A 114667-nucleotide genomic window follows, 5' to 3' on the forward strand; every position below is an offset into this window, starting at 1 on the left:
GTTCTTCGTGCTCGTTGATGATGCAGCACCGGCCGTGGTGCGCGCAGTGACCTGCGAGCAACGCGACTACTGGGTCAGCAGGACGAACGAGGCCGACCTCTGCGCAATGCTGAGGGGAGCATCCTGTCCGGAGTTCGCCAAACGTGTGCTCCATCACCTGCATAGCCTCGCCGGAATCCACATCAGCGGCGAGCCGTGACACGTTCCCGGTCGCGTGCCTGTATCTGCTACGGCCAGGCCCTTCTCGGAATCTGAACTCGCCAATCTTCCGGCGCCAGGGCATCCGGGTCGTCATAGCCAGCGCGCAACCCGGCGACCTTGGACTCGCGCAGTGGGAGATCGTCGGCACGTCACCCGGGTGAAGCGTCGCACGCCGCTGCTGGATGTGCGCTCTGCCACTGGCGTCCGGCGGTGTGCGCGACGAAGACGTGGCCACGGATCAGCTGGTGAATCTGGTCGGCGACATCGACGTAGCGAGGAGCCCCAGGTAGCCGGGCAGCGGTGACGCCGTGGGTATGCACCGGCCCTGGGTCTCGCTCCGGATCGATCAGGGTTGACCACTGCTGCTCGATGGCACCGTCAGCGGTCAGTTGGGCGACCGCGATCTGCAGCACGCGGTCGTTGTCGGGACTGAGCCCAGTCGTCTCAAGGTTGACGACGGCGTCGCTATACGAGAACGGGAATGACAGCGGAGTTCTGGCAGATTTTGATCTCCCCTGGGAGTCCAGGATCGATCAAATTTTGAGAAAGTCACCGGTCGCGCGAGCGGCGACCCGTGGTCGTAGTGGGGTACGGTGCGGGCCGCAAGTTCCCACACTGGACGACGGCCGCACGGTGACCGGTAAAAGGGGTAGCGGATGAGTGAAATACCCTCAGGAGCAATGAGACTCGCCGAGGCGCCGTGGCCAAGAGTCGGCATTGCGCAAGCAGCTGGCGGAAGGGACAAGTCATGGTGAAGGCGACAGGCGCCGCAACAGCTGGCGGACAGAGGATCCACCGGCTGAAGATCACGCTGCACGGTACGCAGCCGCCGATCTGGCGTCGCGTTGAGGTGGACTCGGAGTGCACGCTTGGGCAGTTGCACTACGTCATCCAAGCAGCGTTCGGCTGGGAGGACGAGCACCTGTGGGTGTTTGAGACTCGGGCCGGCGAGTTCGGAGTGCCGCATCCTGAGGTGAGGCATCGAGATGCGGGTTCGCAGCAGCTGAGTGGCGTGGCGCGGCGGACGGGCAGCCGGTTCAGTTACACATATGACCTTGGCGACTGCTGGCAGCACGACATCGTTGTCGAGGCAGTCACTGAGCGCGAGCCTGATGTCACCTATCCGCGGTGTATGGCGGGCCGACGCGCCTGCCCGCCCGAGGACTGCGGCGGCGTCTGGGGTTACGGGTGGTTGATGGAGGTGCTCGCCGATCCCGGCCACGAAGAGCACGCAGACCGGCTGGACTGGATGGGCCTGGACACCGCGGACCAGTTTGATCCGGCTGCGTTTGACGTGGCTGAGGTCAACGGGGTACTCGCGAAGATGTCGGGGCGCGGTCCCCGTGGATGAATGGACGCGCAAGGGTGCGACGCTGAGCGACAAGTCGGCGCGCAACGAGTTCGGGCTGACCCAGGAAGAGATCGAGGACGCGATCCAGGCTGGTTCGCTGCAGTTCCGATGTGCTGCGATGCACGGGAATCCGTGGCTGCGGCTGCTCCGCAGGGACGTGGAGGCGTACGTCAGAACGACGCGGGGCGAGGACTACCTCGCACAGCGGCAGGCACGGGCAGAGCTGGCCGAAGTCGACCGCGAGTTGAAGCGCCTGCGCGCGCAGCTGGCCGAGTTGGAAAGCCGACGGTCAGAGCTCAGCGCCCGAGTTGAGGCGACCGGCGAGCGTTTGCCGGACAAGCCAGCCGGCTGACGTGCCTGGAGATCGCGTACGAAATCAGCATCACCGCAGCACACTTTGAGAACACCGGCGGCGACCGGGCGGCGTGTTCGACATACCCGGCCAGCGCCTGGTGTGCGCGAACGTCCCATATCGCCCGCGATAACATTTGAACTACCCTTGGCCACATGGACATTCGAGCCGAACGTGTCGCCGCAGGCCTCAGCCAGGCTGAGTTGGCGGCTCTGGCCGGAGTGCCCCAGCCGAATCTCTCCGCCTACGAAAACGGCCGACGCGGGCCGAGCCCGGCCGTCACGGAGCGATTGACTCGAGCGCTTGCTGGCCGACCGCACGACCGGATTGCCAAGCACCGCAGGGGGATTCGCGACACTGTTGCTGCGTGTCACACCAGCGATCCCAGAGTCTTCGGCTCGGTCGCGCGCGGCGAGGACACCGCAGGGTCGGACGTCGACATACTTGTGCAGTTCACCGATGAGGCATCGCTGCTGGACGAGGTGGCGCTACGTCTTGCATTGACCGACCTGCTCCGGGTGGAGGTTGACTTGGTGGCGGAAGACACGTTGCGCGGCGCGTCGCTTGACCGGCTGCAGGCCATTCCTCTATGACGCTACGAGAGGCATTGGACGCGCTTTCAGCGTCGTCGGTGTGTGCGATGCGCTGAAGGCGATGACAACCGACGAATACCAAGCGTTTGCAGGTGATTTGCGCACGCAGTGGGCGGTGGAGCTGGGTCTCATCCGCATCGCCGAGGAGGTCAATCGCCTTCCCGCCGACGTCCTCAAGTGATTCCCGGACCAGCCGTGGCGAGAGATCATCGGGATGCGCGACCTCGCCGCACACCAATATAACGAACTCGATCCGGGCAGGGTATGGCGGACGGCGACCCGCGACGTGCCGGCACTCCGCTCGTCCCTTGTCGGCACGGTGATCCCCGCCCTACGGAACTGAGGACCCGCGCAACACGGCGGTCCGCGGCCGCAGGTCGAGGTCAGTCATCGAGCAAGGCTTCCGCGACCATCTCGTCGGTGATGGCACGGCCGGATCTGGAGGGCAGGAGCGCGAGCCCGTGATCGACCGCGCCCGTGGACGACTGACGTGCCAGGCCAGCCAGCGCGAGCGCCGAGATTGCTTCTCCGACGCTCCTGTTGAGCCCTTCGTCGACCCCGGCCCGCGCAGCCGTGAGCACGCGCGGATCAATGTCCACGGTGGTCCGCATGGAACCCACGTTACCTACCGCACGTACCTGTACCGGCGCGCGCTGCGGCTGCCCTGCCGCCATACAACCGGAAGGGCAGCCGCACGCGAGGGAAGGCTCAGTAGTCCGTGACCTTGTCCCAGAACGAGCAGTTGTGTTGTGCCGCAAAGAAACTGCTCGGCACGGTGGCGCTGGTATCGGCCGGCTGCAGCGACATCACCGGGTGACCGGAAGCGCTGAAGAGCTGCCACAGCGGGGTGTTCGGTGCCACCGGGTTGCCGGTGCGGGCCAGGTGCGTCCACTCCAGGAGCAACTGCAACTGCAGTGCGGCCTGGTTCGGGTCGAGCTTGGCGGTGTCGTAGTGCACCAGGCCGTTGGTGCCGCTGTGCTAGGCCCCGAGCACGTCCGTTGTGTCCTCACCGGCCGGGTTGTCGGCGTCGGTGTTGATGTCGGCATACACCCGCATGTGCTTGGCCGCCTTGGTGTCCAGCTGCAGCATCGGGCAGACCGAGGCCGAGTCGGCCATCGTGGTCCGGTACGCGGTGTATGGCGAGCTGAATCTGCTGAGGGGGTAGAGCTTTTCGACGGTCGGCGCGAGTTTGCCGAACTCTTCCTTCATCAGCAACCGATAGTGCGCGGGTGTGTCCGCGACGACGATGTCCGGTGTGTCTGCGTTGCTGTAGACCCCGCCGTTGAACTCGTCGCGCCCGACGTCGGTGATCAGCGTGACGTGGTTGGCGTGACCGGTCGTGATCGCCTGCACCGGTGACATGGTCAGCGTCGTGCCGTTGATGATCGGGCCGATGGTGCCGCCGCCGGTCGGGTCCCCGACCTGGTCGCCCTCCTTGATCAGCGTCGCAGCCGGGATCTTGCGCAGGCACGCCGCGACGTGCGCGGCCTTTCCGCATCCGACCTTCTGCGCGAATCGCGCTCCGGCCTGTTGCGCCTGCTTCTCGGTGAAGTAGGTCGACTTACAGTTGGCCTTCGACCAGACGATATTGTTCTGGTAATTGTAGAACCCGCTGATGCTGATCGCGTTCTTGAACAGTCCCTTCGCGGTCGGCGACGCTACCTGGGCGCAGGTGCTCGCGCCACCGGCCGACTCCCCGAAAACCGTGACGTTGTCGGGGTTTCCACCGAATCGGGCGATGTCCTGCTTGACCCACCGCAGGCCCGCCTGCTGGTCTTGCAGGCCGTAGTCGCCGGAGTGCGCGCCGAGCGACTTGTCGGCCAGGAAGCCGAGCACGCCAAGCCGGTAGTTCACGTAGACGTAGACGACCTTCCCGGTCCGCACCAGGTTCGACCCGTCGTCGGTGCGCGCCTCGCCGAGGAAGCCGCCGCCGTGGAACTCGAACATCGCCGGCAATTTCTCGCCCGGGCGGGCGCCGGCCGGCACTTGCACCTTGACGTTCAGGCAGTCTTCGCTGGTGCCGGTCGAGGTGAAGACGTTGGAGCATTCCTTGGCCTGGGTGGTGCTGCGCAGCACACCTGTCCACGGTTTCGCCGGTTGTGGCGGTCTCCAGCGCAACTTTCCGACCGGTGGCGCGGCATACGGGATGCTCGTGTATGACGTGACGCCGTCCGCGGTCACGCCACGCACCTTGCCATTTGTGGTGGTCACGGTGGTGCCGACGGAGCAGGGTATGGCGGACGCCCCGTGTGTGGTCGCGGCATACGCGCTGCCACCGAGCGTCAGCGCTAGCGCGAGGCCGCCCGCGGCGGCCGAAGCAATGACGGGAGAAGTGGGACGGAATCCAGAGCGCATCGAAAACTCACCTTCCGCGAGGGTCTGCGGTTGGGCGCGATCAATCTCCGTCGGTCGCGAAATGCGTTGCGGCTGGCGTAGATCCGGTCGGGTCACAGACCCGCGCACAGTTATCGGAGTTGGTCGGCGATCGCTGCTGCGTCGTCGGCACCGGGCCATTCCATGGAACTCCTGTGCATGGGTCTACCGGCAGGTAGCAGCGGTCCCACACGGGATGTTTCGGTGAGCGGCCGGTGTTGGTCGGTGAGCGGCTGGCGTCACGTGATCAGTCCTAGCCGACTGCGTCCCACAGCACGTCGCTGCTGATGTCCACGATCGACGTCAGGCCGCACAGCGCCATCGTCATCCGTAGCTCGGTCCAGAGCCGCTCTACGACATGCTGAACACCGGCGGCACCATCGACCGCGAGGCCCCACAGGTACGGGCGACCGATTAGCACTGCATCGGCACCGAGCGCGATTGCCTTCACGATGTGCTCGCCGTGCCGTATCCCGCCGTCAACCAGCACCGGTACGCGACCGGCAACGCGGCTGGCGACGCCTGGGAGTGCTGCAGCCGTCGCCGGCACAGGGTCGAGGTTTCGTCCTCCGTGGTTGGACACGATGATGCCGGACACACCTGCTGCGACTGCTCGTTCGGCGTCGTCGGCGCGGAGGACTCCCTTGACGAGAACTGGCACCGGTTGCTCATCACACAGGGCTGCGACATCGTCCCAGCTCCAGCTCGCGTCCAGTGCCGGACGATAAATATCTAAGGGGTCAGAAGGGTTGTCCAGTGCGCCGGGAAGCCTGCCCAGTACGCCGAACTCAAGACCATCGGGCAACGTCACGCCATCCCAGCCCTGCGCCGACCGGATCCCAGCCACGGGGTTGTCCATTGTGATGACTATGGCTTCGGCGCCGAGACCGACTGCCTCGGCTAACACGTCGCGCATGTACCGGGTGTATGGCGCTGGATTCAGCTGATGCCACCAGCGTCCGGTGCAGGCTGCTGCAATGTCCGCGAGCGGTGTCGTTGTATAGGAGCTGACAACGTAAGTTGCTTCCGATGTGCTCGCGCCACGAGCAGTGGCCAACTCACCCTCCGGGTGTGCCAGCCTGTGGCAACCAGTCGGCCCCAGTAAGATCGGGTGGGGGAGTCGCGAGTTGAGAAGCTCAACCGACGTATCGAGATCGGAGACATCGACACCGACCCGGGGAGAGAGGGTGAGCGCCGCGAATGCAGCGTCGTTTCCTGCTGCGGCGCTCCCGGAACTCGCCGCCGACATGATGTAGCGGTAGGCGAGGTCCGGCAGCTCTTCTCGTGCGAGGTCGCGCAGTTCGGGGATGCCGGTCAGTGCGCTCACGCGGGGATCTGCCCAGCAGTCACTAGGCCGCTGCGGATCCGGCCCAGAGAGTGGGAGTCGGTGATCGGCAGCTTTGGCTTGCGGGGGTAACCACCGGCCTGGCCGAGGATGTTCATTGCCGCCTTGAGCGATGCCTGCATTCCGCCGTACCTCCAGTTGTAGTCGTCCGCATCCCCGCGCAGCGCAAATTGCATCGCCTCGAAGCGGTCGGCGATCTCCAAAGCCTCAGAGGTGCGCCCTTCGAGCACCAGGTCGAAGAAGGCCGGTTGTTGTGCACCGAGAAGCATCCCTGAGCCGATGCAGCCGTCGCCACCGAAGCCGCTGCTGATGAGCGCGACGCCCAGCCGGGTGATCAGGTGACCGAAGACCCGCAGCCGATCGCCGGTCAGCTGGATCGTCTGCAATAGCTCGTCCGTGCTAGGGGCGCTCTGCTTGATCGCGACGACGGTGTCAATGTCGCCCAGCGCACTCAGCTGCGTGGGGCTAAGTCGCGCAGCGGAATCCTGTGGGAAGTTGTAGAGCCAACCAGGGAGTGGGCATGACTCAAAGATCGACCGGAAGTATCCATTCGCCTCCTGGAAAGTAGGACGTGTGCCGGGTGGTACCGCGGCCATTACGGAGGTTCCACCTGCCTCGGCTACGTGGGCTGCAAGTTGCTGTGCAACTGTCGGCGTCCACGCGGTGACATTGATCGCGGTCGGTACGCGTCCGGCGACGGTCGCAATCACCACCTCGGCAACGCGGCGACGCTCGTCAACACTCTGCGCCGTCCACTCGCCCGTACTGCCATTGACAAGGATGCCGTGTACTCCGTCATCAATCACGCGCCTCGTTATTGAGGCTAGCGCGTTCTCATCCAGTGCGCCGTCCTCATCGAAAGGGGTGGGCAGCGCTGCCCAATAGCCGTACCAGTCCACGTCGTCGCGATTCATTCTATCCCTACTTCTCGTTCAATCTTTGGGTAGCCTCTTGGCGTTGTTATTGCAGGACTTTGGACAAGAAGACCTGAGTCCGTTCCGACTTCGGGTGGTCGAGCACCTCGTTCGGCGCGCCACGCTCGATGATTACGCCCTGGTCGAGGAAGCAGATCTGGTCAGCGACACCCCGAGCGAATCCCATTTCGTGGGTGACGATGATCATCGTCATACCTTCTGCCGCAAGCAACTTCATCACCCCGAGCACTTCACCAACCATCTCCGGGTCGAGCGCCGACGTCGGCTCGTCGAAAAGGATGCACTCCGGATGCATCGCCAGTGAGCGGGCAATTGCGACCCGCTGCTGTTGCCCACCGGACAGCTGCCGAGGGTAGCTCTCCTCCTTCCCGGCTAGTCCGACCTTTGCCAAGAGTTCGTAAGCCTCCTTGCGTGCTTCGGCCTTGGTGGTCTTCTTCAGTCGAATCGGACCAAGCGCGATGTTTTGTGCGGCGGTCATGTGCGGGAATAGGTTGAAGTGTTGGAAGACCATGCCTACTCGTTGACGAATCCGGTCAACCTCCTTGTGGCTTCGTCGGCCGGTGATTTCCTTCCCGTCCAACAGGATCCGGCCTCCGTCGGCCGTCTCAAGCAGGTTGATGCAGCGCAACATGGTGCTCTTGCCAGACCCGGATGCGCCACACAGGCAGACGACTTCACCACGCTCGACGTGCAGGTCGACACCTTTGAGGACGGGCGCGGCTCCACCGTACGTCTTCTCCAGCTTTTCGACGGTGATCATGCGATTGACACCCTTCGTTCGACGATTCGCGACGCCAGTGTCAGCACGTAGTTCACGACGAAATACAGCGCGCCCATCGCGGCGAGGATCGGAAATGCCTGAAAGTTAGCGGAGTAGATCGACTCGCCCCGCATCGTTAGTTCCGCAACGCCGATTACCGACAGGAGAGAGGAGTCCTTCACGCAGATCGTGCATTGATTGATGTATGAGGGGATCACCTGGCGAAATGCCTGCGGCAGCACCACCAGACGCATCGTCAATCCCCTGGACAATCCGATCGCACGACCTGCCTCAGTCTGGCCACGGCCGATCGCTTGGACGCCGCCGCGTACGACTTCACCGACGTACGCCCCGATGTTGAGCGAGAGAGTGGCCACACCGGCGACCTCGGGAGACCAGCTGAAGTTCAGCAGTTCCGGAAGGCCGAAGTAGAGGAACAAGATCTGTACGAGCAACGGCGTGCATCGAAAGACATTGACGTAGACGGTCGAGATGCCGCGAACGACAATGTTGCCCGAGATGCGCATGAGTCCGACGATCACGCCGATAACAGTCGCGAAGGCGATCGAGAGCGCGCTGAGTGCTGCTGTCCACCAGAGGCCCTTGAGCAGTAGCGGCATGGCGTCAGAGATGACGCTAACGGCGTTGGAGTGCATCACGACCTCACTGGACTTCGCCGAACCATTTAATCTGCAGCTTCTTTACAGTGCCGTTCTCATTGAGCTCCTTTAGTGCGGCGTTGAGTCGCTGTATAAGTTGGGGCTTGCCTTTTGCGACGGCGATCGCTGCCGGAGTGGTTGTGAGGTTGCCACCGACTATGCGCAGCTTCATCTTTCCCTGTTTGATCATGTAAATCATTGAGATGCGATTCATGACCAGCGCTTGCGAGTGTCCACTCTGGACGTCTTGGTAGTCTGCAGTGGTCGATTGGAAACCAGTTGCGGTGCCACCGTATTTCTTCGCCAGTGCCTGCGCCTGGGTGTAAGTGACAGAGCCGACCGTGCCGGCGATACGCTTGCCCTTCAGGTCGGCGAGCGAGGTGATGCGACTGTTGACCGGAACTCCGAGTACCAGATGGTCGTTGAATGTTGGGGCAGTGAAGTTGACTGCCTTCTGTCGTTCTGGCGTGATGTCCATGCCGGCCATTGCGGCGTCGAGATGCTTGGACTGTATGCCTGTGAGGAGCGCACCGAATGACATGGTCTGGTATGTGACGGTGAAGTTGCCCACCTTGGCGGCGGCCGCGAGCAGTTCCTGCTCGTAGCCGGTTAGCTTGCCGTTCAGAGCAAAATCGGCAGGCGGGTAGTCGTCGATGGTGCCGACCTTGATCGTGAACTTATTGTTGCCCGAGTAGTTGCTCGACTTCGAGCTGCAAGAGGCGAGCGGAGCCGCGACGAGTGCTGCGGCAAGCACTGTGACAGCCGCTCGGGGAAGCGTCTTCATGGGGGACTCCAAGGAGTTCGGGAGGGTGGTGCCCTCGTGTGGGACACCACGAAGCTAACAGTGAGACAAGTCACAGATGAATCAAGAATGAGGGAGTTCAATACCTATTCAGGCATGAGGATAGGGCCGTGCGCCCGTTGCCCCGCCCACCCAACGAGGACGTCGTCGGGGTCGCACAGTTGGCGGAGTTGCTCGCGAAGCAATCGCAGCTCTTCTGGGACATAGCGCCGGTACGCGTGATGATTCTTTGGGCCGACGCCGTGCTCGGCGCTGAAGCTCCCTCCGTGGCCTTGCACCACGATGTCGAACACCAACCGGTCGAGCCCGACCTGTTCGTGGCCAACTGTCGGCGTGCCGGATGGCAGGGCGAGGATGAGGTGCAAGCCGCCGTCGGCGACGTGCCCGAGTTCGATCGGTATGACGGACGGGAAAGATGCGGCGAGGCAGTCACGCAGGGTCGTCCGCAGCCGGCTGATGTCGCCACGCGGCACGGACACGTCGTAGCTGAGCGCCGGCTCCATCCGTTCGGTGATAGCGGGCACGATCCGACGAATCTCCCACAGCGACTCGACATCGCCCGTCGTCGCATCCTCAAGAAGTCCCTTGTCTGCGGCTGACTCGAGGCTGCGTTGCAGGAGGGCCTCGGCGGAACTGTCGTGTGTTCCGACTTCGATTAAGAGGCAGTCTCGATCGACGCAGGGGAGCCGCTGCAATAGGCGGGAGTGCTGGCCTTTCAGAAGCGCAATGCCGGCAGGCGATAGTAGCTCGAACGAGGTGAGGGTCTCCCCGCAAGATCGCTCGAAGTGGGCGACTGCACTTGACAGGTCCGCATTGATCGCCAACGAGATCCACGCGGCCGCACGGGCACGCGGCAATGGATCGACCTCGACGGTTGCTGCTGTCACCACGCCGTACCGGCCCTGGGTGCCGACGAAGAGCTGTGTTGCGTCGAAACCTTCGTTGCGTTTGCGTAGGGGCGACAGTGTGTCGATGACCGTGCCGGCCCGGTCGGGCAGCACGGCCTGTACGCCGAGCAACCGCTTGCGTACGTCGCCATAGCGGATGACATTTGCGCCCGCGGTGTTCGTCGACACCATCCCGCCGACGTTTGGGTTGGATCCGACCTCGATCGGAAACCGTAGGCCGTCCTCGGCCAGGCGGTCCTGAATCTCGGCGAGAGTCCACCCCGCGGATGCGGTGAGGGTACGGGATGCGGCATCAAGGAGAAAGCTCGAGCGGAGACGTTCGGTGCTCAGGACGACCTGCCCGCCGGAGACGTCCGGCACACTGGCACCAACAAGACCGGAGTTGGCGCCCTGCGGCAGCACCTGAAGGTTCGAAGAACGTGCGATGCGAAGCGACGAGCGAACCTCTTCGGTGCATCGAGGCCGGAGCACGAGCCCAGCGCGGCCTGACCACAGATTCGGGCTGGCCTCGTAGCGGCCCAGGTCGTCCTCGGGCGTCAGCACGCCGCCGGGGCCGAGCTCCCGGGCAAATTCGTCGATGACCTTAGGAGCGATGGTCGCGGGAACGGTGTCGATCATGGAGTCATGATCACATCTATCGAGTACTTGACTGATAGCTGATTGTGGGAGAACGATAGCAATATGGATATGGATCCGACGATCCAGCAGCTTCGAGCCTTTCAGATGACGGCTCAGGAGCTACACTTCGGCCGCGCGGCGGCGCGGATGCATATGACGCAACCACCGCTGACCCGGCACATCAGAGCGCTGGAGGACGCAGTCGGCACCCCGCTGTTCGATCGGAGTTCTCGGCGGGTCGAGCTGACACCAGCCGGGAAGTCATATCTGGGAGAAGTGGAAGTGATTATCGCGCGGCTCGACCGGGCGCGGGAGGAGGCGAGGCGGGCCAGTCTCGGCGAGATTGGGCAGCTGAAGATCGGCTACCTCGAGCCACTCGGACGTGGCCACCTGACTCGTGCACTGCGCAAGTTCCTATTGCTCCATCCGCGGCTCGACGTGGTGACCTACCAACTGGATTCGTGGGAGCAGGTGCAGCGGTTGCACGACGGCACGATCGATTGCGGTTTCCTACGCAGTCCGGCGAACGTCGTTCCAGACCTGGAGTATTTGGAGGCCTACTCCGATCCGTTCGTCGCTGTCGTCCCCGACAATCACCGGTTGGCACACAATCGGGCCAAACCCATTGAACTGGCCGAACTAGCGGACGAGCCGTTCATCAGTTATCTGGGTGCGATCGGTCAAGGAATGATCAACGTGATGCTGAATGCTTGTGCGTCGGTCGGATTCGTGCCTAACGTCATCCGACAGGTGCAAAACACCATGACTCTCCTCGCTCATGTCGCCAATGGCGACGGGGTCGGATTGGTCTCTGGTGCCCTGGAGGACTATGCCGACGTCGGCGTCCGATTTCTGCCCCTGCGTGGTGAACCGGCATGCTCGACCGTGGTGATGGCTGTCCGCCGCGGTGGCTGGACGCCGACGCACCGAGACCTTCTGCACCTTGTCTCGCAGGCGGGCGCTACAGGACAGCACAAAGCTCCCAGGCAGAACCCAGTTTGCCGGCCGCGAACCCCCCGCGGCGCCTGAGCCCGCCATACCCTGGCACGATGAGCATCGTCGCGCTGGTGGTCACGCTGCTCCCGATTCTCGTGTTCGTGGTGGTCGCTGTCGTCGTAGTGCGTGCCAGCAAGGGCGCACCGCCGCGCGGCGGTGCGGGGTATGACGTCGCCACCGGCTCCGGGACCTGGTTCGCGCGCGTGCGTCAGCCGGGTCTGCACCTCGGCGGCTGGGGCCAGTTGCGGGTGTATGGCGGGCAGGTCTCCTACACCCCGCACGGTTCCCGCGCACCCGCCTGGACCTCGCTCGCCAGCCAGCTGCGCGTCGTGCGGCCCAGCGCCCTGGAGACGTCGTTCACCGCAGAGGTCCCGCAGGTCGGCCGGGTGCTGATCGAGCCGAGCACGAGCAAGCTGGCGCGCTGGCGGTCGGCCGGCTGGCAGGGCTCGGACTATCGCACGACTCAGGACGTCGTGACGATCCTGCAGGGGTGGGGCGCGCACTGCTGATCACGGCGGCAGGGCCGATGGTTTCCGGTGCGGCACGACCCGCTCGGTCGTAATGTGGCGGTATGCCAGGTTCAATCCTCGGAACGCGCGTCCGCAGAGTGGAAGATGCCGACCTGGTGGTCGGTGCCTCCACCTTCGTCGGGAATCTCCAACTCGACGGGTTGCTGCACGCGGCGTTCGTCCGGTCCCCGTTCGCCCACGCCCTCCTGCAGGGCGTCGACACGAGTGAGGCGGCCGCGGCACCCGGCGTGATCGCGGTCTTCACCGCCGACGACCTCCACCTGCCGCCGCACTTCGGGTTGATGGTCGTCAATCCCGATCTCCCACGCCCGCCGCTGGCGACCGACCGGGTCCGCTTCGTCGGCGAGCCGGTGGCGATCGTCGTCGCGGAGACACGCGCAGCGGCGGCCGACGCCGTCGAGCTGGTCGACGTCGACTACGACCCGCTGCCGGCGGTCACCGACGCGGAAGCTGCGCTCGCACCCGGTGCCGAGCTGCAGTTCCCGGACTTCGGCACCAACCTGGTGATCGGCAATCGGGCTGCGACGCAAGAGGATCCGCTTGCCGGGGCCGAAGTGGTCGTGCCTGCCCGGATGGTCAATCAACGGGTCGCTGTCGTCCCGATGGAGGGCAACGCGATCGTTGCCGACCCGTGCGGGGACGCAGCGCACGAGCTCGTCATCCACGCCTCGACCCAGATGCCGCACGGCTTCCAGGCGATGGTGTGCGCCGAGTTCGGCCTGGCTGCCGAACGGGTGCGGATCATCGCGCCGCACGTCGGCGGCGCCTTCGGCGGCAAGGCGGGTATGGCAGCCGAGCACGCGGCGGTGATCGGTGCCGCCCGCGCGCTGGGTCAGCCGGTGGCCTGGGTGGAAACCCGCTCGGAGAACGTCCAGGGCATGCACGGGCGCGGCCAGGTCGGCTACTACGAACTCGGCCTCACCCGCGACGGCCGCATCACCGGCCTGCGGGCGCGCGTCATCGGCGACTGCGGTGCCTGGGCCGGCTTCGGGGGCGCGCTGCCCATTCACATGACCGCACTCATGGTGCCCGGCGTGTATGACGTCCCGGTCGTCTCCTACAGCGCCTGCTCCGCGACGACCAACACAGCTCCGATGGGTGCTTTCCGGGGAGCGGGCCGGCCTGAGGCGGCGGCGCACATCGAGCGGCTGATGGACATCGCCGCGGACCAGATGGGCATCGATCCGGTCGACCTGCGCAGGCGAAACTTCATCGACCCCAGCGCTTTTCCGGTGACGACGCAGGTCGGGGCGACATACGACTCGGGCGACTACGACCTGCCGTTGCGCGAAGCACTGCGGCTGGCCGACTACGACGGGTTGCGCGCGGAACAGGCCCGGCGTCGCGATGCCGGAGACGTGGTGCAGCTCGGCATCGGCGTCAGCGTCTACGTCGAGGTCACCGCGCCGGGCGGGGGCTCGGAATTCGGTTCGGTGACCGTGCATGACGACGGCACCGCGACCGTCTCGTCGGGCACGTCGGCACACGGGCAGGGCCACGCGACGGCGTTCTCGATGCTCGTCTCGGACACGCTCGGGATCCCCATGGACAGGATCACCTACGTGCAATCCGACACCGCCGTGGTCCCCCGCGGTGGCGGCACCGGCGGGTCGCGATCGCTCCAACTCGGCGGCAGCGCAGTCGTTTCCGCTGCGCGCGAAGTGCGCGAGCAGGCGCGCCGGCACGCCGCGACCCTGCTCGAAGCGGCCCTCGACGACATCGTGCTGACCGAGGAGGGCACCTTCGGTGTCGCCGGAGTGCCCACCGGAGCCACCGTGAGCTGGACCGAGGTGGCCGCCGCCGCTGGGCAAGCGGGCCAGGATCTCTCCGCCGGGCTCGACGTCAACCAGGAGGGGTCGACCTTTCCATTCGGAGCGCACGTCTCCGTCGTCGAGGTCGACACCGAGACCGGCCAGGTCCGCCCTGTGCGGCACGTCGCGGTCGACGACTGCGGTCGTGTGCTCAACCCGTTGCTGGTCGAGGGCCAGCAACATGGTGGCCTCGCCCAGGGCATCGCGCAGGCGCTCTATGAAGAGGTCGTCTTCGACGCCGACGGTCAGCCGATGACCGGCACGCTCGCCGACTACGCGATGCCGAGCTCGGCGGACCTGATCTCCTTCGAGACGGCGTCGACGGTGACCCCGTCGCCGCTGAATGCGTTGGGGGCCAAGGGGATCGGCGAGTCGGCGACCATCGGCTCGACGCCGGCCGTGCAGAATGCCGTGGTCGACGCCGTCAGTCACCTCGGGGTCCGGCACATCGACCTGCCGTGCACTCCGCAGCGGGTCTGGCGGGCGATCCAGGATGCCCGCGCCGGCACGCTGCCCGATGTATGGCGCGAGCCGCCCGACGTCTTCGCGGACCTGCCGGTCAGCGGCGGCGTGGACAACGCCGCTGGTATCTGACGCTGTCGTCGCGACGGCCCGACGGCGGTCGCGTTGCCGCCCGTGCCGTCAGGAACTCACGCGCAACTGGTCGTCCATGTCCTCCAGCTCCATGCCCTTGGTCTCTCGGACCCAGCGCGACACGAAGACGAAAGAGAGCAGGGCGAATAAGGCGTAAAGGCCGTAGGCGACGCCGAGCGAGAGATCCTTCAACGGAGAAAAGGTCTCGGTGATCGCGAAGTTCGCGATCCACTGGGCGCCGGCCGCAACAGCCAGGCCGGACGCGCGGATCCGGTTGGGGAACAGTTCGCCGAGCAGCACCCACACCACTGGCCCCCACGAGAGGGCGAAGGCCACGACGAAGAGGTTGGCGGCCACGAGAGCGATCGGACCGGCGGCGCCGCTCAGGTGCGGCTGACCGTTGGTCACGTTGGCGGTGCCGAAGATGACCGCCATGGTGCCGAGGGTGACCGTCATGCCGGCGGAGCCGATGAGCAGTAGCGGCTTGCGGCCGACCTTGTCGACGAACGCGATCGCGATGAACGTTGCCGCGATGTTGATCAGCGAACTGATCACCGAGATGACGAACGAGTCGTTCGAGGAGAAGCCGACAGCGCTCCACAGCACCGTCGAGAAGTAGAAGATCACGTTGATGCCGACGAACTGCTGGAAAACCGACAGCAACAGGCCGATCCAGACGATCGGCAGCAAGCCGAGGGCAGGGCCTCGCAGGTCGCTCCAAGCCGGCGGCTTCTCGCGCTTCAAGGAGTCCTTGATCGAGTTCACCTTCACCACGAGCGCCTCGCCGCGCAGCCCGAGCACCCGCTCGAGCACCTCCCGGGCTCGCGTGTCCTTACCCGCGGCGAGAAGGTAGCGCGGTGACTCGGGGATCGTGAGGGACAGGCCGCCATAAATGACCGCCGGGACGAGCATGGCGAGGAACATCCAGCGCCAGGCCGGGATGCTGGCGATTTCGCCGGAGGAGGCGATCGCGCAATGCACGGAACCGTGCTTGGGGATGTCCGGCGCCGCACAGTGCCCACCGCCGAGGTAGAACGCGTAGTCCACGAGCAGTGCGGCGAAGATGCCGAAGACGATCGCCAGTTGCTGCAGCGAGGCGAGCCGGCCACGGATCCGCGCCGGCGAGACCTCGGCGATGTACGTCGGCGCGATGACGGACGCGACCCCGATGCCGAGGCCACCGATCACCCGGAACACCATCAAGGTGATGAGGTCGGGAGCAACCGCGGTGCCGATGGCGGCGATGAGGAACAACAGCGCCGCAACCCGCATCACCAGCAGTCGGCCCCAGCGGTCGGCCCACTGACCCGCGAACACCGCACCCACCGCCGCACCGAGCAGGGCGATGGCGACCGCGAAGCCCAAGAGGAAGCTGGAGTGCACGTGGAAGTGGAATTGAATCGCGTCGACAGCGCCGTTGATCACCGAACTGTCGTAGCCGAACAAGAAGCCGCCCATGGCTGCCACGGCCGCGATCAGGCCGACGCCGTGGCCACCTTCCCCTTCGTCGGCTGACGGACTGCCGGTGGGTGCTGGATCCTTGCTCATGGACGCCTCCTAGGATGCGCGGCCGCGGATCGTACGGTGTGAGTTATATCCCATATAACTCGGGTCAAACAGTGCATGTGCACGATCGGTTCAGGAAACTTTTCAGCAGCCGGGCCGGACCAGCAGGAAAGCGGCCTGCCGATCCGGGAATCCGCGTCCTGAGCGTCGATCGGGCAGACTGCGGATATGAGTGAACTGATCGACATACCCACACCGGATGGCCGGATGCCGGCGCACCGGTTCCTGCCGGAGTCGGGCACCGGACCCACCCTCGTGCTCTTCCAGGAGATCTTCGGCGTCACCGACTACATCACCCAGCGGGCGACCGACCTCGCCGCGCTCGGCTACGTCGTGATCGCACCCGAAATGTATTGGCGCCTGGACAATTCCGAGATCGACTACAGCCGGGACGACGCGCTCCAGCAGGCGATGAACCTGATGACCAGCCTCGACTGGACGACCGCCGTCGCCGACGGCGTGGCGGCGGTGACTGCGGCTCACGCCGACGAGCACGTCACCGAGGGAGTGGGCGTCTTCGGCTTCTGCTTCGGGGGCGGACTCGCGTTCAACGTCGCCGCCGCGACCACCGTCGACGTGTTGGTCAGCTACTACGGCTCGGCGTTGCCGGGGTTGCTCGACCTCGCCGGTGACGTCACCGCACCGAGCCTGCACCACTTCGGGACCGCCGACGACTACATCCCGCTGGAGGTCGTCGAGCAGATCCGCACTGCGGTGTCGCGCGACGGCGTGCGCTTCGAGACGTATGACGGTGCCGGGCACGCCTTCGACAACCCGGCGCCGATGTTCCACCATACGGAGGCGTCGGCCGCCGCGTGGCGCAACACGGTCGACTTCCTCCGCGCGGCCTTGCCGCCGACCGGGAGCCGGAGCGGCAGGTGATCACAGACAGGTGACGGGAAGGTATCGATTTCCTGGGAGTGCGCGTGTGGCGCTCAGGGACCGTCCGGGATGGACGTACCGTCAGACTGAGACAATCTGTTCCTGCGCGGACATTGAGGGGGTATGACGTGTCCCATCCGCTGACTCGCCGGCTGGCGCTGGGTGGTGCTTTCGCGGCAGCCATCACAGTTTGCGCGGCGGCATGCGGCAGCCTAGAGAAGGATCACGCGTCCGGCCAGGAAGCGAGTGAGAAGCCGACGAGGACACCGGCTGCGACCACAGCCGCACCCGATCCACCCACCGTGACGGTCGCCGGCCAGTCCGGCGACACGATCGCGTTCGGCGCGCCCGTGGTGCTGAACTCCTCGGCGGCACTGCGGACGATCGCGGTGACGGATGCGTCGGGCCACGCTGTCGACGGCGCCTTCTCGGCGAAGCACACGTCGTGGTCCAGCACCGGTCCGATCGGCCCCGGCGTGTCGTGGACCTGGACGGCGACCACCCCGGGTGGCGCGGTCAGCCACGGCACGATCGCATCCACCGCTGCCACCCGGACGGCGTCCGCGGTCGGGAACATCGGTCCCGGTGTGACTGTCGGGGTCGCGGCACCGATAGTGGTCAACTTCAACACCCTGGTCACGGACAAGGCCGCGGTCGAACGGCAACTCCAGGTGCTGGTGCGTCCGAACGGGTCCCAGACGTGGTCCCCGGCCGCCGGATCGTGGGCGTGGCTGCCCGACAACGCTCCGAACTCGACTGTGCACTTCCGGACGCGCGAGTACTGGCCGGCGTATTCGGAAGTCCGCGTGATCATGCCGCTCGCGCACCTCGACTGGGGTGGAGGCGTCACGGGCGAGCAGGACTTCGACTGGAAATTCAGCATCGGCCGTTCGCAGGTGGTCATCGCCGACGCGCGGACCCACGCGATCGCGATCTTCCGGGACGGTGCACACGTCGCGACATACCCGGCGTCATACGGCCTCGACTCGGACCCGCGCCGCGTCACCCGGACCGGCATCAACATCGTCACCGAGAAGCTGCAGACCATCGACATGAAGTCGAAGGTCTTCCACTACAGCGACATCGAGCACTGGGCGGTGCGGTTCAACGACGACGGGCAGTTCATCCACGCGAACCCGGCCACCCTTGCCGAACAAGGACATTCGAACGTTTCGCACGGATGCATCAACCTGTCGACCGAGAACGCGAAGGCGTATTACCCGACCGCGATCTACGGCGACCCCGTCGACGTGCGCGGCACCAGTGTGCTGCTCGACGACACCCGCACCCAGCTCTACGACTGGGCGCTGTCCTGGAAGCAGTGGACGGCGCTGTCGGCGCTCTAACCGGCTTTGTCGAGAGCGGCCACCTCCCACGCCGAGTCGGGATCAGCGCGCCACGCCTCGTGATCGAGTGGTAGGTCGCGGATGTCGCGAAGGCTGGGCGCCGCGCGCATCAGATGCGCGACGTGCACGCGCCTGGTGTCGCCGGTCGTATGGCGTGCCGCGCCGCAGTGGAAAGTCCAGTCCTCTGCGCCCGCCGGCGTCGATTGACGCGCTGCCCATAGGATCGCGCGGCCTTCGGTCACGACGTGGACGCAGGAGACGGCTTGGCTCTCCGGCGGAACGGGGAATTCCCACGGCGGATCGATCGCCAGACCCCCGGTGTGTGTGAGCGATCCGAGCTTGCATCCGTCATGGCACAAGCTCGAGTTATCAGTGAGGCTGATGTGAATCTAGAGGCGTTCTGGTAGGAGTGTCAGCGCGTCGACGTGCTGAGGCCGCACGGCGGTGAAGTGCCGACGATCCAGCGTTGCCACCTCTGTGATGTTCAGTCGTTCGGCGAGGGCGATCACTGAGGCGTCGGTGGTGCCGAGTGGCAGGTCTTCATATTGCTCGTTGAGTTCGGCCATCCGCTCGTAGTCGGCGGCGGTGAGATCGACAGGCTCGAAGTCTCCCTGGGCGACTCCGTAGAGGAACTGGGTTTCCATGGCGGGGCCGACACGGTCCATTAACAGGTATCCGACTTCAGCGGCGACGGTGCTCGGGAGCAGGAGGCGGCGCTTGGCCAAGCGCAGACTCGTGAACAGCTCCGCACACTGGTGATAGTGCTGATCGTTCCGTGTTGCTGCAGCGAAGATCGGACCAGTGTCGAACAGGATCACAGCGAGTCGCTGCCGAAGCCCGCGAGGTACTTGTCGGTGTTCGCGGAAACGTCGCTGCTGCCGTGCTTGGTCTCGCCAGCACCGATCCAGGCGAACGGCTCCGTGGTCCGAGCAGTGCGTTGCTCTGCGCGTCGGCGCAAGATCTCAGCTGCCGCCGGCACCTGGTCGTCCGGCAGCGCATCGACGAGTTCGTGCAGTTCGTTGCGGTCCACGCTCATGTGTTCAGTGTAGGAGACGCGACCGACAAGAAACTCGGACCACAACGCATCAGCGGCAGCGTCGCTCGCGGCGACAAGACTCCAGATCCCACCTGGCCCGCGATGTGCGGCACCGAGTCTGTGGGAACCCCTTGGACTCGAGGTGTTTCGGCGTTCAGGTGGGCGCCTGCGGGCTGTGGCACTGGTGTCGGCGGCTGATCTACCGTCGGAACCATGCTCACCCTCACGATCATCGCCACGGTGGTCGGCAAGGCCTCGACTCGGTGGTCGTGCACCGGCCGGTCCTGGGTGAGGTCGAGGGGCGGGTTGTGTACCCGGTCGCTTGCACGGGCAACACCGGATACGAGGACCGGGCTCCGCTCGGAAGCATCGCCATGACGCAGTCCGAGCGGTTCACGCTAAGCCTCGGGGTCCGCGAGACCTACCCGAGTTCAGAGTCAAGATCATCTGCCGTGCTGGGGAAGACGAGTGGGTGCTGACGCGGGTGCTCGACAACCCCCGCGGCTCTCGCCCGCCCTGCGTCTCCGCAGTCGCCTTCGGTCGGTAGCCCTCAGTGATCGGTCTGGGGCAGGACGCGCACTCGCCCAGGCCTGCCCGAGTCCCGCGGCGAGGGCGTGAGCGGGGACGTGACCGGCGTCCGCGTTCAGCTTCGCCTCACCGCGAGGCGTGAGTGCCCACAAGTCCTTCTCGGGGCGCATGACCAAGCCCTGGTCCCGCAGGCGACCGAGGGTCGCGCTGGCGCAGAAGGTTGCCATGGCCGGCGAGTTCGTCGACCTGCTTCGTTCCCGACGCACCTGAAGCCGCAACGACAACGTACGACAACGAGAAACGGCGCCTGCCGTTGGACGACGTCGAAAGACGTTTCCGCAGGTCAGGCGCCGTTCTCGGCGGCTACTGACAGGGCTGAACAGGCGCCCTTCGATACGCCCTCGGCTAGCGCCTCGGGCTACTCAGGACACGGCCCGGCATACCTACGCCTCACTGCTCAGATGTCGTAATACAACTCGAACTCGTGCGGGTGCGGGCGGAAGCGCAACGGGTCGACCTCGTGGGCGCGCTTGTAGTCGATCCACGTCTGGATGAGGTCCCCGGTGAAGACGTCGCCCTCGGTGAGGAAGTCGTGGTCGGACTCCAGTGCGTCCAGCACGGCCGGCAGCGAGTCGGGGACCTGCGCGATGTTGGCGTGCTCCTCGGGGGGCAGCTCGTAGAGGTCCTTGTCCACCGGCTCCGGCGGCTCGATGCGGTTCTTGATGCCGTCCAGGCCGGCCATCAGCTGCGCCGCGAAGCTCAGGTAGGGGTTCGCCGACGGGTCGGGGATGCGGAACTCGATGCGCTTGGCTTTCGGCGACGTACCCGCGATCGGGATCCGGATGCACGCCGAGCGGTTGCGCGCCGAGTAGACCAGGTTGACCGGGGCCTCGTAGCCCGGGACCAGCCGGTGATAGGAGTTCACCGTCGGGTTGGTGAACGCCAGCAGCGACGGTGCGTGCGTGAGCAGACCCCCGACATACCAGCGAGCCAGGTCGGACAGGCCGCCATACCCCTTCTCGTCGTAGAAGAGCGGCTCCCCGTCCTTCCAGAGCGACTGGTGCGTGTGCATGCCCGAGCCGTTGTCGCCGAAGAGCGGCTTCGGCATGAACGTGGCCGTCTTGCCGGCCTCGTAGGCGACGTTCTTGACGATGTACTTGAACTTCATCAGGTCGTCGCCCGACTGCAGCAGGGTCGCGAACTTGTAATTGATCTCCTGCTGTCCTGCGGTGCCTACCTCGTGGTGCGCGCGCTCGACGTCCAGGCCCGAGGCGACCAGGGCGGCGACGATGTCGTCGCGCAGGTCGGCGAAGTGATCCACCGGGGGAACTGGGAAGTAGCCGCCCTTGTAGCGCACCTTGTAGCCCTGGTTGCCGCCTTCTTCCACGCGGCCGGTGTTCCAGGCGCCTTCGACGGAGTCGATGTGGTAGTAACCCTCGTGCTGGTTGGTCTCGAAGCGGACGCTGTCGAAGAGATAGAACTCCGCTTCCGGGCCGAAGTAGGCGGTGTCCGCGATGCCGGTCGACTTCAGGTAGGCCTCCGCCTTCGCCGCGATGTTGCGCGGGTCGCGCGAATAGGCCTCGCCGGTGAAGGGATCCACGATCGAGAAGTTGACGATGAGCGTCTTGCGCTTGCGGAACGGGTCGAGGTATGCCGAGGACGGGTCCGCGATCAGCTTCATGTCCGACTCGTGGATCGCCTGGAAACCGCGGATCGACGACCCGTCGAACATCGCGCCCTCGCTCAGCGTGTCCGCGGCAACGGTCGCCGCGGGGACGTTGATGTGCTGCATCACTCCGGGGAGGTCGCAGAAGCGAACGTCGAGAAACTCGACACCCTCGTCCTTGATGAACTTCAGGACCTCGTCGGGTGTGGTGAACATGCATCCTCCATCGATTGCTGATGTTGCGACGGCACCGAGCGCCGCACGTCACAGACGACCCTACGGTGCGGCAGTTTCCCACCCGTGACCCGCGTGTTTCGGCCGTGTTACACGCCGAACTATCCTGCTGCCCGTGGTGGCCGACAGCAACGACGCAGAAGCCGGGTATCCCGGGGCGGGACTCGGGCTTCCGGCGAGCGGGCCGGGATCGCTCGCACGGCTTGGCCCCCGGGTGGTCGCTGTCATCATCGACTGGCTGATCTGCTCGGTGATCGCTGCCGGGTTCCTCGGCTACCGCTTCGGTGGAACCGGCCACAACTGGGCGCCATTGCTCGTCTTCTTCATCGAGAACGTACTGCTGGTCGGCACGCTCGGCTCAACCCTCGGGCACCGGCTCGTCGGCCTGCACGTGTCGAAGATGTCGGGCCGGCCCGCGGGACCGGTCGCCGCTCTCGTCCGGTCCGTCCTGCTGTGCCTGTTCATTCCGGTCGTCGTCTGGGACAAGGACGGCCGGGGATTGCACGACCGCTTGGCCGGGACGGTGCTGCGCCGGACGCGCTGACCGGCGCCATACGCGCTGATCGGCGTTCGCATGCAACCGGGGGTGGGTGTGCCGACGTCCAGTTCATGTTCGTATGACGAGGGGAGCACGATGAGCAGCGGTGCGTATCCGATGAACCATCCCACCGGCGGCGCAGCGCCGATCAGGAAGAGGCGACGGATCTACTTCTTCCTGGTCGCCTGGATCGCCGTCTGGGTCGTGCTGGTGCCGTTGGGGTCACTCGGGCTGTGGCAGTGGAACCGGATGCCGGCCGGTGCGCACGTCTACACCGCGACGGTGGTCAACTCGACGCCCCACCTGGCGACCACCTGGACCGGGTCCGGGCACAGTCGGACCCGCCATACCCGAACGAGCTACTGGCTGACGGTCCGCAATCCCGAAGGTGGCGGCACCACGACGTTCGACTCGGGTACGCCGCGGGACAGCGTGCGTGTCTACCGCAACCACGGCCAGTGGATGGAGACGAACAGCTTCCCGGCGTGGGCCGCCGCGCTGGTGGCCGCACTCAGTTTGGTCATCGGGTTGATCGGCACCGTGATCGCGGTCCACCAACTGCGTCGGCGAGCCCTGAGGTGACTCAGCGGCCGCGCATTGCCTTGCGGTCCATCCGCGGCGCGTTGCGCGGGTCCATACCCTTGGGGACCGGCGGCTTTGCGGTGCCGAGCGCACGCAGCCGCTTGGTCACGGCGCTCACCTCGGCGTCGGTGAGCTTCTTGTCCAGGCCCTTCATCGTCTTGGCCAGATCGGCCAGCTTCACGGTGTCCTCACCGGCGCCGACGCGCAGGACGTGGACCGGCACTTCGGGACCGGCGACACGGGTGACGCGCTTGCGCTCGGACTCCAGCAGCTTGCGGGACGCACCGACCGGACCTTCGCCGATCAGCACCACACCCGGCTTCCCGACGGCGCGGAAAACCATTGCGGCGTTTGACATTTCGGATATGCGACGTGCACGGCCCGCGTCAGCGGCGACCGGCTCCTGGTCGTAGGTCCAGCCGCGCTTGAGCGCCTGCAGTGCCGCGCCGGTGCCGCCGGCCTGCCCCTCCAGGGAGCCGTATGCCGCCCGCTCGGCCAGCCGCCCGAAGACGATCACGGTGGAGAGCAGACCGAAGAGCACGCCGACGATGCCGGTGAAGATGTAGCTGTGGAAGATCGGGTGCAGGACGAAGGTGAAGACCAGGAAGGTGACCACGAACGCCGCCGCCATCCACACCGGGATGCGGGGGTTCTGCTTGACCGAGACCTGGAAGAGGGTCTTGAACTGTGAGACCCGCCCCGGGTTGTCCGGATCCTTGGGTTTCCGCGACTTGCGGGGCTTCTTCTCGGGCTGCGTCGACATACCCATCAGGATAGGTCAGGCGGGGGTCGCAGGCGGACGGCGACGGACCTCAGCCGCGAGCGACCAGCGCAGCCGCCTCCTGTCGCGCCGGGGACGCGGATGCCTCGGCCAGGTGCTGCAGGTGGCCAGGCAGCTCGCGGCCGAGTTTCGCCATGGCTCCGGCATACAACTTGCCCGCTCGGTATGACGACCGCACCAGCGGTCCGGCCATCACCCCAAGAAAGCCGAGATCCGTTGCGACGTCTGACCATTGGACGAACTCCTGCGGCTTCACCCAGCGGTCGATCGGGTGGTGGGTCGGAGACGGGCGCAGGTATTGGGTGATGGTCAGGATGTCGCAGCCCGCATTGTGCAGGTCGCGGATCGCCTGCTCGACCTCGTGATCCTCCTCGCCCATGCCGAGGATCAGGTTGGACTTGGTGATCAACCCGGCCTCCTTGGCCATCGTGAGCACCCGCAGCGACTTGTCGTAGGTGAACGCCGGGCGGATCCGCTTGAAGATGCGCGGCACCGTCTCCAGGTTGTGCGCGAACACCTCGGGGCCGGCCTCGAAGACCTGCCCGACCAGCTCGGGCTTGGCGCCGAAGTCCGGTGGCAGGATCTCGACGCCGGTGTTGGGGTTGAGGGCGTGGATCTGGCGGATCGTCTCGGCATACAGGCGGGCGGCGCCGTCCGGCTGGTCGTCGCGCGCGACGCCGGTGACGGTGCAGTAGCGCAGGTTCATCTCGCGGATCGACTCGGCCACACGGCGCGGCTCGTCCATGTCGAGCACGGTCGGTCGCCCGGTCGCGATGTCGCAGAAGTCGCAGCGTCGCGTGCACACGTCGCCGCCGATGAGGAAGGTCGCCTCGCGGTCCTCCCAGCACTCGAAGATGTTGGGACAGCCCGCTTCCTGGCACACCGTGTGGAGCCCCTGGCTCTTCACCAGCGAGTGCAGCCCGGTGTATGCCGGGCCCATCTTCGCCGTGGTGCGGATCCACTCCGGTTTGCGCTCGATCGGTGTCTCGGCATTGCGCGCTTCGACGCGCAGCAGCTTGCGGCCCTCCGGTGCGACAGTCACCCGATCAGGCTACGACGTGGGCGGCCGGCCCCGACGGTCGGCCGGGCCGTTCGAGCGTCAATCGCGGGGTACGCCGTCAGCCGTGAGCGCGCGGGCGGCATACCCTAGGGCCGTGATCGAACTCAAGTCCCCGTCCGAGATCGAGGCGATGCGCCCGGCAGGCAGGTTCGTCGCGTCCGTGCTGACCGCCCTGCGCGACGCCGCGGACGTCGGAGTGAATCTGCTCGAGCTGGATGCGTTGGCGCACAGGATGATTCGCGATGCCGGCGCAGAGTCGTGCTATATCGACTACCACCCGAGCTTCGGCGCGATGCCCTTCGGCAAGGTGCTGTGCACCAGCGTCAACGACGCGGTGCTGCACGGTCTGCCGCACGATTACCGGCTGCGTGACGGCGACCTGTTGTCGGTCGACTTCGCCGCCAGTGTCGACGGGTGGGTGTCCGACTCGGCGTTGTCAGTGGTCGTCGGCACTCCTGACCCGGAGGACCTGCGGATCATCAAGGCGACCGAGGATGCGCTGGCCGCGGCGATCGCCGTCGCCCTGCCCGGCAACAAGCTCGGCGACATCTCGGCCACGATCGGCGACCTCGCACGAGCGAACGGCTACACCGTCAACACCCAGTTCGGCGGGCACGGAGTCGGGCGGACGATGCACGGTGACCCCCACGTCGCCAACGACGGCCGTGCCGGGCGGGGGCTGAAGCTGCGTCCCGGCCTGGTCATCGCGATCGAGCCGTGGCTGATGCGCACGACCGACGACATCTACACCGACCCGGACGGCTGGACGCTGCGGTCGGCGGACGGTTCGCGTGGCGCGCACTCCGAGCACACCATTGCGATCACCGACGGCGCACCGATCGTCTTCACCGACCGCGGGGTCGCATGACGCTGCCGCTCGGATCGCTGCCCGGCGGATCGGGTTTGCGGGTCGTGGAAGCCGGGCCGGAGCACGTGCCGCAGATCGTCGCGCTGCTCGCGGACGACGTGCTCGGCCGTGAGCGCGAGACCGGTAGCCCGGAGGGGTATGCCGAGGCCCATGCCGCCATTGCCGCCGACCCGAGTGAGCACCTGCTGGTCCTGCTGGACGAGCAGGACCAGGTCGTTGCGACGCTGCAACTCGGCTTCGTGCGCAGCCTGTCCCGTGGTGGTGCGCTGCGCGCCCAGATCGAGGCGGTGCGCGTGTCCGGGACGCTGCGCGGCAGGGGCGTCGGGCACGCTTTCCTGGAGTTCGCCATCGAGGTCGCCCGGGGCGAGGGTGCGGTGCTCGTGCAGCTCACCAGCGACCTGCAGCGCGCCGGCGCCATACAGTTCTATGAGTCGCTGGGCTTCGTGCACAGCCACGCCGGCCTGAAACTCGCGCTCGCCTGATTCGCCCAGTGACGGCTTCCTCGCCGAGCGGCGGTGAAATTGCACCGTCGCTCGGTGAGGAAGCCGTCATTCGCGGTGGGGGAGCCGGAGTGTGATCCGGCCGGGGCCGTCGTTGCGCGAACCCGAGGCGGTCGCAAAGTAGAGTGGCCGGGATCGCCATACGCCATACGCCATAGGAGCCGGCCCGCTCGTGTTCGTCAAGAGCCTGACCCTGAAGGGCTTCAAGTCCTTCGCCTCGGCGACCGCGATGAAGCTGGAGCCCGGCATCACCTGCATCGTCGGCCCCAACGGGTCGGGCAAGTCGAACGTCGTCGACGCGCTGGCCTGGGTGATGGGCGAGCAGGGTGCCAAGAGCCTGCGCGGCGGCAAGATGGAGGACGTGATCTTCGCCGGGACGCCCGGCCGGCCGCCGCTGGGTCGTGCCGAGGTCACCCTGACGATCGACAACACCGACGGCGCGCTGCCGATCGACTACACCGAGGTGACGATCAGCCGCACCATGTTCAAGGGTGGCGGCTCCGAGTACGCCATCAACGGCACGTCCTGCCGCCTGCTCGATGTGCAGGAGCTGCTGTCCGACTCCGGGATCGGCCGCGAGATGCACGTCATCGTCGGCCAGGGTCAGCTGGACGCGGTGCTGCGCGCCACGCCGGAGGAGCGGCGCGGTTTCATCGAGGAAGCCGCCGGTGTGCTCAAACACCGCAAGCGCAAGGAACGTGCGTTGCGCAAGCTGGACGCGATGGAGGCCAACCTCGCGCGCGTCACCGACCTGACCACCGAGATCCGCCGGCAGCTCGGCCCGCTCGGTCGGCAGGCAGAGACCGCGCGCAAGGCCGCGACCATCCAGGCGGACGTGCGCGATGCCCGGCTGCGGCTGCTCGCCGACGATCTGGCGCAGCTGACCAGCAACCTCGAGCAGGAAGTCGCGGACGAGACGGCCCTGCTCGAACGCCAGCGCACCGTCGAGCGGTCGCTCGCCGCGGCGAAGCAGCGACTGGACCAGCTGGAAGCCGAATCCGCCCAGGCGGCACCGGCATTGACCAAGACACAGGAGCAGTGGTTCGCCCTGTCGTCGCTGGGCGAGCGCATCGAGGCGACCGCGTCGCTGGCGGGGGAGCGGGTGCGACTGCTCACCGAGGACGACCAGCACGAGGAGTCGCGCTCTGGCCGCAGCCCCGAGCAGTTGCAGCAGCAGGCGGCGACGGTGCGTGACGAGCACGACGCGTTGCAGCAGCAGATCGCGCAGGCCAAGGTCGCGCTGGAGCAGGCGACCGAGCGCCGCGCCGGGCTGGAGCAGGCGCACCAGGCCGAGCAGCAGCGGCTGACCAGACTGGCTCGCGCCGCTGCCGACCGTCGCGAAGGATTGGCCAAGCTGGAGGGGCAGGTGGCCGCGCGGCGCAGCCGCACCGAGGCCGGCGAATCCGAACTCGGCCGGCTGACGGCGAGCATGGCGGAGGTCGCCGAGCGTTCGACGCGCGCCGAGAAGGACTTCGCGGCTCTCGAAGCCACCATCGCGCAGGACGAGGCGGGCGAGGAAGACCTCGACACGGAATACGAGGCGGCACAGACCCGGCTGGACGAGGTGCAGCGGAAGTTCGAGGAGGCGCGCGAAGCGGAGCGCACCGCCGACCGGGACCGCACCGGCCACCAGGCGCGGCTCGAAGCGCTCGAGCTCGGTCTGCGCCGCAAGGACGGCGCGGCGCACCTGCTCGCGGCGCCCGGATCCAGCGGACTGCGGGGGTCGGTGTCCGAGCTGGTGTCCGTCGAGGCTGGTTGCGAAGCCGCGGTCGCCGCCGCACTGGGCTGGGCGGCCGACGCCGTCGTGGCTGAGTCGTTCGACCAGGCGGCGGGAGCGGTGCAGACGCTGCGCGCCGACGACGGCGGGCGAGCGGGGATGCTCTTCGGCGGTGCCCGGCCCGAGGAGTCGGCCACCTGGCCGGCGTTGCCCGCCGGCGCGCGCTGGGCACGCGAGGCGATCGGCGCACCGAACGACGTGCTGCCGACGGTCCAGGCACTGCTCGACCGTGTCGCGCTCGTGGAGTCGACAGAACAAGCGAAAACTATTGTGGCACTTGATGATCGGGTCGTGGCGGTCACCCCCGAGGGTGACCTGTATGCCGCGGGCTTCGTGCGCGGCGGCTCGGCCGGAGCGCCGAGCCTGATCGAGATCCAGTCGGCCGTGGACGAGGCTCGCGACAAGGTCGGGGAGGCCACCCGCCGCAAGGAGAAGGCGCAGTTCGAGGCCGAGCAAGCGCGGACCGCCGCCGTCGAACTCAGCGGCCTCGTCGATGCCGCACTGGAGAAGCTCAACGAGTCCGATGCCCGGATGTCGGCGGTCGCCGAGCAGCTCAGTCAGCTCGGGCAGGTCATCCGCGGTGCGAAGGCGGAGCGGGAGCGGCTGCAGGCGCAGCACGCGGAGGCGGAGCGGCAGCTCGCAGCGGGCCGGGCCGAGCTGGCCGACCTCGAGCAGCGGCTGACAGCGGCGCTGGAGGAGCCCGGCGAGGAAGAGCCGACTACCGACGAACGCGACCGGCTCGCCGCGGAGGCAGCCGCCGCACGCAGCGCCGAGACCGAAGAGCGGCTCGGGCTGCGGACGCGCGAGGAGCGCGCGAAATCGCTCGCCGACCGCGCGAAATCCCTCGAAGCGGCGGCGCGTTCAGAGATCGAGGCGCGAGAACGGGCCCGTGCACGACGCGAACGCCGCGCACGGGACGCCCGGGTGGCCAGGGCGGTGCAGGCCGGCGCCGGCCACGCCGTGACCGTGGTGACACACCTGCTGGAGGTGGCCACGGAGCGCCGAGCCGAGGCAGACCGCATCAAGGCCGAGCTGGACCGGGCGCTGAAGGAGGAGCGCGCGCGGGTCACCAGCGTCGGCGATGAGTTGCGCGAGCTGACCGACACCGTGCACCGCGACGAGGTGGCCCGCGCTCAGCAGCGACTGCGTATTGAGACGCTGCAGACCAAGGCTGTCGAGGAGCACGGCATCGACCCGGAAGTGCTGGTCGAGGAGTTCGGGCCGCACCAGCTGATCCCGCACGTGCCGGGGCCGGACGACGACCCCGACAACCTGCCGGAACCGGTCGCGTTCGTCCGGGAGGTCCAGGAGAAGCGGCTGCGCTCCGCCGAACGGAAGCTGAGCCAGCTCGGCCGGGTGAATCCCCTTGCGCTGGAAGAATTTGCGGCGCTCGAGGAACGACACAAGTTCCTCACCGAGCAACTGGAAGACCTTAAGAAGTCCAAAGACGACCTGCTGTCCATCGTGGCCGAGGTCGACAAGCGCGTCGAGGAGGCCTTCCGCGACGCGTTCGAGGACACCGCGCGCGAGTTCGAGGGCGTCTTCGAACGGCTCTTCCCCGGTGGTGAGGGCCGCATCCTGCTGACCGATCCGTCGGACATGCTGACCACTGGCATCGAGGTCGAGGCGCGGCCGCCGGGCAAGAAGATCAAGCGGCTGTCGCTGCTGTCCGGTGGCGAGCGGTCGCTGGTCGCCGTCGCGCTGCTGGTCGCGATCTTCAAGGCCCGCCCGAGCCCGTTCTACATCATGGACGAGGTCGAAGCCGCCCTCGACGACGCCAACCTGGGTCGGCTGATCACCCTTTTCGAGGAGCTGCGCGACTCCAGCCAGCTGATCGTGATCACCCACCAGAAGCGCACCATGGAGATCGCCGACGCCCTATATGGCGTGAGCATGCGCGGCGACGGTGTCACCACGGTCGTGTCGCAGCGCATCAAGGACGTGCTGCCCGGTGGCGGCGTCGAGGTCGAGACCACACACAGCGTCACCGAAGGCGAGGTCGGGCCGGACCCCGGCGTGCCGGCGCTGTCGTCGATGAGCTGAGCGCCCCTTCGCCATACGCACCCTCACCGAGCGGGGTAGAAGCGCACCGAGCGGGGTACATCCAGCACGCGAATCCGCGCGGATAAGTACCCCGCTCGGCGGAGAAGTACCCCGGTCGGCGCGGATGAGCAGCGCGGCGGGAATAGCTGCAGGTGGTGGCTCGTTGTGCGCAGCAGATAGTTAAAATTTGAGGGACTTCGCGATATGCGACGCGATGAGGTCTCGGGCGCAAGGAAGAGAGAGGCACATGCAGTTCGGCGTGTTCACCATCGGTGACGTGACACAGGACCCGACGACGGGGCGCACCGTGAGCGAGGCACAGCGCGTGCAGTCGATGATCGCGATCGCGGTCAAGGCCGAGGAGGTCGGCCTCGATGTCTTCGCCACGGGGGAGCACCACAACCCGCCGTTCGTCGCGCCGGCGAACCCGCCGATCCTGCTGGGCAACATCGCGGCACGCACCACGCGCCTGCACCTGTCGACGGCGACCACGCTGATCACCACCAACGACCCGGTGCGCCTGGCCGAGGACTACGCCTACCTGCAGCATCTGTCCGGCGGACGCGCGGACCTCATGCTCGGTCGCGGCAACACCGGCCCGGTCTACCCTTGGTTCGGCAAGGACATCCGCAAGGGCATCCCGCTCGCGGTCGAGAACTACCACCTGCTGCGCCGCCTGTGGCGGGAGCAGTCCGTCGACTGGGAGGGCGAATTCCGCACAGCCCTGCACGGATTCACGGTTTCGCCGGGTCCTCTGGACGGTGTGCCGCCCTTCGTGTGGCACGGCTCGATCCGCAGCCCGGAGGTCGCCGAGCAGGCCGCGTTCTACGGCGACGGCTTCTTCCACAACAACATCTTCTGGAACAAGGAACACACCGAGGCGATGGTGCGGCTCTACCGCCGGCGCTTCGAACACTACGGCCACGGCGCCGCCGAACAGGCGATCGTCGGTCTGGGCGGCCAGGTCTTCATGGCAGACACCGAAGCCGAGGCCAAGCGGATCTTCCGGCCCTACTTCGACAACGCGCCCGTCTACGGGCACGGCCCATCGCTGGAGAGCTTCACCCGCGACACCCCGCTGACCGTCGGGACGCCCGAGCAGGTCATCGAGCGCACTCTCGGTTTCGCCGACTACGCCGGCGACTACCAACGCCAGCTCTTCCTGGTCGACCACGCCGGTATGCCGCTGCCCGCCGTCCTGGAGCAGATCGAGATCCTCGGCACGCAGGTCGTGCCGGTGCTGCGGCGCGAGTTCGAGGCGCGCCGCCCGGAGCACGTGCCCAGCGACCCGCCCACCCACGCATCGCTGGTTGCGCAGGGCCCGGACTCGCCGCACCTCAAAGTCATCAGCGCCACCGCCGGTTTGGAGACCGCAGCGCAGGAGGTGACGCGCTAATGCGAAGCACCCCACGAAGTTCTCCCCCGCTTCGCTCCTCCGATACTTCGCGGGGACCCCACGCTCGGCGCGTCGTGGTGCTCAGCGCCGGCCTGAGCCAGCCCAGCAGCACGCGGCTGCTCGCCGACCAACTGGCGGGCGCGGTCGACGCCGAGATCAGTGCTCGAGGGGAGGCCGTCGCCATACAAACCTACGAATTGCGTGAGTTCGCAGTCGATCTCGCGACCATGATGGCGACAGCCGGTATGCCGACCGCTCGCCTCGACGAGCTGCGCCGCGTCGTCGCCGCCGCCGACGGACTGATCGTGGTGACGCCGGTCTTCGCCGCGAGCTACTCGGGTGTGTTCAAGATGTTCTGCGACGCGCTCGACCCCCACGCCCTGGACGGTATGCCGGTGCTGATCGCCGCGACCGCGGGCACCCCGCGGCATGCGCTCGTGCTCGATCACGCGATGCGGCCGTTGTTCAGCCACCTGCACGCGGTCGTGATGCCCACTGGTGTCTTCGCCGCCACCGAGGACTTCGGCGGGGGAGCGGCAGGCCGACAGCTGAGCAGCCGCGTCGCGCGTGCAGCCGCTGAACTCGCCACACAGGTCGTGTCCGGCGGCGTATCGGTGGCCGGATTTACACCGCCCGCGCCGACCCGCGACGCGGGCGTCGGCATACCGGCGGAGGTCACCCCGTTCAGCGTGCTGCTGGGCGGACACACCGGAAGCTGACTTACCCTGGATGGGTGACCACCGCCCAGCTCAGCCCGGTCGGCACCCCGGAGGTGCCGCTGTGGCAGCGCATCCGCGGGCCGGTCTACACCATGGTCGGCGGGGTGGCGGCGATGACGCTGCTGCACTTCCACGACCCGCACCAACACGGCTCCTACGCCTACTGCCCGTTCCTGTATCTGACCGGGCACCCCTGCCCGCTGTGCGGCGGGTTGCGCGCGATGAACGACCTGACCCGTGGCCGGGTGGAGGACGCGCTGCTCTCGAACGCCGCGGCCGTCTTCATCCTCTGCGCCGGGACCGTGATGATCCTGCGCTGGTTCGTCCGGCGGGCGCGCGGCGACGCCACGGCGATCCTGTTGCCGACCCCGCGGGTCGCCACGGCCGTCTTCGCGGTCGCGATGCTGGTCTTCACGGTGTTCCGCTGGACCCCGTGGGGGCACTGGCTCTATCAGAACTGAGTGCATGGGCCCGGCACCGCGCAGCGCGGTGCCGGGCCCATGCACTGGCAGTGTGGTGGTGTCAGTGGGCGGCCAGCCGGATGATGACGACGACGACCGTCCAGGCGGTGCCGATGATGCCGCAGATGAAGCCGGCCTTGACCTTGCCGCGACCTCCGATGGCACCGCCGGAAGCGTCGATCTCCTGCATCGCCTGGCGACCCATGATGATCGCAGGGATGCCAGTGAACAGACCGCAGCACACGAGGCTGAGGATGCCGAGCACCAGGATGAGCGTCCCCCTCTGGTGCTCCTGGGGCATGACGCCGCCATACGGGCTGCCGGGCTGCGGGGCGCCATACTGCGGGGCACCATAGGGCTGGGCGCCATACTGCGGGGCGCCGTAGGACTGGGCGCCGTACTGCGATCCGTCGTGCGGCGCGCCATACTGCGGGCCGCCCGGCTGCTGGCCCTCTTGCGGCGGGTTGCCGTACTGGGGCTGGCCGTATTGAGGGTAGCCCGAGCCGTCATTCGGCTGTTCGCCGTTGCCGCCCGGCTGGTTGGGGTCGTTCGGATAGTTGCTCACGGGCTGTCCTTTGTGTAGTCGGGTCCGGATGAGGGTAACGAAGGTTCGGGGGTTGGTGCACCCCTGACTTCCGCGTCGGTATGACGCGCCTGGCGCGCGACTCGATCCACGCCGGTCCACGCGATCTGCCGCGGTCGGAGCGGCTGGCCGCCGGCGCAGCCACCCGCTGGCGTGATGTGTGCAACTTCTTGCGTCATACCAAGGGTTTCGCCTTGGTAATCACAGACTCGCGGACGACAATCAGCACATGGTGTGGCTGATCCTTGCGCTGGTCATCGGAGTCGCGCTCGCCGCGACCGTCATCGGTCTCGTTGCCGTCCCGGCACACCGGGAAGGCCGGGAGGTGCTCGGTGAGGGTGCCGAGCAGTTGGTGAACTCGGTCGCCGAGCGTCGCGGCCGCAAGGACGGTGCCGGATCTGCGCGCGACGAGCAGCACGCGGCCGGCTGACCCGCCGCTCTGCGGGACGCGCCCCGAGGGGGTGGCGCTGCGGCCGTCGCACTGATCGGTTTGCCATGATGTCGGCGTGGACGCGCTCTGGGAAATTCTCGTCATCATCACGGTCGTCGTGCTCGCCGGCCTGGGCCTGCTGGTCGGTTACCTGCGCCGCTCGGGCACCAAGGGCGCGCCACCGGTAACCCCGCCACCGCCGGCTCGCGAGGCCAAGACACGCGAGGCCAACACCTACACCCCGAGCAGCACCGCGCGCATCGACACCAGCCGGGGCGCGCCGCAGGCGCCCGCTCCGGCCCCGGTGCAGCCCGTCGCGCCGGAGCCGGTCGACGTCGCCGAGGCGTCTGTCGAGGAGGAGGTGCCGGCGCCCGCGATCGAACGGCCGGAGTCGGCGCGCGGACGGATGACCCGGCTGCGTTCGCGGCTGGCGAGCTCGAACAACAATCTCGGCAAGGGCCTGTTGTCGGCGCTGTCCAGCGGCAAGCTGGACGACGCGGTGTGGGAGGAGGTCGAGGACACTCTGCTCGGCGCCGACCTCGGGGTCGACGCCACCACGGAGATCGTGGACGGACTTAAACGTCGAGTGCAAGTTGAAGGCGCTCCGGACGCGGAAACCCTGGAAAGCTGGCTGCACGCCGAACTGCTCGCCCAGGTCCGGCCCGACATGGACCGGCGGATCGCGGGTAGCCGGGTCGGCGACCGACCCGCGGTGATCATGGTGGTCGGTGTCAACGGGACGGGCAAGACCACGACCGTCGGCAAGCTGGCCCGCGTGCTCGTCGCCGAGGACAAGGACGTCGTGCTCGGCGCGGCAGACACCTTCCGCGCCGCGGCCGCGGACCAGCTCGAAACCTGGGGGGCACGGGTCGGCGTGCCGACGGTGCGCTCCGAGAAGGAGGGCGCCGATCCGGCGGCCGTGGCGTTCGACGCGGTGAAGGCCGGTCAGGAGGGCGAAGTCGACGTGGTGATGATCGACACCGCCGGCCGGTTGCACAACAAGGTCGGCCTGATGGACGAGCTGGCGAAGGTGAAGCGGGTCATCGAGCGGCAGAGCCCCATCGACGAATGCCTGCTGGTGCTGGACGCGACCACCGGGCAGAACGGCATGCGGCAGGCGGAGGTGTTCGCCGGCGCGGTCGACATCACCGGTGTCGTCCTGACCAAGCTGGACGGCACGGCGAAGGGTGGCATCGTCGTACTCGTGCAGCGGGAACTCGGCGTGCCGGTCAAGCTCGTCGGGCTCGGGGAGGGCGCCGACGACCTGGCGCCGTTCGACCCCGTCGCATTCGTGGATGCCGTCCTGGACTGAGTGACAGTCACTTCGCCGAGTGACGGCGGAATTGCGCCGTCACTCGGCGAATAGCCGTCATTCGCGGGATGGGGCGAGCGCGATGGGGCGGGAGCGGGCGGGGTCAGGCGCGCAGGGCGGCGTCGGTGGCCTGGTTGACGCGGCGGTCGGCCTGGATCTGCGGGTCCGACAGCAGCCACCGGATGCCGCGCGCGCCGAGGTTGCCGAGCGCGCGGAGTGCGGGTGCGGCGCCGGGCGGCGTGCGGATCCCGAGCATCTCCCGGGCGTATGGCGGCAGTGTCCCGACCGCACCCGCCACCAGGGTCAGGTAGGCCGGTCGCGCAGCCGGGGAGAGCGGCGGGCGCCAGGTGATGAACCGCAGCACCGACCGCGCCGCCGGGGTGCCGCGCAGCTCCGTCCGGTATGACGCGAGCGTCTCGTCCAGCTGGGCCACCGTCGCCGGGGCGTTGTCGAAACCCAGCCGGGACGAGACGCTGCCGATCTGGGCGACATACGTGTCGGCCTCGGCGCTGGTGAGACTGCCCCCGCCATACGCCCGGAAGCAGGTGAGGAAGCTGTCCGCCTCGGCGGCGTGTACCCACGCGAGCAGGTGCGGGTCGTCGGCGCGATAGGGCACTCCCTCGAACGTGCCATGCACCCGGCGGTGGATGCCGCGGATGCGGGCGACCAGCCGTTCGGCGTCCGGGATCGTGCCGAAGGTCGTGGTGGAGATGAAGTTGCTGGTCTGCTGCAGCCGCCCCCACGGGTCGTCGCGGTAGTTCGAGTGATCCTCGACGCCCGCCATCGCCAGCGGGTGCAGCGACTGCAGCAACAGTGCCCGGATGCCGCCGACGAACATCGCCGCGTCCAGGTGCACCCGCCAGATGGGGTCCTCCGGGGTGAACCAGCGCTCGCCCGTCTTGCCCCAGATGCCGTCGGCGCGGCGCCGGGCGTCGTCGCCCGCCACCCGGTCGCGCAACTGCACCGCGGCGGTATGGCGCACGGCGTCACTCAGCCGAAGCAGCGGGTGGGGCAGGGCTGACGACATACAGCCATTGTCACTCGCGGGGGACCGGCGCGCGAAACCCAGCGTTTACCACCGCCGGGATCGGCAACACGGATGTAACACAAGGCCGCACGCCCCCGAAACCGTGCATTGCCAGGCTTACTCGCATGACATTGACTTCCCTGGCCATGGCGGCCCCTCCAACGCCGAACTCGGGTGATACCGCCTGGGTGCTGGCTGCAGCCGCCCTCGTGTTGTTCATGACCCCCGGCCTCGCGCTGTTCTACGGCGGGATGGTGCGCACCAAGAGCGTGCTGAACATGATGATGATGAGCTTCATCAGCATGGGCACCATCGGCGTGGTGTGGCTGCTCTGGGGATATTCCGAAGCCTTCGGCGCGGACAGCTCCGGCGGCTGGATCGGCAATCCCTTCGACCACTTCGGCCTGCACGGTGTGCTGACCGCGACCTACGGGACGATCCCCGGCCCCGCGTTCGTCGCCTTCCAGGTCGTCTTCGCGATCATCGCGGTCGCCCTCGTCAGCGGCGCGATCGCCGACCGGGCGAAGTTCACCACCTGGACGGTGTTCACCGTGGTGTGGGCGACGATCGTCTACTTCCCGGCGGCCCACTGGGTGTTCGCGTTCAACAAGTTCGCCGCGAACACCGGCGGCTGGATCGCCAACGGCGGGTTCTTCCTGCACGGCCACGGCGCCTACGACTTCGCAGGCGGCACCGCCATCCACATCAATGCCGGCGCGGCCGGTCTGGCGCTGGCCCTGGTGCTCGGCAAGCGGCTCGGCTTCGGGCGTGACCCGATGCGGCCGCACAACATCACCCTGGTGATGATCGGTGCCGGCATCCTGTGGTTCGGCTGGTTCGGCTTCAACGCCGGATCCGCGCTGTCGGCCGGCCCGCTGGCCGCCGGCGTCTGGGTGAACACACTCGGTGCGACGGCCGCTGCGATGCTCGGCTGGCTGGTCGTGGAGCGGCTGCGAGACGGTCACTTCACCTCGCTGGGTGCGGCCTCCGGCGTCGTCGCGGGCCTGGTCGCGATCACTCCGGCCTGTGCCACAGTCACCCCGATCGGTTCGCTGATCGTGGGCGTGGTCGCCGGCGCGGTGTGCGCGCTCGCGGTCGGGCTGAAGTTCAAGCTGGGCTTCGATGACAGCCTGGACGTGGTGGGCGTGCACCTGGTCGGTGGGCTCATCGGCACCCTGTTGATCGGCCTGCTGGCCAGCAAGGGCAGCCCCAACGGCTCCGGCACCCAGGAGGGCCTGTTCTACGGTGGCGGGTTCCTCCAGTTGGGCGTGCAAGCCGGCGCAGCGTTCTTCGTGCTGATCTTCTCCTTCGTGGTGACCTACATCATCGGCTGGCTGCTGCACAAGACGATGGGCTTCCGGGTCGACGAGCAGGACGAGGCCGAAGGGGTCGACCAGACCGAACACGCCGAAACGGCATACGACTTCGGCAACCTGTTCAGCGGCAGCCGCATCGGGCACCGTCCGGATCACCCGATCCGGACCACGAACAAGGAGGAAGTGGACGCATGAAACTCGTCACGGCGATCATCAAGCCCTTCAAGCTCGACGAGGTGAAGGAAGCACTGGAGACCTACGGCATCACCGGTATGACGGTCAGCGAGGTCAGCGGTTACGGCCGGCAGCGCGGGCACAGCGAGGTCTACCGCGGTGCGGAATACACCGTCGACTTCGTCCCGAAGATCCGGCTGGAGGCCGTCGTCGAGGATCTGGACGCGGCAAGCGTCGTGGACGTGATCGTCAAGACCGCGCAGACCGGGCGGATCGGCGACGGGAAGGTGTGGGTCGTGCCGATCGACGACATCGTGCGGGTCCGCACCGGCGAACGCGGCGAAGGCGCCATCTGACGACAGGGCCGCAGCGGGCACCACCGGCTGGTGGTGCCCGCTGCTTGCAGCGAGGGCGCGGCGGTGCGATGAAGGAGCGGATCAGCATGATCACGGGGATCGACCAGAAACGACTGGACCTCGCGGGCACCCGGGAGTTCACCCGGCTCGGCGAGGGGCCGAAGCGCAGGGCGCGGCTGGCGGCATACACCCTGGAGGTGCTGCGCGAGTTGTATGCCGACGCGGCGCGCTCCACCGGTGCGCCCGGCACGGGGGTGGCGCTCGCGGTGGTGGGCAGCCTCGCCCGGCGGGACGGCGGTCCGCTGTGCGATTTCGACCTGGTGCTGCTGCACGACGGCCGCTCGATCAGTGCCGACGATCTGAACGCGCTGGCGGATGCACTGTGGTATCCGTTGTGGGACAACGGGATTCGACTGGATCACAGTCTGCGCACGCCCAAGGAGTGTCGGTCGGTCGCCTCAGGGGACCTGGCGGCGACGACCGGGCTGCTGGACATTGAACCGGTTGCCGGCGACGCGTTGCTGGTCGCCCAGGTTCGCCAGGGCATCGCCCATGACTGGCGGGCCAATGCTCGCAAGCGGCTGCCGGAGCTGGCCGAGTCGGTGCGGGTGCGGCACGAGCGGCACGGCGACCTGTCGGCCGACCTGGAACCGGACCTGAAAGAGGCCGCCGGCGGCCTGCGTGACATGGCGGTGCTCCGGGCGCTGGCCGGGGCGTGGCTGGCCGACCGGCCGCACGGAGCGCTGGACACGGCATACGACCGGCTGCTCGACGTGCGGGACGCGCTGCACGTGGTGACCGGCCGTGGGCGCGACCGGCTGGCCCGTCAGGACCAGGACGCCGTCGCCGCCCTGCTCGGCGAACCGGACGCCGACGAACTGCTCACCTCCGTCGTCCAGGCCGGTCGCGTCGTCTCGCACGCGCTCACCGACACGATGCGGCGCGCGGGGCAGTCGCAGCGGGCGCGGACGCTGCGGACCGGACCGCGCCGGCCAGTGCTGCGGCCACTCGGGCACGGCCTCTACCTGCACGACGGGGAAGTGGTGCTCGGCAGCCGGGACGTCCACCGTCGCGGTGCCCTCGTGCTGCTGCGAGCTGCTGGTGCCGCAGCCTCGCGCGGGGTGCCGATCGCGCCGAGCACGCTGCACAATCTGACCGCCGACCTCCCGGGGATCGCGACGCCCTGGCCGGCCGAGATCCGGGATGCCTTCGTGGACCTGCTCGCCTCCGGGCCGGGGCTGGTGAGTGTCTGGGAGACGCTCGACCTGACGGGAGTCATCGGTGGCTGGCTGCCGGAATGGGCGGCGGTGCGCGGGCGCCCGCAGCGCAGCCCGGTGCACCGGTTCACCGTCGACCGGCACCTGATCGAGACCGTCGTGCAGGCCGCTGCGATCCGGGACCGGGTGCGCCGGCCCGACCTGCTGCTGATCGCGGCGCTACTGCACGACATCGGCAAGATCGCGGGGGTCCACGATCATGCCGTCGAGGGTGCTCCCGTCGCGGCGAACGTCGCGCGGCGGATGGGTTTCGACGCCGCAGACGTCGCGACGCTGGAATTGCTGGTGCGCGAGCACCTGACGATCGTCGACCTGGCCACCCGGCGCGATCCGCACGACCCGCAGACCGTTAAGGCGCTGATCGCCGCGGTCGGGGAGGAGCCGGACGTGCTCGCCCTGCTGGCCGCCCTGACCGAGGCGGATGCGGTCGCCGCAGGCCCCAAGGCGTGGACCTCGTGGCGGGCCGGGCTGGTCACCACGCTCGTCGAGCACGCCCGGGCCGCGCTGGAGGACCGGCACCGGGTGCTGCCCGCCGAGGAGGGCGCGCTCGACCCGGTGATTGCGCAACAGGTGCGCGGCGGAGCGCCATACGTGCTGGTGCTGCCGACGCCGTCGGGTGCGCAGATCGAGATCTCGGACACCGACCGGCCGGGACTGTTCGCCGCCAGTGCGGCGCTCCTGGCGTCGTTCGGTATGACGGTGCGCTCCGCCCGGATCCGCACGACCGACGGGGTCGCGCACAACACCTGGCACGTGGAGGCGCCGCTCGCGGACCTGCCGAGCGTCGACCAGCTGGTGCGCGGGCTGCGTCAGCCCGGCCAGACTCGCCCGCGGCGCCAGCCGCGCGCCATACCGGGGGCCGGGCAGCCGCCGTCGCGGGCGACGGTCGTGCCGGACGCGTCCGCCGACGCCCTGGTCCTGGAGGTGCGTACGGCGGACCGGGCCGGCCTGCTCGGCGACCTCGGGGAGACCTTCGCGGCACATGGTCTGGCGGTGCGGTCCGCACACGTGGCGACGTATGCCGGCCAGTCGCTCGACACGTTCTACGTCACGACCGGCACCGGCGAGCTGGTCCCGCCGCCGGAAGTCGCGCGCATCATCGCCGCGCTGATCGACGCGTGTGACGGTGCAGCAGTCAGTTAACCTTGCCTGCGTGTTCAACAGCCTGTCCGACCGCCTGACGTCGACCTTCAAGAACCTCCGGGGCAAGGGTCGGCTCTCCGAGTCCGATATCAACTCCACGATCCGCGACATCCGGCTCGCGCTGATCGATGCCGACGTCGCGACACCGGTTGTCCGTGAGTTCACCGGGCGTGTCCGCGAGCGGGCGCTCGGTGCCGAGGTCAGCCAGGCGCTGAACCCGGGCCAGCAGGTCGTGAAGATCGTCAACGAGGAGCTCGTCGGCGTCCTCGGCGGGCAGACCCGTGAGCTGCAGATGGCCAAGCACCCGCCGACCGTCATCATGCTGGCCGGTCTGCAGGGTTCCGGAAAGACCACGTTCGCCGGCAAGCTGGCGCGTTTCCTGCGTGACAAGGGTCACTTCCCGGTGCTGGTGGCGGCCGACCTGCAGCGGCCTAATGCGGTGACCCAGCTGGAGGTGGTCGCCGAGCGGGCCGGCGTGCCGTGTTTCGCCCCCGAGCCCGGCAACGTCGGCGGTCACGACGCGGCCACGGCCGAGGGCACCCAGTCGTATGGCGACCCGGTGTGGGTCGCGCGGGCCGGTGTCGGTCAGGCGAAGGTGCGCCAGTACGACGTGGTGATCGTCGACACCGCGGGCCGGCTCGCGGTCGATGAGAACCTCATGCAGCAGGCTGCCGACATCCGCGACGCGATCCAGCCTGACGAGGTGCTGTTCGTCATCGACGCGATGATCGGGCAGGCGGCGATCGAGACCGCGCTCGCCTTCCAGAAGGGGGTCGACTTCACCGGTGTCGTGTTGTCCAAGCTCGACGGTGACGCCCGCGGTGGTGCGGCGCTGTCGGTGGCGTCGGTCACCGGCCGGCCGATCATGTTCTCCTCGATCGGTGAGCAGACCAAGGACATCGAGGTCTTCCACCCCGACCGGATGGCGTCGCGCATTCTCGACATGGGTGATGTGCTCACCCTGATCGAGCAGGCTGAGAAGGCCTTCGACCGTGACCAGGCCGCCGCGATGGCGCGCAAGTTCATGGACGAGGAGGACTTCACCTTCGACGACTTCCTGCAGCAGATGGCGGCCATCAAGAAGATGGGCAACCTGAAGGCGCTGATGGGGATGATGCCCGGCATGTCCGGGATGAAGGAGCAGCTGGCCAACCTGGACGAGCGGGAGTTCGACCGGGTCGAGGCGATGGTCCGGTCTATGACGCCGTTCGAGCGCACCCACCCCAAGCAGATCAACGGCTCCCGCCGGGCACGCATCGCCGGTGGCTCGGGTGTCACGGTGTCCGAGGTCAATTCGCTGCTGGAGCGTTTCGGTCAGGCGCAGAAGATGATGCGCCAGATGCGGCGCGGCGGTGGCATGCCCGGTATGCCGGGGCTCCCCGGCGGTGGTGCGAAACGCGGCAAGCAGCAGCCGAAGAAGAAGGGCAAGAGCGGCAACCCCGCCAAACGCGCCCAGCAGGAGGCCGCCGCAGCGCAGAAGGCGACGGGCGCGCGGGACAAGGCGATGGGCAGCGCGTTCGGGCAGCAGGAGGAACAGGACTTCTCGAACCTCAAGCTACCCAAGGGTTTTGAGAAGTTCCTCGGCCCGGGAGCGAACAAGGACTGAGGTCGTCAGCCGCTCGGTGCGCTGTCGGGGTAGCGATCGGCGACGACCTGCACGGTCCACGGTCCGACGGCGTGCTCGACGGTCACCTGGACCTCTGCTGAAGTGCTTCGGCTGCCCAGTGCCGGCGGATCCACCGTGCGGAAGTCGATGGCCGGGATGCGCCGGTCGTAGAGCGAGCACCAGGTGTCCGGGTGGGAGGTGTTCCTCGTGATCGCGATCGATGTGCAGTTCACCCAGGGCAGCCGGCCGTTGATCAGGACCCGGAACTGTCCGGTGCCTGTGGGCGACAGCAGGCCGGTGATGTCCAACTCGGGAACGGATCCTGCGGTGACCGGCGGCAGTGTCAGCCGCCCGGTGAAGGTGCCGTTGGGCTGGTCCGCGTCGCCGTGCAGGGTCAGCACCGTTCCCTGGGCAGCAGGCCGGATCAGGTGTCCGTCTTCGGTCGTCTGTCGGCGCAGCGCGTCCAGCGTGGTGTTGTGCTCGAGAATGAAACTGCTTGTCGCCACCGGATATTCGTTCCACGGCAGCTTCTGGTAGACCGCGACCGGCCACTGCGACCGCGCGGTGTCGTAGGTCATCACCGAGGTAGATCCCCGCACCGGGGTGAGCTCCGGGGTTGCCGAACCGCCCGGGCAGGACTGCTGGAGGTATTGGCCTGGCAGTTCGCTGCCGATGGTGATAGGCACGCGCGCGTTGGAACAGGCCACCGCGACAGCTGCCGTGCCGTGCGGCGCGGTGAAGGGCTCGGAGTCAGGCCCGATCGCGACTTCGTGGATGGCGACCAGCCGATAGCCCTGGGTGTACGCCGGGAAGTGCGTGCCGTGCGCGTGGTTGAGGCCGGCCGCCGTACGCAGCCATTCGTCGTGCCAGGTCTGTGCGATCCACACGGACGAGATCGTGACGACGACGACCAGGGCGGCGGCGGCATACGTCCACCAGGTGCGACGCGGCGGCGGTGGCACGGCGCGGATGGCGTCGAGCGTCGTTCTCGGGTCAGGGGATTCGGCCAGATCGCCGAAATCGTCCAGCAGGCGGCGCCGGTCGGCCCGGTCGGCGCCGGTCAGCTCGGGCGGTATGCCGGCATACGCCTGCGTGACGTCGTGCGATCGCAGGTGAAGCGCCCGAGCCGCAGCGGCCGGTTCGTGGTCGTCGAGGACTTCCAGCGTGAGTATGGCGCGCTGACGCGGGCTGAGCCCGGCGAGGAGCGGAAGCGCGCGGGGAAACCGCCGGTGCCGGCGCCGGATGGCAGGTCGAGGCGAGCGGCCCTGCGCGCCATACGCAGGCGGGCGGTCGCAGTCGCCCGGGAGAGGTCGGTGCGCTCACGCTCCAACTCGGCGAGAACTGTCGCGACGAGTCGCTCCGCGTCCTCCTGGGAGGCGGTGAGCAGGTAGGCGTCGTGGTGCAGGTCCGGGGCGCGGGCGACGACGAACTCATCGAAGTCGTTCGCAGCGGCCGTCCGCATGACTCCCAGGGTAGGCGGATCGGCAGCGCCGCGTGGTCAGTTCTGTGCCTTGTATCGGTCGTAGCGGATCTGCAGCTTCCACGGCCCGAGTGCGTCGCGGACCTGGACCCGGACGACCACCGAACCGCCGTGGGTGTCGATGTCCGGGTCAGGGCCGCCCAGATCGCTCATCGGCACCTGTGGCACCCAGCGGTCGTAGATCCGGCACCAGCCGCTGTCGTTATCGTCGGCGGAACCGGGGATCGAGCAGTCCGACATCGGCGATCCACCGACTTCGATGCGGTATTGTCCGGTCGTGGTTGGCGACAACAGCCCGCTCATGAAGAGAGTGGTGCTCGCCGCCGAGGGCGGCACTCGGGCCGTGCCGGTGAATGTGCCGTTGGTGCCGTGCATCGTCAGCGTCTCGCCGACGCGCACCGGAGAGTCGCCAAAGTTCGCCTTCGCGTTCAGGTCGAGGGGAACGTTGTGCTGGACGTCGAAATGACTCTTGGCAACCGGATAACGATCCCAGGGCACCGGCACATACCGCGCTACCGCGATCTCCTGGTGGCCCTGCCGGGGAGCGGTCACCGACGTCACCCCATCGGGGGCGTACAGGTAGTAGCGTCGGTCAGACTGAGCCGCGCAGGGATACGGCTGCGGGACGTCAGTGCCATCCGTGATCTGCGGCCAGTTGGCCGGAACTCTTGGATCGGGGCGCGCGCAGCTGAGCGCCAGCACACCACCCGGAGCCAGGTCGTTGATTGTGCGGGTGGCGCCGACCGTCACGGTCTGTACCCCGACGAGTTTGTAGCCCTGCGTATAGGCATGGAAGTGAGTGCCGTGGGTGGCATTGATTCCCGCGGGCGAGCGCAGCCAGCTGTCGTGGGCGGCGTTGCTGACAGTCACGGCGGCAATGGTGACCGCGGCGACGCCGATCGCTGCTGCCACACGGGTGCGGCTGATGAGCCGAGACGCCGGGGCATGGCGAGAGCGTTCGATCGTGACGGCCGGGTCCGGCCAGGCGGCGTGCTCGCCGAGGTTCGTGAGCATCTCGCCGATCCGGTGGTCGTCGACTGCGAATCCCATGGTGGCGCAGGCAGTTTCCTCGTCGCGCTGGATCTCGCGCCGCGGTATGCCGAGCTGGCGGGCCGTCATCCGGACGGTGAGTCCGTCCAGGTGCCGGAGCATCAGGATCGCGCGCTGGCGGGGTGACAGGCGCAGGACCGGTGCGGTGTCCGGGGTGTCCCCGCCGACGGTCGGCGCCGTCCCGGCGACAGCGAGCCGCGCCATACTCTGCCGGGCGTGCTGGCCGGCCTGCCCGACGTCCGCGGTGTCGCGTGCGAGTTGCCCGACGGCGCGGGCGACGAGGCGCTCGGCATCGTCCTGGTCACCGGCCAGCAGGTATGCCGTGCGGTGCAACTCCGCGGTGCGTGCCGCGACGAAATCCGCCAGGTCCTCGCCGACGTTGCCCCGCATGCGCTCAGGGTATGCCGAAACGCACGCACGTGCGGTCGTTCCGGCGCCGCGGCAAGTAATGTCGGTGGTATGGCGAACGATGCACCCGTGCTGCACGTGACCGGTCGTGTCCTGGTCGGTCCTGAGGAAGTCCGCGACGAGCTGTGGGTGATCGGTGGCCGGATCAGCTGGACAGCGCCATACGACACCGAAAACGTGCAGACGGTGCGAGGTTTCGTGCTTCCCGGGCTGGTCGATGCGCACTGTCACGTCGGGCTGGAGGCGCACGGCGGTGTCGACAAGGCGACCACGGAGCAGCACGCGCTGACCGAGCGCGAGGCGGGTGCGTTGCTGCTGCGCGACGCCGGCTCGCCGGTCGACACGCACTGGATCGACGAACGCGACGACCTGCCGCGGATCATCCGGGCCGGCCGGCACATTGCCCGCACCAAGCGCTACATCCGCAACTTCGCGCACGAGATCGAGCCGGAGGACCTCGTTGCCTACGTGCGGCAGGAGGCGCGGCGCGGCGACGGCTGGGTCAAGCTCGTCGGCGACTGGATCGACCGGGATCGTGGAGACCTCGCGCCGTGCTGGCCGCGCGAAGCGCTGCGTGCCGCGATCGACGCGGCGCACGAGGAAGGTGCGAGTGTCACCGCACACTGCTTCGGGGAGGAGTCGCTGCTCGACTTCGCCGCGGCCGGCACCGACTGCATCGAGCACGCTTCGGGGTTGCTGCCCGACTCGATCGATCTGTTTGCGCAGCAACGGATTTCAATCGTCCCGACGCTCGTCAACATCGAGAACTTCCCGAAGTTCGCCGACGCCGGCGAGGCCAAGTTCCCGGGGTATGCCGCGCACATGCGCGACCTCTATGCCCGGCGCTTCGACACCATCGCGGCCGCGCACGAAGCCGGCGTGCCGATCTGGGTGGGCACCGATGCGAGCGGTCAGCTGCCGCACGGACTGGTCGCTGCGGAAGTCGCTGAGCTGACCAAGGCCGGGATGACGAACCTGGAAGCGATCAGCGCCGCCACCTGGGGTGCCCGCGATTGGCTCGGTCGACCCGGGCTCGACGACGGAGAGAGCGCGGACTTCGTTGTCTACGAAGAAGATCCGCGCGACGACGTGCGCATCCTGGCAGCTCCGGCACGAGTCGTCCTGCGCGGTCGGCAGGTGCAGCCCTGAACGTCGGCCAGCGGTTGCAGCCCTTGCGTTCGTCCGGTCGCCGCGTCTGGGTCCGCACGGTGCAGCCGGACGACGTCCCGGCATACCGCGCCGCAGTGCAGCAGTCGGCCGCTCGCATCAGCGTCTGGAACCCCGTCAACCCCGACGACATCGGCTGGCACCTCGACCGGCAGAGCGAGGAACACCGCACCTTCCTCATTCACGCGACCGATCCGGAGGGGAGCCACGGCATCGTCGGAAAGGTCAACGTCACCAACGTTGTTCGCGGGCGGTTCCAGAGTGGAGTGCTCGGCTACGACTCCTACGACCCGTATGTCGGGAGGGGTCTTTTTGCCGAAGGGATGCGCCAGATCATCAATCTCGCGTTCCGGCCGCAGCCCGAGGGGATGGGGCTGCATCGGCTTGAGGCGAACGTCCGTCCGGGCAACTCCCCGTCGGCGGGTCTGTTGCGGTCACTGGGTTTTCGGCGCGAAGGGTTGGTCCGGGACATGCTGTGGCTGCCGGGGGCGGACCGTCCGGCATGGCGGGACCACGTCATGCACGCGATGACGCGCGAGGAGTGGCCCGCCTCGGCATACTCGCCCCATCGCGGACCGCGAATGGTGTTGCTCGTCAACGGGATTCCCGGTTCCGGGAAGTCGACGCTGGCGCCACGACTCGCCGCCGAGCTGGGACTGCCGCTCTTCGCCAAGGACATGGTCAAGGAGACGCTTTTCGACAACGCGTCGCAGGAGGTGCGTCCGGTGCTGGCCGGCACCAGCGGCCGCGGGTCGCCGCTCGGCGCCGGAGCGAGCGAGCTGTTGTGGCAGCTGCTCGCCGCGTCGCCGGTCGGCGGTGTGGTGGAGAACATCTGGTGGGCCGACGACCAGCCGTACGCGGTCGACGGTCTGCAGCGGGCCGGTTTTGACCCGGCCATCGTGCCCCACGTGTGGTGCTCGCTGCCGCTGCCGACCGCTCGCCGCCGGCACGAGGAACGGGTCGCTGCCGGCCGCCGGCACCCCGTGCACGGCACGGACTTCACCACCCAGCTGACGCTCGACTGGGACTGGATCGCCCGCAACGGCAAGGCATTCGACTTCGGCGTCCGCATCGACGTCGACACGTCGCACCCGGTCGACGCGCGCACCGTCACTCACGCGGCACTGCGCGCGCAGGAGTCGTTCGCGCGCTGACACAGCGGGGGGCCTGTCCTGAGTAGCGGGGGAGCGAAGCGGAGGAGCGTATCGAAGGGTGTATCGAGACCCGGCTGCGTGGTGCGCGACGTGCACGGGTGTGGGAATCTGGGGCCATGAGCCCCCGTATGCCGAGCGAGACGGCGCAGCAGGACCGGATCTGGATGGCCTTCCCCTCCGAGGGCTACACGCTCGGCGAGACCGCCGCCGACGCCGACGAGGCCCGGTTGACCTGGTCGGCCGTGGCGCACGCCGCACTGGAATTCGAGCCGGTCACGATGGTCGTCGACCCCGTCGACGCCGAGATCGCGCGCCGTTACCTGTCGGCCGAGATCGAGATCGTGCACACCCCGCTGGACGATGCGTGGATGCGCGACATCGGTCCGACGTTCGTCGTCGACGACGGCGTGCTGGCCGGAGTCAACTGGGTGTTCAACGGCTGGGGCGCGCAGGAGTGGGCGACCTGGGACAAGGACGCGAAGGTCGCGTCATACGTCCTGCAGGAAGCCGGCGTTCCGTGCATCGATTCGCCGATCGTCAATGAGGGCGGCGGGATTCACGTCGACGGCGAGGGCACGGTGCTCGTCACGGAGACGGTGCAACTCGACCCGGGACGTAACCCGGACGCGACCAAGGAAGACATCGAAGCCGAGCTCGCTCGCACGATCGGCGCGACCCACGCAGTGTGGCTGCCGCGTGGCCTGACACGCGACTCGGAGCGGTTCGGCACGCGGGGACACGTCGACATCGTCGCTGCGATTTCCGCGCCGGGAGTCCTGCTGCTGCATGACCAGCGCGACCCGGCTCACCCGGACCACGCGGTCATGCAGGAGATCGAACGAGCCCTGCGCGAGACCACCGACGCGGCCGGCCGCAGTTGGGACATCCGTAAGGTGCCCGCTCCCGCTGTGCTCACGGACGACGAGGGGCCGGTCGACTACAGCTACCTCAACCACCTGGTCGTCAACGGCGGGGTGATCGCCTGCTCGTTCGGTGACCCGCACGACGACGAGGCGGCCGCGTTGCTCGCCGACGCATACCCCGGCCGCCGGGTCGTGACCGTCGACGCGCGACCGCTCTTCGCCCGTGGCGGCGGCATCCACTGCATCACCCAGCAGCAGCCCTCGCTGGCCGAGTAGCTCTGCGGCTACTCGACCAGCGGGGCTGGTGGCGGACCGCCGGACCCCATAGACCCGTCGCCCATCATCGAGCGGGGTACTAATCCACCGAGCGGGGTACATACCCGGACCCTGGCGGCCCCGGTTTCTACCCCGCTCGGCACGGAACTACCCCGCTCGGCGGACGAGGCTGCGCGGTCAGGCGGCGGGTTCCGCGTCGGCGGCCGCGTTCACCCGCTCGGACTGGCGCAGGTCGTCGGGGCTGGTGGGCTTCATCCGCAGCGCCTGCTCGGTGAGATAGCGGACGTAGGCGTAGTTGGTGAAGAAGCCCGGCAGGTAGTCGCTCAACGCGGTGAAGTCGAGCACCTCGCGCGCAGCCTGGAAACGTGCCGCCGTGACGTCGTCCTGCCCGCGGGTGAGGGACGCGATCTCCTCGTCGATGATCCGATCGAGCAGCTCGCGGGTGACTCGCGGACCCTCGGCCAGTTGCGACTCGTGATGCAGCCACTGCCACAGCTGTGCGCGTGAAATCTCAACGGTTGCAGCGTCTTCCATCAGATTGTCGATCGTGATGGCACCCGTGCCGCCCACCCACGCGGCGAGGTAACGCAGCGAGACCGAGACGCTGTGCCGCACGCCGCCGAGGGTGATCGTCTGGTGCACGCCGGTCAGAGAGACCAGGTCGGACGCGGGCAGCGCAACCGCCTGACGCAGTGAGCGCTGGTCGACACGGTCGCCGAGCACCGAGCGGTATGCCGCCAGGCAGGTCTCCACGACCGCCGGGTGCGCCACCCAGGATCCGTCGAAGCCCTCGGTCGCCTCGCGCTGCTTCTCCGCGGTGACTTGCGCCAGCGCACGGTGCCGGGCGGCCTCGTCATGCCCGGTCGGGTTCACCGCTGCCGGACCGCTGATCGCGTAGGCCCACCGCTTGTGACAGGTCGCGATCAGCAAGGTGGTCAGGGCGCGCAGGAACGGCGTGGTCATCGTCAGCTTGTCGCGGTCGGGCAGCACGAACTCGTCGCCACGGTGCGCGAACGTCCGCACGTAGCTGAACAGGTAGTCCCACCGACCCTCGGTCAATCCGCTGCAGTGCGAACGCAATTCGTAGAGGATCTCATCCATCTCGAAGGCAGCCGGGAGCGTCTCGATGAGGACCGTTGCGCGGATGGTGCCCTGCGGGATGCCGAGCTCCCGCTGGGCGAGGACGAAGACGTCGTTCCACAGGCGCGCTTCGAGGTGCGACTCGATCTTGGGCAGGTAGAAGTAGGGCCCGGCACCGTTGTCGATCAGTTGCTTCGCGTTGTGGAAGAAGTAGAGGCCGAAGTCGAACAGCGAGGCGGAGATTGGCCGCCCGTCGATCGTGATGTGCTTCTCGCACAGGTGCCAGCCACGAGGCCGCATGATGATCGTGGGTCCGGCGCCGGTCGTCGTGAGCGTGGCGCCGTCGGACGATTCGTAGCGCAGGTCGCCGCGGATGGCGTCATACAGCGTGATCTGGCCGTCGATGATGTTCCGCCACGACGGGGCGACGCTGTCCTCCAGGTCCGCCAGCCAGGTCGAGGCACCCGAATTCATCGCGTGCGCAGCGGTGCCCGGGCTCGCCGGGGCGATCAACTCGCAGCGGCGATCGGCCAGACCCGGGCCCGGAGCCGCGACCTTCCAGGTGGGGTCGGCCCGGATCGCGGCTGTCTCGGGCAGGTAGTCGAGGTTTGCGCCGCCGTCGATCTCCTTCGCGCGGTGCCGGCGAGCAGCGAGCAACTCGGCCCGGCGGCCTGCGAACGCGCCGTCGAGGACTGCGACGAAGGCAAGCGCTTCCGGGGTGACGACCTGGTCGAAGCGTGGGTGCATGGTGCCGCGCACCACGGGGCTTCCGTGGGTCTCGCACATGACAATGTCCTTTCCGGACGTTAATTCCGAACAGGCACAGGAGGCTGGAGATGCGTGGGCGTTGCAGGGAGCTTGCGACCGGAACGCCCACGCATCTCCAGCCTCTAGTGCACGGATTGCCTTGGTATGACGAACGATTGGAGTGATCTTGTGGGGTGAATCCCGGGTCTGCACGGCCGGAGCCAGGTGACCGCGCAGACCCGGAAGTTTGAGTGACGCGACCTTAGAACTGCGCGGCCTCGGTGGAGTCCTTCAACGCCGTGGTGGCGCTGTCGGGGTTCAGTGCGGTGGACACCAGGTCGAAGTAGCCGGTGCCGACTTCGCGCTGGTGCTTGGTCGCCGTGTAACCGCGCGCCTCGCTGGCGAACTCCTTCTCCTGCAGCTCGACATACGCCTTCATCTGCTCCCGGGCGTAACCGTAGGCCAGGTCGAACATCGAGTAGTTGAGGGCGTGGAAACCGGCCAGCGTGATGAACTGGAACTTGTAGCCCATCGCGCCCAGCTCGCGCTGGAACTTGGCGATCGTGTCGTCGTCCAGGTGCTTCTTCCAGTTGAACGACGGGCTGCAGTTGTAGGCGAGCATCTGGTCTGGGTGGTCCTTCTTGACCGCCTCGGCGAACTGCTTGGCGAGCGCGAGGTCCGGGGTGCCGGTCTCCATCCAGATCAGGTCCGCGTAGTCGGCATACGCGTTCGCCCGTGCGATGCACGGCTCGATGCCGTTTCGCACCTTGTAGAAGCCCTCGCCGGTGCGCTCGCCGGTCAGGAACTCGCGATCGCGCTCATCGACATCCGTGGTGAGCAGCGTCGCGGCCTCGGCATCGGTGCGGGCGATGATGACCGATGGGACGCCGGAGACGTCCGCGGCCAGCCGCGCGGCGTTCAGCGTGCGCACGTGCTGCTGCGTCGGGATCAGCACCTTGCCGCCGAGGTGGCCGCACTTCTTCTCCGAGGCCAGCTGGTCCTCCCAGTGCACCCCCGCGGCGCCGGCGCCGATCATGCCCTTCATCAGCTCGAAGGCGTTGAGCGGGCCGCCGAAACCGGCCTCCGCGTCGGCGATGATCGGCACGAGCCAGTCATCGACCGTCTTGACGCCCTCGGAGAACTCGATCTGGTCGGCACGCAGCAGCGCGTTGTTGATGCGACGCACCACCTGGGGGACCGAGTTGGCCGGGTAGAGCGACTGATCGGGGTAGGTCTGGGCGGCGAGGTTCGCGTCACCGGCGACCTGCCAGCCGGACAGATAGATCGCCTTCAGGCCCGCCTTGACCTGCTGCACCGCCTGGTTGCCGGTCAGTGCGCCGAGCGCATTGACATAGTCCTCGGTGTGCAGCTTGTCCCAGAGTTGCTCGGCGCCGCGGCGGGCGAGGGTGAACTCCTCCTGGACCGTGCCGCGCAGCTTGATGACATCGCCGGCGGTGTAGTCGCGAGTGACACCGGCCCAGCGGGGGTTGCGGTGCCAGTCGTTCTGCAGAGCGGTCTCCTGCTCGGCGGTGCTCGGCTGCTGCTGGGTGCTCATCCTGCATCGGTCCTTTCGCGATATCGGTGCGTTCGATGTGACTACTTTCGGGTACCAAGGACGCGAGGCAACAGGAGGTTTCGAATCAAAATTCGCAGTTTTTGCGATATTGTCGGTGCATGGTTCGAGTTTCTCGCGGTTCCGCTGCCGCACCCGCTGTCAAGAACGCTTCTTCTGCGGGCGGCGGCGCGTCCAGCAGCGATCCCGGCCGGCTGACGTCCCCCGGCATACGACCGGCGGCGAAGGACACCGTCAACGTGCCCGACACCCTGACCGTCGGGCGGCGCGTGCGGCATGTGCGGCAGGCGGCCGGACGCACGCTGGGTGACGTCGCGGCTGCCGTGGGTATGTCGACCTCTGCTCTGTCGCTGATCGAGAACGGCAAGCGGGAACCTCGCCTGTCGGTGATCTCGGCGCTGGCGCAGGAACTGCAGACACCGCTCGCGGACCTGCTGTCCACGGCACCGCCGAGCAGGCGCGCCGCGCTGGAGATCCGGCTGGAGCGGGCGCAGCGCCTGCCGTCATACGAGGCCCTCGGCCTGCCGCGGGTGAAGGTGAGTCCGCGGCTGCCCACCGAGGCGCTCGAAGCGCTGGTGGGTATGCACGAGGCGATGGCCTCCGCGCGGGCCGACAGTGCAGCGACGCCCGAGCACGCCCGGCGCGCCAACGCCGAACTGCGCGAGCGGATGCGGGCGGCGGACAACTACTTCGGCGACATCGAGGCGGAGGCGGGGAAGCTGCTCGGCTCGATCAGCCACCCGGGTGGCCCGATCAGCCGCACGACGGTCGATCGCATCGCGGCACACCTGGGCTACAAACTGGTGCACACCTCGGACCTGCCCGGTTCGACCCGCACTGTGACCGACCTGCACAACAAGCGCATCTACCTGCCGCAACCTGAGGCAGGACAACATGATTCGCGCTCGCTGGCATTGCATGCCGTCGGGCATCTGGTGCTCGGCCACCAGCCGCCGGAGGACTATGCCGAGTTTCTCTCGCAGCGCGTGGAGATCAACTACTTCGCCGCCGCGCTGCTGATGCCAGAAGGGGAGACCGTCGAGTTCCTGCGTCGCGCGAAGGCTGCGAAGGACATCGCGATCGAGGACCTGCGCGACGCATATGCCGTGTCCTACGAGACCGCCGCCCACCGCTTCACCAACCTGGCGACCCGGCACCTGGGCATCCCGGTCCACTTCATGCGGATCAGCCAGGACGGTGTGGTTTACAAGGCGTACGAGAACGATGGCGTGCAGTTTCCGGCCGATCCGACCGGCGCCATCGAGGGGCAGCGGGTATGCCGGTCGTGGACCGCGCGCCGCGTCTTCGAGCAGCCCGACCTGTCGCAGGCGTACCAGGCGTACACCGACACTCGATCGGGCACCTATTGGTGCACCGCGGTCGTGGACCGCACCAGGGACGGGCTGTTCGCGGTCAACGTGGGCGTGGCCTATCACGACGTGAAATGGATGCGCGGGCGCGAGACCACCGAGCGCGCGGTGTCCCGTTGCCCCGACCCGAGCTGCTGCAACCAGCCGCCGGCCGGGCTCGCGGAACGATGGGCGGGACAGGCCTGGCCGTCGGCGCGCGTGCACTCGCACCTGCTGGCCGCCATGCCGCCCGGCGTGTTCCCGGGCGTCGACGACACCGAGGTCTACCGGTTTCTGGAGCGGCACGCGTCGGGCGTGGGGTGAGGCGGGCCTTCGGGACGGGAATTTCGCGTCGGAAGTGTCCCGGAGGCGCGACGGTCGAGGTTTGGGGACGGGAAATCGGGCCGGAAGTGTCCCGGAGGCGCGACGGTCGGGCTTGCGGGACAGGCCCGAATCAACCGGTCAGCCGGCCAGGTGGTCCCACGCGTCGGAGAGGTCGGACCATGGGCCGACTGCCATGATCTCGCCGTCGACCAGCACCACCACGCGGTCCGCCTGGGCGAGCGCGGCCCGTTTGGAGGTCGCGCCGATCACCGTGCTGTGCCGCTCGCGCAGCGCCGCCCACAACTCGATCTCGGTCGTCGCGTCGAGCGCGCTCGACACGTCGTCGGCGAGCAGCAACTCGCTGTCGGTCGCGAGCGCGCGGGCGAGGGCGAGACGCTGGACCTGGCCGCCGGAGAGGCGGACTCCGCGGTGACCGATCACGGCGTCCGGCCCGCCGGCAGCCGCCACATCGGGTGCGAGCCGGGCGGTCTCCACCGGTTCGGAGAAGGCGCGGTCGGCATACCCCAGCTGCACGTTGTCGGCGAAGGTGCCGGACAGCACCCGCGGCACCTGCGCGACGTGGGCCACCTGACCCGGGCGCAGGAAGGCCTGGGCGTCGGTCACCTCGGTGCCGTTCCAGGTGAGCGATCCGCTGTGCGACAGGAGGCCAGCGAGCGACCCCAGCAGGCTCGACTTGCCCGAGCCGATCTGGCCGAGCAGCAGCACAAACTCGCCGCGGCGCACGGTCAGATCGACATCGCTGACGCCGATCGTTCCGTCGTCGTGTATGGCCGAGAAGTCGCGAATCGTCAGCTCCTGCAAAGGTGTTCGTGGTGTGGTCGACGGCTCGGGGGCCGTGCCCGCGACCAGGTCGATGTCGCCCGGGATGGTCACCAGGTCGACGCCACCGGCGAACCGGCTGGTTGCCCGCTGCCACGCCCGGGCGCCCGGAGCCTCGGTCACGACCGATCCGGCGACTCGGCCGAACCAGTCAAAGCCGCTGACGGCGTTGGAGACCAGGATCGCGGTCGCCAGCCCCCACACGTTGTCCAGGTATGCCGCCCACGCCACCACGACACCCACCTGCACGAGGACGATCGGCACCCCGTCGAGCAAGGCCCGGACGCGGTGCTCCTTGACCGCGGCATCCACCCGTCCGGCATCGACGTGCTGCAGGTGCCGATGGATCTCGGGGGTGCGCGCGGCCAGTTTGACAGTGCGCGCCGACTCCAGCGCCGAGACGAGAGCGCGCCCGAAGTTGGCACGCGACGTGGACGCTTTGGCCGCCGACCGGCCAGCGATCGGCCGGCCGCCGGCGGAGGCCACGGCGGCGCCCACCATGACGCCGAGCAGCACGAGACCGGCCAATACCGTGCCCCCGATGAGCGCCGTCACGACGGCAACCAGCAGACCGTTGATGAAGTCGATCCAGCGGTCGGCGTACTGCGCGTAGCGGTCGGAGTCGAGCGCGCGGCCCATGACCTCGCCCGGGGGAGTCTTGACCAGCCGGTGGCCGCGGATCTGCCCGAGTAACACCTGCATGCGGGTGCGCAGCAGCACTTCGACCCACCAGCGCGGGTAGCGCCGGATCGCTTCGGACAGCATCAGCGGGCCGGCGATCAGGCAGACGACCAGCAGGACGGCGAGCGTCATCGGGGTGTGGCCGTCCTTCAGATCCTGGACGGCGTTGCCCCACACCAGGGCGGTGACCGCGCCGAGCGAACCCAGCAGTGCCGACCCGAAGAACAACCCGATGGCCATCACGCCCCAGCGCGGCTGGACCAGCAGTGCCCGCGTGATGCCGCGGGCCAGCGAGGGGCCGTTGCCGGGGTCGGGCAGCTGCGGTGGGGTGCCGGTGCGGCGACGGCCCCCGACCTGAGTTCCCGCCGTCTCGCCGGTGCCGGACGGATCGCCGGTGGCCGGTTGCCCGGTTGCTCCGTCGTCCGCGGCCGAGGACGCCTCCAGCAGGTCCCGGAACGGCCCGGGAGTGCGGGCCAGTTGTGCACGCGGACCGGCTTGCACCAGGGTGCCGTGATCGAGCACGGCAACCTGGTCGGCGCGCGCGATGGTGCTCAGCCGGTGCGCCACGAGCACGCCGGTGCGGCCCGCGAGCAGGTGCTCGGCTGCGGACACGACGCGCCGCTCGGTGAGCGGGTCCATGCGGGCAGTCGCTTCGTCGAGGATGACGACGCGCACGTCGCGCACCAGCAGCCGCGCGAATGCGACGAGCTGCTCCTCGCCCGCCGACAGCGAGGTGCCGCTCGCACCGAGCACGGTGTCGAGACCATCGGGCAGGCTCTCGACCCAGTCGGTCAGGCCGAGCCGATCGATCGCGGCGACGATGTCGGCGCGCGGGACGTCCGCGAAGAGCGCGATGTTCTCGGCGAGTGTGCCGACCAGGAGTTCGGTGCGCTGGGTGACGACGCCGACCGCCGAGCGCAACTGCTGCAGGTCGAGGGTGGTGACGTCGGCGCCGCCGAGCAGGACCATCCCGGGCGGTGGTTCGACGGCCCGGGACAGCAGGGAGGCGACGGTCGACTTGCCGGACCCGGTGCGGCCGACGAGGGCGACCGTGTGACCGGCGGGCACGTGCAGGTCGAGATCGTGCAGCGCGAACGCGCCCTCGGCATACCTGAATCGCAGCCCGTCGAGCCGTATGTCGAGAGGCGTCTCGGGCAGGGCGGCGCCTCCGACCGGCTCCGGCTCGACCGCGAGCATCTGCCGTAGCCGGATCAGCGCGCCGATACCGGTCTGCAGGTCGGGCAGGTGACGTGCGGTCATGTCGATCTGGCCCACGAACGTCGTGGTGACCAGGAAGAGTGTCACGACCGATGCGACGGACATCCCGCCGTCCGCGACCATGGCGATGCCGACGATGCCGACACCCGCCAGCATCGCGTGCAGCAGCACGCTGGCTCGCAGCGTCAGCAGCCACTCGAGGTCGAGAACCTTGCGGAACCGCTCGTGGATGGTCGCCGAGAGCCGCGCGAGCCGGGCGACCGCGAAGGGCTGCCCCAGGCTGGTGCGCAGGTCGTCGGCGCCGGCGATGCCCTCCTCCAGGGCGGCGGCGTGGTCGGTCCAGGCGATCTCCTCGGCTACCTTGCGCTTCGCGAGCTCGCCGAGCCGCGGCTTGATCACCGCGAAGGTGATGAACGCGATCACCGGGAAGACACCCCAGGCCGGCCACCAGGTGATGCCGGCGATGATCCACATCGGAACCAGTGCGACGAGAGTTTCCAGCAGGCGCCATACCTGCTGGCGCAGCAAGTTGCCGACCTCGTGCGTGTCGTCGTCGACCCGGTCGATGACCTCGCCGACCGCTTGCTCCGACAACGCCGAAAGCGGTTGGTGCAGCGCGGCATTCAGCAGGTCGCCGCGCAGCGTTCCCTCGGCGCGGTCGATGATCGCAGCCCAGAAGAAGCGGCCGACCGTGTCGAGCAGGGCGCCACCGACGACACACAGAGCGAGGAGCCAGACCAGTGCGCGGGTGGGGTGCGCGGCCAATTGGCCGGCGACGACGGTGCCCAGGACCACGCCCACGGTGCTGATCACCATCACCGTGAGGGTCAGGGTCGTGGAAACGCCGGCGAGCCGACGGACGCTGAGCTGGCGCCGGCGGTCGTTCGGGGGAGTTCCGGGCGGTGAGGTGACGGCGCCGCCGGAGGCACGAGTGGCAGTGGAGGTCATGGCGCGTCAACGCTACGCGGAAGCTCGGACAGCCGCATTTTCATTTCTCCGTGAGAGTCGCCCCTCGCCGAATCGCGCAGCCGTCGCAACCTCCCGGTAGGGGTGTGCGTCCTTGCTGTAGAAGGCCGAACGTCCACGAAGGGGTAGCCATGAATCGTCGACAGGCACTGCAGTCAATCGCCTTGGTGTCGCTGGGTGCTGCACTCGCAGGGTGCAAGTCCGGAACGTCTGCAGGCCCGGGGACGGGCTCGAAATCCGGTGCACCGTCGAGTAATTCGTCGGGGACGGTGGCGCCCGGACCGAGCGGTGTGCTCGCCGTCAACGCAGCCCGTATGACGCCCGGCCCGGCGACTCGCGCGGGTGCGGACCTGACGGAGTTCGGTGTGCGAGTTCTGCTGAAGGACGCGCAGATCGGCGCGACGTCGAACGGCTCGATCAGCCCGTACTCGATCTATGCCGCGCTGGCGATGACCGACGCCGGCGCTCGGGGCACCACTCAGGCGCAACTCGACAAGCTGCTCGGCGGGGACCAGCAACGCCAGGCGGGCAACATCACCGCGATCGACGCGGCGGTGGCCAAGGCCGTCGCCGCGAGCAAGAGCGGCCGGGGGAAGCCGACCGTGGTGCGGGCCGCGAACTCGCTGTGGCCCGACAAGAGCCTGCCGGTCCGGCACGCCTACCTCGAGCAGCTGTCGAGCGGGTATGGCGCGCAACTGCACGTGGTCGACTACAAGAACGACCCGGCGGGCGCGACCGAGCAGATCAACGACTGGGTCAGCGAGCGCACCAACAAGCTGATCCCGCACCTGCTCGGACCCGGCTCGGTCACCGCGGCGACGCGACTGGAACTCGTCAACGCGCTTTATCTGAAGGCGGCCTGGCAGGAGGCGTTCGGCGACCCGGGCAAGCCGTCGGCGTTCACGACGGCGGCCGGCACGCAGGTGCAGGTGCCCTACATGGAAGTCGAGACGCAGATGGTGACTGCGCACGGCACCGGGTGGGAGAGCGTCACGATTCCCTACCAGGGCGGCGGTATGGCGATGACCGTCGTGCTACCCGCGAAAGGCACGTTCGCCCAGATCCGGTCGTCCCTGGCGCACGTGCTCACGACGGCGACCAGCGCCAAGCGTGCCCGGGCAGTCGACCTGTCGATGCCGGCGTTCTCCATCGACACCAGCAGCCAGCTGGCGCCCACCCTGCAGTCACTCGGGGTCACCCAGCTCTTCGGCTCGGCGGACCTGTCCGGCATCGCCGGGAAACCCGGCGAGATCCAGGTCAATTCGGTGGTCCACCAGTCGGTGGTCAAGGTGGACCAGCACGGGACCGAGGCCGCCGCTGCCACGGCGGTCGGTATCCAGGCGGGCGCCGTGCCGCAGCAGCTGCCGGAGCGCATCATGGTGGACCGGGCATTCTTCTTCGTCATACATGACACGACGACCGGTGCGCCGCTCTTCCTCGGTCAGATCGCCGATCCGACCTAGTCACCCACGATTGGGAGCCAGGGGGTCGCTCTGGCACAATGGGGAACGTACCCGCGCACTTCCGAGGCCCTCTCACCTCGCCAGTTGCGCGCCTACCCCCGAGCAACGGCTCCCCGGTGTGTCCCCACCCCGGTCTCGCCGCTGCTCTTTGACATGTAGAAGGAGACCACGAACGTGGCCGTCAAGATTCGTTTGAAGCGCCTGGGCGCCATCCGCAACGCTCAGTACCGCATCGTCGTCATGGACTCGCGCACCAAGCGCGACGGCCGGGCGATCGAGGAGATCGGGCTCTACCACCCGAAGGAAGAGCCGAGCCTGATCAAGGTCGACTCGGCGCGGGCGCAGTACTGGCTGGGCGTCGGCGCCCAGCCGACCGAGCAGGTCGCCGCGATCCTCAAGATCACCGGTGACTGGCAGAAGTTCAAGGGCGAGCCGGGCGCCGAAGGCACCCTGAAGGTCGCCGCACCGAAGACCGACAAGAAGGCGCTCTACGAGGCAGCCCTGGCCGCCGCGCAGAACGCCGCCGACGACTCGGGCAAGGGGTCGGCGACGACCACGCGTAAGAAGGCGGAGGCCAAGGCCGACGAGGCTCCCGCCGAGGCTGCTGCGGACACCGCCTCCGAGGGCTGATCCTCGTGCTGGAGGAAGCGCTCGAGCACCTGGTCAAGGGCATCGTCGACCACGACGAGGACGTGACCGTGCGTCACTCGAACGGCCGCCGCGGTGAACTGCTCGAGGTCCGGGTGCATCCCGACGACCTCGGGCGGGTGATCGGCCGGTCCGGCCGCACCGCGTCCGCGCTGCGAGAGGTCGTCAAGGCGCTCGCAGGTGGCAAGAACGTGCGCGTCGACATCGTGGACACCGACCGGTAGGTCCCGGGTCCCCGGAGCACAGGGGTATGTCGTGAGCTCTGCTCGCGGCATACCCCTTTCGGCATACTGCGGCGGGTTCTGGCCGGAAGCCGCTCCATGTCCAATGCGCGAAGGTGACTCGACAACTGCTGGTAATTGACGCAAACTTCGTGTCAGGAATCAGTAATCGTCAAGGAGCTTGCGGTGCGCAAACATGAGCGGTTCAACGCGATCCTGGAGCGCATCGGCGCCGACGGCAGCATCGATGTCGAGCAGCTTGTGTCCGAGTTCGGGGTGTCGCCGGCCACCGCCCGGCGCGACCTCGACGAGCTGGCCGACCAGCAGCTGATCTCCCGCACGCGCGGCGGCGCGGTCGCCGGGTCGGTGAGTTACGACCTGCCGCTGCGCTACAAGAACGCACGGCAGTCGGACCAGAAGCGGCGCATCGCCGACCGCGCCGCGCAGCTGATCGAGCCGCGCTCGGTGGTCGGCTTCAACGGCGGCACCACCACGACCGAAGTCGCCCGCAGCCTCGCCTCGCGGGCCGACCTCGCCGAAGGGGAGACCGGAGCGCTCACCTCGCTGACCGTCGTCACCAATGCGCTCAACATCGCCAGTGACCTGGCGGTCCGGCCGCAGCTGAAGGTCGTGGTCATCGGCGGGGTCATCCGGCCGCAAAGCTTTGAGCTGGTAGGGCATTTCGCGCGTCCCGTCATCGAGGCGATGACGATCGACCTGCTCTTCATCGGGGTTGATGCGGTCTCCGCGGAGTACGGCGCCGCCACCCGCCACGACGATGAGGGCGAGATCAACCAGGAGATGGCCGGCCGCTCGCAGCAGGTCTGCGTCGTGGCTGATGCCTCCAAGCTCGGCAACCGGGCGTTCTGCATGATCTGCCCACCCGCCCGCATCGACATGCTGCTCACCGACGACTCCGCCGACCCCGCGGTGTTGCGCGACTTCGAGGCCGCCGGCATCGAGGTGCTGCTCGCTTGACGGGGTTATGCGGGGGCCTGGGGGTGTCCCGAAGGCGCGACCGTCGAGCTTTGGGGACGGGAAACCGGGGTGGGGGTGTCCCGAAGGCGCGACGGTCGAGCTTTGGGGACGGGAAACCGGGGTGGGGGTGTCCCGAAGGCGCGACGGTCGAGCCTTTGGGACGGGAAACCGGGGTGGGCTCAGACGAGGCGCAGCAGCCGCTCGACCTCGGCGGCGATGGCGTCTCGCCCGGCCGCGAGGTAGGGGCGCGGGTCGACCTTGTCGGTGCCCGCGAGGGTCTCGCGGACGGCCCCGGTGAAGGCGATGTTGAGCGCCGTGCCGACGTTGATCTTGGTCATCCCGGCGCCGACCGCGGCCCGCAACTCCTCGTCGGGGACGCCGGATGAGCCGTGCAGCACCAGCGGCACTGCCGCGGCGACGCGCAAGCGCTCGATCAGGTCGCGATCGAGGGTCGCGGTCTTGTGGGTCATTGCGTGACTGCTGCCCACGGCAACGGCGAGCGCGTCGACTCCGGTCGCGGCGGCGTATGCCGCGGCCTCCGCCGGGTCGGTGCGCACTCCTGCAGCATGCGCACTGGCCGGTGCATCCGGTTTGCCGCCGACATACCCGAGTTCGGCCTCGACATACAGGCCGAGCTTGTGCGCCTGCCGGGTGACGTCCGCTGTCGCGTCGACGTTTTCGGCATACGGCAGCGCACCGGCGTCGAACATCACCGAGCTGGCGCCGAGTTCGGCGGCACGCAGCGCAAGGGCTGCGTCGGTGATGTGGTCGAGGTGCACCGCGAGGGGTATGGCGCACGCCCGCGCCACCGCAACCGTTGCCGCGAGAATCGCGTCCGGGCCGTGGTGGAAGGCGATCGTGTTGTGGCTGACCTGCAGGATGCACGGCATGCCTGCCGCTGCCGTCCCGGCGGCGATCGCCTCGGCGTGCTCCACCGTCACGACGTTGAACGCGAAGACCGGCATGTGCGAATCCTGCGCTGTGGCAACGAGATCTGCTGTGCTGGCGAGTGTCATGCGGGAAGCTCCTGAACGATGGTGCGGGTTTCGTGATCGGTGGCGACGCCGGGGTCGATCGCGCCCGCGGTGGGTATGGCGACCGCGGCGGCCGCCCAGGCAGAGGCGCGACGCAATCGTGCCGGCCAGTCCAGGCCCGCCGCCATTGCCGCCGCGAGACCCGCAGTGAACGCGTCGCCGGCGCCCGTCGGATTGCCGTCGACGGTGCCTGCCGGGGTGCTGGCAAAGCGGCCCTGACCGGTGCGCGCGGCGACTCCGTGCGCACCGCGAGTGATGACGATTTCCTTCGCGCCGAGTGCGTGGAGTTCCTCTGCGGCGGCGAAAACCCCCTCGGCAGAGTCAGTTTCGATGCCGGTGGTCGAGGCGGCCTCGTGCTCGTTGATCTTCACGACGTCGGGCGCGTCGTGCAGCGCCTCGATCAGTGCGGAACCGTCACAGTCCAGGATGACCCGCGTGCCTGCGGCGTGTGCGAGGCCGATCAGCCGGCCGTATGCGTCGCCCGGCACGCCACCGGGCAGGCTGCCGGACATGGTCACTACGTCTGCCTCGTGCGCAAGATCGGCGAATGATGTTGTGAATGCTGTCCATTCGGCATTGGTAAGCACAGGACCGGGCTCCAGCAGGACCGTCGCGTCGTCGGCGTCGACCACGGCGACCGTCTGCCGGGTGGCGCCCGCGATGGGGGTGAACCGGTGGCCGATGCCCGCGCTGTCCAGCCCGGCGGTCAGGTCGGTGCCGGCGCTGCCACCGGCCGGCCCGGTAACGATCGCCGCGACACCCTGCTGGTGCAGCACGGAGGCCACGTTCACGCCCTTGCCGCCGGCACGTCGCTGCACCGAGCGCACTCGCACCGACGTGCCCGGTCGCAGCGCGGTGACGGCGTAGGTCACATCGAGCGCCGGGTTGAGACAGACCGCGAGGATCACGACAGCTCCCGTGCGAGGATCCCGGCGCCGAGCAGGCCGGCGCGAGCGCCCAGTGGCGACGCGACGAGGTCCGGCGCGGCGCGCCACGGCATACCGGCGGCCACCGCGTCCTTCGTCGGTATGACGAGGGCGTCGCCCGCCTGGGCCAGCCCGCCCGCGAGCACGATCCGGGCCGGGTCGGTGAGCAGCGTGCCGCACACGAGGGCACGGGCGAGTGTGCCGGTGGCCTGTTGCCATACCGCGGCCGCATCGGGGTCAGTGCCGAGACGGGCCACGACCTCGGCAGCGTCGAGCGGGCGACCGGTGCGTTCGGCATACAGGCGGGCGACACCACGCGCCGAGGAGAACATCTCGGTGCAGCCGAAAGCGCCGCAGCCGCAACGGACTCCAGGATCGCCGACCGGGATGTGCCCGATCTCCCCGGGGGTGCCGGTCGCGCCGCGCACGACCCGCCCGCCGGACACGACGACGGAGGCGACGCCGGTGCCGAGGACCGCGATCAGTGCGTCGGCGACGCCCACCGCGGCGCCCAGCGCCAGCTCGGCCAGCCCGGCGGCATGCACGTCGTGGCCGATGGCGGTCGGCAGGCCGGTGGACGAGGTCACCAGATCGCGCAGCGGGGCGTTCCGCCAGCCGATGTTGGTCGCGTAGCGGGCGATGCCGGCGTCCGGATCGACGACACCGGGCACGACCACGCCCACGGCCCGCACGGGTGAGCCGGCATCGCTCGCCGCGGCGACCCGGTCGGCCGCAAGGTCGCGCAGCGCGCCGATCACGGCGTCCGGGCCGTCCGCGAACGGCGTCGGCACGACCCGGCGCAGGGCCTCGGTGCCGTCGGGGTCGAGCACTGCCGCCTTGATCGAGGTGCCGCCGACGTCGACGGCGAGCACCGGGCCGGAGCGGGTCACTGGTCGGCGAGCACGACCGAGCGAGTCAGCGCCCGCGGCTCGTCGGGGTTCTTGCCGGCGGCCTCGGCGATGGCGACGGCGACGCGCTGTGCAGTGGTCAGGCTTGCCATCGGGTCACCGGCGCTGCGCACCAGCAGTGCTCCGGTCGCCGCGACCTGGTCGGCCAGCCCGTCGGGGACATCGCCGAAAACCCAGACGACAGAACGACTGTCGACGATGCTGATCGGCCCGTGGCGGAACTCCATCGCCGGGTAGGACTCGGTCCAGGTCTGGGATGCCTCGCGCAGTTTGAGTGCGGCCTCGTTGGCCAGGCCGACCGTCCAGCCGTCGCCGAGGAAGGTGAACTGGGTCGCGTCGACCCACTCGGCGGCCAGCGGGGCCGCGAGTTCGGCGCGGGCGTCGGCGATCGCGCCGGACAGGTCTTCGCCGAGCGCCGCGCGCCACCAGGCCAGCACCGAGGTCGCGAAGCGCGTCTGCACGACTGATTGCTCGTCGGCGAAGCCGAGCAGCACGTGGTGGGTCGCGAGCGGCACCACCGGGTGCTCCGCCTCGGTCGTGATCACCGTCGTCCGCTGTCCCGTGCCCAGGCGCCCGAGCAGGTCGATCACCTCGGTCGTGGTGCCGGAGCGGGTGATCGCGACGACCAGGTCGTAGCTGCGGCCGACCGGAAACTGCGAGGCGGCAAAGGCATCGGTCTCACCGAGACCCGCCTGCTCGCGGAGCACTGCCGCCGACTGCGCCATGAACCACGAGGTGCCGCAGCCCACGATCGCCACCCGTTCACCCGTCGCGGGCATTGCCGCGCGGGATTCGTCGGTCGCAGCGACGGCCGCGGCGCGTTCCCAGACCTCGGGCTGGCTGGTGATCTCGGCGGCGACATGCGACACGGTGGGCTCCTTCGGCGACGTGGTGCAGGGTTGGACCATCGAATGACGGTTTGTGCGTGATTAATCGCAGTTTAATGCACCTTCATTCATAAATCTGCGGGTTCGGGTCGTTCGGCGGGGCAGGCGCGGCGCGGTGTGCCCAGCGGATGAGCGGTGGTGTTCGATTGGTGCCATGACCGACATGGTGCTGACCGATGCGCGTGTGCTGACCGCGGACGGCGTGGTGGGCGGATCCCTGACGATCGCCGGCGGGCTGATCACCGGAGTCGTCACTGATGCGGCCGGCGGAGAGTCACTGGGCGGCCGGCTCGTCGTGCCGGGGTATGTCGACATCCACGTGCATGGCGGCGGCGGACACGACATGACCACGTCCGCGCAGGACATGGCCGACGCCGTGCGGTTCCATCGTAGGCACGGCACGACCACCACGCTGGTGTCGCTGGTGACCGCTCCGATCGACGCCTTGTGCCGGCAGCTTGCGTGGGCGGCGGAACTGGCCGACGCCGGGGAGGTCGCCGGGGCGCACCTCGAAGGCCCGTTCCTGTCCCACGTGCGCTGCGGCGCCCAGAATCCTGACCACCTGCTCGAGCCGGACCCGGGAGCGTTCGGCCGGATGCTCGACGCCGCGCGCGGGCACTTGAAGGTCATCACTGTTGCCCCCGAGCTGCCGGGCGCGCTGGAGCTGATCGACGCGGCAGTGCAGGCCGGGGTGATCGCGGCGGTCGGGCACACCGACGCGTCATACGAGCAGTCGATCGCGGCCTTCGACCGAGGGGCGACCCTGGCGACCCACTTGTTCAACGGGATGCGGCCGATCCACCATCGTGAACCCGGTCCCGTGCTCGCCAGTCTGGACGCCGGCGTGCCCTGCGAGACCATCAACGACGGCATCCACCTGCACCCCGCCGTGCTGCGCGAGGTGCTCGCACGCGGCACCGACCGGCTGGTGCTGATCACCGACGCGATCGACGCCGCGGGCGCGGGTGACGGCGAATACGTGCTCGGCGGCCAGCGGGTCTTCGTGCAGGACGGTGCGGCGCGGCTGGCGAGTGGCTCGCTGGCGGGCAGTTCGCTGACGATGGACAGCGCGTTCGCGCGGGCCGTCCGCAATGGGGTGCCGTTGCCGGTCGCGTCCGCGGCGGCGTCGGCCAACCCCGCGCGCGTCCTCGGCCTGACCGATCGCGGCGTCATCGCGCCGGGCACGCGAGCCGACCTCGTCGTGCTCGAGGAGAACCACGAGGTGCACCGGGTGATGCGCGGCGGGGCATGGGTGCAGTCGTGAGCGACGAAGTGGTGGTCGCCCGCATCGGCAAACCGCACGGACTCAAGGGCGAGGTCACCGTGCGGCTGCACACCGATGCACCCGACGACCGATTTGTCATCGGTGCGTCGTTCGCCACCGAGCCTGCGGCGGCCGGACCGTTGACACTGCGAACCCACCGTGTGCACAACGGGATTCACCTGCTCAGCTTCGAGGAAGCAACCGATCGCACCGGTGCGGAGGCGCTGCGGGGGACGCAGTTGCTCGTCGCTGCGGGCGACAAGGCCGAGGACGACGCCTGGTATGCCGAGGAGCTCGTCGGGCTCGCGGTGGTCGACCTCGCGGGCGCCGTGCTCGGCACCGTGGTGGAGCTGCACGACCGTCCCGCACAGGACCTGCTGGAGGTGCGGCTGGGCGACGGGCAGACGGCATACGTGCCCTTCGTGGAGCAGATCGTGCCGGAGGTCGACGTCGAGGGCGGCCGGATCGTCGTCGATGCCCCGCCCGGGCTGCTGGACCTGGCGGAATGACGATGCGCCTCGACGTCGTCTCGATCTTTCCCGCCTACCTTGCGCCGCTGGACCTGTCGCTCATCGGGAAGGCGCGCCGCGACGGCTTGCTCGACGTGCGGGTGCACGATTTGCGGGACTTCACGCACGACCGGCACCGCACGGTCGACGACACGCCGTATGGCGGTGGCGCCGGCATGGTGATGAAGCCCGAACCGTGGGCTGCGGCGCTGGACAGCATTGCCGGACAAGCGGATTCGCGACCGACGCTGATCATCCCCGGGCCCGGCGGGCAGCGCTTCGATCAGCAGATGGCGCGTGAGCTCGCGGGCCGCAGTCACCTGGTCTTCGCCTGCGGACGCTACGAGGGCATCGACGAGCGGGTCTATCAGCGCGCGGCCAGGGACTTCGACGTGCGCATCGTGTCGCTCGGCGACTACGTGCTCAATGGCGGTGAGGTCGCGGCGCTCGCGATCATCGAGGCCGTTGCCCGGCTGCTGCCCGGGGTGATCGGGAACGCCGCCTCACTGGTCGAGGAGTCGCACGAGGACGGTCTGCTCGAATATCCGGTCTACACCAAACCCGATCATTGGCAAGGGCATTCGGTGCCGGAGGTGCTGCTGTCGGGTGACCACGGCCGGATCGCGGCGTGGCGGCACGAGCAGCGGCTGCAGCGCACCGCAGCACGCCGGCCCGATCTGCTGCCCCGCCCGGCGGCCGCGAGCGCGGGGGAGCTGAACATCGTCGTTGCGACTCCGGCGGACGTCGGCGAACTGCTCACCATGACGCATGCCTGCTGGCTGGCCGAAGGCATCGTCAACAGGTCACTCGACATCCCCGCCCAGCACGAGACGGTCGCCTCCCTGACGACTTCGCTGCGCGAATGGACGACGTATGTCGCGCGCATCGACGGGCGGCTCGTGGGCTCGGTGCGCGGACACCTCGGCGGCGGTCCGGGCGATGCGGGCAGCGGCGGCCCGGAGACCGACTGGCACATCGGGCGATTGATGGTCGCTCCCGATCTGCAGGGCCGCGGTTTCGGCCGGGCATTGCTGGAGTTCATCCAGCGGGCCGCGCCGGCGGGTGCCTCGTCATACAGCCTGATAGCCGGGGCGGCGAGCACTGACAACCTGCGGATGTATCGCAAGGCGGGCTTCCGGATCGTCGCCCGCGACGACCCGCCCGGCACGGTGCTCCTGGCCAAGCGCCGCCGCTAACTGATCGAGAGGTACACAAAGTCATCGAGCGGCCCAGGAATTCGGGCTGATCTTGTGTGCCTGTCATGGCGTTTCTGTGCCGCTCGATCGTGGGGCGGGGCGTGTCGTGTAGTTGTCAGTCGCCGGTCATGCTGAAGTCGAGTGCGGCGGGGAGCGGCTGACCAGGGGCGACGGCTCGCCAGAGTTCGCCGATGACCCGGTCGCCCTCGGCGAGGTCCGGCACCTCGAGGCCGGAGTCCGCGAGCAGCGCCGCCGCCTCGGCGTCGCGGCCCAGTGCGTGCAGGGCGCGGGCGTGCAACAGCCGGGTGCGGCCGTGTGCGCGCAGGGCCGAGTCGGCGGCGTCGATGGCGGCCAGTGCATCGGCGGGCCGGCCGGCGTCCAGCAGCCCGGTGACCTGCTCGGTGAGCAGGCCACGCGTGTGCGGGTCGAGGGTGCGCGCCTGCGCGTAGAACGCAGCCGCCTCGGCGACGTCGGTGCTCAGCACCGCCAGCCCGCGCAGCGCGACCGCGGTCGGCCGGTGCGCGATGCTCTCGCGATAGTGAGCGGCAGCCTCTGCAGCCGAACCGTCCAGGTGTGCGGCGACGCCGAGCGCGTAGGAGCGCCACCAGCCGTCCGGCGCGTGCGCGATCGCCCGGCGCCAGCGCGGTGAGATCAGTGGCAGCAGCGGCTCGTCGAGTTGTTCGCCCGCCAGCACCGCGGCGCCGAGCCGACTGTTGTCGGCGACCTCGGGAAAGTCGACCCCAGCTGGTGCCGAGTCGCCGCGCAGTGCCAATTCGACTCTGCCCCAACCGGATCCGTCAGCAAGACGCTCGTGTAGGGACTGCGACGCGAACTCGCGCAGCCACTGCTCGTGCCATGCCTCCAGCTCGGCCACCGGCACCGCGGTTGCGACCGCCTCGGCGGCGGCCGCTGCAGCTTCCGTGAACGGCGCACCCACGACACCCGGATCGAGCCGGGCGGCTCCGAACGCCTCGGTCCAGGAGCGCTCGGCGGAGCCGTCGATCAGGTCGTGTTCGAGCTGGGTGGTGCACACGCCGGCCTGGATCTCGGCATACGTCCGGTCGCCGACCAGCCAGCGCTGCCACCGCCGTCCGCCTCGCGCCGAGCCCCAGAGGAACAGCTTGCGGCCGTGCAACTCGCCGGTCGAGGTCTGCGCGAAGCCGAGTCCGTCCGGTTCGACGGCGGTGATCGACCGGCCGGTCTGCGCGACCACGTCGAAGAAGTAGTCGGCCGACGCGGCCGAGGCCGCGGGGTAGCTGATGTCAGCAGGGCCGTCCGGGTGCGGCACGGAGACCCGATCGAGCGAGCCGGAGTAGCTGGTCCGCCACGCGTGGGTGGCCGGCGTCAGCACGCGGGTGTGCGGGGTCTCGGGCACCGCGATGTTGGTCCAGTAGTAGAGCGGCTTGGGCTCCGGGTCCGGGTTGATCACCCGGGTGGAGGCGAGCAGGCGGTCACCGGCCAGTGTCAGGTCGATGACCAGGATGAGGTCGCGGGTGCGCTCCCACTCCCACAGCCGCAACGCCTGCCCGCACGGGGAGTCGACGACCGCCGCGTGCATCGGGCGACAGGTCGTGGTCGCGTGCCCGGTGGACCCGAGGTTCCACTCGATGCCGCCGGCGAACCAGGCGTCGGTGAGTGCGAAGCCGGCATACCGCAGCCGATCGGGGGTGAGCAGCAGCTCGCGGCCGGTGCGTTGCTCGCGCAGCGACCAGACCCGCCCGCCGAGGGCAGGCAGCACGGTCGCGCGCAGGATGCCGTTGTCGAGTATGACCGCGGGCAGGTCCAGCGCGGCGTCCGAGCGGTCGTAGTCGCTCTGCACGCCATACGGCAGGGGTGTGGCGAGCCGGCCGCGCGCGACTCGCTCGCGCATCGCGGCGGGCGCGTTCGGGTCCAGCGTGGTCGTCGTCATCGCCCGGACCGGCCGGTACGCCGGCAGGGGGCTCTGCTCGCCCAAATTCGCACCGATGACGGCGAGCCGACTGGCCCGGACGGTCGTGGGTGCGGCAGAGTCGATCGGGTGCATCGGACCTCACTCGGAGTGGTGCAGATGTGGTGGTATCGCGAACCGGCGGCGGCGCAGCCGTTGCCGATCTGTGATCGTTTATGCGTCGAAAGACGCACATACTGGCAGAACTAATCATATTGTGTGGGCGTGCAGTCGTCGCCGGTCGCACCCGACCGGGCCCTGGGCTGTGCCTTGGCAAAGAACCAACTGGAGGTAACACGGCCATGACTCTCAACGACTCCAAGGTCAACCGGCGGACGGTCATGCGCACTGCGCTGGCAGCCGGCCTGGCCCTGCCGGTCGGTGGCGCGCTTGCGTCCTGCGCCGGCGGCGGAAGCAGCGGCAGTAAGAGCAGCGGAGGCGGGTCGGCGGCTCCTTCCGGCAGCACCTCGGCGGACAACCCCTTCGGCTTCACCGACAAGAGCACCGTGGACGCGGTGATCTTCAACGGCGGTTACGGCACCGACTACGTCAGCTTCGCCGGCCAGGTGGTGATGAAGAAGTACCCGGGCAGCAAGGTCAAGGTGTCGCCGTCGACCCAGATCTCGCAGCAGCTGCAACCCCGGTTCGTGAGCGGCAACCCGCCGGACCTGGTCGACGACTCGGGCGCGCAGGCGATCGGTGTCAACACCATTGCGGCTCAGTTGGAGGACCTCACCCCGGTGCTGGAGGCCAACAACTACGAGGGCACCAAGATCTCCGACAACCTCTACCCGGGGGTCAAGGAGGCGGGCCTGGTCGGCGACAAGATGGTCGTCCTCAACTACGTGATGACGGTCTACGGCCTGTGGTACTCCGAGAGCCTGTTCGCGGCCAACGGCTGGACCCCGCCGAAGACCTGGGACGACCTGCTCGACCTGGGTGCCAAGGCGAAGGCGAAGGGCAAGTACCTCTTCGTCTGGGGCCAGCAGGCGGCCAGCTACTACCAGCAGCTGCTGATGGATTCGGCGATCAAGCAGGGCGGCGACGAGGTCCGCCTGGGGCTGGAGAACCTCGAGCCCAAGTGCTGGTCGAACCCGACCATCCAGGCAGTGCTGGCCAAGCTGGAGGAGATCGTCAAGAAGGGCTACTTCAAGCCCGGCGGTGCCGGCACCCAGTTCACCCAGGCGCAGGCACAGTGGAGCAACGACGAGTCGGGCATCATGTATGCCTCCGGCTCGTGGATCGAGAACGAGATGAAGTCGCAGACCAAGGCGGGCTTCAAGATGACCGGCATCCCGGAGCCGGTGCTCGACACCTCGACCAGCAAGATGCCGTATGACGCACTGAACGCCGCCCCCGGCGAGCAGTACATCGTGCCGAGCAAGGGCAAGGACCCCAATGGCGGCAAGGAACTGCTGCGGGCGATGCTCTCCAAGGAGGCGGCCACCAACTTCGCCAAGACGAAGCTGGCGCCGACCATCGTCAAGGGCACCGTGCCGACCGACGGGTTCGGCTCGACTGCGCTGCAGTCGCAGATCAAGATGCTCGACGCGGCCGGCTCGCACCTGTTCAACGTGCGGTTCGTCAGCCTCTACGGCACCGTCCAGGACCAGCTGGTGCCGTGGAACAGCTTCTTGTCCGGGCAGCTAGACGCCGCCGGCCTGACCAAGGCGCTGCAGCAGATCAGCGACAAGGTCCGTAACGACCCCTCGGTCAAGAAGGTCAAGATCTCGTGACCTTCCCCAACCCAACGGTGAGCGGTGGCGCATCGGCTGCGGCGGCAGGCGCCGTCAACGCCGGCGTCACCGCTCCCCGCGGGCGCGGCGGTCGCCGCCGCACGCGCCCCTCGCGCGTCATATTCCTGCTGGTCACAGTGGGAATACCGATGGTGGTCTACCTCGGGCTGGTGATCTGGCCGTTCCTGCAGGCGGTGTATTACTCGCTGACCGATTGGGGCGGCTTCTCCAACACGATGAACTTCGTCGGGTTGTCCAACTACCGTTACATCTTCACCGACGGCATCTTCCCGCTCGCCGTCCGCAACAACATCATCCTGGCGATCCTGGTGCCGTTGATCACGGTGATCCTCAGCTTCGTGCTGGCCACCATGGTCACCGTCGGCGGGTCCAGCACGGGCGCGGTGCGCGGCCTGGCGGGTTCGTCGTTCTACCGGATCGTGTCGTTCTTCCCCTACACCATCCCGGCCATCGTGATCGGCGTCATCTGGGCGCAGATCTACGACCCGTCCAAGGGCATGCTCAACGGCGTGCTGACGCACGTGCCGCTGATCGGCAAGCACTTCGATTCGTTCGCGTGGCTGGGCGAGGTCAAGTCGGCGATGCCGGCTTCCATCTTCGTCATCATCTGGGGTTTCGTCGGTTTCTACATGGTGCTGTTCGTCGCCGCCATCAAGGGCATCCCAGCGGAGCTGTATGACGCCGCCCGCATCGATGGTGCCGGCCGGCTGCGGACGATGTGGTCGGTCACGCTGCCGATGGTCCGCGAGACGGTGCAGACGGCATACGTCTACCTGGGTGTGGTCGCCCTGGACGCGTTCGTCTACATGGCCGCGCTCAACCCGACCGGCGGCCCCAACAACTCGACCCTGACCATGTCGCAGGACCTGTTCAAGACCGCGTTCGCGCAGGACCAGTTCGGCAAGGCGTGTGCCATGGGTGTCGTCCTGGCCGTGGTGACGCTCGTCTTCGCGGCGCTGGTCTTCGGCGTGAACAAGCTGATCAGCAGGAGGGAGGGCGTATGACGGACCTGACCAAGCACGCGGCGCCGCCCCAGCAGGTGGCAACCATCAAGCAGCCACCCGCCAAGCGGTCGGGCGGCGACCGCGGCATCATGATCGGCTCGCACATCGTGCTGATCTTCTGGTCGATCATCGTGATCCTGCCGCTGGTCTGGAGTTTCTTCTCCGCGACGCGGTCGACGAGTGAGATCTTCTCCGGCCCGTGGACGCTGCCGCACCATCTGTGGCACAACCTCAGCGCCAACTTCTCCTCGGCGTGGTCCGACTCCGGGCTGGGCAGGGACCTGCTGAACACCATCATCGTGGTCGGCGTCGCGCTGATCCTGGTGATGGCGCTGGGCTCGATGTGCGCGTATTCGCTCGCACGTTTCCCCTTCCGGGGCAGCCGGGCGATCTACTACCTGATCCTGGCCGGCAACACCTTCCCGATCTTCCTGGCGATCGTGCCGCTCTTCTTCGTGCTCAAGCACATCGGGCTGCTCAATACCTTCCCCGGGCTGATCCTGGCGTATGTCGCCTTCGCCTTCCCCTTCACGGTGTTCTTCCTCTACCCGTTCTTCCGGGCACTGCCCGGTGAGATCGCCGAGGCTGCCGAGCTGGACGGGGCAGGCGACTGGCGCACCTTCATCCAGGTGATGTTGCCGATGGCCAAGCCGGGCATCGCGGCCGTGGCGATCTTCAACTTCCTCGGCCTGTGGAACCAGTTCCTGCTGCCGGTGGCACTGAACACCAACCAGCACAACTACGTGCTGTCCCAGGGTATGTACAACTTCGTGTCCTCGGCCGGCTACGAAGTCAACTACGGCGCACTGTTCGCCGGTGTGGTGATCACCGTCGTACCCGTGCTGATTGCCTACATCATCTTCCAGCGGCAGCTGCAGGGTTCGCTGTCGCAGGGCACCATGAAGTAGTGGCAGCCTGTGTTCTGCCGGCGAAGGGCCGGTCCGATTTCACCGGACCGGCCCTTCTCTGGCAGAATCGTCCGAGCGCCGAAACGGTCCCGGCCCCCGCCGCAGGGGGAGTGCGACGGTGAGTTCCTCACCGGGCATGTGGCTCCACTCCGGACGGCGCACCCGGTTCACGAAAATGCGCGGGCGGCCTGCGGCGCCTGCGAGGAAGAAGCCCCACCATGCACAAGTTCGACGAGCTCGACGCTGCCCAGCTGCGCAGCGACGTTCCCGCCTTCCGCGCCGGTGACACCGTCAAGGTGCACGTCAAGGTCGTCGAGGGCAGCCGCTCTCGTGTCCAGGTCTTCCAGGGCGTCGTGATCCGTCGCCACGGCGGCGGCATCGGCGAGACCTTCACCGTTCGCAAGATCAGCTTCGGCGTCGGCGTCGAGCGCACCTTCCCGGTGCACACCCCGGCGATCGAGAAGATCGAGGTCGTCACCCGCGGTGACGTGCGTCGCGCCAAGCTCTACTACCTGCGCGAGCTGCGCGGCAAGGCCGCCAAGATCAAGGAGAAGCGCGACACGCCTGCCAAGCAGGCCTGAGCACGCTGCCCACCCGCATGACCGAAGGCGTGGCATCCCCGGCTGGGGATGCCACGCCTTCGTCATACCCGCAGGGCGGGCTCGGTGAGTCGCCCACACCCCGGCGCCGGCGCCAGTGGCTGATCGGGCTGCTCGTGGTCGTCGCCGCCGTCGTGCTGCTGCACGGCCTGGTGATCGAGACGTTCACGGTGCCCTCGGTGTCGATGGAGCCGACCCTGTCGCAGGGAGACCGGATCCTGGTCGACAAGTTGCACGCGCACCACGTCACCCGGGACGAGGTCGTGGTGTTCGACGGCACCGACGTCTTCGCGCACCCCGGCGACTTGCCGCCGTCCGGCTTCACCGGGTTCCTGCAGTCGGTGGGCGACGCCCTCGGCATACACCTGGGGGAGACGCTTTACGTCAAGCGGATCATCGGCCTCCCAGGCGACACGGTCAGCGTCGGTCGCGACGGCCGGCTGCGGATCGACGGCGTGCTGCGCGCCGAACCCTTCCTGCCGAAAGGTATGTCGTCCAGCAGCGTCCCGTTCACGGCGCGTGTCCCGGCCGGCCATGTGTTCGTCATGGGCGACAACCGGGCGGACTCGGAGGATTCCCGCGCGCACCTCGGCGACCCCGGCGGAGGGATGGTCCCGATCAGCGACATCGTCGGCAAGGTGGTCCTGCGCTACTGGCCGACAGGTTCGTGGGGGAAGATCCCAGCGTGACCGAACATCGACAGGGGGAGCCGCCCGCGGCGATCCGGTTGCCGCGTGTGCCGGTGGACACGGCGGCATGGCATGCCGACCCGCATTCCGAGCCGTCCGCGGCCGAAGGGAAGAGTACCGCCGTAGTCGGCGCCCAGCAGGCGGGCGACGGCGGCTGGCATCCGTTCCGGCTGCTGCGCGAGTTCGCGATCGTCGTGGTCGTGGCGCTGATCCTGTCGCTGCTGATCAAGACGTTCGTGGCGCAGTCGTTCTGGATCCCCTCGCAGTCGATGGAGAACACCCTGGTGCCCGGCGACCGGGTCGTCGTCTCCAAGTTCACTCCCGGCCTGTTCTCGCTCCAACGGGGGGACGTGGTCGTCTTCCACGATCCAGGCCACTGGCTGGACGAGCCGAACACCAAGCGCAGCGGCATCTCCGGCGCGGTCACCTCGGTGCTGCAGTTCGTCGGGCTCTACCCGTCCGGCGACGACGACCTGATCAAGCGGGTCATCGGGCTGCCCGGCGACCATGTGAAGTGCTGTAACACGCGGGGACAGATCACGGTCAACGGTGTCGCGCTCTCGGAGCCATATATTTACCCAGGCGGCGGCACCGACCAGCTGAAATTCTCGGTGACCGTCCCGGCCGGCCGGGTGTGGGTCATGGGTGACAACCGGGGTGACTCCTCCGACTCGCGATTCCACGACAACGGCACCGGCCAGACCGGTTCGGTGCCCGAGTCCGACATCGTCGGCCGGGCCGACATGATCGTCTGGCCCATCGATCGGATGGGCTGGCTGAGCAATTACTCCTCGACGTTCGACAAGGTGCCCAAACCATGAGCCAAGACCAGGACGAGACCGCGTTGCCGCCTGGCGCCATACCGGAGGACACCGAGCTGCCCAGAAGCAAGTCCCGGTGGGCGTTCGCGCGCGAGCTCGTGGTGATCGTCGCCATCGCGCTGGTGCTCAGCTTCCTGGTCAAGACGTTCCTTGCCCAGCCGTTCTACATCCCGTCGCAGTCGATGGAGAGCACGCTCGACGTCGGCGACCGCATCATCGTCAGCAAGTTCACCCCGCAGCACTCGCCGCTGCACCGCGGCGACGTCATCGTCTTCGAGGACCCCAAGACCTGGGGCGACACCCCGCACCACGAGTCGTGGTTCAAGCGCATCGTCAAGGACAGCCTGGTTTTCGTCGGCATCCTGCCCGGCGGCGGTGACCACCTGGTCAAGCGGATCATCGGGATGCCGGGTGACCATGTCGTGTGCTGCACCAAGACCGGCAAGCTGACGATCAACGGCGTCGCGATCACCGAGCCCTACGTCAACAAGGGGAACGTGCCGAGCGCCATGCCGTTCAACATCACGGTGCCGCCGAACGAGGTCTGGGTGATGGGCGACAACCGCGGTGACTCGGCCGACTCCCGTTTCCACGACGGCACCAGCGGCGGCAAGCTCGGCTCGGTGCCGATGTCGGACATCACCGGTCAGGTGGTGGCGATCGCCTGGCCGATCGACCGCATCCAGACGCTCAAGGGCTACAGCAACGTCTTCGCCAAGGTGCCGAAGCCGTCGTGACCACCCGAACCACCCGGCGTCCGCCGGCCCGTAGCACCACGCCCAGCCTGCGGGTGGAGCGAGCGCTGCAGCGGGACGGATACCGCCTGGTCGCCGGCATGGACGAAGTCGGCCGCGGAGCGCTGGCCGGGCCGGTGTCGGTCGGCGTGGTCGTGATCGATGAACACACCCGCACGGTGCCGCACGGTGTCAAGGACTCCAAGCTGCTCTCGCCGGCGGCCCGCGAGCGGATGGTGCCGGCCGTGCGGCGCTGGGCGACCGACTGCGCGGTCGGTCACGCGAGCGCCGCCGAGATCGACGCCGTCGGGATCATGGCGGCGCTGCGGCTGGCGGGGACGCGGGCGCTGGCGGCGCTGCGCGTCATACCGGACCTGATCGTGCTGGACGGCAACCACGACTGGCTGACCGACCCGGAACGGGACGGGCTGCTCGGGCTGATCGGCGAGGGGCCGCGCACCCCGCCGGTGACGACGCTGATCAAGGCGGACATGAAGTGCTCGTCCGTCGCGGCCGCGTCGGTGCTGGCCAAGGTGGAGCGCGACGGGATGCTGGTCGCGTTTCACGACGACTTCCCGCACTACAACTGGGCCGGGAACAAAGGATATTCAGCGCCCGACCACCTGGCCGCGATCAAGGCGCACGGGCCGTGTGAGCTGCACCGACGATCGTGGCACCCGTTCACCGGTCATGCGGACGCGGCGGTGCCGCCCGCGGCGGGTAGCGTTGGCAGTGGACCAGTCGAGAAGGAGTGGGCGTGAGCGCCGAGGACCTGGAGAAGTTCGAGACCGAGCAGGAGCTGGCGCTCTACCGCGAATACCGTGACGTGGTAGGGCTTTTCAGCCACGTGGTGGAGACCGAGCGACGCTTCTACTTGTGCAACGACGTCGACCTGCAGGTGCGCGGCGAAGGTGCTGGCGTCTACTTCGACGTGCGGATGAACGACGCGTGGGTGTGGGACGTCTACCGCACCGCACGGTTCGTGAAGAACGTGCGGGTGATCACCTTCAAGGACGTCAACGTCGAGGAGCTGCCGCCGCGGGAGATCGAACTCCCGGAGTGAGTGCGGGCCGGTTTCCACAACCCTGCCCTCCCGCGACCTGAAATCGGCGCCGTGCGGTCGCCGTGCACCACAGCGCCGGTCCACATCGCCTGAGCACACCCGAGGACCGGAGGCTGGGTCCCGGAGGTGGTGATGCGATGGCATCGACGCAACAGCCCGGCAGGCGCGAGTCACACGCGCGGACCCTGGACCGGCGCGAGGTCGGCGAGCTCGGCGAGGAGGAAGCCGCCCGCTATCTGCAGTTGCAGGGGCTGACGGTCATCGAACGCAACTGGCGCTGCCGCGAGGGTGAGATCGACATCGTCGCGCTCGACGACGTCGGCGACTGTCTCGTGGTTGTGGAGGTCAAGACCCGCTCATCGGAATACTTCGGGCGGGCGGTCCAGGCGGTCACGCCGGTGAAAGCACGCCGGTTGCGGGTGCTGGCCGCGCGCTGGCTCGCCGATCATCCGATCGCCACCACACGGGTGCGCATCGACGTGATCGGCGTGCTCGCGCCGCCCGGTCGGCCGCTGACGATCGAGCACCTGCAGGACGTCGGATGAGCGACCCACAAGGGCGTGGTCCCCAATGAGTCTGGGCAGGACGCGCAGCGTCGCGGTCACCGGCATTCACGGCTGCGTGGTCGAGGTGGAGGCGGACGTGTCACCGGGTCTGCCGACGTTCTACGTCAGCGGTATGCCGGACGCGTCCTGCAAACAGGCGCCCGACCGCATCCGCGCTGCCGCGAACAACTGTGATCTGGAGCTGCCGCGGCAGCGGATCACCGTCAATCTGTCACCGGCATCACTGCCGAAACACGGGTCGGGCTTCGACCTGGCGATCGCCGTCGCCGCACTCGCCTCCGGCGGCACGATCAAGCCCGAGCTGGTCAGCGCGGTGGTCCACCTCGGCGAGCTGGGGCTCGACGGGAGCGTGCGGCCCATCCAGGGAGTGCTGCCGGCGGTGCGGGCGGCCCAGCAGGCGGGCGCCCGCCGGGTTGTCGTGCCGGCGGCCAATGCCGCCGAGGCGTCACTGGTGCCGGACATCGAGGTGGTGCCGGCCGATTCGATCGCCACGCTCGTGGCGCGCTACCGCGCGCTGGCACGGGGCCGCCCCCTGCCCGAGCTGCCCGCCGTGCCGAAGCCGTGCGGGGCCGTCCGGACGGCACCAGACCTGGTGGACATCGTGGGGCAATCGGAGGCTCGCTACGCCCTGGAGGTCGCGGCAGCCGGCGGGCATCACCTGGCGATGATCGGGCCGCCGGGAGCCGGCAAGACGATGATCGCCGAGCGGCTGCCCGGCTTGCTGCCGCCGTTGACCCGAGAACAGTCGCTGGAAGTCACTGCCATCCACTCCGTGCTCGGCGCGCTGCCGGACCAGGTGCTGATCGAGCAGCCGCCGTTCGTCGCGCCACACCACGGTGCGTCGATGGCAGCCGTGATCGGCGGCGGATCGGGACGGGTGCGCCCGGGCGCGGTATCGCGGGCGCACCGGGGCGTGATGTTCCTGGATGAATGTCCGGAATTCCGGCGAGACGTGCTCGACGCGTTGCGGCAGCCGCTGGAGTCCGGCGAGGTGCGGGTGGCCCGTGCCGATCAGGTCGTCACCTTTCCGGCGCGGTTCCAGCTGGTGCTGGCGGCCAACCCGTGCCCGTGTGGGCAGAACTACGGCAAGGGGACGAAGTGCACCTGCGCACCACAGCGTCGCCGCGACTATCTCAGCCGTATGTCGGGGCCGTTGCTCGACCGCGTCGACGTGCAACTGACCATGCTGCCGGTCACCCGGGCGTCCCTCGCCGGACCCCGCGGGGAATCCAGCGCGCAGGTCGCCGAACGGGTCGTGGCCGCCCGCCGGCGGCAGGCCGAGCGATGGGCACCGCTGGGCTACGCGCGCAACGGTGAGGTGCCGGGCACGCGGCTACGCAATGGCGAGTGGCGGCTCTCCGCAGCGGACACGCGGGGGCTGGACCAGGCGATGGAGCTCGGCCAGCTGACGCTGCGGGGCTATGACCGGTGTCTGCGGGTCGCCTGGACGATCAGCGACCTGGACGGCGCCCAGCGTCCCGGGTTCCGGCAGGTCGAGGAGGCTCGCGGGTTGCGGGCGGGGAGTGCGGCAGCATGAACGATGACGCTCGGCGCGTCGACCGGCCGGATCTGTGTGGCAGCCGGGACGCGCAACTCGCGGTGCGGCTCGCGCTCGCAGCCACCGTCGAGCCGGAGGACAGGACGATGCTGCCGCGGTTGCGCGGACTCGACCCGTTCACCGCGTGGCAGCTGGTGCGCACCGACGCCGGCGGAAAGTTCACGCGCGCGGCTGCGCGTGCGAGGGCGCTCCGGATCGACGCGATCGTCGAGCGGACCGCCGAGGTGGGAGCGCGCCTCGTCATACCAGGGGATGCCGAATGGCCTTCTGGTCTGGACGATCTGGAGCATCCGCCGTTCTGCTTGTGGGTGTCCGGCTCGGCGACGTTGAGCGATGCGTGCACCCGCAGCGTTTCGATGGTGGGTGCGCGGGCGGCGACGGCATATGGCACCCAGGTGTCGGGGGAGCTGGCGTATGGGCTGAGCCGGCGCGGCTTCACGATCGTGTCCGGTGGTGCACACGGCATCGACACGGCCAGTCATCGTGGGGCGCTCGCGGCGGGCGGGTGCACGATCGCCGCAATGGCCTGCGGCGTGGACATCGCCTACCCCGTCGCGAACACCGGGCTGTTGCAGCAGATCGAGCAGAACGGGCTGGTCGTCACCGAGTTGCCGCCCGGTTCGGCGCCGCAGAAGCAGCGCTTCCTGTCGCGCAACCGGCTGATCGCCGCGCTCACTCCGGGCACGATCGTGGTCGAAGCGGGGTTGCGCAGCGGCTCCCGGTCGACGGCGACCGCCGCGGCACGGCTGGGGCGGCTGCTGGCGGCCGTGCCCGGGCCGGTGACGAGTCCGGCGAGTGCCGGGCCGCACCAGTTGATCCGTGACTGCGGTGCCGCGCTGGTCACCGACGTCGACGAGTGCGCCGAGCTCCTCGGAGTGATCGGGCAGGACCTGGCCGAGCCCAAACGCGCGCAGCCGACCGCGTTCGACGCGCTGGACGAGCCCGACCGGCGGCTGCTCGACGCGATGCCGGTGGTACGCGGCACGTCCGCCGACCGGCTGGCGGTCAGCGCCGGGCTCACCGCACGGGAAGTGACCCGCGGGCTGGCCGCGCTGCACTCGGCCGGGCTGGCCGAACGGATCGAGTCCGGGTGGCGCCGCACCCGGGAGGTACCGGCAAGAGAACGCCGATGAGTTGGAAGGAGGCGCGTGTTGCAGCGATGTAGTCAGCCACGGCGGCGGTTAACCTGAAGGGGTCGTGGCCACACACAGCGAACTCCTCGATCAGCCGGTCGTCGCCGCCTACGAGCGACACCTGCGGTCCGAGCGAGGCCGCTCGCCGCACACGGTGCGCGGCTACCTCGCCGACCTGCACGATCTGGCCGACCGGCTGGGCGAGACCGGGGTTGATTCGTGGGACGACGTCACGCTGGCCGATCTGCGCTCCTGGCTGGCTGCGCTGGACGCGGCCGGGGCAAGCCGGGCCACCCTGGCACGCAGGTCGGCGGCCGCCCGTGGGTTCTTCGCCTGGGCGCAGCGCACGGGCGCCATACCGGCTAATCCGGCGCAGCGGCTGGTCGCACCGAAACGGGTCAAGACGCTGCCTGACGTGTTGCGGCAGGATCAGGCAACGGCGCTGCTCGACCTGGCCGCCGTGGCGGCCGACGACGCCGACCCCGTGCACACGCGCGACCGGGCGATGCTGGAACTGTTGTATGCCAGCGGGATTCGGGTGGCCGAGCTGGTCGGGCTGGACGTCGACGACGTGGATCGCACCGACCTGCTGATGCGCGTCATCGGCAAGGGCGACAAGGAGCGGACCGTGCCGTTCGGGCGACCGGCGGCCGAGGCGCTCGAGATCTGGCTGCAGTCAGGGCGACCGCAACTCGTCCGGCCTGCGTCGGGGGCGGCGCTCTTCCTGGGTGCGCGTGGCCGCCGCATCGACCCCCGGGCGGTGCGCTCAGTGGTGCACCGGCTGCTGCACGAAACACCGGGCGCACCAGACCTCGGCCCGCACGGGCTGCGGCACAGCGCGGCAACCCACTTGATCGAGGGCGGCGCCGACATACGGCTCGTGCAGGAGCTCCTCGGGCACGCCAGCCTCGCGACCACGCAGGTCTATACCCACGTGTCGGTGGAGCGGTTGCGCCGGTCCTTCAGCCAGGCGCATCCGCGTGCCTGACACCAGCGGGCACCACCCCGAGCAGGGGACCCGGCGGGAACGACGGGACCGGGCGGGTAGGGGAGCGCACCGGGCGGCCGTGCCGCCGCGGCCCCGGCATACGGCCGACCAGCAGCCGGCCCGACTGGTGCGCGCGGTGGTGGTTGCGGTCGTGGTGCTCGCCCTCGGAAGTGCGCTGCTGGGCTACCTGCTGCACGGCCGGGGAAGCACGTCGGCGGGCGCGCAATCCACCAGGTCGAGCAGCTCCTCCAGTACGGCGCCCGCGTCGGCCCCGCGGCTGACGAGCACGACGAGCCCGGTCACCCGGTCGTCGAGCACCACCGCGCGCCCGACGACGGCCGCCGTCCCAGCACACGGCAACGGCCGGTTCAACCCGGTGACGGTGCCGCAGACGACCACTGCGCGCACCGGGCGGGTCGTCACCTATGCGCTGAGCGTCGAAGGAGGCATGGGCGCCGACCCTGCGGCGGTCGCCAAGGCATTCGGCAGCGCTCTGCTGGACCGGCGCGGCTGGCAAGGTGTCGACCACGTCCGCTTCGTGCAGATGACGCATGCGGCACTGGCCAAGGGCACCAAGCCCGAGATGGTGGTGCTGGTCGCGAGTCCCGACCAGGTGAAGAAGCTCTGCGCGCCGCTGCCGACCCACGGGGACACCTCGTGCGACACCAGCGAGCACGTCGTCCTCAACTACAAGCTGTGGACGACCGGGGTGCCCTATTTCGCGGGCCACGTCGACGAATACCGCGAGTACATGGTCAACCACGAGGTGGGTCACGCGCTGGGGCACGGCCACCAGCAGTGCTCGGCGAAGGGTGCCTACGCGCCGGTCATGCAGCAGCAGACGCTCGACCTGCAGGGATGCAAACCCTGGCCCTGGCCCAAGCGCCCCAATGCGCAGGGGCAGGCCTGACGAGTCAGCCGAGCGGCAACAGACGCACTCGGCGAACCTCCACCAGTTTCAACGGATCCCGGTATTCGTCCGGGCCGACGAGCAGGCCCCAGTGCAGACACGGCTGCGACCCGCAGTGCGTGCCTGCCTCCACGCTGCCGAGGCGATCGCCGCGCGACTCCACGGTGCCTTTCGGGTCGCGGTCGGTGACCGGCTCGTAGGTCGTCCGCCGCCCGTCGGCGTGCTGTATGGCGAGGACCCCGCGCCCCGCGATCACCCCGGAGAAGGAGACCGTGCCGGCACCGGCGGCGAGCACCGGCTGCCCGACAGTTGCCGACAGGTCCACCCCTCGGTGTCCGGCCGCCCACGGTTGCGGGGGCGGCTCGAACCCACGCAGGACGGCCGGCTTCGGCTGCAGCGGCCACCCGAACCCGGTTGCCGGAGCGGTCGTCGAACTGCCGGGGCCAGCAGCACCGCCACCGAACGCCCCACTCGCTGCCATGACGAAGGCCGCGACAGCGCGCCATACATTCCTCATGTCCGCAGGTTGCGGCCCACGGCGCAGCCCGGCCAGTGCACTCCGGCCCGCCTGTGGGCACCGCGCTGGGCCCGGCCGGGTTGTGGACAGCAGTCAGGCGGGGGAGCCGAGCCGGGCCAGGCGAGCTGCGGCCTCGGTCAGCACCTCCGGGCGCTTGCAGAACGCGAAGCGCACGAGGGTGCGCGCCAGGTCGGGGTCGTCGCAGAAGACCGACACCGGCACCCCGACGACGCCCGCGAGTTCGGGCAGCTGCCAACAGAATTCGAGCGCGTCCGTCGCCCCGAGCGGCGACACGTCGGCGATCGCGAAGTAGGTCGCCTGCGGCTGGCTCACCGTGAGGCCGGCCCCGCGCAACCCGCGCGTCAGAATGTCGCGCCCGGCTTGCAGCGTCCCCGCCACCGACGCGAAGACCTCGTCGGGCAAGGCCAGCCCGGTCGCGACCGCAGGCTGGAAGGGGCCGCTGCCGACATACGTCAGGAACTGCTTGACCGTGGCGCACGCGGTCACCAGCTCTGCCGGTCCGCTCAGCCAGCCCACCTTCCACCCGGTCGCCGAGAACGTCTTGCCGCCCGAGCCGATGGTGAGCGTTCGCTCGAACATGCCGGGCAGCGTCGCCATCGGCACATGCGAAAACCCGTCGAACACAAGGTGTTCGTATACCTCGTCGGTGACCACGATGGCGTCGTGCTCGCGGGCGAGGCCGGCGATCAGCTCGAGCTCGGCACGGGTGAAGACCTTGCCGGTCGGGTTGTGCGGAGTGTTGAGCAGCACGATCCGGGTCCGGTCGGAGAACGCCGCGCGCAGCGACTCCTCGTCGATGGCGAAGTCGGGAAATCGCAGCGGGCTGGTGCGCCGGGCGGCCCCGGCGAGCGCAATCGTCGCGGCATACGAGTCGTAGTAGGGCTCGAACGTCACCACCTCGTCGCCGGGTTCGCACAGCGCGAGCACCGCGGACGCGATCGCCTCGGTCGCGCCGACGGTCACGAGCACCTGGGTGTCGGCGTCGAGCGTCAGGTCGTAGAACCGCCGCTGGTGCGCGGCGATCGCCTGGCGCAATTCGGGTATGCCGCGCGCCGGCGGATACTGGTTGCGGCCGTTCGCGATCGCGTCACGCGCCGCGTCCAGTACCTCGGCGGGCCCGTCGGTGTCCGGGAATCCCTGGCCGAGGTTGATCGCGCCGGTGCGTGCGGCAAGTGCTGACATCTCTCCGAAGATCGTCGCGCCGAAGCCCTGCATCCGCTCGATGAGTTGCGTGTCCATAGACCGATCACGCTAGTCCCGGCGCGTCCGGCGTGTCGCCCGCGTCGGCAATGTGCCCCAGTTGACGCCAGATCAGCACCAGGGTAATGCCGGAACCGACGAAGGCGAACCAGAACGGCGCGGCCAGCCCCCATTGATGCGCGATCCAGCCGCCGAGCGCCTGGCCGACGAGCACCCCGCCGGTGAAGCTGAAGACGTAGACGCTGCCGACCCGCCCCTGCAGCTCCATCGGCACCGCGCGCTGCCGGATCGTCTGCCCGATGGTGCCCCATACGAACGCATAGGCGCCGAAGACGACCATGATCGCCATCGCCACCCACGGGATCGTTGTGAGCGCCAGCGACAGGTGCATCAGCACCTCGAGCGTCAGGCACGTCTTCATCAGCGTGGCCAGCGGCACCCGCCGCTCCAGCCAGTCGTAGCTGACGGTCCCAATCAGGCCGCCGATGGCGATCATGGTGGTCAGTAGTCCGTAGCCGATCGTGCCGATGTGCAGCCGGTCCAGCGCCCAGAGCACCAGCACCGACCAGGCGGCGCCCCAGGTGAGGTTGAAGACCAGGATGATCAGCGCGAGGGTCCGCACGGCCGCGTTGTCCAGCAGCCAGCGGATCCCTTCGCGGATGTCGCGCACGATGTGCTCGTCGACGACCTCTCGCACGCCGCCGCGCGGTGTCGCGATCCGCGAGATCAGCACCACCCCGAGCGCGACGGCGACGGCTTGGATGCCGAACGGCAGGACGTGCCCCGCCGCGAAGAGGAACGCCCCAATGGGCGGCCCGGCCAGCTGGTTGGCGGTCAGGAAGCCGGCCTGCAGCCGCGCGTTGCCGATGCCCAGGTCGGCGCGGGAGACCAGCATCGGCAGGAGGGTGCGGGACGCTGAGTCCGAGAAGACCTCCGCGGTGCCGGCGGCGAACATCGCGGCATACACCCACCCGATCGTGACGTGCCCGGTGGCGATGACGAAGCACAAACCGAGGATCACCAGTGCGCGCAGGGCGTCCGCCAGCATCACGGTCCGGCGCCGGTCCAGCCGGTCGGCAAGCGCCCCGGCATACAGGCCGAAAAGCAGTTGGGGCAGGCGATCGAGGATCGCGGCCAGCGCGACCAGGAAGGCGTTGTGCGTCTGCGACGCGACCAGCAGCGGTCCGGCTGCGAGCGCGATGCCGTCGCCGACGTTGGACACCCACGACGATGCGAGCAGGTAGCGGAAGCTGCGTCCCATCCGCGTGGGTGCGACGGCTTCCAGAACTGTGCTCACAAGTCATTGACAGTAGCGAGGGTGTGGCACCGGGGCGACTCGATTTCGTGGCTGCAGCGAACGGCCGTACGATGGTGCTACGGCCCAGTCTCACCGCTGGGTCGAATTCGCGCGTCTCATGCCGGCGACTCACCTGTGGGCCGTATGCCGGGGCGGATCCGCCAGTCCGACTGTCCCTCCTGGGGCAGGTGGTCCGGAGCCGTCGGGATGCCAGGTTTGCGGTTGCGTCATACCGGCGCGATCGCGAAAGACAACTGGAAACTCCACGATAGAGAGGACTTCGGCATGGCCGTCGTCACCACCCGCCAGCTCCTGGAGAGCGGCGTCCACTTCGGGCACCAGACCCGGCGCTGGAACCCCAAGATGAAGCGCTTCATCCTCACCGAGCGCAACGGCATCTACATCATCGACCTGCAGCAGTCGCTGACCTACATCAACGACGCGTTCGAGTTCATCAAGCAGACCGTCTCCCACGGCGGCACCATCCTGTTCGTCGGCACCAAGAAGCAGGCGCAGGAGTCGATCCAGGAGCAGGCCACCCGCGTGGGCATGCCCTACGTCAACCACCGCTGGCTCGGCGGCATGCTGACCAACTTCAACACCGTGCACAAGCGTCTGGCGCGGCTGAAGGAGCTCGAGGAGATCGACTACGACGACGTCGCCGGCTCGGGCCGCACCAAGAAGGAACTCCTCGTCCTCAAGCGCGAGAAGGACAAGCTGGAGCGCACCCTCGGCGGCATCCGCGACATGGCCAAGGTGCCCTCGGCCGTGTGGGTCGTCGACACCAAGAAGGAGCACCTCGCGGTCACCGAGGCGCGCAAGCTGAACATCCCGGTCATCGCGATCCTGGACACCAACTGCGACCCGGACGAGGTCGACTACAAGATCCCGGGCAACGACGACGCGATCCGTTCCGTCACGCTGCTGACCCGGGTGGTCGCCGATGCCGTCGCCGAGGGTCTGATCGCCCGCGCCGGTGGCAGCTCGGACGACGCCGAGGCCGCCGAGCCCATGGCCGAGTGGGAGCGCGAGTTGCTGGCTTCCGAGGACGCCGCAGACAAGACCGACGTCGAGACCGGCCCGACCTCCGTCATGGAGGCCGCGGATGCGACCGCAGCTGCGGACGTCGTCGACCCGGCCGAGCAGGCCGCTGTCGCCGAGGCGACCGAGAAGACTGCCGAAGAGATCGCCGAAGCCTGATTTTCGCCGCGCCCGTCGCGTCGTGCGTGCACGACGCGACGGGCGCAGCCATGGGTATGACGCGGCTCGCGCCATACCCGACAGAACTTTCGACCACGTTCGCGAAGGAGCGAAGCACACACATGGCCAACTACACCGCCCAGGACATCAAGGCGCTGCGCGAGCAGACCGGTGCCGGCATGCTCGACGTCAAGAAGGCGCTCGACGAGGCCGACGGCGACAAGGCCAAGGCCACCGAGATCCTGCGGGTCAAGGGCCTCAAGGGCGTCACCAAGCGGGAGGGCCGCACCACGGCCAACGGTCTGGTCGCCGCGAAGGTCGAGCCGGGCGTCGGCACGCTGCTGGAGGTCAACTGCGAGACCGACTTCGTCGCCAAGGGCGAGAAGTTCATCGCGCTGGCCGACCAGGTCCTCACGCAGGCGGTCGCCAGCAAGGCGAGCGACGCGCAGGCGCTGCTGGCGTCCTCGGTCGACGACGGCACCGTGCAGGACCTGATCGACGGCGCCGGCGCCACCATCGGCGAGAAGATCGAGGTGCGCCGGGTCGGCCGCCTCGAGGGTGAGACCGTTGTGTCCTACCTGCACAAGACCAGCCCCGACCTGCCCGCGCAGATCGGTGTCCTGGTTGCGGTCAAGGGCGGCGACGAGGTCGTGGCTCGCGACATCGCGATGCACATCGCCGCGTTCAGCCCGACCGTGCTGACCCGCGACGACGTCGACCCGGAGACCGTCGCCAACGAGCGCCGCGTCGCCGAAGCCACCGCCAAAGAAGAGGGCAAGCCCGAGGCCGCGCTGCCGAAGATCGTCGAAGGCCGCGTCAACGGCTACTTCAAGGAGAACGTCCTGCTCGAGCAGCCGTTCGCGAAGGACTCCAAGAAGACCGTCGCCAAGGTTGCCGAGGAGGCGGGCGCCGAGGTGACCGGCTTCCTGCGCTTCAAGGTCGGGATCTGACCAAACACGCAGCGGAGGTTGGCAACGCCGCGACGAAGGAGCGAAGTTGCCGGCCGAAGCGGAGTGTGCGGCAGATGCCCATTCAACTTGGGATCTAACCCACCCCTTGATTGAGCGGACCACATCCGCAACGAGCGGACCACATATCGCAGGCCGATATGTGGTCCGCTCGTGACATAAGTGGTCCGCTCGATCAGGGCGGCGGCTCCGAAGTATGCCGGGAGCGGTGACTGCAAGCCGCTAGCGTGGCGGGCGTGAGCAACGTCGTCGTGGCCGCCGCGGTGGTGGTTCTGCTGGCGCTGCCGGTGGCGGCGCTGGTCTGGTGGGCGCGCCGGCACCGCGGCATGGGCAGTGAGGCCGACCGGGCGACGCTGCGGAGCCTGCACGCGGCCAACCGGGCCGGGCGTGCCTTGCGTGAGGGGCTCAGCCAGTCATCGGCGGAGCGGGCGGTGCGATCCCTGCGCCCACTGCTAACCGCTCCCGTCGTCGCGCTGAGCGACGGACGAACCGTGCTCGGCTGGGATGGCGACGGCGAGAGCCACCGCGCCGGCGAAAGTCACAGCGGCGACGTCCTTGCCGCTGCGCGAGCATCCCTCGATGACGGCCGGGCACGGGTGGACCGCGTGCGCTGCTCCGACCCGCGGTGTCGGCTGCGCGCGGTGATTTCGGTGCCGCTGGTCGTGGACGGGTCCCGCATCGGGTCGTTGCACGCGGTCGACACCGCGGCACGCGCGCCGCTGATCAAGGCGACCCACGAGGTGGCCGTGTGGATCAGCGGGCAGCTGGAACTTGCCGAGGTCGACCGCCGCCGGTCCGGGGTGGCGGAGGCGGAGCTGCGGGCGTTGCGTGCGCAGATCTCCCCACACTTCATCTACAACGCCTTGACCACCATCGCCGCGTTCGTGCGCACCGACCCCGACCAGGCGCGCGAACTCCTGCTGGAATTTGCCGATTTCACCCGCTACTCCTTCCGCCGGCACGGCGAATACACGGCGCTCGCCGACGAGCTGCAGGCGATCGAGCAGTACCTCACCCTGGAGCGGGCGCGCTTCGGTGACCGGCTGCGGGTCACCCTGCGCATCGCGCCGGACTGCCTGACGGTGATGGTGCCTTACCTGTCGCTGCAGCCTGTCGTAGAGAACGCCGTGCGGCACGGACTGGAGCCGAAGTCGGCGCCGGGTCACATCGTCGTCGAAGCGCTCTCCGACGGAGCAGACGTGCTGATCTCGGTCGAGGACGACGGCGTCGGCGAGGATCCAGATCGCATCCAGGCCGCGCTCGACGGTGTTGCGCACGCGGATTCGATCGGCCTGTCGAACGTCGACCTGCGGTTGCGGGCGACGTTCGGCGAGCGCTACGGGCTGGTCGTCGAGACTGCGCCCGGCGAGGGCACCCGGGTGCTGATGCGGGTGCCGCGGTTTGCGGCCAGAGCGCACGCGGGCGAGGCCCCTGCTCACTAAGCTGGGTGTATGCCAGACCACCTGCGGGTGCTCGTCGTCGATGACGAGCCCCCGGCACGCGGCGAGCTGGCCTACATGATCGGCCGGCTCGACTCGGTCGCATCGGTGCAGGCCGTCGGTTCCGGCATCGATGCCCTGCGGGCGCTGGAGTCGACGGTGTTCGACGCCGTCTTCCTGGACATCGCGATGCCCGGCCTGAGCGGGCTGGACCTGGCCCGGGTGCTTGCCCGCTTCGAGACCCCGCCTGCGGTCGTGTTCGTGACGGCGCACGACGAGCATGCCGTGGCGGCGTTCGAGCTGGACGCGGTCGACTACCTTCTCAAACCGGTGCGGGAGGCCCGCGTCCGCGAGGCGGTGCGCCGGGTGCTGGCCCACGACATACCTGCGCCACCGGCGGCGACCGACCTGACCATTCCGGTCGAGCTCGGGGGAGTGACCCGGTTCGTACGACGCTCCGACATCCACTTCGTGGAGGCCCACGGCGACTATGTCCGGTTGCACACCGCCGACGGCGCCCACCTGGTGCGGCTGTCGCTCGGCAACCTCGAACGCGACTGGGCGGACGCCGGTTTCCTGCGCATCCACCGCAGCTATCTCGTCTGCGTCCGGCACATCACCGAACTGCGCCAGCACGACCAGCGGTGCATCGTGGTCATCGACGGACACGAACTCGAGGTGAGCCGCAGGAGGACGCGCGACCTGAAGGACGTGCTGCTGCACGGCACCAGTGGGGGCGGCTCGTGACCACCCCGTCGGGCCGGCGGGTGCGGGTCGAGCGCCGTCGCGGCGCCGGCACGGAGGCGACCGCGATGAGCCGGGAGATCGACGCGCAGTCGCAACTCGGCGAGGCGCTGCTGCGGTCGCTGATGCGCGCGCAGCTGCGACTGGCGGCCGTCGTCCTGCTGTTACTCGCGGGCACCGTCGGCGCGCTGCCGCTGATCTTCGTGCTGGTCCCGGTGACCCGGCGCGCGCACCTGCTCGGCATACCGCTGCCCTGGCTGCTCCTGGGCCTGCTGGTCTATCCGGTGCTGCTCGGGCTCGGCTGGTTCTACGTGCGGTATGCCGAGCGCAACGAGGCCGGGTTCGTTCGCCTGCTCGATCGCGAATGACGTTCCGATGGTGCACACCGAGGTAGGTCTGATCGCCGTCGTCGCGGTGTGTCTGCTGACGCTCGCCATCGGTGTGTTCGGGGTGCGGGTGTCCCGCACGACCAGCGACTTCTACGTCGCGTCCCGCAGCGTCGGCCCGGTCGTCAACGCGTCGGCGATCGGCGGCGAATACCTTTCTGCGGCATCGTTTCTCGGCGCCGCGGGATTGATTCTGAGCCAGGGCGCCGATGCCTTGTGGTATTCCGTGGGCTGGACCGCTGGCTATCTGGTGCTGCTGGTCCTGGTCGCCGCGCCACTGCGCCGCTCGGGCGCCTACACGCTGTCGGATTTCGCCGAGCTGCGGCTGGAGTCCCGGGCGGCGCGCAAGGTGTCCAGCGTGATCGTCGTGCTGATCGGCGTGCTCTACCTGCTGCCGCAGTTCCAGGGCGCCGGACTGACGCTGCACACCCTGGTCGGCGCGCCGGGCTGGGCCGGGTCGGTGCTGGTCGCCGCTGTCGTGCTGGTCATCGTCGTGTCCGGCGGCATGCGGTCGATCACCGTCACGCAAGCCTTCCAATACTGGCTCAAACTCACCGCACTCGTGCTCCCGCTCGCGGTGCTGCTCGTACACTGGCGCCATGCCGGGGGTGCCGGTGCTCCGCAGCTGCACGTCGCCGACTGGGTCGAGCCGATGCAGGGCCGGTACGCCACCTACCTGGTCTATTCGCTGATGGTGGCCACCTTCCTCGGCACCATGGGCCTGCCGCACGTGGTCGCGCGATTCTACACCAACATCGACGGACGTGCCGCCCGGCGCACCACCATCGGCGTGCTCGGCCTGCTCAGCGTCTTCTACCTGCTGCCGACGGTGTATGGCGTGCTCGGCCGCATCTACAGCTTCCGCCTGGTCCGCAGCGGGCACACCGACGCCGTCGTGCTGGAGCTGCCGTCCGACATGCTGCACGGTTTCGGCGCCGACCTGCTGACCGGGCTGCTCGGCGCGGGCGCGTTCGCGGCATTCCTGTCCACCTCCTCCGGGCTGGCGGTCTCGGTGGCCGGGGTGCTCAGCCAGGACGTGCTGCGCGGGCGGTCCGACCGGGTGCGTGACTTCCGCCTGGCGACTGCGCTCGTCGTCGGTGCCACCCTCGTCCTACTCGTCGCCTCCACCGGCGTGCCGGTGGCGCGCGCCGTCGAGCTGGCGTTCGCGGTCGCGGCGTCCACCTTCTGTCCGCTGTTGCTGCTGGGGATCTGGTGGCGCGGACTGACCGCTCCCGGCGCGATCAGCGGGCTCGTGGCCGGCGGCACGCTGAGCACCGCCGCGGTGATCGCGGCACTCGCCGGCTATCACGCGCCGGGCATCGCCGGTCCGCTGCTTGCCCAGCCGGCGGCGTGGACGGCCCCGGTCGGTTTCGCGGTGATGGTCGGCGTCTCGCTCGTCACTGCCGGCCGGCGGCCTCCGGGGGTCATGCGCACCATGGTGCGGTTGCACACGCCGGAGCACCTGGACGTCGACCGGGGCAGTTTCGACCCCGAACGGCCGACCGCTCGGCCCGCAGAACCGACCGCTCACCGAGGAGCGCAACGACGCCCGGCGACTATGTGACCCCGCTCACATCACCGCAGTCTCCAAGGACTGTGGCGAGTGCCCGCGCACTCGTAGGTTGCGTTCGACGGCGTATGCCGTCGCACCGACCGACCCACAAGGAGACAGCATGTCCGAGACGACAACGCGCCCGGCACCCGGCGCGCATATCGCCGATCCGGCCGCCCTGGGCCTGGGCGCTTTCGCGCTCACGACGTTCGTGCTGAGCGTGGTCAACGCCGGCATCGTCCCCGCGAAGGTCGAACCCGTCGTGTTCGGCCTCGCCTTTGCGTATGGCGGTGGCGCGCAACTGGTCGCGGGCATCTGGGAGTTCACCAAGGGCAACGTCTTCGGCGCGACCGCGTTCTGTTCGTATGGCGCCTTCTGGCTCTCCTTCTGGTACCTGACCGGCCACACCGACCTTTCCGGGGCAGGCGCCGACCTGCACAAGGGGCTCGGCCTCTATCTGCTCGCGTGGGGCATCTTCACGCTCTACATGACGGTCGCCGCCATCCGGGTGAGCGGCGCGGTGCTGGTGGTCTTCATCCTGTTGACGATCACCTTCTTCCTGCTCGCCTTCGGTGACTTCGGCAACAGCACCGAACTGACCAAGGTCGGCGGCTATCTTGGGTTGTTGACGGCGATCGCGGCTTGGTACGCGTCGTTCGCCACGGTGGCGAACTTCACGTTCAAGCGCACAGTCCTGCCGACGTTCCCGCGCTGAGGAGTAGACCCGTGAGTGAATCATCGAGCGAACCGACCCTGTCCAATCTGCTGCACGAGACGCGACACTTCGACCCGCCGGCCGAGTTCGCGGCGGCGGCCAATGCCACGGCCGACCTGTATGCCGAGGCGGAGGCGGACCCGGAGGCGTTCTGGGCCAAGCAGGCGGAGCGCATCACCTGGGAGACACCGTTTGAGCAGGTGCTCGACTGGTCGAAGGCGCCGTTCGCGAAGTGGTATGTCGGGGGCAAGCTCAATGCGGCATACAACTGCCTGGACCGGCACGTCGAGGCCGGCAACGGCGACCGGGTCGCCTACTACTTCGAGGGCGAGCCGGGCGACACCCGCACCATCACCTACGCGCAGCTGAAGGACGAGGTCTGCCAGGCTGCGAACGCGCTCATCGAGCTCGGGGTGAGGACCGGCGACCGCGTCGCGATCTACATGCCGATGATCCCGGAGACGGTCGTGGCGATGCTGGCCTGCGCCCGTATCGGTGCACCGCACACGGTGGTGTTCGGCGGCTTCTCCGCGACCGCGCTGCGCGACCGGATCGTCGACTGTCAGGCCGGCATCGTGATCACCTCCGACGGCGGTAACCGCAAGGGCAAGCCGTCGGCCCTGAAGCCGGCGGTCGACGAGGCGCTCGCCGAGTGCCCCGACGTCCGCAACGTGCTGGTGGTCAAGCGCACCGGGCAGGACGTGGACTGGACCGAAGGCCGCGACCTGTGGTGGGACGACTTCGTCGGCAAGCAGTCGACCGAGCACACCCCGGAGGCGTTCGACTCCGAACACCCGCTCTACGTCATGTACACCTCGGGCACCACCGGCAAGCCGAAGGGCATCCTGCACACGACGGGCGGCTACCTGGTGGGCACGTCATACACCCACTGGGCGGTCTTCGACATCAAGCCGGAGACGGACGTCTACTGGACGGCTGCCGACATCGGCTGGGTGACCGGCCACTCCTACATCGTCTACGGCCCGCTGGCCAACGGCACCACGTCGGTGATGTACGAAGGCACGCCGGACACTCCGCACCCGGGCCGCTGGTGGGAGATCATCGCGAAGTACCGGGCGACGATCCTCTACTGCGCCCCGACCGCGATCCGCACTTTCATGAAGATCGGTGCCGAGGTGCCGGCGCAGCACGACCTGACGTCGCTGCGGCTGATCGGGTCGGTCGGCGAGCCGATCAACCCGGAGGCCTACGTCTGGTATCGCGACAACATCGGCGGCGGCAAGACCCCGGTCGTCGACACCTGGTGGCAGACCGAGACCGGGATGATCATGATCAGCCCGCTGCCCGGCGTCACCAGTGGCAAACCGGGTTCGGCAATGAACCCGCTGCCCGGCGTGTCCGCGGATGTCGTTGATGACGCCGGGGATTCGGTGCCCAACGGCTCCGGCGGCTACCTAGTGCTGAAGCGTCCGTGGCCGGCGATGCTGCGCACCGTGTGGGGCGACGACCAGCGATACGTCGACACCTACTGGTCGCGCTTCAAGGACGTCTACTTCGCGGGCGACGGCGCCAAGCGCGACGAGGACGGCGACATCTGGGTGCTCGGCCGGGTGGACGACGTGATGAACGTGTCGGGTCACCGGCTGTCGACGACAGAGATCGAGTCGGCGCTGGTGTCGCACCCGAAGGTCGCCGAGGCTGCGGTCGTGGGCGCTTCGGACGTCACCACCGGTCAGGCGGTCGTTGCGTTCGTCATCCTGCGGGAGAGTGCGCAGGGCGGCGGGGACGACGTGGTGGACGAACTGCGCAAGCACGTCTCGTCCGAGATCGGCGCCATCGCCCGGCCGCGCAACATCCTGGTCGTCTCGGAGCTGCCGAAGACCCGGTCGGGCAAGATCATGCGGCGGCTGCTGCGCGACGTGGCCGAGCACCGTGAGGTGGGCGACGTCACGACGCTCGCCGACTCCTCGGTGATTGGTGCGATCGAGCAGGGGATGAACGCCAGCAGCGAGAGCTGAGAGGTCAACCCCCCACGGATCCAGCTGCCGGATCAGTCGGCAGCTGGATCCGTGCTGGTATGACGGTGCCGTCGCCTTGCTCGCCCGCCGCGACCCAGGCGCGGTGGAATTCGCTTCCGGGAGCTACTGATTCGCGGGTTGCTGGGTCAGCGAGCAGGTTTGCGGGTGCGGTGATGGAGGGGCGATCGGTCGCGGGCAGCGGGGCGCTCCGGCGGGCGCGCTCGATCGCGTCGGCCAGCGCGTGCGCGGCTGGTTTGGCCTGGTGGTCCACGGTGAAGAGGCCCAGGTCGTATTCGCGCTCGGGGAAGTCGAGCTGGCTGCGGTCGATGTCGTGCGAGCACCACCAGGTGACGCCGGTCAGCTGGGGGAGTGCGGCGACGGAAGCGACTGCGCGCCGGACGAATTCGGCGGCGTGGTCGGCCGGGATGTCGGGCAGGGGTGCTCCGACCTCTTGCAGCCATACCGGGCGGTCCGGGCCGCCGCAGGCGATCGCGAGTTCGGCGAGGTATGCCGCGTGGCTCGTCGTCGCCGGGCCGAGCGGACCGTCGATCGCGGAGGTGCCGTTGAACACCCATGAGTGCACTGACGAGACATCGCCCAGTCGCACGACGTCGGCCGCGCCGAACGGATGACCGGGCGTGTAGAACGCGTCGTCGAAGAGCGAGTGCACCACGAGCTGGTCCGGGCGGGCGTGGGTGCGGATGGTGCCGACGAGCTCAGCGGCCCACCGGCTGGACGCGTCGATCGTCGTCGCATTGTCCGGCCAGAGGTTGTTCACCTCGTTGCCGAGCGTGAAGGCGAAAACGTCGGATTCGCCGGCCAATTCGCCAACCATGGCCGTGGCGTAGGCGCGCAGCCCGTCGCGCACCCGGTCGTCCTCGAAGATGCTCGCGCGGTGCCAGGTCAGTGCCCACGACGGCACGAAGTCGAAGCTGGACAGGTGGCCTTGCACCAGGTCGATTGACACGTCCAGCCCGAGGCCGCCCGCGATGCGGACCAGCCGGCGCACGTCGTCGATGGCGGACCGGCGCAGGTGCCCGCGGCCGGGCTGGATCCACGGCCAGATCGGGAAGACCCGTACGTGGTCCATCCCGAGCCCGGCCAGGTCAGCCAGGTCACGTGCAGCGGCGTCTTCGTCGAAGTCGAGCCAGCTGTAGAACCAGCCCCGGGACGGAACGTAGTTGGCGCCGAAGCGCAGTGGGCGCGATGCGGTCGAAGCGTCCGTGGTCATGATCCGGGAACTCTAGTGCGCTGCCGTCGCCCGCGCTGATAGTGCCAGGTCAGCTGGCTTCTCGGTGGATGTCCTGGATCCAGATGAAGTCGATGAGGGTGCGTTCGGTGTGTGAGCGGGTGGGTGGGGGTAGCCCGGGCGGTGGGGGTGGGTGACTGGTCGCGGTCAGGCTGCCGGTCGTGGTGGTGGTGGTTTGTCCGGCGTGGCCGGTGACGGTGTAGTCGGGGTGTTCTTTGAGGTAGTTGCAGCGTTCGCAGAGTCCTTGGCCGTCGCGTTCGGTGGTGGCGCCGCCGGTGGCGTGGGGGCGGATGTGGTCGATGTGCCGGATCGTCCCGTTGCAGAACGGTGTGCGGCAGATGTGGTCACGCAATCGGATGAGGTGGGCGAGGAGCCCGGGGTAGGTGTGTGCGCGGGATTCCATGCCGATCAGGTCGCCGGTGCCGGGGTGGGTGAACAACCGCCGGACCTGCACCCGGGCGTCCGTGTCCTTGCCGGTGCGGCTGGCCTTGCCCTTGCCGGTGCCCTCGTCCTTGTTCGTGTCGCCGCTGGTGATCAGTTGGCGGGCGAGGTCGGCGGGGATGGGTCCGGATGTGTTCGAATATACCCGAATTCTGTTCGTATGAAACATGTTTCGGCGACAAGTGTTATCCACATCCCTTCTTTTGGGTGGGTTGTGCACAGGTCGCGGGCCGGGCCGGCCTGGTGCGCGCCTGTTCGCCGAGCGGGGTACTTCCTCGCCGACCGGGGTACATATCTGCGCCGAATCGCGCGGGGGATGTACCCCGCTCGGTGCGGAACTACCCCGCTCGGTGCGGAACTACCCCGCTCGACGCGGAAGTTCTCCGCTACCCCTTGCGAGCAAGTAGCCGCTGTCAGCCGCGGATGAAACGCACTGTCACCAGCTGGAAAGGCCGCAACAACAGCTGGATTCGCCCGTCAGTGGTCGTGAGGCCGTCCGGCGCGATGCCGTCCTCCAGCAGGTCGACCTGGCGCACGCCGGAGTGCTCGAAGGCCGGCTCCAGCGTGACGTTCGCGCGTGCCCCCAGTGGCTCGTAGAGGCGCACGATCACGTCACCGCTGCCGTCCTCGGCGAGCTTCATCGCCTCGATCGCCACGGTGCCCGGGCCGCCGACCCGCAGCAACGGCTCGACCGCCGACCCGCTGGCTTGCCGTGGCGGCAGGTTGATCCGGTAGCCGGCGGCAACCGCGTCGGCGACGTCTGGCGCCACGACGATCGCGTAGCGCCGCACGTGCCGGCCCTGGTCGGTCTCCGGGTCGGGGAAGCGTGGGGCGCGCAGCAGCGACAGTCGCACCGTGGACCAGGTGCCCCCGCCGGGCGCCTCGTGGCGGGTCACTTCGTGGCCGTAGGTGGCCGAATTGACAACAGCAGCACCGAATCCGCGCTCGGCGACGTGCACGAAGCGATGCGCGCACACCTCGAACCGTGCAGCATCCCAGCTGGTGTTGGTGTGCGTCGGCCGCATCACGTGGCCGAACTGCGTCTCGAACGCCGCCTGCGTCGTGTGCACGTCGATCGGCACGGCAACCTTCAGCACCCGTTCCCGCTCGTGCCAGTCGACCTCGACCGTGCAGTCCAGCTGGCGGCACCCGGGGGAGAGGCGCATGCGTTGGAGCACCTCCGACGATCCGAAACTGCGGCGCACGGCGATCTCCACATCGCCGTCGTCGGTCCGCTGCGCGTCGAGTTCGTCGGTCTCGGTGAGGTCCGTGCGGGTATGGCGATAGAACTCGTCGAGATCCCACGCATCCCACTTGTTCGGGAAATCCTGGTGCAACTGCAGCAGATTCGCCCGCTCACCATGGGGTATGACGTCCCGCCCGGTCGCGAGATCCACCAAACTGACGACCGTGCCCGCAGCGTCGACCACGACCCGCAGCACCCCGTTGTCCAGCACGACCGCGTCGTCGCCGCGCTCGATGCGGACCGCTTCGGCGGGCGATGGCAGCACCGCCCCGCCCAGTGACGGCGCCCCTCCGTCGAACGGTGTCGCGTTGAAGGTAACAGTGTCCGACCCCGTCCCGGCGAGCAGCGCGAGCCGGTCGGCGATGAGCGCTTCCAGCTCCGCCTCGACTCGCGCGTAATTCTCGGCCGCTTCGCGATGCACCCATGCGATCGAGCTTCCGGGGAGTATGTCGTGAAACTGTTGCAGCAGAACGGTTTTCCAGATCCGCCGCAGCTCCGCGACCGGATAATCGGCGAGCCCGCGCACCGCCGCAGTGGTCGCCCACAGCTCGGCCTCGCGCAGCAGGTGTTCGCTGCGCCGGTTGCCCTCCTTGGTGCGAGCCTGGCTGGTGTAGGTGCCGCGGTGCAACTCCAGATAGAGCTCCCCGGCCCACACTGGCGCGTCCGGGTATGCCGCCTGCGCCCGCTCGAAGAACTGCGCGGGCGACTCGATGGCCACCCGCGGTGAGCCCTCCAGGTCACGGGTCCGCGTGGCGTGCTGCAGCATCTCCCGGGTCGGGCCGCCACCGCCGTCGCCATATCCGAACGGCACGAGGGACAGGTTGGTCGCGCCCTTGTCGCGGAAATTCGTTGCCGCGTGGGCGAGTTCGCGCCCGGTCAGCTCGGCTGTGTAGGTGTCGACGGGTGGGAAGTGTGTGAAGACGCGGGTGCCGTCGATGCCTTCCCACCAGAAGGTGTGGTGCGGAAAGACGTTCTGCTGGTTCCAGCTGATCTTCTGGGTGAGGAAGTGAGTGCAGCCTGCCTGGCGCGCGATCTGCGGTAGCGCCGCGGAGTAGCCGAACGAGTCGGGCAGCCACACCTCGCGGCAGGTGATGCCGAACTTCTCCCGGAAGTAGCCCTGACCCATGACGAACTGCCGGACCATCGCCTCGCCGCCCACCATGTTCGTATCCGACTCGACCCACATGCCGCCGGTCGGCAGGAACCGTCCGGCCCGCACCTGCTCGGCCAGTCGCCGAAAGACCTCCGGCCGCTGCTGTTCCAGCCACTCGTATTGCTGCGCACTCGACATCGCATAGACCAGTTCGGGGTGCTCGTCCAGCAGGTGTGTCACGTTGGCGGTGGTGCGAGCGACCTTGCGGACCGTCTCGCGCACCGGCCACAGCCAGGCCGAGTCGATGTGCGCGTGCCCGACGGCGCTGATCCGGTGCGCGCCCTCCGCGGACCGGCGGGCCAGCAGCGGCGCCAGCAGTTCCCGCGCAGCGGACGCACTGCCCGGCACGTCGGACAGATCGACGGCGTCCAGCGCCCGGTCCAGTCCCAGACATAGCTCGGCCCGCCAGCCGTCATACTCCGGCAGCGTTCGCATCAGCTGGTCGAGCACCTCCAGGTCCGCGGCCAGCTCCCACACCGAGGTGTCGCGCACGCAGACGTCGGCGCGGGCCAGCCGGTAGAGCGGCCGGTCGCCGGCGGTCTCCTTGTCGCCCAGCTGCGTTGGCAGGAAGGGGTGCACCTCCAGCAGCAGCGGGTTGGCGGCCGCTTCGACATACAACTCGACGCGAGTTTCGTTCGGGCGCACCGGGATCCAGCCGTTGCGGGGATTGAGTCCCTTCACGACGGAACCGTCGGGACGGTAGACCAGCCCTTCGGCCTGGAAGCCGGGGGAGTGGTCCGCCCAGCCGAGGTCGACGACCAGTTCGGTCGGGCCGGCCGGATCCGGCGCCGGGACGTCCGCGGTGAGGCGGAACCACGTGGTGCCCCACGGTGGACCCCACGCCTCGCCCACCGCGAACGGTTCGTATGCCGCCCCCAGCGCCCCGGCGGGGGACACCGGCTCGCCCTGCCCGCCGCCGACGTGCCACGCGGACACGCTCAGCTCTCCGACGGCGCGATAGATCTTCGGGCGGATGCGTTCGGTCAGGACGCGGGCGATGCGGTCTTCGGTGAGCTTGCGGCGGTCATGCACTGGTCGGGTGCTCCTGGGCGAATCGGACGGGTCAGGTTGTCGTGGGGTCGACCTTCGACAGTATGTCGGTGTCGTCTCCGGCGCGATCCTTCAGCACCATCAGCAGCCGCTCATGACCCTTGAGGTAGGTGGTGCCGGCGCGCACGCCCCACCAGTAGAGGGCAAGCGAACCGATGGCGACGATGATCGAGTCCCACGGCGACCCGATGACACCCGACCCGCCATAGCTGCCGAGCGCGGCGACGCCATACGTGAAGACCAGGTAGACGACCAGCCACAGACCGCCGCCGATGTCCCCGGGGTCGCGGTTGCCGCGCGCGAACGAGACGGCGAACCAGACCAGCCCGATCACGATCGGGATCAGCGTCTTCAGCAGGGTGTCCCATGCGGTCCACAGAATGACCAGCGAGCTGACCATGAAGGCGAGCGGCGCCACGATCGGCATACCCCGCAGCCGCTGTGCCCGCCCGCCGAGGCCGACGTTGCGGAAGACCAGCAGCGAGACCGAGCCGATGGAGAACGTCATGGCGACCAGCGCGCTGAGCACCTCCACGATGTCGTGCCAGCTCGGCAGCAGCACCATCATCGCGGCGCCGAGCACGAAGTTGACCAGCATCGCGACCACCGGCACGCCGGTCTTGTCGCTGACCTTCATGACGACGCGCGGGAAGAAGCCGTTCTTGGCCAGCCCGAAGACGTTGCGCGCGTTGGCCGCGGTGTAGACGATGCCCGACCCGGACGGCGAGATCGAGGAGTCGGCGATCAGCAGCCAGGACAGCCAGGTGAAGCCGAGCATCTTGGCCAGGTCGGCGAACGGCGAGTCCAGATTGACGCCGTGCCAGCCGGTCGCGTGTGCCAGTTCGCTGCTCGGCAGCGAGCCGAGGTAGCCCAGCTGCAGGCACAGGTAGAGCGCGATCGAGAAGACGATGGTGACCACCATCGCGCGCGGGATGTCACGTCGGGCGTTGGCCGCCTCACCGGACAGCTCGATCACATTGCGGAAGCCGGTGTAGGCGAAGATCAGCCCGCCGGAGGCGATGGCGCTGAACGCCGCGCTGATGCCGTATGGCGCGAAGCCGTGCGAGCTGATGTTGTGGCTCAGCCCGCCGGCCTTGTGGTTGGCCCCGAAGCCGCTGGCCAGCAGCAGGATCACGGTGATGATCGGGATGCAGATCTTCACCGCGGTCACGATGTTGTTGGAGCGGGCGAACGACTTCACGCCGAAGTAGTTGATGATGACGAAGACGATCATCAGCGCCACCGCGACACAGGTGCCGAGGGTGGTCAGCTTGCCGGCGCTGGAGCTGTAGACCCCGTGCCACCACTTGGACGCGTACTGCACGACCGCGGCGGCCTCGCTGGGCGGGTTCGCGACATACGACAGCCACATCGCCCAGCCGACGATGCTGGCGGCGAGCCGCCCGTTGGAATACAGCGGATAGCGCACCAAGCCACCGGATTCGGGCCGCACCATGCCCAGCTCGGCGAAGACCAGCGCGACCATCAGCATCAGCGCGCCGGCGATGACCCACGCGATGAGCGCTGCCGGCCCGGCGGTCTGGGCGGCATACATCGAGGAGAACAGCCAGCCGGAGCCGATCACGCTGCCGACACCGGCCGCCATCAGCGACCACAGCCCGAGTTCCTTGCGTAGCTTGCGGTCCTCACCGTCCGCCGCCGACTGCTGATCCATGCCCGCTGATGTCGTCGCTGCCTGATCCATTGCCCCAGTATGTACTTCGCGGATCGGGTCGTGGGGGAAAGCGATCACCCGGCCGGATCCGGGGGCTGCGCCCTGTGGCAGGATCTACCGACCGCATTTCCGCCCCACCGGGAGGCCGCGCCGATGTTCAGTCCCTCCAGTCCGCCGGATGCTCCGCAGCGGGTGCTGCTCAAACTTTCCGGTGAGGTGTTCGGCGGCGGGCAGATCGGGCTCGACCCGGACGTCGTGCGCGGCATCGCCGAGCAGATTGCCGCAGCCACGCGCGCCGGGGTGCAGATCGCGGTCGTCGTCGGCGGCGGCAACTTCTTCCGTGGCGCCGAGCTGCAGGAACGCGGCATGGACCGCACCCGCGCCGACTACATGGGCATGCTCGGCACGGTGATGAATTGCCTTGCGCTGCAGGACTTCCTGGAGAAGGAAGGCATCGACACCCGCGTGCAGACCGCCATCACGATGGGCCAGGTCGCCGAGCCCTACATCCCGCGCCGCGCGATGCGGCACCTGGAGAAGGGCCGCGTGGTCATCTTCGGCGCCGGCGCCGGTATGCCGTTCTTCTCCACCGACACCGTCAGTGCGCAGCGCGCGCTGGAGATCAAGTGCGACATCGTCCTCTACGCCAAGAACGGCGTCGACGGCGTCTACACGGCCGACCCGAAGAAGGACCCGGGGGCCACCAAGCTGGACTCGCTCACCTTCGCCGAGGCGCTCGCCCAGAACCTGCGCATCGTCGACGCGGCAGCCTTCAGCCTCTGCATGGACAACGAACTGCCGATGCGGGTCTTCGGCATGGAGGGCGCGGGGAATATCAGCCAGGCGCTGCAGGGTGAGAAGATCGGCACATTGGTGAGCGCCTGAGCGCGGCCAGCACGTCATACCCACGTCATACGAGAAGAAGGTCACCACACCATGGACGGCAGCATCGACGACAGCCTGTTCGAGGCCGAGGAGAAGATGGAGAAGGCGATCGAGGTCGCCAAGGAGGATTTCGCCTCGATCCGCACCGGCCGTGCGAACGCTGCGATGTTCAACAAGCTGACGGTCGACTACTACGGCGCGCCGACCCCGTTGCAGCAGCTGGCGTCCTTCCAGACCCCGGAGGCGCGCACCGTGCTCATCCAGCCGTTCGACAAGAGCGCGATGGCGGGCATCGAGAAGGCGCTGCGGGACAGCGACCTCGGCGTCAACCCCAGCAACGACGGCAACCTGATCCGCATCGTGCTGCCGGCCCTCACCGAGGAGCGTCGGCGCGACTACATCAAGCTCGCCCGCACCAAGGGTGAGGATGCCAAGGTGTCCATCCGTAACATCCGCCGCAAGGCCAAGGAAGACATCGACCGCGCGGTGAAAGACGGCGACATCGGCGAGGACGAGGGCAGCCGGCATGAGAAGGAGCTGGAGAGCATCACCAAGAAGCATGTCGAGACCGTCGACGAGCTGCTGAAGGGCAAGGAGGCCGAGCTCCTCGAAGTCTGAGGTTCGCTCCCACCTCCGCTGATGTCTGAGCCCACCTCCCGCCGGCACGCCCGGGAAGCGCGCACGGCCGACCCGCCCGCCGCGGGCGAGTTGGCTGCGCACAACCCGACGCCTCGCGCCGGCCGCAACCTCTACGCCGCCATCGGCGTCGGGGTACTGCTCGGGGTGATCGTGGTGCTCAGTCTCTTCGTCAAGAAGGAAGTCTTCGTCGCGGTGGCGATGGTCGCGTCGGTCATCGGCTGCATGGAATTGCTGCGCGCGATGACTCAGGGCAAGCTGCACCCGCCCGTGGTCCCCACCCTGGCGGCGGCTGCCGTCATACCCCTCATCGCCTATGTCTGGGGTGCCACCGCCCTGGCCTTCTCGGTGCTCGCGGCCGCGCTGCTGGTGATCGTATGGCGTTCGTTCGGTCACTCCGACGGCATGCTGCCCGACCTGGCTGCGGGCGCGCTGGTGCTGCTCTACGTCCCGGCGCTGGTCGGCTTCGCCATGCTGCTCCTGGCGGCCGACGACGGCCCGGAGCGGATCGTCGTGTTCATCCTGGTGACCATCTGCAGCGACATCGGCGGCTACATCGTCGGGGTGATCGCCGGCAAGCACCCGATGGCGCCCAGCGTCTCTCCGAAGAAGTCCTGGGAGGGCTTCAGCGGCTCGGTGACGGCGTGTGTCGTCGGCGGCGCACTCGGCGTCTGGCTCATCCTCGATGGCCGCTGGTGGGTCGGCGCGCTGCTCGGCGCGCTCGCGGTGATCGCGGCAACAGTGGGTGACCTGTGCGAGTCGATGATCAAGCGCGACCTCGGCATCAAGGACATGAGCAACCTGATCCCCGGGCACGGCGGCCTGATGGACCGGCTGGATTCCCTGCTGGTCGTGGTGCCCGTCGCCTGGGCCGTGCTGACCCCCCTTGTGGCGGTGAAATGACATGACCGGTCTGCCCGACCCCACCACTCGCCGGCCCGTCCCCGGGCAGCTGACTTTCGCGGCGCCGCGTCGGGGCAAGCCGCCGCAGCACCTCGCCGACTTCGACGAGGCGGGCCGCAAGGCGGCGGTGGAAGCGCTGGGGCACAAAGGTTTTCGTGCCAAACAACTGTCCACGCACTACTTCGAGCACTTCGTCACCGAGCCCGCGGAGATGACCGATCTGCCCGCGGCCGGTCGCGCCGAGCTGGTCGGCGCGATGTTGCCGCAGCTGCTCACCCCCGTCCGGTCGCTGGAGGCCGACGACGGGCGGACGATCAAGCAGGTATGGCGCCTCTTCGACGGCGCACTGGTCGAGTCGGTTCTGATGCGCTATCCGGGACGGGTCACGATGTGCATCTCGAGCCAGGCCGGCTGCGGAATGAACTGCCCGTTCTGCGCCACCGGCCAGGAGGGGCTGACCCGCAACCTGACCACCGCCGAGATCGTCGAGCAGGTCGTCGCAGGCGCCCGGATGCTGCGGGCCGGCGCGCTCGCGGGCGGCGACGACGAGTCGCGTGAGGCGCCGCTGCGGGTGTCCAACGTGGTCTTCATGGGCATGGGCGAAGCGCTCGCCAACTACCGCCAGGCGGTCAACGCGATCCATCGGCTGGTCGACCCCGCCCCCGCCGGACTCGGCATGTCGGCGCGGCACCTGACGATGTCGACGGTCGGCCTGGTCCCGGCGATCGACAAGCTGGCCGCCGAGGGGATCCCGGTCACCCTCGCGCTCTCGCTGCACGCGCCGGACGACGAGTTGCGCAACGAGCTGGTGCCGATCAACACCCGGTGGAGTGTCGACGAGGCGCTGGACGCGGCATACCGCTACTACGACGCGACCGGCCGGCGCGTGTCGATCGAATACGCGCTGATCAAGGACATCAACGACCACGCGTGGCGCGCCGACCTGCTCGGGGAGAAGCTGCGCGCCCGCGGCAAGGGCTGGGTGCACGTCAACCCGATCCCGCTCAACCCGACGCCCGGCTCGAAGTGGACCGCGTCCCGCAAGGGCGTCGAGCAACAGTTCGTCGAGCGGTTGCGGGCCTACGGCATACCCACGACGATCCGGGACACGCGCGGTTCCGACATCGACGGCGCGTGCGGCCAGCTCGCGGCCTCGACCGCCTGACGGCATAGATGCACATGCCCAATCTGATGCTGAACTGGCGCCAGGCGCTGGCGCTCGGTGTCGTGCTCGGCGCGCTGTGGGCACTGCTGCGCACCCGCCGGCCCGGGCTGGCGATCGTCTGCCGGGAGGCGTCGCTCATCGCGTTGCTGTTCTCCTTCTGGCAGATCATCCAGAAGGTGACCTCCAGCGACGGCGGAGACGCGATCGGGCGGGCGCACTGGATCGAGCGCACCCAGTCGATGCTCGGTTTCCCGAACGAGCGCAGCGTGCAGAACCTCATCCTGGGACACCCGGACGTGGTGCGACTGGCCAACCTCTTCTACGCCAGCATGCACTTCACCGTGATGGGAATCTTCCTGCTGTGGCTGTTCTTTCGCCACCGGGACGACTATCCGGCGGTGCGCACCACGCTCGCGCTGAGCACCCTCGGCTGCTTCTTCGTGCAGTTTCTCGCGGTCGCGCCGCCGCGGCTGCTGCCCGGGTATGTCGACACCGCCGAGCTCTATGGCGAGTCGGTCTACAACGCCGGCTTCTCCGTGGACAACTTCGGCGCCATGCCGTCGGTGCACATCCTCTTCGCGGCCGTCGTCGGGTGGTACACGTGGCGGGTCAGCACCTCACGCTGGCGCTACATCGGGCCGCTGCACTTCGTGGTCACCGTCTTCGTCGTGGTCGCGACCGCGAACCACTGGTGGCTGGACGGCGTGGCGGCGATCGCCATACTCATCGCGTCGGCGTGGCTGCGGCACGGCACCCTGGTGCTGTGGCACCGGTGGCGGGATCCGCGGGTTGCGACAGCGGTCGCTGCGCAGCCGGTCGCTACTGGTCCGGCGGCGTCGCTGATGGATGAATCTCACCGATGACGTAGGGGATCGCTGAGCGCTGCGAGATGCCGAGCTTGCGCAGGATGTTCCCCACATGCACCTTGACCGTCTTCTCCGAGATGAACAGCCGGCTCGCGAGTTCGCGGTTGGTGAGCCCGTCGACCGCGATCAGCATCGCGATCTCCAGCTCGCGGGTGGTCAGCCCGGCGGTGTTGTCCTTGCGGGTCGGCTGCTCGCGCTGCGTCGTGGCCAGCGCGTCGGCGAGTTCGAGATGCAGTCGCTCCCCGGACTCACGCGCCTCGGCCAGCAGCCGCCGCGGCTCGGCGAGTCCCGGGTCGTCCGGCAGTTCGACACCGTGCAGTGCCAGGCGCAGCCGTTCCAGCTCCCGGGTCAGCGTCCGCAGCAGGTCGGTGCCGTTCTGGGTGCGGCTGCTGTCCAGCTCCGGGTAGAGCTCGTAGAGGCCGAGATCGTCGGCGAAGTTGCGGTCCTGCACCAGCTCCCACACCAGCGCCCGGCTCAGCCAGTGCATGGCACGCACCGCCTCGTCGTCGAAGGTGTCCGCCACGCAACTCTCGACGCACATCATGCCGATGATCTCGTTGGCCTCGAAGCCGTGCAGCGGCACCACGATCGCATCGAGCACCGGACGCTCGGTGATGGTCCAGCCCAGGCGCACCCGGCGTCCGCCGTCCTGCCGATAGCGGTAGTCCTGGCCCGTCGACTTGATGTAGGCCGACAGCCCGTTCGGCCCGAATTGCTGCACGTCCGCGCTCAGGAACTGTTTGTCGTCAACGCAATAGGGGATCGACAGCGTCGTCTGCCCGATGTAGAGGCCGACGTAGAACGTGTCGATCCGGGTGAGTGCGGACATCGCCGAGCGGCAGGCGGCATACCGCGTCATCAGGTCGCCACGATCGGCGGAGCGCAATCGGCGATCGGCCGCACGCAACACGGAGACGGCGAACGGCGAGAAGCTCTCGACGGGTTGGCTCACGCTTGCGGGGCACCTCCTGCCGCGGACGGTGAAGTCTGTGGGTTGGCTATGCACCCAATTGTGCGGCACGCGGTGTCGACGTCGTTCACCAGGTGTATGGCGTGTGCCATCGGCCGGCCCGCTGCGAGTGCCTGCAAGGTGTCCCACACCGGCAGGTCGTGCTGCCAGTGCTCTTCGCCGACCAGCACCAGCGCAGGAAGCGTCCGGGCGGGGTCGGCGTAGTAGAGCGAGGTCGCGAGTTGGAAGATCTCCTGCACAGTGCCGGCCGCACCGGGGAGCACCACGATCCCGCCGTTGCAGACGTGCAGCAGTACGTCCTCGCGCAACGCATTGGAAAAGTACTTCGCCACCCGGCCGGCGAAGACGTTCGGCGGTTCGTGCCCATAGAACCAGGTGGGTATGCCGAGACTGCGCGGTGAACCGGTCTCGGCCTCGTCGCGGACGATCTGGTCGCGCACATCGAGCGCGAGCCTCGCCCAGGCGGTGATGTCCGGCTGGAAGGACGGCACGGCGGCGAGACTGGTGAGGGCGGCATCGAGCGAGCGGTCGCCGGTGCACAACGCGCCGAGGTTGGCCGCCTCCATCGCGCCCGGGCCACCGCCGGTCGCGACGACCGACCCGGCGCTGGCGAGGGCGTGTCCGAGGCGGGCAGCTGTGGTGTACCCGGCTGTGCCGCGGTCGACGTCGTGGCCACCCATGACGCCGACAACCGTTCTGCCCGCGATGAATTCGTCCAGGGCGTCCCCGATGCTGTGGTCGTGGATCGCGCGCAGCAGAGACGCGTAGACGTCCTGCGTGGTGCTGGGCTCGAGCGACCAGCGGTAGGTGCGGTAGTCCGGAGTGACGGCATACCCGCCCTCGCGCAGCCCGGCGTACAACTCGCGCGGCCGGTAGAGGTGTGCCCGCCAGGCGTCGAAGGGCACCCCGGGATCGGCGGGGAAGATCAGCGCGCCGTGCGCCCCCAGATGGCGGTGCAGGCGGTCGCTCATCCGGCCGCCGAGGACCACGACGCCGGTGAAGTCGTCGATCGCCAGCAGCTCCGGCTCGACCTGGGCGAGGTCGAGATCCTGCAGCCGCAGCCCGCGCAGCGGGGTTCCAGCAGTCAGCAGTCGTCGCAGGGCGGCAAGGGATCCGACGTCGCTGGTGGCCATCGCTCGATTCAAGCGGAAGTCCGCCGGAGGTGAAGTCACGATCCGATCACAGCCCGGACACGCCGCCAACCTGCTGGGAGACTGAGACGTCTTCCTCAATGTCGGGCGGCATGCGCCCGGCACTCTCGGGGAACGCGGCGGATGCCGCGGAAAGGAAGGACACCACCATGAAGCGCACCTCGGTCACCGTCGCCATCGGAGCACTTCTCGTCGCCGGGACGGCCGTCGTTGCCCCCGCTCACGCATCGGCACTGGGACATCACGCGCCCTCGGTCGTGGTTCCGGCCACGACTCATGTGGCGGTGCACCGGAGCCCCGCGCGGCATACCACCGCGAACGAGGACCGGCAGATCACCGCCGCCATCCTGCACAGCCCGCTGCTCGGCGTCGTCAAACCCGGCAACGTCGCGGTGAGCGGGATCCGCTACTCCGGCAGCACCTGGGCCGCCGCGCTCGCGACCCCGAAGAACGGCCAGACCGACCCCGCCCAGGTCCTGCTGCAGAAGACCAGTGGTCACTGGCAGGTCCGCGACCTCGGCACCGCAGGCGTCGGCTGCGGCATCGCCCCGGCCGCCGTCCGCGCCCACCTCGGCCTGCACGGCCCCTGCTGAGTTCTCTTGCTTCGACTCCTCGCAAGACGACGGGCGGGTTCACCCGAACAAGTTCGGTGAACCCGCCCGTCGTCTTGGTCGTCGTCTCGCGGGGTTTTCTTGCTTCGACTCCTCGCAGCCCGGCACCGGGCCTACGCTCGCAAGCTCGCGTAGGCCCGGTGCCGGGCTGGTCGTCGTCTACGCGGAGCCCTTGGCGTCGGCTCCTCGCTGAACGATCGTCTGATTGAGCGGACCACTTACCGAACGAGCGGACCACATATCAGGCCAGGAAAACTGGGCCGCTCAATGCGTATGTGGTCCGCTCGATCAGGATCGGGACGGTCTTGTCACCGCACCGCACTAGCCTGCGCCGCATGATCACCACCCTCGCCGTCAGCGGCTACCGATCGCTGCGTGACGTGGTCGTGCCGCTCGGGCCGCTCACCGTGGTGACGGGCGGTAACGGCAGTGGCAAATCGTCTCTCTACCGCGCACTGCGGCTGCTCGCACAGTGCGGAGAAGGGCGGGCGATCGGCTCGCTCGCGCGGGAGGGCGGCTTGCAATCGGTGCTCTGGGCCGGCCCGGAGTCGCTCGCCGGAGCGCGACGTGGCGCGCCGGTGCAAGGGACGGTGCGCAAAGGCCCGATCAGTCTCCGAATGGGTTACGCGAGTGACGATTTCGGCTATCTCGTCGACCTCGGCCTGCCACAGCCGACTGGGCTGCCGACCGCGTTCGAGCGGGACCCTCAGCTGAAGAGAGAGCTCATCTTCACCGGCCCGGTGATGCGCCCGGCCACGACGTCGGTGCGTCGTCGCCGCGGCCTGATCGAGGTGCGCGACGGGCGAGGGTGGAGCGAGGTGCGGCGGGACCTTGCGCCATACCGCAGCGTGTTGCGGGAGTATGCCGACCCGCAGGTTGCACCCGAGGTGTTCGCAGTCCGGGAACAGATCGGCTCCTGGCGGTTCTACGACGGCTTCCGGGTCGATGCCGACTCACCGGCGCGGCGCCCACAGGTCGGCACCCGCACGCCGGTGCTCGCCGGTGACGGCGCGGACCTCGCGGCGGCGGTGCAGACGATCCTGGAGAGCGGATTCGACGAGCTGACCGAGACCATCGCCGACGCATTCGACGGTGCCCGGCCGCAGGTGCTCATTGCCGACGGTCTCTTCGACGTCGCCATTGCCCAGCCCGGGATGCTGCGCCCGCTGCGTGCTGCCGAACTCTCGGATGGCACGCTGCGATATCTGCTGCTGGCCACCGCCCTGCTGACCGTCGACCCACCGGCACTGATGGTGCTCAACGAGCCGGAGACTTCGCTGCACCCGTCGCTGATCGCGCCGCTCGCCCGGCTGATTGCGTTGGCTGCCAAGCGATCCCAGCTGCTGGTGGTCACACACGCACAGCCGCTGATCGACGCGCTGTCCTTCAGCGGCGTCGGCTCGGTGCAGGAGGTCGTGCTCACCAAGAACCTCGGCGAGACCGTGATCGAGGGGCAGGGCATGCTCACCCGGCCGTCGTGGGAATGGGGATCCCGCTGACGGCCGGTGGTGCGGCAGACTGGACGCATGGTTGACGAAACGAGCGGGATCACGGTGGTCGGTGTCGGGACCGTGCGCGTGCCCACGACCGAGGCAATGCTGCGGTTACGGGTCGAACGCCGCGAGTCCGCCCCGGGCGCCGCGCTGACCGAAGCCGGTGCCATCGTCGCGGCGGCCTTCGAGGTGTTGCGCCAGGCCGGCATACCCGACACCGACGTGCGCACGGCCACGGTCCGGGTGACGGCCAACAAGGCGTGGGTCGACAACCACGAGGAACTCCAGGGGTATGACGCACAACAAGACCTCCAGGTCCGCGTGACCGACCTGGCCAAGCTCGACGAGCTCCTGGGCAGTCTGGTCGACCGGTGCGGCACCGGACTGCAGATCGACGACGTCTCGCTGAGCGGCGAAGCCGACGCGGTCGCCCGGTCGCAAGCCCGGCAGGAAGCGGTGCGCGATGCCCGCGAAAAGGCCTCCGAATACGCGACATTCGCCGGCCGCACGCTCGGCCGGGCCGAGTCGATCAGTGAGGTGCGAGATCGCCCGGCACCGCTCCGGCGGCACATGGCCATGGCGGCGTCGGCGGGTATGGCGATGCCGATCGCGCAGGGTGAGGAAGAAACGACAGTGGCGGTCGAGGTCCGGTGGAGTTTCGGCGGCTAGCTACGCCGCAGTCGTCGGCCGACTCGGCGAACGGTTCGCACACCTCGTGTATGACGACAGGACGCTCACCGGCAGCTTGTTCGATATGCGTCCTGCTTCAAGGTCACGACCACGTCGTCGCGTCGCAGGGCACCCTCCACGACCGCGAGGTCGACGGTGTCGTAGGGAGGACCCTTCAGGATGCGGCGACGTTGTCCGGTGCATCGCCGGCCGGCGAGTCGAGCTTCATGAGCCGGTAGAGCAGCGCTTCGCCAGCCGCTCGCTCCTGTGCGGTGAGCGCACCGGCCTCGGCCTCCCACTCGAGAACGCCCTGGAGCCGGTCCCGCAGGGCGACGGCTTCGTCCAGTGAGACCGACTTCTCGACCACGCTCATTCTCTTCAACAGTCGTACCTCTGGTATTACCGACTGGCGAACGGGTAACGCGCGACCAGCCCCGGGATGACGCGCTCAGCACGCCGACTGAGCCCGTCGAACTGCGAAACCTCAATGCCCGCAGTGCCTTTGGTCTGCGCGCGCCGCCAGGTCGCGACAGCCTGCCCGCCGTCGATCAGCGTCGCCTTGAACATGCCGTTGCCGCCAGGAACGACCCGCCCGGAATGCTCGCGATCGAGGGTCGGGGTGCGGTCGGCATACCCGAGCAGGATCTCGTCGAAGGCTGGTGTCAGCACCGGCCGCAAGGTCGCGCCCCGGTGTTCGTCCCATGCGCCGAGCGTCTCCGGCGCCAGGAAGTATGACGTGTCGCCCGCCACTACTTCGGCCAGCCCGGCACGCACGGTGTCCCACACCGGGGCCAGGTCGCGGCGCAGCAGACCGGACCACCAATGAAAGTCGGCAAGCGTCGCCGGACCGTGCGAGCGGAAGTAGCGAGTCGCCCAATTTGCAACATTGGCAACCCGATCCACTGGGTTCGAGCACCTGATCCATTCGTCGAAAAGCACGAACTGCTGGTGCCGGCCACTGATCGGACCCAGCACGAGCTCCGTCCGAAGGCACAACGTCTCCAGCAGATGCACGCCGCGCTGGCCGGCAGTTGCGATGCCCTCGGCATTCCACGCCTCGAACACCTGCGCACGCGTCGCGCCCCGGCCCCCGCGCAATGTCTGCGTGACAACGGAGAGTGCGTGATCGACGTCCGCGCCGGTGATCTCCAGTTGCTCGCGCCGCCGCCGCGCGGTGCGCAGCGTCGAATCCGCAGTGAGCGCAAGCATCCAGCGCAGGTCCGCGGCATCGACCAGGTGCAACGTCCCGCGCATCGGCCACGAACGCACGATCGCGCCGTCACCGATCGCTGCGTCGACCGCTTCGACCGCCGCACCCGCCCGCAGCGCGACCGCGGACCGTGCCGACCGGAAGTCTTGTGCCTGCAGGCAGGTCAGCCACCGCACGACTTCGTGCGGCGTCCCCGCCGTGACGGGAGCCAGGCGCTGCGCGAGCAGCCGCATCCGGGAGATCTGCCTGCGGGCGTCGGAGCCGCGCAGGACGATGCGTTCGGTCATGACCGCACGCTAGCGACCTCAGCGGTCGGCAACGGTCCGCGATTCAGGCGCGACCCGCTTCGATCAGGAAATCCTTCGCGCGCAGGCGAGCGACGAGCACCTCGCCGAGCGCCGTCGCCGGTGTGAGCACCCCACCGGACAGGCCGTCCGGCAGCGGGCAGTCGTCGCGGGAGACAGCCAGGCACAACGCGCTCTCCCCGAGCATGACAGCCGTCGCGGCATACCCCGGATCTCCTTGGGCCGCAACCGTGCTCCGGTATGACGCACCGGTGCTGGTCGTCGTGCACAGCGTCGCGCGGAAGTGACCGCTCTGCTGCGTCTGCTCGCTCGGACCCTCACCGGGTGAGGGCAGGACCCGCCGCACCACCGGGCGCAGGAACGGCAGCGCCATGGCGCCGAAACCGGCAGCGAGCGCGCCCGCGACGGCGTATGCCGCGAGCCGTCCCCGCCAGCCAGATCCGGCGCGCTGCACTTCGCGGTAGCGGAACGACCGGCCGTAGGCGTGCCCGAGCAATGCGTTGCTGCGGCGGACGATGCGAGTGTTGTAGGTCGCCATCACGAACGGCGCCGTCCACGCGCCGATCTCGGGGGAGTAGCGCACGGCGGCGCTGTCCCGCCACTCGCCGCTCGGCTCGGCACCTCGATCGGGGCTGAGAGCGAACTTGTCGCCCGCGAGCTTGCGCTTGGCGGAGTCGCCCCGCACCTCGTCGAGCTGGTTCATCGCCGACGCGATCGTGCCGCCGCTGACACCGCCCTTCATCGCCATGTAGAGGGTGGTGTCGCCGAGTTCACCCGCCTCGTCACGCTCGACCGCCCGCGACAGCACCAGTGCACCGAGATCCGATGGGACAGAGTCGAATCCGCAGGAGTGGACGATGCGGGCGCCGGTGCGCTCCGCCTCGGCAGCGAATCGGTCGATCGACTCGCGGACGAAGAGCACCTCGCCGGTGAGGTCCACGTAGTCGGTGCCCGCCGTCGCGCACGCACCGACCAGCGGCAACCCGTAGCGCGCGTAGGGACCGACCGTGCTGATGACGACCTTCGAGCTCTCAGCCAGCGCGCGCAGGGATGCCTCGTCGGAGGAATCGGCCACGACGATCGGCCAGTCCCGGGCCGCGGCGGGCAGCCCGTCGCGGACCGCCTCGACCCTCGACGTGCTGCGGCCGGCGAGGGCGATATGCACCCCGTCCGGTGCGTGGCGCGCCAGGTGCGCGGCCGTCAGCTTCCCGACGAAACCCGTCGCGCCATACAGGACGATGTCGTGCTGTCGCTGAAGCACCTTGCCGACTGTCGATGACATGGTCCGACCTTAGATCGTCGGGGCGCAGCGGCGGTATGTCCTCAGGCGAGCGGCAGTCCGGGGGAGTCCGGAGCGAATCGCCTTGAGTGCGACCGCAAGTCGTTCGCCTGCGACGGCGAAGGCCTCCTCGGCGGATCGCGCGGACCAGCCCCAGGCCGTCACCGTGCCGGCACGCGCGCTCTGCCAGAACTTCGGTGGCTGTTCCATGCCGGGGAGCCTACGGCAGCGCCCGCACCCTCACCCCCATCGCGAATGACGGCTCCCTCACCGAGCGACGGCGAAATTGCACCGTCGCTCGGCGAGGAAGCCGTCACTCACCGATGTCAGAGCAGCGACCACGCCTCGGTCAGCACGGAGCGCAGTGTCTGCTCGATCAGATCGAACTCGGTCTGCCCGATGATCAGCGGCGGGGACAGCTGCACCACGGGGTCGCCGCGGTCGTCGGCGCGGCAGTAAAGGCCTGCGTCATACAGCGCCTTGGACAGGAAGCCACGCAGGATCCGCTCGGCCTCGTCGTCGTCGAAGGTCTCGCGGGTGTCCTTGTCCTTGACGAGCTCGATGCCGTAGAAGAACCCGTCACCGCGGACGTCGCCGACGATCGGCAGGTCGTGCAGCTTTTCCAGCGTGCTGCGGAACTTGGGGGCGTTCTCGTGCACGTGCTGCACGAGGCCCTCCTTCTCGAAGATGTCCAGGTTGGCCATCGCGACCGCCGCCGACACCGGGTGCCCGCCGAAGGTGTAACCGTGCGGGAAGCTCGTGGTGCCGTGCCGGAACGGCTCGAACAGCCGGTCGCTGGCGATCATCGCGCCGATCGGGGAGTAGCCCGACGTCATACCCTTCGCGCAGGTGATGATGTCCGGGGTGTAGCCGAAGTCGTTGCAGGCGAAGATCTCACCGATGCGGCCGAAGGCGCAGATGGTCTCGTCGGAGACCAGCAGGACGTCATACTCGTCGCAGATCTCGCGGACCCGCTCGAAGTAACCGGGCGGCGGCGGGAAGCAGCCACCGGCGTTCTGCACCGGCTCCAGGAAGACGGCGGCCACGGTGTCCGGACCCTCGAACTCGATCGCCTCGGCGATCCGGTCGGCGGCCCAGCGCCCGAAAGCCTTGGGGTCGTCGCGGAATTCGGGCTGTGCGCGGTAGATGTTGGTGTTGGGCACCTTGAACGCACCGGGCACCAGCGGCTCGAACATCTCCTTGAGCGGCGGCAGCCCGGTGATCGACAGCGCACCCTGCGGAGTGCCGTGGTAGGCGACCGCGCGGCTGATCACCTTGTGCTTGCCCGGCTTCCCGGTCAGCTTGAAGTAGTGCTTGGCCAGCTTCCACGCCGACTCGACCGCCTCGCCGCCGCCGGTGGTGAAGAAGACCCGGTTGAGGTCGCCCGGTGCGTAGGACGCGAGGCGCTCGGCGAGGTCGATCGCCGGCCGGTGTGCGTAGGACCAGATCGGGAAGAACGCCAGTTCCTTGGCCTGGGCGGCTGCAGCCTCGGCGAGTTCGGCGCGGCCGTGCCCGACCTGTACGGTGAACAGGCCGGCCAGGCCGTCGAGGTACTTGCGGCCCTCGGTGTCCCAGATGTAGGCGCCCTCGCCCTTGACGATGGTCGGTATGGCGGCGCCGAGGCCGCCCTGCTCGACCGGCTCGTAGACCGACTGGCGGGTGAAGTGACCCCAGAGGTGGTCGCGCGCCGCCTCGGCACGCGGCGTGCCGGCGGGCGTGAGATCGGTGGAATTGGTTGTGGGAGTTGTCATCTCGTACCCCAGTCGTATCGTTGTTTGGCAAGTTTCAGG

Annotated in this window: 110 protein-coding genes and 1 pseudogene (2 of these 111 only partly in view); 66 read left to right on the plus strand and 45 right to left on the minus strand. The window is 68.6% G+C overall.

Features of this window, described 5'->3' with window-relative positions; translation table 11 throughout:
• Positions 1-199: the 3' portion of a hypothetical protein gene (locus EFY87_RS04595; protein WP_123270297.1), read on the plus strand. Its footprint begins 14 nt before the window's first position; the window shows 199 of its 213 coding nt (coding positions 15-213); its start codon lies beyond the left edge, outside the window; it ends in the stop codon at positions 197-199.
• A 151-nt stretch (positions 200-350) separates the two neighbouring features.
• Here EFY87_RS04595 and EFY87_RS04600 read toward each other — a convergent pair whose 3' ends face one another.
• Positions 351-731, minus strand: coding sequence for an exonuclease domain-containing protein (locus tag EFY87_RS04600; protein ID WP_123270298.1), 381 nt, complete (start codon positions 729-731; stop codon positions 351-353).
• 218 nt (positions 732-949) lie between these two features.
• Here EFY87_RS04600 and EFY87_RS04605 point away from each other — a divergent pair, with 218 nt between their 5' ends.
• The 5 genes and pseudogenes from EFY87_RS04605 to EFY87_RS21295 form a co-directional block, all read left to right on the plus strand.
• The gene (locus EFY87_RS04605) at positions 950-1552 is read left to right on the plus strand and encodes a plasmid pRiA4b ORF-3 family protein (RefSeq protein ID WP_123270299.1); all 603 of its coding nucleotides are present in this window, start codon (positions 950-952) and stop codon (positions 1550-1552) included.
• A complete protein-coding gene (locus EFY87_RS04610) occupies positions 1545-1904 on the plus strand; it encodes a hypothetical protein (RefSeq protein WP_123270300.1) in 360 nt (119 codons plus the stop codon). Before EFY87_RS04605 ends, EFY87_RS04610 begins: the two co-directional genes overlap by 8 nt.
• A gap of 155 nt (positions 1905-2059) precedes the next feature.
• Complete coding sequence (locus EFY87_RS04615) at positions 2060-2497, plus strand: helix-turn-helix domain-containing protein (RefSeq protein WP_123270301.1); 438 nt, start codon at positions 2060-2062, stop codon at positions 2495-2497.
• A 40-nt stretch (positions 2498-2537) separates the two neighbouring features.
• On the plus strand, positions 2538-2678 hold the full coding sequence (locus EFY87_RS20225) for a ribonuclease HepT family protein (RefSeq protein WP_158607507.1): 141 nt from the start codon (positions 2538-2540) through the stop codon (positions 2676-2678).
• Between the two features lie 15 nt (positions 2679-2693).
• A pseudogene (locus EFY87_RS21295) lies at positions 2694-2840 on the plus strand (HepT-like ribonuclease domain-containing protein); the annotation flags it as partial.
• 40 nt (positions 2841-2880) lie between these two features.
• On the opposite strand, the gene EFY87_RS04625 reads toward EFY87_RS21295, so the two are convergent.
• The 9 genes from EFY87_RS04625 to EFY87_RS04665 form a co-directional block, all read right to left on the minus strand.
• Positions 2881-3108 carry a hypothetical protein gene (locus EFY87_RS04625; protein WP_181445438.1) on the minus strand — a complete coding sequence of 76 codons (228 nt, stop codon included), beginning with the start codon at positions 3106-3108 and terminating at the stop codon, positions 2881-2883.
• A gap of 97 nt (positions 3109-3205) precedes the next feature.
• Positions 3206-3454 carry a hypothetical protein gene (locus EFY87_RS04630; protein ID WP_123270303.1) on the minus strand — a complete coding sequence of 83 codons (249 nt, stop codon included), beginning with the start codon at positions 3452-3454 and terminating at the stop codon, positions 3206-3208.
• Positions 3455-3475: 21 nt separating this feature from the next.
• Positions 3476-4852 (minus strand): carboxylesterase/lipase family protein, encoded by a 1377-nt coding sequence (locus tag EFY87_RS04635; protein WP_158607508.1) that lies wholly within the window; start codon positions 4850-4852, stop codon positions 3476-3478.
• A 271-nt stretch (positions 4853-5123) separates the two neighbouring features.
• Entirely contained in the window at positions 5124-6197 is a 1074-nt protein-coding gene (locus EFY87_RS04640; RefSeq protein WP_123270305.1) for an alpha-hydroxy acid oxidase, read from the minus strand.
• A complete protein-coding gene (locus EFY87_RS04645; RefSeq protein ID WP_123270306.1) occupies positions 6194-7129 on the minus strand; it encodes a dihydrodipicolinate synthase family protein in 936 nt (311 codons plus the stop codon). Before EFY87_RS04645 ends, EFY87_RS04640 begins: the two co-directional genes overlap by 4 nt.
• Positions 7130-7175: 46 nt before the next feature.
• Positions 7176-7910: an amino acid ABC transporter ATP-binding protein gene (locus tag EFY87_RS04650; RefSeq protein WP_123270307.1), complete on the minus strand. Its 735-nt coding sequence runs from the start codon at positions 7908-7910 to the stop codon at positions 7176-7178.
• Positions 7907-8566, minus strand: a complete 660-nt coding sequence (locus tag EFY87_RS04655) for an amino acid ABC transporter permease (RefSeq protein WP_123270308.1) — start codon at positions 8564-8566, stop codon at positions 7907-7909. The genes EFY87_RS04650 and EFY87_RS04655 overlap by 4 nt, the downstream gene beginning before the upstream one ends.
• 7 nt (positions 8567-8573) lie before the next feature.
• Entirely contained in the window at positions 8574-9353 is a 780-nt protein-coding gene (locus EFY87_RS04660) for a substrate-binding periplasmic protein (protein WP_123270309.1), read from the minus strand.
• Positions 9354-9457: 104 nt separating this feature from the next.
• A complete protein-coding gene (locus tag EFY87_RS04665; RefSeq protein WP_123270310.1) occupies positions 9458-10897 on the minus strand; it encodes an FAD-binding oxidoreductase in 1440 nt (479 codons plus the stop codon).
• Between the two features lie 42 nt (positions 10898-10939).
• Between EFY87_RS04665 and EFY87_RS04670 the strand changes: the two genes are divergently transcribed.
• The 3 genes from EFY87_RS04670 to EFY87_RS04680 all read left to right on the plus strand — a co-directional run bounded on the left by EFY87_RS04670 (position 10940) and on the right by EFY87_RS04680 (position 14828).
• Positions 10940-11926, plus strand: a complete 987-nt coding sequence (locus EFY87_RS04670; RefSeq protein ID WP_148043254.1) for a LysR family transcriptional regulator — start codon at positions 10940-10942, stop codon at positions 11924-11926.
• 20 nt (positions 11927-11946) lie between these two features.
• A complete protein-coding gene (locus tag EFY87_RS04675) occupies positions 11947-12402 on the plus strand; it encodes a hypothetical protein (protein WP_123270312.1) in 456 nt (151 codons plus the stop codon).
• 62 nt (positions 12403-12464) lie between these two features.
• Positions 12465-14828, plus strand: a complete 2364-nt coding sequence (locus EFY87_RS04680; RefSeq protein WP_123270313.1) for a xanthine dehydrogenase family protein molybdopterin-binding subunit — start codon at positions 12465-12467, stop codon at positions 14826-14828.
• Between the two features lie 48 nt (positions 14829-14876).
• Here the strand turns inward: EFY87_RS04680 and EFY87_RS04685 are convergent, their stop codons facing one another.
• Complete coding sequence (locus EFY87_RS04685) at positions 14877-16376, minus strand: sugar porter family MFS transporter (RefSeq protein ID WP_123270314.1); 1500 nt, start codon at positions 16374-16376, stop codon at positions 14877-14879.
• A 186-nt stretch (positions 16377-16562) separates the two neighbouring features.
• On the opposite strand from EFY87_RS04685, the gene EFY87_RS04690 reads away from it, so the two are divergent.
• Together EFY87_RS04690 and EFY87_RS20230 are read left to right on the plus strand one after the other, a co-directional pair.
• Positions 16563-17276, plus strand: a complete 714-nt coding sequence (locus tag EFY87_RS04690) for a dienelactone hydrolase family protein (protein WP_123270315.1) — start codon at positions 16563-16565, stop codon at positions 17274-17276.
• A gap of 389 nt (positions 17277-17665) precedes the next feature.
• Positions 17666-18622 (plus strand): L,D-transpeptidase, encoded by a 957-nt coding sequence (locus EFY87_RS20230; protein ID WP_245988474.1) that lies wholly within the window; start codon positions 17666-17668, stop codon positions 18620-18622.
• 389 nt (positions 18623-19011) lie between these two features.
• Here the strand turns inward: EFY87_RS20230 and EFY87_RS04705 are convergent, their stop codons facing one another.
• The 3 genes from EFY87_RS04705 to glnA all read right to left on the minus strand — a co-directional run bounded on the left by EFY87_RS04705 (position 19012) and on the right by glnA (position 22068).
• Positions 19012-19440: a type II toxin-antitoxin system VapC family toxin gene (locus tag EFY87_RS04705; protein ID WP_123270318.1), complete on the minus strand. Its 429-nt coding sequence runs from the start codon at positions 19438-19440 to the stop codon at positions 19012-19014.
• Positions 19437-19658 carry a hypothetical protein gene (locus EFY87_RS04710; protein ID WP_123270319.1) on the minus strand — a complete coding sequence of 74 codons (222 nt, stop codon included), beginning with the start codon at positions 19656-19658 and terminating at the stop codon, positions 19437-19439. The genes EFY87_RS04705 and EFY87_RS04710 overlap by 4 nt, the downstream gene beginning before the upstream one ends.
• 985 nt (positions 19659-20643) lie before the next feature.
• Complete coding sequence (gene glnA / locus EFY87_RS04720) at positions 20644-22068, minus strand: type I glutamate--ammonia ligase (RefSeq protein WP_123270321.1); 1425 nt, start codon at positions 22066-22068, stop codon at positions 20644-20646.
• A gap of 133 nt (positions 22069-22201) precedes the next feature.
• Between glnA and EFY87_RS04725 the strand changes: the two genes are divergently transcribed.
• Both EFY87_RS04725 and EFY87_RS04730 read left to right on the plus strand, forming a co-directional pair.
• Positions 22202-22630: an RDD family protein gene (locus tag EFY87_RS04725; RefSeq protein WP_245988431.1), complete on the plus strand. Its 429-nt coding sequence runs from the start codon at positions 22202-22204 to the stop codon at positions 22628-22630.
• A 111-nt stretch (positions 22631-22741) separates the two neighbouring features.
• Positions 22742-23206 carry a hypothetical protein gene (locus tag EFY87_RS04730; RefSeq protein ID WP_148043255.1) on the plus strand — a complete coding sequence of 155 codons (465 nt, stop codon included), beginning with the start codon at positions 22742-22744 and terminating at the stop codon, positions 23204-23206.
• Position 23207: 1 nt separating this feature from the next.
• Here EFY87_RS04730 and EFY87_RS04735 read toward each other — a convergent pair whose 3' ends face one another.
• Together EFY87_RS04735 and lipA are read right to left on the minus strand one after the other, a co-directional pair.
• Positions 23208-23969 (minus strand): DUF4191 domain-containing protein, encoded by a 762-nt coding sequence (locus tag EFY87_RS04735; RefSeq protein WP_123270324.1) that lies wholly within the window; start codon positions 23967-23969, stop codon positions 23208-23210.
• Positions 23970-24018: 49 nt separating this feature from the next.
• On the minus strand, positions 24019-25029 hold the full coding sequence (lipA, locus tag EFY87_RS04740) for a lipoyl synthase (RefSeq protein ID WP_123270325.1): 1011 nt from the start codon (positions 25027-25029) through the stop codon (positions 24019-24021).
• A gap of 112 nt (positions 25030-25141) precedes the next feature.
• On the opposite strand from lipA, the gene map reads away from it, so the two are divergent.
• The 6 genes from map (at position 25142) to EFY87_RS04770 (ending at position 32811) form a co-directional block, all read left to right on the plus strand.
• Positions 25142-25915 carry a type I methionyl aminopeptidase gene (gene map, locus EFY87_RS04745; protein WP_123270326.1) on the plus strand — a complete coding sequence of 258 codons (774 nt, stop codon included), beginning with the start codon at positions 25142-25144 and terminating at the stop codon, positions 25913-25915.
• Positions 25912-26397, plus strand: coding sequence for a GNAT family N-acetyltransferase (locus tag EFY87_RS04750; RefSeq protein WP_123270327.1), 486 nt, complete (start codon positions 25912-25914; stop codon positions 26395-26397). Before map ends, EFY87_RS04750 begins: the two co-directional genes overlap by 4 nt.
• A gap of 190 nt (positions 26398-26587) precedes the next feature.
• Positions 26588-30235, plus strand: coding sequence for a chromosome segregation protein SMC (smc, locus tag EFY87_RS04755; protein ID WP_123270328.1), 3648 nt, complete (start codon positions 26588-26590; stop codon positions 30233-30235).
• 247 nt (positions 30236-30482) lie between these two features.
• Positions 30483-31631 carry an LLM class flavin-dependent oxidoreductase gene (locus tag EFY87_RS04760; RefSeq protein ID WP_123270329.1) on the plus strand — a complete coding sequence of 383 codons (1149 nt, stop codon included), beginning with the start codon at positions 30483-30485 and terminating at the stop codon, positions 31629-31631.
• Between the two features lie 74 nt (positions 31632-31705).
• Positions 31706-32350: an FMN reductase gene (locus EFY87_RS04765; RefSeq protein WP_245988434.1), complete on the plus strand. Its 645-nt coding sequence runs from the start codon at positions 31706-31708 to the stop codon at positions 32348-32350.
• Between the two features lie 14 nt (positions 32351-32364).
• A complete protein-coding gene (locus EFY87_RS04770) occupies positions 32365-32811 on the plus strand; it encodes a DUF2752 domain-containing protein (RefSeq protein WP_220093509.1) in 447 nt (148 codons plus the stop codon).
• A gap of 61 nt (positions 32812-32872) precedes the next feature.
• Here EFY87_RS04770 and EFY87_RS20500 read toward each other — a convergent pair whose 3' ends face one another.
• Positions 32873-33376 carry a DUF4190 domain-containing protein gene (locus tag EFY87_RS20500; protein WP_181445439.1) on the minus strand — a complete coding sequence of 168 codons (504 nt, stop codon included), beginning with the start codon at positions 33374-33376 and terminating at the stop codon, positions 32873-32875.
• Between the two features lie 247 nt (positions 33377-33623).
• Between EFY87_RS20500 and EFY87_RS04780 the strand changes: the two genes are divergently transcribed.
• Entirely contained in the window at positions 33624-33824 is a 201-nt protein-coding gene (locus tag EFY87_RS04780; protein ID WP_123270331.1) for a hypothetical protein, read from the plus strand.
• A gap of 76 nt (positions 33825-33900) precedes the next feature.
• Positions 33901-35136, plus strand: a complete 1236-nt coding sequence (ftsY, locus tag EFY87_RS04785; protein WP_123270332.1) for a signal recognition particle-docking protein FtsY — start codon at positions 33901-33903, stop codon at positions 35134-35136.
• A 103-nt stretch (positions 35137-35239) separates the two neighbouring features.
• On the opposite strand, the gene EFY87_RS04790 is transcribed toward ftsY, so the two are convergent.
• Positions 35240-36163, minus strand: a complete 924-nt coding sequence (locus tag EFY87_RS04790; RefSeq protein WP_123270333.1) for an oxygenase MpaB family protein — start codon at positions 36161-36163, stop codon at positions 35240-35242.
• A gap of 125 nt (positions 36164-36288) precedes the next feature.
• Between EFY87_RS04790 and EFY87_RS04795 the strand changes: the two genes are divergently transcribed.
• From EFY87_RS04795 to ffh, 4 genes are all read left to right on the plus strand, one after another.
• Entirely contained in the window at positions 36289-37674 is a 1386-nt protein-coding gene (locus EFY87_RS04795) for an ammonium transporter (protein WP_220093510.1), read from the plus strand.
• Complete coding sequence (locus EFY87_RS04800) at positions 37671-38009, plus strand: P-II family nitrogen regulator (RefSeq protein ID WP_123270335.1); 339 nt, start codon at positions 37671-37673, stop codon at positions 38007-38009. The genes EFY87_RS04795 and EFY87_RS04800 overlap by 4 nt, the downstream gene beginning before the upstream one ends.
• 86 nt (positions 38010-38095) lie before the next feature.
• On the plus strand, positions 38096-40429 hold the full coding sequence (locus EFY87_RS04805; protein ID WP_123270495.1) for a [protein-PII] uridylyltransferase: 2334 nt from the start codon (positions 38096-38098) through the stop codon (positions 40427-40429).
• A 10-nt stretch (positions 40430-40439) separates the two neighbouring features.
• Positions 40440-42035, plus strand: a complete 1596-nt coding sequence (ffh, locus tag EFY87_RS04810; RefSeq protein WP_123270336.1) for a signal recognition particle protein — start codon at positions 40440-40442, stop codon at positions 42033-42035.
• A gap of 5 nt (positions 42036-42040) precedes the next feature.
• Here ffh and EFY87_RS04815 read toward each other — a convergent pair whose 3' ends face one another.
• The 3 genes from EFY87_RS04815 to EFY87_RS04825 form a co-directional block, all read right to left on the minus strand.
• Positions 42041-42997 carry a hypothetical protein gene (locus tag EFY87_RS04815; protein ID WP_123270337.1) on the minus strand — a complete coding sequence of 319 codons (957 nt, stop codon included), beginning with the start codon at positions 42995-42997 and terminating at the stop codon, positions 42041-42043.
• A gap of 98 nt (positions 42998-43095) precedes the next feature.
• Complete coding sequence (locus EFY87_RS04820) at positions 43096-43497, minus strand: hypothetical protein (protein WP_123270338.1); 402 nt, start codon at positions 43495-43497, stop codon at positions 43096-43098.
• 36 nt (positions 43498-43533) lie between these two features.
• Positions 43534-44955 carry a sigma factor-like helix-turn-helix DNA-binding protein gene (locus EFY87_RS04825; protein WP_123270339.1) on the minus strand — a complete coding sequence of 474 codons (1422 nt, stop codon included), beginning with the start codon at positions 44953-44955 and terminating at the stop codon, positions 43534-43536.
• Positions 44956-45024: 69 nt separating this feature from the next.
• Here EFY87_RS04825 and EFY87_RS04830 point away from each other — a divergent pair, with 69 nt between their 5' ends.
• The 3 genes from EFY87_RS04830 (at position 45025) to EFY87_RS04840 (ending at position 48433) form a co-directional block, all read left to right on the plus strand.
• Positions 45025-46122 (plus strand): amidohydrolase family protein, encoded by a 1098-nt coding sequence (locus EFY87_RS04830; protein WP_123270340.1) that lies wholly within the window; start codon positions 45025-45027, stop codon positions 46120-46122.
• A gap of 23 nt (positions 46123-46145) precedes the next feature.
• Entirely contained in the window at positions 46146-47294 is a 1149-nt protein-coding gene (locus EFY87_RS20805) for a GNAT family N-acetyltransferase (protein ID WP_158607511.1), read from the plus strand.
• A 128-nt stretch (positions 47295-47422) separates the two neighbouring features.
• Entirely contained in the window at positions 47423-48433 is a 1011-nt protein-coding gene (locus tag EFY87_RS04840; protein WP_425459351.1) for an agmatine deiminase family protein, read from the plus strand.
• 177 nt (positions 48434-48610) lie between these two features.
• On the opposite strand, the gene aceB is transcribed toward EFY87_RS04840, so the two are convergent.
• Both aceB and aceA read right to left on the minus strand, forming a co-directional pair.
• Positions 48611-50299 (minus strand): malate synthase A, encoded by a 1689-nt coding sequence (gene aceB, locus EFY87_RS04845; RefSeq protein ID WP_123270342.1) that lies wholly within the window; start codon positions 50297-50299, stop codon positions 48611-48613.
• 223 nt (positions 50300-50522) lie between these two features.
• Positions 50523-51815, minus strand: coding sequence for an isocitrate lyase (gene aceA / locus EFY87_RS04850; protein WP_123270343.1), 1293 nt, complete (start codon positions 51813-51815; stop codon positions 50523-50525).
• 119 nt (positions 51816-51934) lie between these two features.
• On the opposite strand from aceA, the gene EFY87_RS04855 reads away from it, so the two are divergent.
• A complete protein-coding gene (locus EFY87_RS04855) occupies positions 51935-53506 on the plus strand; it encodes a helix-turn-helix transcriptional regulator (protein WP_123270344.1) in 1572 nt (523 codons plus the stop codon).
• A gap of 138 nt (positions 53507-53644) precedes the next feature.
• Here EFY87_RS04855 and EFY87_RS04860 read toward each other — a convergent pair whose 3' ends face one another.
• The gene (locus EFY87_RS04860) at positions 53645-57193 is read right to left on the minus strand and encodes an ATP-binding cassette domain-containing protein (RefSeq protein ID WP_123270345.1); all 3549 of its coding nucleotides are present in this window, start codon (positions 57191-57193) and stop codon (positions 53645-53647) included.
• A 332-nt stretch (positions 57194-57525) separates the two neighbouring features.
• On the opposite strand from EFY87_RS04860, the gene EFY87_RS04865 reads away from it, so the two are divergent.
• The 4 genes from EFY87_RS04865 to EFY87_RS04880 all read left to right on the plus strand — a co-directional run bounded on the left by EFY87_RS04865 (position 57526) and on the right by EFY87_RS04880 (position 60521).
• Positions 57526-58674: a serpin family protein gene (locus tag EFY87_RS04865; protein ID WP_158607512.1), complete on the plus strand. Its 1149-nt coding sequence runs from the start codon at positions 57526-57528 to the stop codon at positions 58672-58674.
• A gap of 174 nt (positions 58675-58848) precedes the next feature.
• Positions 58849-59304, plus strand: coding sequence for a 30S ribosomal protein S16 (rpsP, locus tag EFY87_RS04870; RefSeq protein WP_123270347.1), 456 nt, complete (start codon positions 58849-58851; stop codon positions 59302-59304).
• A gap of 5 nt (positions 59305-59309) precedes the next feature.
• Complete coding sequence (locus tag EFY87_RS04875) at positions 59310-59546, plus strand: RNA-binding protein (protein WP_123270348.1); 237 nt, start codon at positions 59310-59312, stop codon at positions 59544-59546.
• A gap of 183 nt (positions 59547-59729) precedes the next feature.
• Entirely contained in the window at positions 59730-60521 is a 792-nt protein-coding gene (locus tag EFY87_RS04880) for a DeoR/GlpR family DNA-binding transcription regulator (protein ID WP_123270349.1), read from the plus strand.
• 179 nt (positions 60522-60700) lie between these two features.
• On the opposite strand, the gene EFY87_RS04885 is transcribed toward EFY87_RS04880, so the two are convergent.
• Genes EFY87_RS04885 through EFY87_RS04900 form a run of 4 tightly spaced genes read right to left on the minus strand, consistent with a single transcriptional unit; the run spans position 60701 to position 64258 of the window.
• Positions 60701-61537, minus strand: coding sequence for a class II fructose-bisphosphate aldolase (locus EFY87_RS04885; RefSeq protein WP_123270350.1), 837 nt, complete (start codon positions 61535-61537; stop codon positions 60701-60703).
• The gene (locus EFY87_RS04890) at positions 61534-62463 is read right to left on the minus strand and encodes a 1-phosphofructokinase family hexose kinase (RefSeq protein WP_123270351.1); all 930 of its coding nucleotides are present in this window, start codon (positions 62461-62463) and stop codon (positions 61534-61536) included. Before EFY87_RS04890 ends, EFY87_RS04885 begins: the two co-directional genes overlap by 4 nt.
• Positions 62460-63371 (minus strand): ROK family protein, encoded by a 912-nt coding sequence (locus EFY87_RS04895; RefSeq protein WP_123270352.1) that lies wholly within the window; start codon positions 63369-63371, stop codon positions 62460-62462. The genes EFY87_RS04890 and EFY87_RS04895 overlap by 4 nt, the downstream gene beginning before the upstream one ends.
• Entirely contained in the window at positions 63368-64258 is an 891-nt protein-coding gene (locus tag EFY87_RS04900; RefSeq protein WP_123270496.1) for an SIS domain-containing protein, read from the minus strand. Before EFY87_RS04900 ends, EFY87_RS04895 begins: the two co-directional genes overlap by 4 nt.
• A gap of 172 nt (positions 64259-64430) precedes the next feature.
• Here EFY87_RS04900 and nagA point away from each other — a divergent pair, with 172 nt between their 5' ends.
• The 3 genes from nagA to trmD are packed head-to-tail and all read left to right on the plus strand — an operon-like array spanning position 64431 to position 67245.
• Positions 64431-65540, plus strand: a complete 1110-nt coding sequence (gene nagA, locus EFY87_RS04905) for an N-acetylglucosamine-6-phosphate deacetylase (protein ID WP_123270353.1) — start codon at positions 64431-64433, stop codon at positions 65538-65540.
• Positions 65537-66049: a ribosome maturation factor RimM gene (gene rimM / locus EFY87_RS04910; RefSeq protein WP_245988436.1), complete on the plus strand. Its 513-nt coding sequence runs from the start codon at positions 65537-65539 to the stop codon at positions 66047-66049. The genes nagA and rimM overlap by 4 nt, the downstream gene beginning before the upstream one ends.
• 2 nt (positions 66050-66051) lie before the next feature.
• Complete coding sequence (trmD, locus tag EFY87_RS04915; protein ID WP_123270497.1) at positions 66052-67245, plus strand: tRNA (guanosine(37)-N1)-methyltransferase TrmD; 1194 nt, start codon at positions 66052-66054, stop codon at positions 67243-67245.
• A 115-nt stretch (positions 67246-67360) separates the two neighbouring features.
• Here the strand turns inward: trmD and EFY87_RS04920 are convergent, their stop codons facing one another.
• Positions 67361-69268 carry a DUF5107 domain-containing protein gene (locus EFY87_RS04920; protein ID WP_123270355.1) on the minus strand — a complete coding sequence of 636 codons (1908 nt, stop codon included), beginning with the start codon at positions 69266-69268 and terminating at the stop codon, positions 67361-67363.
• Between the two features lie 206 nt (positions 69269-69474).
• Here EFY87_RS04920 and ngcE point away from each other — a divergent pair, with 206 nt between their 5' ends.
• The 14 genes from ngcE (at position 69475) to EFY87_RS04990 (ending at position 81902) form a co-directional block, all read left to right on the plus strand.
• Positions 69475-70908, plus strand: a complete 1434-nt coding sequence (gene ngcE, locus EFY87_RS04925; RefSeq protein WP_123270356.1) for an N-acetylglucosamine/diacetylchitobiose ABC transporter substrate-binding protein — start codon at positions 69475-69477, stop codon at positions 70906-70908.
• Positions 70905-71933 (plus strand): carbohydrate ABC transporter permease, encoded by a 1029-nt coding sequence (locus EFY87_RS04930; protein ID WP_245988438.1) that lies wholly within the window; start codon positions 70905-70907, stop codon positions 71931-71933. The genes ngcE and EFY87_RS04930 overlap by 4 nt, the downstream gene beginning before the upstream one ends.
• Before the next feature lie 5 nt (positions 71934-71938).
• A complete protein-coding gene (locus EFY87_RS04935; RefSeq protein WP_425459354.1) occupies positions 71939-72841 on the plus strand; it encodes a carbohydrate ABC transporter permease in 903 nt (300 codons plus the stop codon).
• Positions 72842-73059: 218 nt separating this feature from the next.
• Positions 73060-73422 carry a 50S ribosomal protein L19 gene (gene rplS / locus EFY87_RS04940; protein ID WP_123270358.1) on the plus strand — a complete coding sequence of 121 codons (363 nt, stop codon included), beginning with the start codon at positions 73060-73062 and terminating at the stop codon, positions 73420-73422.
• A gap of 17 nt (positions 73423-73439) precedes the next feature.
• A complete protein-coding gene (gene lepB / locus EFY87_RS04945) occupies positions 73440-74129 on the plus strand; it encodes a signal peptidase I (RefSeq protein WP_123270359.1) in 690 nt (229 codons plus the stop codon).
• On the plus strand, positions 74126-74950 hold the full coding sequence (lepB, locus tag EFY87_RS04950; RefSeq protein WP_245988440.1) for a signal peptidase I: 825 nt from the start codon (positions 74126-74128) through the stop codon (positions 74948-74950). The genes lepB (EFY87_RS04945) and lepB (EFY87_RS04950) overlap by 4 nt, the downstream gene beginning before the upstream one ends.
• Positions 74947-75687: a signal peptidase I gene (gene lepB, locus EFY87_RS04955; protein ID WP_123270360.1), complete on the plus strand. Its 741-nt coding sequence runs from the start codon at positions 74947-74949 to the stop codon at positions 75685-75687. The genes lepB (EFY87_RS04950) and lepB (EFY87_RS04955) overlap by 4 nt, the downstream gene beginning before the upstream one ends.
• Positions 75684-76445 (plus strand): ribonuclease HII, encoded by a 762-nt coding sequence (locus EFY87_RS04960; protein ID WP_245988442.1) that lies wholly within the window; start codon positions 75684-75686, stop codon positions 76443-76445. Before lepB (EFY87_RS04955) ends, EFY87_RS04960 begins: the two co-directional genes overlap by 4 nt.
• Complete coding sequence (locus EFY87_RS04965) at positions 76442-76747, plus strand: DUF2469 domain-containing protein (protein ID WP_123270501.1); 306 nt, start codon at positions 76442-76444, stop codon at positions 76745-76747. The genes EFY87_RS04960 and EFY87_RS04965 overlap by 4 nt, the downstream gene beginning before the upstream one ends.
• Before the next feature lie 137 nt (positions 76748-76884).
• Complete coding sequence (locus EFY87_RS04970) at positions 76885-77292, plus strand: YraN family protein (protein WP_123270361.1); 408 nt, start codon at positions 76885-76887, stop codon at positions 77290-77292.
• 25 nt (positions 77293-77317) lie between these two features.
• Positions 77318-78850 (plus strand): YifB family Mg chelatase-like AAA ATPase, encoded by a 1533-nt coding sequence (locus tag EFY87_RS04975; RefSeq protein ID WP_123270362.1) that lies wholly within the window; start codon positions 77318-77320, stop codon positions 78848-78850.
• Entirely contained in the window at positions 78847-80004 is a 1158-nt protein-coding gene (dprA, locus tag EFY87_RS04980; RefSeq protein ID WP_123270363.1) for a DNA-processing protein DprA, read from the plus strand. Before EFY87_RS04975 ends, dprA begins: the two co-directional genes overlap by 4 nt.
• A gap of 64 nt (positions 80005-80068) precedes the next feature.
• Positions 80069-80992 carry a tyrosine recombinase XerC gene (locus EFY87_RS04985; protein ID WP_123270364.1) on the plus strand — a complete coding sequence of 308 codons (924 nt, stop codon included), beginning with the start codon at positions 80069-80071 and terminating at the stop codon, positions 80990-80992.
• Positions 80985-81902: a DUF3152 domain-containing protein gene (locus tag EFY87_RS04990; protein WP_158607513.1), complete on the plus strand. Its 918-nt coding sequence runs from the start codon at positions 80985-80987 to the stop codon at positions 81900-81902. Before EFY87_RS04985 ends, EFY87_RS04990 begins: the two co-directional genes overlap by 8 nt.
• Before the next feature lie 4 nt (positions 81903-81906).
• Here EFY87_RS04990 and EFY87_RS04995 read toward each other — a convergent pair whose 3' ends face one another.
• The 3 genes from EFY87_RS04995 to EFY87_RS05005 all read right to left on the minus strand — a co-directional run bounded on the left by EFY87_RS04995 (position 81907) and on the right by EFY87_RS05005 (position 84937).
• Positions 81907-82419 (minus strand): M23 family metallopeptidase, encoded by a 513-nt coding sequence (locus EFY87_RS04995; RefSeq protein WP_123270366.1) that lies wholly within the window; start codon positions 82417-82419, stop codon positions 81907-81909.
• 93 nt (positions 82420-82512) lie between these two features.
• Positions 82513-83679, minus strand: a complete 1167-nt coding sequence (locus EFY87_RS05000) for a pyridoxal phosphate-dependent aminotransferase (protein ID WP_123270367.1) — start codon at positions 83677-83679, stop codon at positions 82513-82515.
• 7 nt (positions 83680-83686) lie between these two features.
• Positions 83687-84937, minus strand: a complete 1251-nt coding sequence (locus EFY87_RS05005) for an MFS transporter (RefSeq protein WP_245988444.1) — start codon at positions 84935-84937, stop codon at positions 83687-83689.
• Positions 84938-85222: 285 nt separating this feature from the next.
• Here EFY87_RS05005 and rpsB point away from each other — a divergent pair, with 285 nt between their 5' ends.
• From rpsB to acs, 8 genes are all read left to right on the plus strand, one after another.
• The gene (rpsB, locus tag EFY87_RS05010; protein ID WP_123270369.1) at positions 85223-86137 is read left to right on the plus strand and encodes a 30S ribosomal protein S2; all 915 of its coding nucleotides are present in this window, start codon (positions 85223-85225) and stop codon (positions 86135-86137) included.
• Between the two features lie 122 nt (positions 86138-86259).
• Positions 86260-87087 (plus strand): translation elongation factor Ts, encoded by an 828-nt coding sequence (tsf, locus tag EFY87_RS05015; protein WP_123270502.1) that lies wholly within the window; start codon positions 86260-86262, stop codon positions 87085-87087.
• 254 nt (positions 87088-87341) lie between these two features.
• Complete coding sequence (locus tag EFY87_RS05020) at positions 87342-88547, plus strand: sensor histidine kinase (RefSeq protein ID WP_245988446.1); 1206 nt, start codon at positions 87342-87344, stop codon at positions 88545-88547.
• Between the two features lie 9 nt (positions 88548-88556).
• Complete coding sequence (locus EFY87_RS05025; protein WP_123270370.1) at positions 88557-89291, plus strand: LytR/AlgR family response regulator transcription factor; 735 nt, start codon at positions 88557-88559, stop codon at positions 89289-89291.
• Positions 89288-89656 carry a hypothetical protein gene (locus tag EFY87_RS05030; RefSeq protein WP_123270371.1) on the plus strand — a complete coding sequence of 123 codons (369 nt, stop codon included), beginning with the start codon at positions 89288-89290 and terminating at the stop codon, positions 89654-89656. The genes EFY87_RS05025 and EFY87_RS05030 overlap by 4 nt, the downstream gene beginning before the upstream one ends.
• A 7-nt stretch (positions 89657-89663) precedes the next feature.
• Positions 89664-91238, plus strand: a complete 1575-nt coding sequence (locus tag EFY87_RS05035) for a sodium/solute symporter (RefSeq protein ID WP_123270372.1) — start codon at positions 89664-89666, stop codon at positions 91236-91238.
• Positions 91239-91347: 109 nt separating this feature from the next.
• A complete protein-coding gene (locus EFY87_RS05040) occupies positions 91348-91941 on the plus strand; it encodes an acetate uptake transporter (RefSeq protein WP_123270373.1) in 594 nt (197 codons plus the stop codon).
• 11 nt (positions 91942-91952) lie between these two features.
• Positions 91953-93920, plus strand: coding sequence for an acetate--CoA ligase (acs, locus tag EFY87_RS05045; RefSeq protein WP_123270374.1), 1968 nt, complete (start codon positions 91953-91955; stop codon positions 93918-93920).
• A 4-nt stretch (positions 93921-93924) separates the two neighbouring features.
• Here acs and EFY87_RS05050 read toward each other — a convergent pair whose 3' ends face one another.
• From EFY87_RS05050 to EFY87_RS05065, 4 genes are all read right to left on the minus strand, one after another.
• Positions 93925-95151 carry a glycoside hydrolase 5 family protein gene (locus tag EFY87_RS05050; RefSeq protein ID WP_181445441.1) on the minus strand — a complete coding sequence of 409 codons (1227 nt, stop codon included), beginning with the start codon at positions 95149-95151 and terminating at the stop codon, positions 93925-93927.
• A gap of 49 nt (positions 95152-95200) precedes the next feature.
• Complete coding sequence (locus tag EFY87_RS05055) at positions 95201-95779, minus strand: HNH endonuclease (RefSeq protein WP_123270375.1); 579 nt, start codon at positions 95777-95779, stop codon at positions 95201-95203.
• Positions 95780-96023: 244 nt separating this feature from the next.
• The gene (locus tag EFY87_RS05060; RefSeq protein WP_123270376.1) at positions 96024-99041 is read right to left on the minus strand and encodes an alpha-mannosidase; all 3018 of its coding nucleotides are present in this window, start codon (positions 99039-99041) and stop codon (positions 96024-96026) included.
• A 31-nt stretch (positions 99042-99072) separates the two neighbouring features.
• Positions 99073-100764, minus strand: coding sequence for an APC family permease (locus EFY87_RS05065; RefSeq protein WP_220093512.1), 1692 nt, complete (start codon positions 100762-100764; stop codon positions 99073-99075).
• 123 nt (positions 100765-100887) lie between these two features.
• Between EFY87_RS05065 and pyrH the strand changes: the two genes are divergently transcribed.
• Genes pyrH through EFY87_RS05090 form a run of 5 tightly spaced genes read left to right on the plus strand, consistent with a single transcriptional unit; the run spans position 100888 to position 105186 of the window.
• Positions 100888-101619 (plus strand): UMP kinase, encoded by a 732-nt coding sequence (gene pyrH, locus EFY87_RS05070; protein WP_123270378.1) that lies wholly within the window; start codon positions 100888-100890, stop codon positions 101617-101619.
• A 51-nt stretch (positions 101620-101670) separates the two neighbouring features.
• Positions 101671-102237 (plus strand): ribosome recycling factor, encoded by a 567-nt coding sequence (gene frr / locus EFY87_RS05075; RefSeq protein ID WP_123270379.1) that lies wholly within the window; start codon positions 101671-101673, stop codon positions 102235-102237.
• 21 nt (positions 102238-102258) lie between these two features.
• Entirely contained in the window at positions 102259-103158 is a 900-nt protein-coding gene (locus tag EFY87_RS05080) for a phosphatidate cytidylyltransferase (protein ID WP_123270380.1), read from the plus strand.
• A 1-nt stretch (position 103159) separates the two neighbouring features.
• The gene (gene rlmN / locus EFY87_RS05085) at positions 103160-104323 is read left to right on the plus strand and encodes a 23S rRNA (adenine(2503)-C(2))-methyltransferase RlmN (RefSeq protein ID WP_123270381.1); all 1164 of its coding nucleotides are present in this window, start codon (positions 103160-103162) and stop codon (positions 104321-104323) included.
• 26 nt (positions 104324-104349) lie between these two features.
• A complete protein-coding gene (locus EFY87_RS05090) occupies positions 104350-105186 on the plus strand; it encodes a phosphatase PAP2 family protein (protein WP_158607514.1) in 837 nt (278 codons plus the stop codon).
• Here the strand turns inward: EFY87_RS05090 and EFY87_RS20810 are convergent.
• Genes EFY87_RS20810 through EFY87_RS21100 form a run of 3 tightly spaced genes read right to left on the minus strand, consistent with a single transcriptional unit; the run spans position 105143 to position 107461 of the window.
• Complete coding sequence (locus EFY87_RS20810) at positions 105143-106141, minus strand: helix-turn-helix transcriptional regulator (protein WP_245988448.1); 999 nt, start codon at positions 106139-106141, stop codon at positions 105143-105145. The two genes, EFY87_RS05090 and EFY87_RS20810, sit on opposite strands and share 44 nt — an antisense overlap.
• Positions 106138-107292 carry an LOG family protein gene (locus EFY87_RS05100; RefSeq protein WP_123270383.1) on the minus strand — a complete coding sequence of 385 codons (1155 nt, stop codon included), beginning with the start codon at positions 107290-107292 and terminating at the stop codon, positions 106138-106140. The genes EFY87_RS20810 and EFY87_RS05100 overlap by 4 nt, the downstream gene beginning before the upstream one ends.
• Positions 107293-107338: 46 nt before the next feature.
• Positions 107339-107461: a hypothetical protein gene (locus EFY87_RS21100; RefSeq protein ID WP_281276162.1), complete on the minus strand. Its 123-nt coding sequence runs from the start codon at positions 107459-107461 to the stop codon at positions 107339-107341.
• On the opposite strand from EFY87_RS21100, the gene EFY87_RS05105 reads away from it, so the two are divergent.
• The 3 genes from EFY87_RS05105 (at position 107460) to EFY87_RS05115 (ending at position 110083) form a co-directional block, all read left to right on the plus strand.
• Positions 107460-107903 carry a hypothetical protein gene (locus EFY87_RS05105; protein ID WP_123270384.1) on the plus strand — a complete coding sequence of 148 codons (444 nt, stop codon included), beginning with the start codon at positions 107460-107462 and terminating at the stop codon, positions 107901-107903. The genes EFY87_RS21100 and EFY87_RS05105 overlap by 2 nt on opposite strands.
• A gap of 353 nt (positions 107904-108256) precedes the next feature.
• On the plus strand, positions 108257-109420 hold the full coding sequence (locus tag EFY87_RS05110; RefSeq protein WP_123270385.1) for an AAA family ATPase: 1164 nt from the start codon (positions 108257-108259) through the stop codon (positions 109418-109420).
• A 27-nt stretch (positions 109421-109447) separates the two neighbouring features.
• Positions 109448-110083, plus strand: coding sequence for an SIMPL domain-containing protein (locus EFY87_RS05115; protein ID WP_123270386.1), 636 nt, complete (start codon positions 109448-109450; stop codon positions 110081-110083).
• Between the two features lie 175 nt (positions 110084-110258).
• Here the strand turns inward: EFY87_RS05115 and EFY87_RS05120 are convergent, their stop codons facing one another.
• From EFY87_RS05120 to EFY87_RS05145, 6 genes are all read right to left on the minus strand, one after another.
• Positions 110259-110465, minus strand: coding sequence for a hypothetical protein (locus EFY87_RS05120; RefSeq protein WP_148043257.1), 207 nt, complete (start codon positions 110463-110465; stop codon positions 110259-110261).
• Between the two features lie 17 nt (positions 110466-110482).
• The gene (locus tag EFY87_RS05125) at positions 110483-111580 is read right to left on the minus strand and encodes a winged helix DNA-binding domain-containing protein (RefSeq protein ID WP_123270388.1); all 1098 of its coding nucleotides are present in this window, start codon (positions 111578-111580) and stop codon (positions 110483-110485) included.
• A gap of 43 nt (positions 111581-111623) precedes the next feature.
• Positions 111624-112880, minus strand: a complete 1257-nt coding sequence (locus tag EFY87_RS05130) for a saccharopine dehydrogenase family protein (protein ID WP_123270389.1) — start codon at positions 112878-112880, stop codon at positions 111624-111626.
• Positions 112881-112889: 9 nt separating this feature from the next.
• Complete coding sequence (locus EFY87_RS05135) at positions 112890-113087, minus strand: hypothetical protein (protein ID WP_123270390.1); 198 nt, start codon at positions 113085-113087, stop codon at positions 112890-112892.
• Positions 113088-113203: 116 nt separating this feature from the next.
• Positions 113204-114628, minus strand: a complete 1425-nt coding sequence (locus tag EFY87_RS05140) for an aspartate aminotransferase family protein (RefSeq protein WP_123270391.1) — start codon at positions 114626-114628, stop codon at positions 113204-113206.
• Positions 114625-114667, minus strand: the 3' portion of a protein-coding gene (locus tag EFY87_RS05145) for an Lrp/AsnC family transcriptional regulator (protein ID WP_123270392.1). 434 nt of this gene lie beyond the right edge of the window; the window shows 43 of its 477 coding nt (coding positions 435-477); the start codon falls outside the window, past its right edge — the gene reads right to left on this strand; it ends in the stop codon at positions 114625-114627. The genes EFY87_RS05140 and EFY87_RS05145 overlap by 4 nt, the downstream gene beginning before the upstream one ends.

This window comes from Flexivirga caeni (assembly GCF_003724155.1).
In the GTDB taxonomy this organism is placed as follows: domain Bacteria; phylum Actinomycetota; class Actinomycetes; order Actinomycetales; family Dermatophilaceae; genus Flexivirga; species Flexivirga caeni.

Bases quoted from the DNA above. Each gene is read 5' to 3' on its own strand.
- EFY87_RS04605 (WP_123270299.1), top strand. From the start codon at position 950: ATGGTGAAGGCGACAGGCGCCGCAACAGCTGGCGGACAGAGGATCCAC.
- EFY87_RS04615 (WP_123270301.1), top strand. From the start codon at position 2,060: ATGGACATTCGAGCCGAACGTGTCGCCGCAGGCCTCAGCCAGGCTGAG.
- EFY87_RS04625 (WP_181445438.1), bottom strand. From the start codon at position 3,108: ATGCGGACCACCGTGGACATTGATCCGCGCGTGCTCACGGCTGCGCGG.
- EFY87_RS04635 (WP_158607508.1), bottom strand. From the start codon at position 4,852: ATGCGCTCTGGATTCCGTCCCACTTCTCCCGTCATTGCTTCGGCCGCC.
- EFY87_RS04645 (WP_123270306.1), bottom strand. From the start codon at position 7,129: ATGAATCGCGACGACGTGGACTGGTACGGCTATTGGGCAGCGCTGCCC.
- EFY87_RS04650 (WP_123270307.1), bottom strand. From the start codon at position 7,910: ATGATCACCGTCGAAAAGCTGGAGAAGACGTACGGTGGAGCCGCGCCC.
- EFY87_RS04655 (WP_123270308.1), bottom strand. From the start codon at position 8,566: ATGCACTCCAACGCCGTTAGCGTCATCTCTGACGCCATGCCGCTACTG.
- EFY87_RS04660 (WP_123270309.1), bottom strand. From the start codon at position 9,353: ATGAAGACGCTTCCCCGAGCGGCTGTCACAGTGCTTGCCGCAGCACTC.
- EFY87_RS04665 (WP_123270310.1), bottom strand. From the start codon at position 10,897: ATGATCGACACCGTTCCCGCGACCATCGCTCCTAAGGTCATCGACGAA.
- EFY87_RS04675 (WP_123270312.1), top strand. From the start codon at position 11,947: ATGAGCATCGTCGCGCTGGTGGTCACGCTGCTCCCGATTCTCGTGTTC.
- EFY87_RS04680 (WP_123270313.1), top strand. From the start codon at position 12,465: ATGCCAGGTTCAATCCTCGGAACGCGCGTCCGCAGAGTGGAAGATGCC.
- EFY87_RS04685 (WP_123270314.1), bottom strand. From the start codon at position 16,376: ATGAGCAAGGATCCAGCACCCACCGGCAGTCCGTCAGCCGACGAAGGG.
- EFY87_RS04690 (WP_123270315.1), top strand. From the start codon at position 16,563: ATGAGTGAACTGATCGACATACCCACACCGGATGGCCGGATGCCGGCG.
- EFY87_RS04710 (WP_123270319.1), bottom strand. From the start codon at position 19,658: ATGAGCGTGGACCGCAACGAACTGCACGAACTCGTCGATGCGCTGCCG.
- glnA (WP_123270321.1), bottom strand. From the start codon at position 22,068: ATGTTCACCACACCCGACGAGGTCCTGAAGTTCATCAAGGACGAGGGT.
- EFY87_RS04730 (WP_148043255.1), top strand. From the start codon at position 22,742: ATGAACCATCCCACCGGCGGCGCAGCGCCGATCAGGAAGAGGCGACGG.
- EFY87_RS04735 (WP_123270324.1), bottom strand. From the start codon at position 23,969: ATGTCGACGCAGCCCGAGAAGAAGCCCCGCAAGTCGCGGAAACCCAAG.
- EFY87_RS04750 (WP_123270327.1), top strand. From the start codon at position 25,912: ATGACGCTGCCGCTCGGATCGCTGCCCGGCGGATCGGGTTTGCGGGTC.
- EFY87_RS04760 (WP_123270329.1), top strand. From the start codon at position 30,483: ATGCAGTTCGGCGTGTTCACCATCGGTGACGTGACACAGGACCCGACG.
- EFY87_RS04780 (WP_123270331.1), top strand. From the start codon at position 33,624: ATGGTGTGGCTGATCCTTGCGCTGGTCATCGGAGTCGCGCTCGCCGCG.
- EFY87_RS04790 (WP_123270333.1), bottom strand. From the start codon at position 36,163: ATGTCGTCAGCCCTGCCCCACCCGCTGCTTCGGCTGAGTGACGCCGTG.
- EFY87_RS04795 (WP_220093510.1), top strand. From the start codon at position 36,289: ATGACATTGACTTCCCTGGCCATGGCGGCCCCTCCAACGCCGAACTCG.
- EFY87_RS04800 (WP_123270335.1), top strand. From the start codon at position 37,671: ATGAAACTCGTCACGGCGATCATCAAGCCCTTCAAGCTCGACGAGGTG.
- EFY87_RS04805 (WP_123270495.1), top strand. From the start codon at position 38,096: ATGATCACGGGGATCGACCAGAAACGACTGGACCTCGCGGGCACCCGG.
- EFY87_RS04820 (WP_123270338.1), bottom strand. From the start codon at position 43,497: ATGCGGACGGCCGCTGCGAACGACTTCGATGAGTTCGTCGTCGCCCGC.
- EFY87_RS04825 (WP_123270339.1), bottom strand. From the start codon at position 44,955: ATGCGGGGCAACGTCGGCGAGGACCTGGCGGATTTCGTCGCGGCACGC.
- EFY87_RS04830 (WP_123270340.1), top strand. From the start codon at position 45,025: ATGGCGAACGATGCACCCGTGCTGCACGTGACCGGTCGTGTCCTGGTC.
- EFY87_RS04840 (WP_425459351.1), top strand. From the start codon at position 47,423: ATGCCGAGCGAGACGGCGCAGCAGGACCGGATCTGGATGGCCTTCCCC.
- aceB (WP_123270342.1), bottom strand. From the start codon at position 50,299: ATGTGCGAGACCCACGGAAGCCCCGTGGTGCGCGGCACCATGCACCCA.
- aceA (WP_123270343.1), bottom strand. From the start codon at position 51,815: ATGAGCACCCAGCAGCAGCCGAGCACCGCCGAGCAGGAGACCGCTCTG.
- EFY87_RS04855 (WP_123270344.1), top strand. From the start codon at position 51,935: ATGGTTCGAGTTTCTCGCGGTTCCGCTGCCGCACCCGCTGTCAAGAAC.
- EFY87_RS04860 (WP_123270345.1), bottom strand. From the start codon at position 57,193: ATGACCTCCACTGCCACTCGTGCCTCCGGCGGCGCCGTCACCTCACCG.
- EFY87_RS04865 (WP_158607512.1), top strand. From the start codon at position 57,526: ATGACGCCCGGCCCGGCGACTCGCGCGGGTGCGGACCTGACGGAGTTC.
- EFY87_RS04885 (WP_123270350.1), bottom strand. From the start codon at position 61,537: ATGACACTCGCCAGCACAGCAGATCTCGTTGCCACAGCGCAGGATTCG.
- nagA (WP_123270353.1), top strand. From the start codon at position 64,431: ATGACCGACATGGTGCTGACCGATGCGCGTGTGCTGACCGCGGACGGC.
- trmD (WP_123270497.1), top strand. From the start codon at position 66,052: ATGCGCCTCGACGTCGTCTCGATCTTTCCCGCCTACCTTGCGCCGCTG.
- EFY87_RS04920 (WP_123270355.1), bottom strand. From the start codon at position 69,268: ATGCACCCGATCGACTCTGCCGCACCCACGACCGTCCGGGCCAGTCGG.
- ngcE (WP_123270356.1), top strand. From the start codon at position 69,475: ATGACTCTCAACGACTCCAAGGTCAACCGGCGGACGGTCATGCGCACT.
- rplS (WP_123270358.1), top strand. From the start codon at position 73,060: ATGCACAAGTTCGACGAGCTCGACGCTGCCCAGCTGCGCAGCGACGTT.
- lepB (WP_123270359.1), top strand. From the start codon at position 73,440: ATGACCGAAGGCGTGGCATCCCCGGCTGGGGATGCCACGCCTTCGTCA.
- lepB (WP_123270360.1), top strand. From the start codon at position 74,947: ATGAGCCAAGACCAGGACGAGACCGCGTTGCCGCCTGGCGCCATACCG.
- EFY87_RS04970 (WP_123270361.1), top strand. From the start codon at position 76,885: ATGGCATCGACGCAACAGCCCGGCAGGCGCGAGTCACACGCGCGGACC.
- EFY87_RS04975 (WP_123270362.1), top strand. From the start codon at position 77,318: ATGAGTCTGGGCAGGACGCGCAGCGTCGCGGTCACCGGCATTCACGGC.
- dprA (WP_123270363.1), top strand. From the start codon at position 78,847: ATGAACGATGACGCTCGGCGCGTCGACCGGCCGGATCTGTGTGGCAGC.
- EFY87_RS04995 (WP_123270366.1), bottom strand. From the start codon at position 82,419: ATGAGGAATGTATGGCGCGCTGTCGCGGCCTTCGTCATGGCAGCGAGT.
- EFY87_RS05000 (WP_123270367.1), bottom strand. From the start codon at position 83,679: ATGGACACGCAACTCATCGAGCGGATGCAGGGCTTCGGCGCGACGATC.
- rpsB (WP_123270369.1), top strand. From the start codon at position 85,223: ATGGCCGTCGTCACCACCCGCCAGCTCCTGGAGAGCGGCGTCCACTTC.
- tsf (WP_123270502.1), top strand. From the start codon at position 86,260: ATGGCCAACTACACCGCCCAGGACATCAAGGCGCTGCGCGAGCAGACC.
- EFY87_RS05025 (WP_123270370.1), top strand. From the start codon at position 88,557: ATGCCAGACCACCTGCGGGTGCTCGTCGTCGATGACGAGCCCCCGGCA.
- EFY87_RS05035 (WP_123270372.1), top strand. From the start codon at position 89,664: ATGGTGCACACCGAGGTAGGTCTGATCGCCGTCGTCGCGGTGTGTCTG.
- EFY87_RS05040 (WP_123270373.1), top strand. From the start codon at position 91,348: ATGTCCGAGACGACAACGCGCCCGGCACCCGGCGCGCATATCGCCGAT.
- EFY87_RS05050 (WP_181445441.1), bottom strand. From the start codon at position 95,151: ATGACCACGGACGCTTCGACCGCATCGCGCCCACTGCGCTTCGGCGCC.
- EFY87_RS05055 (WP_123270375.1), bottom strand. From the start codon at position 95,779: ATGTTTCATACGAACAGAATTCGGGTATATTCGAACACATCCGGACCC.
- EFY87_RS05065 (WP_220093512.1), bottom strand. From the start codon at position 100,764: ATGGATCAGGCAGCGACGACATCAGCGGGCATGGATCAGCAGTCGGCG.
- pyrH (WP_123270378.1), top strand. From the start codon at position 100,888: ATGTTCAGTCCCTCCAGTCCGCCGGATGCTCCGCAGCGGGTGCTGCTC.
- frr (WP_123270379.1), top strand. From the start codon at position 101,671: ATGGACGGCAGCATCGACGACAGCCTGTTCGAGGCCGAGGAGAAGATG.
- EFY87_RS05080 (WP_123270380.1), top strand. From the start codon at position 102,259: ATGTCTGAGCCCACCTCCCGCCGGCACGCCCGGGAAGCGCGCACGGCC.
- rlmN (WP_123270381.1), top strand. From the start codon at position 103,160: ATGACCGGTCTGCCCGACCCCACCACTCGCCGGCCCGTCCCCGGGCAG.
- EFY87_RS05090 (WP_158607514.1), top strand. From the start codon at position 104,350: ATGCTGAACTGGCGCCAGGCGCTGGCGCTCGGTGTCGTGCTCGGCGCG.
- EFY87_RS05100 (WP_123270383.1), bottom strand. From the start codon at position 107,292: ATGGCCACCAGCGACGTCGGATCCCTTGCCGCCCTGCGACGACTGCTG.
- EFY87_RS05105 (WP_123270384.1), top strand. From the start codon at position 107,460: ATGAAGCGCACCTCGGTCACCGTCGCCATCGGAGCACTTCTCGTCGCC.
- EFY87_RS21100 (WP_281276162.1), bottom strand. From the start codon at position 107,461: ATGGTGGTGTCCTTCCTTTCCGCGGCATCCGCCGCGTTCCCCGAGAGT.
- EFY87_RS05110 (WP_123270385.1), top strand. From the start codon at position 108,257: ATGATCACCACCCTCGCCGTCAGCGGCTACCGATCGCTGCGTGACGTG.
- EFY87_RS05115 (WP_123270386.1), top strand. From the start codon at position 109,448: ATGGTTGACGAAACGAGCGGGATCACGGTGGTCGGTGTCGGGACCGTG.
- EFY87_RS05125 (WP_123270388.1), bottom strand. From the start codon at position 111,580: ATGACCGAACGCATCGTCCTGCGCGGCTCCGACGCCCGCAGGCAGATC.
- EFY87_RS05130 (WP_123270389.1), bottom strand. From the start codon at position 112,880: ATGTCATCGACAGTCGGCAAGGTGCTTCAGCGACAGCACGACATCGTC.
- EFY87_RS05135 (WP_123270390.1), bottom strand. From the start codon at position 113,087: ATGGAACAGCCACCGAAGTTCTGGCAGAGCGCGCGTGCCGGCACGGTG.
- EFY87_RS05140 (WP_123270391.1), bottom strand. From the start codon at position 114,628: ATGACAACTCCCACAACCAATTCCACCGATCTCACGCCCGCCGGCACG.